The sequence below is a fragment of the Rhodococcus sp. NPDC056743 genome, from assembly GCF_042790355.1.
Taxonomy (GTDB): Bacteria; Actinomycetota; Actinomycetes; order Mycobacteriales; family Mycobacteriaceae; genus Rhodococcus_F.
In genome coordinates this window covers 401,113-516,455 of the sequence record NZ_JBHTZI010000001.1, presented here as the reverse complement: position 1 = coordinate 516,455, position 115,343 = coordinate 401,113, and the positions used below count along the sequence as shown (strand labels likewise).

Here is a 115,343-nt window from a genome sequence, read left to right as displayed (position 1 = left end):
ACAATGTCGACTACATCTTCATCTTGATCGTCCTGGTGTCGGTCCTGCCGATCGTTTTCGAAATCGGTAAGCGTCTTCTCGCGTCACGACGCGGCGAGACGGCGAATACTTCAACTACGGACAATTCGGAATCCGTGACCGAGGAACCGACTCGCTGATCACCAGAACCGAGGCGAGAAACTGACGACCATGGCAATCGCGTCCGGCAGTTTCGGTCCTCTCGAAACCGCCGGTCCTGCGCTGGTGTGGATCATCGTCGTGACATTCGTGTTCATCGAATGCGCGATCATTCTGGGGTTGTTCCTTCCCGGCGATTCTCTGCTCATCACCGCCGGAATTGTGCTGGCCGGCCACGAATCCGGTGCCGGACACGTGTGGGCTCTCTCGGTGGGTGCCATGATCGCCGCCATTGCCGGTAATCAAGTCGGGTACGTCATCGGCCACCGGACGGGCAATCACATCAAGGCCCGAAAAGGTGGCAAGTACTTCACCGAGAAGAACCTGCACCGAGTCAACATCCTGTTGGAGAAACACGGCTTCTGGGCTGTCCTGATCGCCCGGTGGATCCCCTGGGTACGCACCTTGTGCCCCATGGTCGCCGGCGCAGCCAAGATGAACCACACGCGGTACACGGTGGCCAGCACCATCGGCGCGATCATCTGGGCGCCGGTGCTGCTGCTGATCGGCTTCTACGGCGGCTCGTTCCTCGATCGCGTGCCGTGGCTTCTCCCCGGCGTCCTGATCGTGATGACCGTCAGCCTTGTCGTCGGCACCGGTCTCGGTATCTGGCAGTACCGCAAGGAAATGGCACGCCCCGCCGAGGACGTCGAGGTCGAAGAAGTTCTCGACTGAGACATGATTCGTTCCAGCGGCGTCACTCCCACGCCATCATTCCCACGTCATGATTCCCACGTCGGTAGCCGGTCTTCGTAATCGATCCAGGTCCTTGGTCCCGCCCGCAGTTCGTCGTCGGTCAGGAGCGCTGGATCGAGGATCCGGGCAGGCTCCGCAAGGTCGAGTTTCACACCGATGAACACGATTTCCTGACTTGGCTCCTCGTCAGCAGACGCCCACAATTGCGCGGGTTCGATGACAAGGTTGGGGCCGGCCTGCGACCAGATAGCGGCGTACTCGGGCCGACTGGCGATCCAGCAGAATCCTTTACTGCGCAACAGTCCGGTGAATTGATCGAGCGCCTGCTCGAGTCTCAGTGGATGAAACGGCCGCGACGCTCGGTACGTGACACTTCGGATTCCGTATTCCTCGGTTTCGGGGGTGTGGCCGCCGGCCAGTTCCTCGTCCCAACCGGGAACCTGCGCAGCCAGTTCCGGGTTGTAGAGGCCGGTTTCCAGCACCCGAGCGAGATCAACTTCTCCGTGGTCCATCCGGATCACCTGGGCGCTCGGGTTCAGCCGACGCAGAGTTGCCTCGACTGTGCCCGCTGCCCGGTCACTGACCAGGTCGGTCTTGTTGAGCAGAATGACGTCGGCGAACTCCACCTGATCTACGAGGAGGTCGGAAATACTGCGCCCGTCGCCCTCCCCGGCTTCGAGGTTTCGCTCGTCGAGTCGGTCCCCCTTGGCAAGTTCGCTCAGGAAAGTGGAGGCGTCAACTACCGTCACCATCGTGTCGAGCTTCGCCAACGAGCCGAGACTGAATCCGTCCTCGAACTCCCAGTCGAAGGTGGCGGCAACGGGCATCGGCTCCGAGATCCCGGTCGATTCGATCACCAACTGATCGAATTTTCCCTCGCGAGCCAACGCCCCGACAGCGTCGATCAGATCCTCGCGCAGCGTGCAGCAGATACACCCGTTGGTCAGCTCGACCAACTTCTCCTCGGCGCGGTCGAAGTGCCCTTGACCTGCGACGAGGGCCGCGTCGATGTTGATCTCGCTCATGTCGTTGACGATGACCGCGACGCGTCGACCCCCGCGGTTAGCGAGGATGTGATTGAGCAGAGTGGTCTTGCCCGCGCCGAGAAATCCGGACAGCACAGTTACCGGTAACCGATTCATCCACTAATGATAACCATTATCGTTATCTATTGGCGTGCGCGCGGATACCCTGCCGCTGATACGACGTAGGCCGCCTCCATCAGCATCCAACCGCCCACCTGCACAGACAGGTCACGCTCCGGGACACTCGACGAGCGCACCGTGCCTCCCGTGAATGTCGCCAGCTCGCCGGAAAGCCTCGGCAGAGTGGCGTCGCGGGTCCAGTCGTGACCGAAAAGCGGTAACCCCTCTACCTCGAGGCGGTTCTTCCACGCGGCTTCCGCCGACGCCAGCACGATCTGCGCGGCAATCTCCTTCGCCCGAATATCCTCGTTGCTCTCCCAAGTCAGATTGACCACGACAAACGCCAGGTACCGCGCCAGGATCGCATTGAACAGGCCACCGTCACCCCCGCCGCCCCCGATGATGACGCCGTGATCGGTCAAACCGTCGTACACCGCGTTCACCAGAGCATGAACCCGCTCGCGGTGCCGAGGTTCACCCAACCGCGTCGCCAGCTCCGTCTCGAGGCCCAGAGTTACACCTTGGCAATACGAGTAGACGGCGCGCTCGAGTGTGCCGTCGCGGCGGACACCGTCGAAGATCAGGCCGGACTCGGGATCACGCAGAGTCTCCTCGATCCAGTCGGCGTGCGCCTGAGCTCGCCACAGCTTGCCGGTCCGAGCGAGCATGATCCCGGCTGGACCGTTGGCGGGGGTGTTGTAGAAATCGGAGCCCTTGCACCAGGGAATTCCGCCACCGTCCTCCGGCGACCACGAGTCGAAGAGTTGAGATTCTAGCGCTTGTACTGCGCTCCGATGGTCCAGGGCAAACAGTCGCTGGGCGCGTTCGAGCGACAATCCCAGCCACGCCATGTCGTCGTAGTAGCTGTTGGTCCATGCCCTGACGTTTCGGACCCGAACGCTGCGGGCAACCTTGGCAATCCGGCGACGACGCTTGGGCGTCGGGTCACGTTCGAGCGCGTCGACGGCGGTGTCGAGCAGATGCGCTTGCCACCAGTAATGCCACGGGCGGAACATGCGCTCGCGGCGCACCGCCGGCCACGCCACGACGCCCAACGCTGTTCTCGGCATTCCCCACAACCGGCGTAGATGCCGACTGACAATGGCCCCTTCGGCCGCATCTGCGCGTTCCGCCCACACTTGCTGCATAAGACATATCCTGTCCCCTCGGAGCCCGCGGCGCTAGCGCCTACTCAGCTAACAGGCTCCGACAAGGTCAGCGGGAGTTACGGAGATCCGCGTGCTCGCGCACCCAGGCATGCATCGCGATACCTGCCGCGACACCGGCGTTGATACTGCGAGTGGAGCCGAATTGCGCAATCGATACCGTCATGGACGCAACCTCTTTCGCAAGTTCCGTCACGCCGGGACCTTCCTGGCCGAACAGCAGAATGCAGTCTCTCGGCAGGCTCGCGGTTTCGAGCGGTACCGATCCGGGAGTGTTGTCGACGGCGACAATAGTGAGCGAATTCTCACGCGCGTACTCGACCAACTCACCGATGTCGGCGTGGTGCACGATGTGCTGGTACCGATCGGTGACCATCGCGCCGCGTCGGTTCCAGCGCCGTCGACCCACGATGTGCACCGCCGCTGCGGCAAATGCGTTGGCCGTGCGCACCACGGTGCCGATGTTGGCGTCGTGAGCAAAATTCTCGATGGCCACGTGCATCGGATGACGCCGCGAGTCGATGTCATCGACAATTGCCTCGCGAGTCCAGTACCTGTACTCGTCCAACACGTTTCGACGGTCACCCTCAGCCAGAAGCACCGGATCGTAACGCTCGTCGGTGGGGATGTCCGTCCCGTGAAACTCCGCCCACGGGCCGACACCGTTGGGGTTTTCGCCCCATTCTGTCGGACCGACCTCGTCGGCCGGGTCTACGCTCACGTCGGACATCAGAACACCTCGTTGGAATCAGCAGCCACGGTGAATCCGTGTGTGGTCTGCTCGTTGACACACGAGACATCCGTCGCCGTGGTAGTACATGTGAAGCCCAGCTTAGACAGTGGCGTTCCGGGAGGAAGCACCGGATCCGCTTCCGGTCCGCCGGACATGTATACCGGGCCGCCCGAGCACATAAAGGCACCTTCACCCTCATCTTGAACACGAATTCCGTTGCCCCAGTTCACCATGCAACTTTCCGGACGTGGCGGTACCGGAGTTGTCGTCCCCTCACACCCTGCTTCGATGCGGGTGGGCAGTCTGATGATGCCGCACTGGAAGTTCCCGTCCGGAGTGGTGAAGTAGTAGGACTCGTTGCGCTCGAAGTGCACGTCCGTCAATGTGGTCGTCGGCGGCACAGTTGTGGGCGGGACCTCTGAGGTGGTGGTGACGGGTACCGGAACCGTCGTGGTCACCTGGGTCGTGGTCGCGACTGCCGCCGTGGGTTGCGCAGTCGGCGTCGGCGCGGACTGCGCGTCACCACCACAACCGGTGAGCAATATCGCCGAACCCACACTCAGACAAAGCAATCCCATTCGAACACGTACCACCGCGACTACCTCCACCCATGTATTCTGCCCTCAACCCCGCCCACGAACGATGTCGAACTATATCGCGAATTCGATTACGTTCCGGTTAAACGTTTGTTCGTCAACCTCGACAACCACGCCGGTGAGAACCGCGACGCAGCGAGAAGCGCTTTCGCTTGCACTCCCACCGGATAGTGAACCTTGGGCATGCGGCCGGCGCCGCGCGTCGCATCCCAGAGTTCCTGCGCGACTTCCGTTGCAGTGAGCTTGATTCCGAGCGATCGCGTCGAACCGGTGTCCATCCCGGTGACCATGGCGGTCTGAACGAAGAGGGGCCACAGAGCAATCACTCGAATGTCATGTTCGGCCCACTCGAGGTCGAGGGCCTCCGTCAACCCCCGGACCGCGAACTTCGTGGCCCCGTACGTCGCCAGTTCGGGTTGTCCGTAAATGGCCGAGGCCGAACACATATTCACGACCTGAGCACCTGATGTGTCGCGCAGATACGAAAACGCCGTATGCGTTCCGTTGAGAACGCCGGTGACGTTGATATCGACCATACGACGATGCGCAGCAAGGGAAATGCTCTCGAACTTCCCCGACGACAGAACCCCGGCGTTGTTGACCAGGATGTCGAGTCGGCCCGACGCACCGACAAAATCAGCCAACTGTTTCGACCACTGCTCCGGGTCCGTCACGTCGAGTGCGCCGGTCACCGCCGCACCCCCGAACCCGTTGATCTCGGTGGCCAGAGTCGTCAGCCCGGACACGTCGATGTCATAGGCGCCAACCCGATAACCCTTGCGCGCAAACAACAACGCGGCCTCACGGCCGATTCCCGACGCCGCCCCGGTGATGAAGATGCTCCGCTCAGGCATTTTTGCGACCGAGCGCAAGCATTCCCTCGACAAGCATCAACTGGGCCGCCGCATACGACGCGAGAATCACGCCTTCAGCGGCCGCGCGGCCGGCCTTGCCCCGAATGAGCAAGCGTCGCACCACAATCAAACCATCGGACGCGGTGAACAGCACGCCGCCCACACCCAGCCATGATCGCCGTTCCTGGCCCGGTACCACCACGTCCAGCACGGTCTTGGCCCCCGGCACCAAAGCCGGATCCGCCGACAACGTCGAGGTAGTTCCCAGCAGCAATCCGTACGCGGTCAATGGCGTCGACACCTCAGGAGCTTTGGCGCGCAGCAACCCGGAAGCCGTGGACCACCCGCTTATGCGAGGCTTGAGCGCAGCCCTCGTCGGCCGGGCACCACGACGCAACAGCAGCGCCGAGTAGCTCGACTGCATGACGGCAAACGAAGATGCCCCCTTCACCAGGCGAGCATCGTTGTCCGGGTCGATCATGAACACGTCACCGATCGTTGCCGCAGCAAGACCGGCCAGGAGCAGCGCGGTATCAGCGGTATCCGTCTCGGATCGCTTACGCAGCACCCTGACCGCAAGCGACGGCGCAATCAACGGCTTGGCAATCTGTTGAACACGCTCATTACCGAGCACCGCCCCAGCCACCGTTGCCGCCGTTGCCGCCGCAAAAACCGCGTGCTCGATGCCCCACTTGCCTGCCATGCCCAGTCCTCCTGTTGGTTGCGCGCTGTTGGTTACGCGTCCAAGACGACCGTACTGGGTAATTCAGCGTGAATCACGAGATTTGACGTCAGCTCCGTACAGATCGACGTATTCCTGCCCGGACTGCTCGCACAGTGCCGCCATCAACTCGTCGGTTGCAGCGCGGACAACAGCCTGATGGCTCCGCAGTTCTCGGTAGCGGGAGAAATCGATCGGCTCGCCCACACTGACGTGCACCTTGCTGAATCGCCACATCTTGGTGCCTGGCGGATTCACTGCGTCGCCGCCGTGAACAACAACCGGAATGACGGGGACACCCGTTTCCAACGCAACCCGGATCACCCCCGTTTTACCTTTGTGCAGGCGGCCGTCCGGCGATCGTGTCCCCTCGGGGTAGATCGCCCACACTCCACCCCGTTCGAGGATTCCGACGGCAGTGTCCAGTGCCGCACGTGAGGCGTCGGCACCACTGCGGTCGATGGGAACTTGACCGGCGCCGCCGAAGAACCAGCGCTGCAACGCGCCCTTGATGCCGGAACCTGTGAAGTACTCGCTCTTTGCAACAAACGTGATCCGTCGTCGAACCTTCAGAACCAGGAAGAACGAGTCGACAACAGCCCGATGATTGCCGGCAAGTATCACCGGTCCCGTCCTGGGAATGTTGCGGTGCCCCTCGATCGTGGGGCGCCCGAAGACCCACAGAATTGGCCCTATCAGGACGTATTTGAACAGTCGATACAGCACGCAAGCACCCCGATCAGTGAGAGTAGACACTGTCTACTTTCCTAGATGGTAGACACTGACTTCCATGTCTGCCACCACACTCCGCGACACCCTGGTCGACACCGGCGTCGGTATTCTCGACACCGACGGCCCCGCCGCCCTGACGTTGCGAGAGATAACCCGTCGAGCAGGCGTGTCACATGGAGCGCCCAGACGCTACTTCCCGACACACAACAGCCTACTTGCGGCGATCGCCTCACGAGGTCTGCAGGACTTGAGCGCGCGACTCGCACCGATGCTCGGCGCGCCCACGCCGGCGAGAGCTCGATTGATCTCTGCCGCAATCGAATACGTCACCTTTGCACAGGAGCGGCCGGCGATGTTCGAGCTGATGTTCCACCACGACGTACTCGAGGACGCCGGAGCCGACCTCCGCGCAACGTCGCTCCCGCTCTTCGAGGCTCTACGAACTCTGACCGAAGCAGACCAGGCCCCGGATCCGTACGCGACCGCACTGAAGATCTGGACGGGGACGCACGGAATTGCGGTTTTGGCCGCAAACCGCAGCCTGGATCTCGTGGCCCCAGAACTTGCCATCGAAGATCTCGTCAGATCGACCGTCGAGGCCCATCTCCCTTGAACCATGTGTTGCCAAAGACTCGTTTACACAGTCATTACCTTATGAAAGGATTCGATCGTGCCCGATCAGGAACAGAGATTGCACGACCTACTGGTCGACTTGGTGAGCAATACCCATCGCTTCACCAAAATGGCGACGTCACTTGCTGCCGACCGCTACCCCCGGACCTGGCTCCGCGCACTGGCATTACTCGAGGAATACGGCGAAATGCGAATCAGTGACTTCGCCAGAATCGATCACTGCTCACAGCCGTCGGCAACCGCTGTGATGCGCACTCTCGGCGAGCGCGGATTGGTCGAGCGGCGTCCGGATCCGGACGATGCCCGCGCCGTGCTGGTCGCAATGACCGACGTGGGACGAAAGACCCTAGCTGACGGCCGACACGCCATCGCCGATGCACTGATTCCGCATTTTGCCGACCTCGAACCCGAGCAGATCGAACGCCTGACCGTGGGATTGGCCGAGCTGCGATCGATGATCACATCGGCAAGGCCTTCGGCCCTATGAGCCTTGTCCGATAGCGCGAACTACCGGAGAAGGCTCACCGGGCGTCAGCTCAAGTTGAGATCGTCCAAGCCCAGAAGCGAGCGGTACTCCACACCCTCTGCACCGATAACGGCGTCGGCGCCGGTCGCGCGATCCACCACTGTCGCCACACCGACCACGATGGCGCCCGCATCACGAAGAGCCTTCACCGCGGTGAGCGGAGAGTTGCCCGTCGTCGTGGTGTCCTCGACAACCAGAACACGCTTGCCAACCACATCGGGGCCCTCGATCTGACGCTGCATTCCGTGAGCCTTGGCAGCCTTACGGACGACAAACGCGTCGATCGGACGGCCGGGAGCGTGCATCACTGCCATCGCCACCGGGTCTGCGCCCATCGTCAAACCGCCAACAGCGTCGAAATCCCAGTCCGAAACGAGTTCACGCAGCAGTGAACCGATCAACGGTCCTGCCTTGTGGTGAAGCGTCGCGCGGCGAAGATCCACGTAGTAGTCGGCTTCCTTGCCCGAGGACAACGTCACCTTTCCGTGCACAACTGCCAGTTCGCGCACCAGCGCAGCCAAATCTTCACGATCGCTCATGAGTGCTCAGCCTACCGATCGCAGCGCCGAGGCAATAATCTCCGTGCGACCTGTTTACGTACGACCCCGGCCGCGTCCCACAAGGTTGGTCATCTTACGAACCAGACCCTTCGGCACCAGACGTCCGGCAGTGGTGAGGATCTTGTACTGAATGCCGGGAATGCTGATGACCTTGTTGTCGCCGAGATCCTTCATCGACGTCGCAACCACCTGATCGACGCTCAACCACATCGGCTTCGGAATCGACGACATCTCGATTCCAGCTCTCTCGTGGAACTCCGTCCGGATGAATCCCGGGCACAGTGCTTGAACTCGAACTCCGGTTCCGGCCAGCCCGCCGGACAATCCTTCGGTGAACGAAATCACGTACGCCTTGCTGGCCGAATACGTCGAACCACGCCCGGACAACAGCCCCGCGACACTGGCGACGTTGACAATAGTTCCGTTTGCCGACGCGATCATGCTGGGCAACGCCGCACGGGTCAGGCGCATGACGGCAGTGACATTGACGTCGAGTTGAGCTTGCAGAAGAGCCGGATCAGCCGTCCAGAATTCACCGGACGTACCGAACCCGGCGTTGTTGACCAGAACGTCTACGCCGCGGGTCAACCGGTCGGCGACCGCGTCACGGCCGGCTTCCGTAGCGAGGTCGGACACCAGAATTTCGGATTCGGTGCCGAACATCGCTGACAGTTCGGAGGCAAGATCACGCAATCTCACTTCGTCCCGTGCAACAAGCACCAGGTCGTAGCCGATCGACGCATATTTCTTGGCAAACCCGGCACCCAGACCTGAGGTAGGGCCGGTGACCAGGGCTACAGGACGCGCAGGGCGATCCGAGTTCGATGACGACATACCGGCCACGCTAGTGGGTCGAGCCTCGAAACGTGAGGCTTACACGCGGCTCAATCGACGGGGCGTACGGTTCCCGAGCGCTGAGTGCCGGAATTCGGTTTCGGCGTGGTCGGCGGGGCGGGAAACTCACGGCGAGGCGCGTCCGGAGTCTCGCGACGGGGTACATCCGGGGCAGTGCGACGAGGCAATTCGGGCGCCTCACGGCGCTGAGATTCGGGAACCTCACGAGGGGCCTGTTGTGCGCTACGAACGGCCTGCGGTGCCTCGCGGTTCGGGGGCGCTTCCCGGTTCGGGGGCGCTTCCCGGTTCAGGGGTGCATCAGCGCCTTCGCCGCGGGGGCGAGGGCGGCTCGGGTCGTGATCGACTTCGAGTTCACGCGGATCCGTGACGGGAGGGAGTACGTGCAGGATGCCGGACAACCGCGCGACAGCTTCGATGGCAGCATCCCAATCGCGGCCGGTGCTCGAGACCGGAAGGGAGCCGAGAGTCCAGCGACCCTCACTCCACAGCATGCTGATTGCCGGCGGAACTGATTCGGTGAACGCGACCATGCGCTGGTCACAGACCCGTCGAGCGATTTCGAGGTCGGTGGCAAACACGACGCGCGGGCCGATTGCGCCCAGCAGGTTGAGGTCGCCGTCCTTGGGCGGTGCCGTCGATTTGAGCCGCAGGTCAATGTCGACGTCAGACCCGATTTCGCGTCGAACCGCCACGATGGTTGCGGTTTCCTCGAGGTCGAAGAGAACGAACTGCTCACCCCGCCTCGTACCGCGCACGACGTCGGTGGCGGTCAGATAGTCCTGCTTGGCCATCGCTGCGCGGTGCCACTCGCCGGCAAGCTGATCGTCAGCACCGGTGTACGTGTAGCCCTGCGCTTTTGCCCAAATCTGACGTACGCGGCCGGATTGATCACGCCTTGTTCTATCGACGTACAGAAGCGCACCCGCGCCTGCGAGTGCCACTACTGCGAGTCCGAACCACATTCCAGTCATCACTGCCAGCCTAGCGACTTCCGTCGACAACCTCCCGCAACACCCTGACGAATCCTCCGGTGTGTCCCACGCGACCTCAGTCCGGTTCAGTTGCCGAACGACGGCAACGACGTATCGAGAATGGTCTTTGCGGTCATCGTTCCGTTCTCCACGGCGGTGCCGTCGACGACGATGTTGTCACCTGGTTGAAGGTCGGCAACAGACGAGCGATTGAACGCGATCAACGTCGTCTCGGGTGTGGTGAGAATGGTGGTCTGAGATCCACCGATCGAGTTGATGACCAGGGTGCCGCCGTCGTTGGACACGACTGTGCCGACAGCTCCGCCGGCCTGGCCGATGACATCACCGAGACCTCCGGGCAGTTTGTCGAGCGGCGACGACGTGGGCGACGGCGCGGGTGCGGTGGTCGTGGGTTTTGGCGTCGTCGGTGCAACAGTGCTGGTGGGCGGAGCGAATGCCGTTTGCGTTCCCGATTCACCCGAGGAACCGAACAGTGAAATACCGATGATCGCGATCACGGCAACCAGGATGCCGACAACTCCGGCCGCGATCCAGGTCCCGAGCTTGCGGCGCTTCCCACCATCCGGCGGCACACCATCCGGCGACCGACTGTCCAGGAACGGTTGTTCCGGCGGCACCCCGCCGCCGCCCGCACCCGCAACCGGATACTGCTGGGTTTGCCCGTACTGCGGTGTCTGCCCGTACTGCTGCGCGTTATATGTCGGGTACGCCTGCGTCGCGCCGGGTGGCGGGGCCTGCGGATCGAACTGAGGGTTGTAGGGCGGAAACGCCTGCGTCGGGTTCGGCTGGCCCTGCTGGTTCGGCTGGCCCTGCTGGTTCGGCTGGCCCAAGTACTCGGTGTTCTGGTCGGGCCCTCCACCGTAGGGGTACTGCTGTTGACCTGGGTACTGCTGTTGCCCCTGGTTTTGGTACTGCTGGGGTATCTCGAAATGCTCGGTCGGCTGGTCCGACTTACGCGGATCGTTCTGATCAGTCATTCCTGGCCACCTTCATGTCGGATGTACGGGTGCGGGCTAGATCTGCCGTACGAGGATCCAGCCGTCCAGCGTAGACAAATCCAGGGTAGAGAAAACGCGAATGCCCCGCCGATCCGTGTGGATCGACGGGGCATTCCGCTTACCGAATCAGGACAGAACCGATTAGGACAGAACCAACTGGTCCGCGTCCTCGCTGACACCGACGTGTACAGTGTCGCCGTCCTGGACCTTGCCGGCCAGGAGCAGCTTGGCGAGCTGGTCGCCGATCGACTGCTGGACGAGTCGACGCAGTGGTCGAGCGCCGTACAGCGGGTCGTAACCGCGCACCGCGAGCCACATCCGGGCGGCACCGTTCACCTCGAGGGTGAGTCGACGCGCCGCGAGACGCTTCTGCAGCTGCTCGAGCTGGATGTCCACGATGTGCTCCAACTGCTCTTCGGAGAGCGAGTCGAAGATGACCACGTCGTCGAGACGGTTGATGAACTCGGGCTTGAACGCGTGGCGTACCGCGTCCATGACCTGCTCCCTCGTTCCACCGGATCCCAGGTTGGAGGTCAGGATCAGGATGGTGTTGCGGAAGTCCACCGTGCGGCCTTGACCGTCGGTGAGTCGGCCTTCGTCGAGCACTGCGAGCAGTACGTCGAACACGTCGGGGTGTGCCTTCTCGACCTCGTCGAAGAGGACCACCGAGTACGGGCGTCGCCGAACTGCTTCGGTGAGCTGGCCGCCGGCTTCGTAACCGACGTATCCCGGAGGGGCACCGACGAGTCGGGCCACCGAGTGCTTCTCACCGTATTCGCTCATGTCGATGCGGATCATCGCGCGCTCGTCGTCGAAGAGGAAGTCCGCCAAGGCTTTGGCGAGCTCCGTCTTACCGACGCCGGTCGGGCCCAGGAACAGGAACGAACCGGTGGGCCGATTGGGATCGGCAACGCCTGCTCGGGCGCGGCGAACCGCATCCGAGACGGCGACGACGGCGTCGGTCTGTCCGACGACGCGCTTGCCGAGTTCGGACTCCATGCGGAGCAGCTTCTCGGTTTCGCCTTCCATCATGCGACCGGCCGGAATACCTGTCCAGGCTGCGACCACGTCTGCGACGTCGTCGGGCCCGACCTCTTCCTTGAGCATCACGTCGCCGTCGGAGGCGGCGCCGGAAGCCTCTGCTGCGGCTTCGAGTTCCTTCTCCAATGCGGGGATGCGTCCGTAGCGCAGCTCGGCTGCTTTGCCCAGATCGCCGTCACGCTCAGCGCGTTCGGACTCTCCTCGCAGGGATTCGAGCTGTTCCTTGAGCACGCGCACCGAGTCGATGGCCTGCTTCTCGTTCTGCCAGCGAGTGCTGAGCTGGCTGAGCTTTTCGCGGTCGTCGGCAAGTTCCTGACGCAGTTTTTCGAGCCGCGCCTTCGAGGCGTCGTCGGTTTCCTTCTCGAGTGCCACTTCCTCGATTTCGAGTCGGCGGACTGTGCGTTCCACCTCGTCGATCTCGACGGGACGCGAGTCGATCTCCATGCGCAGACGCGATGCTGCTTCGTCGACGAGGTCGATGGCCTTGTCCGGCAGGAACCGCGATGTGATGTAGCGGTCCGACAGCGAAGCGGCTGCTACCAGCGCGGAGTCGGTGATGCGCACGCCGTGGTGCACTTCGTAGCGCTCCTTGAGGCCGCGCAGGATGCCGACGGTGTCCTCGACCGAGGGCTCACCGACAAGTACCTGTTGGAAGCGACGCTCGAGTGCGGCGTCCTTCTCGATGTACTTGCGGTATTCCTCGAGCGTGGTGGCACCGACCAGCCGCAGCTCACCGCGGGCGAGCATCGGCTTGATCATGTTGCCTGCGTCCATCGCGGATTCGCCGGTGGCTCCGGCGCCGACGATGGTGTGCAGCTCGTCGATGAAGGTGATGACCTGTCCGGCGCTGTTCTTGATGTCGTCGAGAACTGCCTTGAGGCGTTCCTCGAATTCACCGCGATACTTGGCACCGGCCACCATGGACCCGAGGTCCAGGGAGATGACGGTCTTTCCGCGCAGCGATTCCGGGACGTCGCCCGCGACGATGCGTTGGGCCAGGCCCTCCACGATCGCGGTCTTACCGACGCCGGGCTCACCGATGAGTACGGGGTTGTTCTTGGTACGACGCGAAAGCACCTGCACCACGCGTCGAATCTCCGTGTCGCGGCCGATCACCGGGTCGAGCTTGCCGCTGCGTGCGGCTTCGGTGAGGTCGGTGGAGTACTTTTCCAGCGCTTGGTAGGTGCCTTCCGGCTCCGGGCTGGTAACGCGCGCGCTGCCGCGAACTGTGGTGAATGCCTCACGTAGCGCGATGGGTGTCGCACCGTGATTCTTCAGCAGGGTCGCGATGTCGGAATCACCGTCGGCAAGTCCGTACAGCACGTGCTCGGTGGAGACGTACTCGTCGTCCATCTCGGTGGCGAGGTGCTGCGCGGAGGTCAGCGCCGCGAGTGCTTCACGCCCGAGTTGTGGTGTGGAGCTGGCGCCGGTGGTTTTCGGCAGGCGATCCACCAGATTCTGAGCTTCGCGATGCACGACGGTGGGATCGACGCCTACTGCTTTGAGCAGCGGGCCGGCGATGCCGTCGGTTTGGTCGAGGAGTGCGACCAGCAGGTGTGCCGGTCGAATGTCGGGGTTACCCGCCGACGACGCCGACTGCAGTGCAGCCGTCATCGCAGCCTGGGTCTTGGTTGTTGGTGTGAACGAGTCCACTTGTCACCTTTCTGGCCGGGCTCCGGTCGCCACAAGCGCGTCGAAGTCGAAGTTGTGGGCCGCTCCGGGTGGTGGTGCGGCCGTGTCAATATGCTCAACGCGGACAAACTTGAGTCTATTCCGCTCAAGTTTGTTTTGGCCAGTTCGATTCCCACTTTCCCAGCCGTACTAGAATTGGGGCGAGTGTTGCTGCTGTTGCGAAAGGGGTGTCGTTTGGATCCGACGGTGATAGCCCGCCTGCAATCCAGCCTCGACGCTCTGGCAGACGACGTCGCTTCTCGCGCCCACTTTTCGGCCCTGTTCTATACCGCCCTCTTTGCCGAACATCCTCTGTACCGTTCATTGTTCCCGGCCGGCATGGAGTCTCAAGGCCACAGGTTTGTCACCGCGATCGAATTTGTCGTGAAAAATCTGCCGCAGCAGCGCCGGATCCGGAAGTTCCTGAATCAACTCGGCCGCGACCACCGTCGCTACGGTGTCGAACGCGAGCACTACCGGGCCGCTGGAGTTGCTTTGAGGCGTGCCGTGAAGTCGATGCACGGAACCAGCGCTCACAGCCGATACAAGTGGACACCGGAACTCGACGACGCGTGGTCCGAATTCGCCGAGTTCGTCGTGAGCACCATGGCGGAAGGCGCCGAGTCCGATACAACCCCGGCGCTGTGGGGCGGAACCGTTGTCAGCCACGAACGGGTGCTCGACGATCTTGCGATCGTGCGCCTCGAAACCGACCCGCCCATTCCGTACGGCGCCGGTCAGTACGTCGGGGTGCAGGTTCCCCAACGGCCCCGGATGTGGCGGTACTACTCCCCCGCGATCCCGACCAACCCTTTCGGCCAACTCGAGTTCCACGTCCGCAAGGTCTCCGGCGGCTGGGTGAGCCCGGCAATCGTCAGCGAGACCGCTATCGGCGATCAGTGGGTCATGTCCACTCCCCTCGGCGGCCTCGAGGTGGACTTCACGGACGACCGCGACGTTCTCATGATCGGCTCGGGCACCGGGATCGCGCCGTTGCGCGCTCAGGTGATGGAAATGTCTCAGCGAGCGACGAATCCACGTGTTCATCTATTTGTCGGCGGGCGCTACCCGTGTGATCTTTACGATCTCGAAACCCTGTGGCACATTTCGCTCAGCAACCCGTGGCTGACCGTCGTACCGGTGTCCGAGGAAGCCGAGAATCCGTGGTGGCACAGTGGACCGGCACTCGAGCCGCCGTTCGGTATGCATTCGCGACTGACCGGCCCCATCGGTCGGGTCGTCGCTCGGTTCGGTTCGTGGGCGGACCGTCAGATCCAGATTTCGGGGTCGCCGTCGATGATCAAGACCACGATCTACGCGTTGCGGGCCGGCGGCACTCCACTCGACCAGATCCTGCACGACCCGCTCTACTGACTTTCAGGAGACAATCATGACTTCACGATCCTGGACCAGCACCGTCGTCGAACATCACCGTTTGCGTGAGGATCTGGCCGTGGTCCGCCTGGTCGGCGACGTCGTGCCGTTCCGACCCGGTCAGTACGTGGATGTGAGCGTTCCGCAGAATCCCCGCTTACTTCGCCGGTTGTCCCCCGCACTGCCACCGTCACAGGACGGGAAGCTCGAGTTCCACGTCAAGACCGTTCCCGGCGGTTGGGTCAGTGGTGCGATAGTCAAAGACACTCAACCCGGCGACACGTGGACGATCATCGATCCGCGCGGCTCCCTTGCCGTCGACGAAAACGGTCCGCCCGTCATCATGATCGCGGGCGGAACCGGTTTGGCGCCGATGCGGTCGATCATCCTCGATCTGGCCCAGTCACCGAATCCGCCTCTGGTCTACCTGTTTTTCGGCGGTCGCACGCTCCGCGACCTGTACGCGGCGGACATGCTGTGGATACTCGCCCATGAACTGCCGTGGCTGCAACCGATTCCCGTCGTCGAAGATCTCACGGACGCCGGCCCACCCGACGGCTGGGCCGAAAGACTCGGCGTCGACATCGGTTTCGGCGAGGACCATTTGGTTGAGGGGACGCTTGCCGACGTCGTCTCGTCGTACGGGGCTTTCACCGAGCATCAGGTGTTGGTGTGCGGGTCGGCTGCCATGGTGCGTTCGACGCGAGATCGTCTGATCGCGACGGGAACTCCGGCCGAGGTCATCAGCTCCGACCCGTACTGACGGTCAGTACGTCGGGTCACTCCGGACTGTCGCGGCGTCGATGCCGACGGCCCGGAGCCGGAATTTGGTGCTGTTCACGACGGATTCGTTACCGACGAGCTGGATGTCGTATCCCGCCCAGTCTCCGAACGAGGTGACAACCTTGCCGACCTTGCCGGTCAGGCGCTTCGACATCCCGATCGGCGACAGCGGTTCGGTCTCGGTGTGCCACCACGGGTTGGTGTCGTCTTCCGAGACCGGGACGACGGTGAGCCACGGATGCCGCTCGGCGAGGGCCCACAGATGTGGGAGGTCGTACAGATCGCACGGATGCGCACCGGAGTAGAACAGGTGAACCTTGCGTGTGTTGCCGCGGCGGATCAGTTCCAGTATCTGCGCGCGCAGCGGCGCAACGCCGGTTCCCGACGCGATCATCAGGAGGTCCTTGGTGTTCTCCGGAATTCCGAGGGCGCCGATCGGTGAGCCGATCACCCAGATGTCTCCGACGGTGGTCTGGGTGACCATCGCGGGACTGACCCAGCCGCCAGTTACCTGCCGGATGTGGAACTCGATGATTCCCGAACCGTCCGGCGGATTGGCCGGGGAGAGGTATCGCCACATCCGGGGCCGCGCGGCAACCTGCACGCTGACGTATTGACCGGGCCGGTAGTCCATGGGCTGATCGAGTTGGACTCGCACGATCGCGACTCCTTTGATCGCGGTGCGCGTCTCGATCACGGTGGCGCTCCACGCGGGCGGTCCGTCTTGTGCGTTTGCCGCATCCATCATGGCTGCGGAAATGACGGCCAAGGCGTTGCGCCAGGCGCTGTCGACCTCGTCGGTCCACATCTCGGCGCCGCCGAACAATTCGAACGCTTCGATCATCGAATTGCCGACGGCTTGGTAATGCTCGTCCGTTACACCGTATTTGCGATGATCGCGGCCCAATTGCGCGAGGTATTCGAGAATTTCGCCGGTCTCGTCAAGGCGTTCGACGACGTACGCTATCGCCGTGAACAGACGGTCACGTTGCACGTCCATCGCAGCCGGAAAGAACTCGCGCGTCTGGGGTGACCGCGCAAACAGCAGCGAATAGAAGGTCCGGGCAAGCCGCTCCGGGCCACCTTCTTCGGCGACGATGGACTTGAAGCTCGACCGGACCAGAGAAATTGCTTGCGAATCCACGCTTATCCCCGTTGCTTGTCCTGGTCCCGATGTCTCGCGGCAGACCCGCCGCAAACTTACCGAGGGGAGCTTATGTCACAAATGTCCCACTCGTAAATGTTTGGCCGTATATGTCACACGTCACGCCCATTTTTTCGGTACGACCGTCCCTTTTTCACTCGGGGGTGCAAAATAAGCAAGGGTTTCGACACGCTCGACAGCTGAGCTAATGTCCAGCGAAATCCGAACCAGCCAAACAGGAGTCGTGCCGTGGATTTTGTTCGACCGGATGCGTTGCCAGCAGGTAGCGCACCTTCAACTCCGCTCGTTTCAGGTCCGCCGGTGCCCACCGATCTTCAACGCCGCGAACTCGAGTGCGTGGAGTTCTTCGACTCCCCGGAACTGAGCCACCTGCCGACATCGAGGCGGCACGAAGCGCTGCGTGAACTACACAAAACCGGAACATACACGCATTCCGCCGAAGAACTTCTGGTGGGAGCCAAACTCGCGTGGCGCAACCACGCACGCTGTGTCGGACGCGCGCATTGGCGCACTCTCAAACTTATCGACGCCCGCGATGCCGTCACCGCATCCGCACTGGCCGAGGCCTGCTGGGAGCACCTACGTCTGTCGACCAACGGCGGCGCACTCCAGTCCGTCGTCACTGTCGGACCACTCCCGCGTGAAGACGGACAGGAGTACCGCATCCTCAGCCCGCAACTGATCCGCTACGCCGGCTACCGGCAACCGGACGGCACAATTCTGGGCGACCCGTGGCACGTCGATCTGACAGAACAAGTCACGTCGATGGGCTGGAAGGGCGCCGGTACCCCGTTCGACGTTCTCCCCCTGCTCATTTCGGTTCCAGACGAACCACTCCAGTACTTCGACGTACCTGCCGACCTCGTTCTCGAGGTACCCATCGAGCATCCCGACTACCCGTGGTTCGCTGACCTGGGACTTAAGTGGCACGCAGTCCCGGCAGTCTCGGACATGAATCTCGATATCGGCGGAATCGTCTACCCGTGCACTCCGTTCAGCGGTTGGTACGTCAGTACCGAAGTGGGTGCTCGCAACTTCAGCGACACCGATCGCTACAACATGCTTCCCACCGTGGCGGCGCATCTGGAGCTCGACACCAGCACCGATCGAACACTGTGGAAAGACCGTGCGCTGGTCGAATTGAACCGCGCAGTTATTCACAGCTATCGCAAAGCCGGCGTCATCATGGTCGACCACCACACTGTCGCAAAACAATTCATCGACCACATCGCACGCGAAGAGAAGGCGGGACGTAAGTGCCCGACGGACTGGTCCTGGGTGAACCCGCCGATGTCCAGTTCTCTCACTCCGACGTTCCATCGCCTCTACGACGAGCCCGATCTCTCCATCCGCCCCAACTTCGTGACGAAGAAGAAGGGCACCGACCAAGGTCGGTGCCCCTTCCATCAGTGATAGCGCTCGGTGATCATGCTCAGAACGGGATCTGCCCCAACGCAACTCCGACCACGAGCATCGTGATCGAGATGAGGCCGGCTCGCCACAGGACCTTCTTGTGGTGATCCGCCAAGGACACACCGGCTAGCGTCACGAGCAGCAGAATCGCCGGAACCAGCGGGCTCTGCATGTGCACTGCCTGCCCGGTGATCGACGCCCGCGCCATTTCCACCGGCTCGATTCCGTACTGCGCCGCCGTCTCCGACAGCACCGGCAGGACGCCGAAGTAGAAGGCGTCGTTGGTCATGAAGAAGGTGAGCGGAATGCTCAGGACGCCGGTGATGACGGCCAGGTGGGAGCCCATCGCGTCGGGAATGACCTGCAAGAGCCATTCGGCCATCGCCTCGACCATGCCCGTGCCCTGGAAAACGCCGGTCAGCACGGCCGCCGCCAACACCATCGCGACAACGGACACGATGCTCGACGAGTGCCGGGCAATTGCCTCACCCTGATCCTTGACAGCCGGGAAATTCACCGCGAGTGCAATTGACGACGCGATCATGAACAACACCGGGATGGGCAGCACATCCATGACGAGGACAACCAGAAGGATCGTCGTCAGTGCAGCGTTGAACCACAGGAGTTTCGGCCGCAAGGTGTCCCGCTTGGGATCGAGGCCGTCGATGAAGCGTCCGGTATCGCCGGTGTCGTCGGCATTGTCGGCGCCGCCCGTTCGCGGCGTTCCGGCGCTGGAAGTTCCTCCGTTTCCGACCCTTTCGAGGATGCGTTCAGAAGTGAGGACCAAAGTCCCGATCCGTCGACGCTCCATGATCCCGAGATGAACGGAAAACCCGAGCACCATGATCAATCCGACGACCAGCGACGGCACCATCGGAACAAAGACATCGGACGGCGAAAGCCCCAAGGCGCTTGCTGCCCGGACCGTGGGACCGCCCCACGGGATGATGTTCATCGTCGCGTTGGCGAGACCAGCGACCACCGTCAGCACTACCGGACTTACTCCGAGTTTGAGGTAGAGCGGCAACATCGCGGACGTCACGATGATGAAGGTCGTGGAACCGTCGCCGTCGAGAGAAACCACCATCGCCAGCACTGCGGTGCCGACCACCAATCGCATCGGATCGTCACGCACCAACCGGAGAATGAACTTCACGAGCGGATCGAAGAGTCCGACGTCGATCATGATGCCGAAGAAGATGATCGCGAAGAACAACAGCGCTGCCGTGGGGGCAAGCGATTTGATGCCGTCCGTGATCATGTCGCCGATCCCGAGCCCCGCCCCGGCCAGCAACCCGAAGGCTACGGGAACCAGGGTCAGTCCCACCACCGGTGTTGCACGTTTGGTGAGGATGAGAAACATGAACACCGCAACCATGAGGAAGCCGAGTGTGACGAGCATGGTGAACTCCTTTGCGTACGGAACGAGGAGATAGAGGCACGACAAATCGAGCCGGTGTCTTCGCGAATCGGGAACTTCGAGGGATACTTCTAATTGAGGCTTTGTGCATCCAAAGTCGCAGCGACAAAACGTGATTGATCGCGCAGGAACTCGGAGAACTCGGGTTCCGTGAGAACTGCACTGTTCCAGCCGTTTCGGCGGGAGAGCTCGTTCCATCGCGGACTGGACGTCAAGTCCGTCACCAGTGTCTGCAGACGCAGTCGCTGATCGTCGGTCAGCCCTGGCGGCGCCATGAGTCCTCGCCAGTTCGTGAAGATGACGTCGACGCCCAGTTCAGCCAGGGTGGGCGCGTCCACCGCCGGCGAGCGCTGCGGTGAACTGACCGCAAGCACCCGAACCGTGCCTGCCGCAATCTGATCCAGGTATTCACCGAGACCGGTTGCCGCGACATCGACCTGCCCCGTCAGCAGTGCCGGAAGCAGTTCACCGCCGCCGTCGTAGGTGCGCGACGGGGACAGCGATGGATCGACGCCGACGGCCCGCGCCAGGAGAAGTCGGAACAGCCCGTCCGGTCCACCTTCGCTCGAACCTCCGCCGATCGAGATCGACGACGGGTCATGGGTCCACGCCGATGTCAGGTCCGCCAGGGTTGCGAACGGCGAATCTGCCGGAACCAAAACAGCTTCCGGCTCGTCCATCAACCGCGCAATCGGGGTCGCATCGGTAAGCGTGTGCTGGGACGGCAGAATTTCCACGGATCCGAGCACACCGAGCCCCATCACCATGAGGAGGTCGGGGTTGCCTCGTTCGAGAACCAACCGGTTGAGTCCGACGACGCCACCCGACCCGGGCAGAACGACGACGTCGGCGGTTGCGGTCCCCTCGTCGGCCAGGGCTTGCACCATGGTTCGGGCGGTGAGGTCGTACCCGCCGCCGGCCACTGACGGGACCAGGATGCGCAGTTCCTCGGAACTGCCTCCTGCCTGGCCGCCGGTGAGGAAGGACTCGACCGGAGTGCATCCGATCGCCAACACGAGTGCCATCGCACAGGCACTCAGCAGGGCAATATGCCTGCTCAGCCGCGTCGATGCACTCATGATGATCGTCCTTTCCTGTCTGGTTCGATATGTGAACAGATTTCATACTGGCGCACTTTGTGACTGGAGTCACCATTGGGAACGCAAAGTGCTTTGTGCTCATTGTGCTCACACACAGCCACTTTCCTGCTGCCCGACTACCGCGCTATGGTCTGGCAGATGTCCTCAGGAAACGCGCAGGCCGAGCGCATACCTCTGCGCGCACGTTTCCGTCGGCGACGACAGACCTTGGCGACGCAGCTTCTCGAACTGCAACTGTTGATCGTCGTTGCGGTGTTGGTCTGTGTGACAGCACTCTCGCTTGCGCAGTCGTCGGCGAGTTTCCAGCGTGAGGAGGGACGCCGAGCGCTCTCGGCAGCCGAGTCGCTTGCCGCCAATCCAGCGGTGCGAGAACTGCTCCCCGGTGCACAGACCCGTATCCGCTCGGGACTACAGGGTTCTGTCGACTCGGTGCGCGCGATCTCGGGCGTCACGTACGTCTCTCTTGTCGATCGAGACGGCACCGTTGTCATCTCCACGCGTCCGGGCGACGTCGGCACTGCCGCACCACAGACTCAGGGCCGCTCCGAGACGGGGTTGGTCGACACGTCGTCCGGCAAGGCCGTCGAGGCGCAGGTTCCGATTCTCGGCACCGAGGGTTCCATCACGGGCAGTGCGATAGTCGGCATCGAGTACCCGTCGATCTGGACTCGGCTTCTACAGTCAGCGCCGAACCTCCTGGTCTATCTTGCGGTTGCTTCGGTAATCGGCACGGTCGGCTCGATCCTGTTGGCCCGCAGGGTCAAACGGCAGACCCTCGACATGGAACCGGGCGAGATCCTGGATCTGGTTCGCCACCGCGAGGCGATGCTGCGCGGCCTCAAGGAGGGAGTCATCGCTTTCGACGCCCAGGGCCGGGTGGTGCTCATGAGCGAGAGCGCCCACCAACTTCTCGACATCGCCTACGGCAGCGCGGGGAAGCACGTCCGCGAACTGGGACTCGACGATCGGTTGCAGAGTGTTCTGACCTCCGGGACAACGGAATCCGATCAGTTGGTTCTGGTCGGCGATCGGCTCCTTGTTCTCAACACTGTGCTCATCGAGTCCAAAGGCCGCACCATCGGGTCGGTCACCACGTTCCGCGATCGCACCGAATTGCGAGCTGTCGAGGAAGAACTCGACGTCACCAAGACCAGCACCGACGCTCTGCGCGCCCACATTCACGAGTTCGACAATCAACTGCACACCATTTCGGGCCTCATCCAGCTGGGCGAGTACGACGAAGTTGTCGGCTACGTCGAGGGGTTGACCATGGACCGGGCACAGATCAGCGCGGCGGTCACCGACAAGATCGCCGACGTGGGCACCGCCGCTCTTGTCATTGCCAAGATCGGCGCGGCAGCACAGGGATTCGTGACGGTCGAGCTGTCGGACGATTCGGATCTAGGCACTCTCGAACGCGCGCTCGGGCGCGATGTGGCGACGGTGGTCGGAAACCTCGTCGACAACGCCGTCGATGCCGTCGCCGAGATGTCGGAGGCAACTCGACGCACAGTTCGGTTGTCGATTCGCGGCCTCGATGTCTCCGTCGAAGTGCGTGTCGAGGACGCCGGCCCCGGTATCGCGCCCGAAAATCGAGAGCGGGTGTTCAGCCAGGGGTGGAGCACCAAGGGACAATCGAGTGACGGGCACGGGTTCGGTTTAGCCCTGGTGCGCCTGACCTGTCGGCGGCGCGGCGGTGACGTCTCCGTGAGCACGAGCGCTGCCGAGGGTCTCGAGTGGACGGTCTTCACGGCAGTGCTTCGCCGAGCCGATTCGAATGACGGAGAGGGCACATGATCCGAGTTCTGGTAGTCGACGACGACTTCATGGTTGCGCGTGTGCACAGCGGATTTGTCTCGCGGATAGACGGTTTCGAGGTGTGCGGTGTTGCCCACTCTGCCGAGGCTGCACTCGCCGCGGTCGGAGAATTGGTTCCCGATCTGGTGCTTCTCGACGTCCACCTGCCCGGAACAACGGGGCTCGATCTGATCGCTCCGTTCCGGGAGCTGGTTCCCGAGCTCGACGTTCTGGTGATCACCAGCGAGCGCGAGGCCGGCTCGGTGAAGAAGGCACTACGCAGCGGGGTTGTGCATTACCTGATGAAACCGTTCACATTCGACGTTCTCCGCGACCGCCTCGAGCGGTACCGTTCGACCTACGCGAACCTCGACAGTGCGGGTGAAGCCGAACAGACCGCCGTCGACGAAGCATTCGGTGTGGCAGGCGTGGTGGCTGCCTCCTTGCCGAAGGGTTTGAGCCCCGAGACCCTGCAGTTGGTCGAGGACGCCCTGCGCGGAGAGGCCGAACCTGCATCGGCAACAGACATTTCCGAACGCGTCGGCATCTCACGGGCCAGCGCCCGTCGTTACCTCGAGCACCTCTGCGCGAGCGGGCAGTCCACTACGTCTCTGAAGTACGGAGTGGTGGGCCGCCCGGAACGACGCTACGTCTGGAAACGCTGAGACGTAGCGCTACTGATTCGGATCGTATCCCGGCACGGACGAGAGCGTCTCGAAGGTGCGTGCCCTCCCACATTCCACGTGCGAGTAGGCAACTGCCGCAGCTAGTGTCACCGGAAGCTGACACGGTCTTTTTAAAGTGAGCAGCCCCTGCATCCTGATGCAGAGGCTGCTCACTCCGGGAAAACTATGCTCACTTCTAAACTGCATTCACTCCTACACAGCGCGGTCGCTGGTCTCCCAGTACTGCGCGCGCAGAGCCTTCTTGTCGAGCTTGCCGAGCGGTGTCAGCGGCAGGCTGTCCACGAAATCGATGCTCTTGGGTGCGTGTACTGATCCCTTGGCCGCCTTCACCCGCTCGACCAGTTCCTCGGCGGCGACGGTGAGCCCGCCGCGCAGGACTACGCAGGCCTTGACGGCTTCACCCCACTTGTCGTCCGGTACACCCACTACCGCCACGGAGGCGACGGACGGGTGCGCGGAGATCACGTCCTCGATTTCACGCGGGAACACGTTGAAGCCGCCCGTCACGATCATGTCCTTCTTGCGATCGACGATGGACAGGAAGCCGTCGACATCCTTGCGCGCGATGTCGCCGGTGTGCAGCCAGCCGCCGCGGAACGCTTCAGCCGTTTCGGCGGGCTTCTTCCAGTACCCCTTCATGACCAACGGCCCTCGGACGCAGATCTCGCCGAGTTCGCCCTGCGGCACTTCGTTCAGGTCGTCGTCGAGCAGTCGGACGTCGAGCCACGGCACCGGACGGCCACACGTGGCAAGTCGGGCCGGGTCGTCGGCGAGATGCTCTTCTTTACGGAGCACCGAGATGGTCATGCCGCACTCGCTCTGACCGTAGAACTGGAAGAAGATCTGCCCGAACTTCTTGATGCCTTCCTGCAAGCGGGCCGGCGACATCGCGGATGCGCCGTAGAAGAGCGTCTGCAGACTCGAGACGTCCCGCTTCTCGAGGTCGGGATGGTCCATGAGCATGTAGATCATGGTGGGCACCAACATGGTTGCGGTGATCTTGTACTTTTCGATCGCTTCGAGAACTGCTCCGGGCTCGAAGGCCGGCAGCACGATCAGCGCGCCGCCACGCAGGAGCGTCGGAGTGAAGAAGGCGGCACCGGCATGGGAAAGCGGCGTGCAGATGAGGAAGCGATTCTCCTCGGGCCACTGCCATTCCGACATCTGGATCTGGTTGAGCGCCGCGCCCGAACGGAAGGACCCGATAACACCTTTGGGCTTTCCGGTGGTTCCGCCGGTGTACACCATGCTGCTGGCGTCTTCGGCGTCGACGTGCGCGGCCTTCAGCGGTGCAGGCTCGAAAGTTGCCGCGAGAGCCAGGATGTCGATGCCGATCTCGGACGGGCCCATCGACAGGATCGTGGTCAACGACGGCGACGACGCCTTCAACTCGGCGGCTCGGTCCTCGAAAGCGTTGGGGTCGAAGATGAGGGTCTCGATCTCGGCGTCGTCGACGATGTACTTGTGGTCGTCGAGTGAGCCCATCGGATTGAGTGCACTGGCGCGACACCCGGTGATCATGGTGGCGCCCATGCTGATGAGTACTTCGGGACGGTTCTTGGAGAGCATCGCCGTGCTGGTGCCCTGCGTGATTCCGAGCGAAGCGAGTGCCTGGGCGAAGCAGCTGATCTGATCGCGCATCTGTCCACCGGTGAGAACAACGTCGCCGATGTACAGCGCCGGCTTGTCGTGGTTCCGTTCGAGGGCGGTGATGAGCAGGTCCGGACCAAAAATCGGTCGGTGGAGGTCAGCAAACTCGTCTGTCATCTGGTCTTCCTTCTGCTCGGCCTGCCGTCATCGAGATGTGCTCCCGGTCACGAATACGTTATCCAGAATCGCACAAAACTGGAACAGGTTCCACAGGGTTGAAGGCCCTATCTCAGTTCCGTCTGTCGAACAACGCGTCCGGACGAAGTTTTCCGGTCAGAACTTCGGCCCGCTTTCCTGCCAGGCGCTCGAACGAATCAGGATGGGTGAGTATCCAGAACTCCTCCTGCGCAAGGCCATCGAAGTAGATTTTCGCCGCAGCGGCCGGCGACATGCCTTCTCTGATGTTCTCCCGCCAGAACTCGGTATCCGAACCGGATTCAGGGCGCACCGCGACGTCCTCGAAAATCCTGGTGGCAACCTGTCCCGGGCTGAAGACCGAAACTCGGATCTGCGGAAACTTTTCGGCGCATTCGAGATACACGCTTTCGGTGAGCGCCTGCACCCCGTGCTTCGAGGCCGCGTACGCCGTCATCTTCGGTGTGATCGCCACACCGCCGACCGAGACGGTGTTGACGACGTGGGACGGCCGCGGATCGGCGCCCATTCTGGGCACGAACGAGCGGATACCGTGAAAAACCCCGGTCAGATTGACGTCGATGACGCGGCGCCATTCGTCCGCCGGTATGTCCCACGTGAACCCGACGGATTCGAGACCTGCGTTGTTGGCCAGGAGTGTCACGGCACCGAACTCCGCGTAGGTCGCATCCGCCAGCGCGTCGACGTCCGACGCGACGGTCACATCGGTCGGCACGGTCAGCACCTGCGCTCCGTCGGCCCGAAGATCGGCCGCCACAGCGGCGAGGCGTTCGGCGGAGATGTCAGCCAGAACAACATTCATTCCGAGAGCGGCAGCTTCACGGGCCAGACCTTCACCTATTCCGCTGCCGGCTCCGGTGATCACTGCTGTTCCGCCGCGAAATTCTTCGAGTTTCATCGCATTCCCTCCGCGACCTGCAGCGACGCGCCGCTCTGTCGAATTTCGGGTCACACTATTCGGCCGCGGGGCCGCTCGACAGAGCATCTCCCGCCCGGTGGAACAGCCCAACTCCGTCGGCACCGGTGTCTCGCCCACCGAAAACCGCGGCCACCTCTCCGCCGCACTACGTCGCACTTCCGCAGAAATTCCCGATCAGCGGGAGCGCGGGATGTGGCCGCTGCGATGGTCACTAGCGTTGCCATCACCCACTCGAACGGCCGACTGGCCGGGGGAAACGGAGGTTATCGTGACTGCAATGCTTGTCGACGAGAATCCCTTGGCGCACGCGGTGCTGCCGACATTTTCGACACTGTACGACGCATCTGCCGGCCTGATCGACGCGGCGACAGACGAACAGGACGTGGTGTTCTTCGGCCCGCCGCGCCCCACGGACGCTGTTGTCGGCAGCATCCGTTCACTCGAACGAATCCCGTCCGCTGACGGCGGTCCGTCACGGATCGCCCGGACCATCGACTACCGCGACGTGTACGGGCACCTGGTGGCCGAGGTGTACGCGTCGGGAATCGCCTGCGACATCAAAGGTCCGGTCGCACAGTGCACTTCATCCGCACTTGCCGAGCACGTCGACGCCGCGTTCGATGCCGACAGCGTCCGACGATTCCGCACGCGGATCTTCGTCTCCGATGCCTCGCATCTCACGTTCACCTGCACTGCCGTCGCCCGGTATCTCAAGGACTCGGAGTATGTTTCCGATTTCATCGTCAGTGCCACCGATGACGCCGGCGTTACCGCAGCCAGGGCGTGGGTCACCGTCGCGGAAACTGCTCGGTCGGATCGATAAGTTCCACGGAGCGGGATCACGCGGTCAACGGGCAATTCTTCGGTGATTGAGTGGCTCCATGCCGGCCATTGCATTCACTCTGTCCTCACGTACGTCACCGATCACCGTCGCTGACTACCGCGAACGTGCCCGCAAGGCACTGCCCGGAATGATCTGGGCGTACGTCGACGGCGGCGCCGAGGACGAGGTGACGCTGCGCGCCAACGTCGATGATTTCGACAAGTGGGCACTTCGCTCACGGGTTTTGACCGGAAACGAAGGTCAAGGGCTTACCGCCAAAGTGGGGAACACAGCGCTCGATCTCCCGGTTTTCCTGTCTCCCACCGGAATGACCGGTCTGATCCAGTGGACCGGCGAACGTGCTGCAGCTCGGGCAGCCGAACGCGCCGGCACGCGCGCGGTTATCTCCACAGCATCGAGTTACACGGTGGAGGAGATCGCGGACGCCACCTCCGAGAACCATTTCTTCCAGCTCTACCCGTGGACCAGTGTCCGTACCGGGGAATCGTTGGCGAAGAAATTCATCGACCGCGCGCATCATGCCGGGTACAGCGCGTTGTTCGTGACGGTTGACGTTCCGGTGCCCGGAAACCGGGAGGGAGAACGTAAGCGAGGCATGGGGATTCCGCCCACCCTCTCGCCGTCCCGCGCGCTCGATGCGGCCCGCAAACCTCGCTGGGCCTACAACTTCCTGAAGCACCAGCGAATCTCGTCGCGCATGCTGGTCGACGAGCGCGGCGCCGCTGCTGCGGTGCGATCGGCACAGAAGCAGGTAAGTCTGCTGCGTCCGGAATTGTGCTGGGACGACTTGGCGAAGATCCGCGATCTGTGGGACGGTCCGATGTACGTCAAGGGCATTCTCGATCCGGACGACGCCGCTGCTGCGGTCCGTCTCGGTGCCGACGGAATTGTGGTGTCGAATCACGGGGGACGCCAACTCGACAGCGCACTGTCGAGCCTCGAAGCTCTGCCCGCGGTGGTTGACCGAGTGGGCGGATCCGGCGGCGTTCCCGTCTACCTGGACGGTGGCATTCGCCGTGGCAGCGACGTGGTGAAGGCGCTTGCACTCGGAGCGACCGCGGTCGGAATCGGTCGACCGTACGTGTACGGACTGGCGGTAGGCGGTGAGGACGGCGTCGCGCATGTTCTCGAGATTTTCCGCGAGGAGATCGCTCGGACTCTGACGCTGATGGGCGTTCGTGACATTGCCGAACTCGATCGCTCCCACCTCATGCGACGAGGCTGAACTTCCGGCCCCAAAGTAAGTGTCCATCCAGTGGGAATGTCCGTATCCGGGGCGACCGAGTCAACGGTTGTATGGGATGGATCACATTACTGACAGCGTCGTCAGGCGCGGCTCGGAGGAAGACATGTCGCTCGGCACGGACTCACCCACAACGGCAGACGAGGAAATTCGAGAAATCGAGGCGGCGGCTCCCCCGACGCGATTTGCTCGGGGGTGGCATTGCCTCGGACTCAGCAAGACGTATCGCGACGGACAGCCACATCAGATCGATGCCTTCGGCACCAGCCTGGTTGTCTTCGCCGACAGTAAGGGCGACATCAAGATCCTCGACGCCTACTGCCGTCACATGGGCGGCAACCTGGCTCAGGGCACCGTCAAGGGCGATTCGATCGCATGTCCGTTCCACGACTGGCGTTGGGGCGGCAACGGAAAATGTACGGACATTCCGTACGCACGACGCGTTCCGCCGCTCGCCAAGACCCGCGCGTGGACAACGCTCGAGCGCAACGGCCAGCTGTTCGTCTGGAACGATCCTCAGGGCAATCCCCCACCGGCCGAGGTCACGATCCCCGAGATCGAGGGATTCGGCGGCAGCGAATGGACCGATTGGAGTTGGAACACACTCTCCATCGAGGGATCACATTGCCGCGAGATCGTGGACAACGTCGTGGACATGGCCCACTTCTTCTACATCCACTACTCGTTCCCCCGCTATTTCAAGAACATCTTCGAAGGTCACGTAGCCACCCAGTACATGGAATCGGTGGGGCGTGAGGACGTCATCAGCGGCACAAACTACGGCGATCCCAATGCCGTTCTCCGTTCCGATGCATCGTATTTCGGTCCGTCGTACATGATCGACTGGCTCAAGAGCGAAGCCAACGGACAGGTCATCGAGACGGTTCTGATCAACTGCCACTACCCGATCTCGAACAATGCGTTTGTGCTCCAGTACGGCGCGATGGTCAAGAAGCTTCCCGGTGTGAGCGACGAGGACATGACGGCCATGGCTGCTCAGTTCACGCAGGGTGTCGAGACGGGATTCCTTCAGGACGTGGAGATCTGGAAGAACAAGGCCCCCATCGACAATCCGCTTCTCTCCGAGGAAGACGGCCCGGTATATCAGTTGCGGCGCTGGTACAACCAGTTCTACACCGATGTCGAAAATGTCACCGAAGACATGACCAAGCGCTTCGAGTTCGAGATCGACACCACCCGAGCGGTGGCGAGCTGGAAGCAGGAAGTCGCAGAGAACGTCGCGGCCCGAGAAGCCCAGGCACCTCAGACCACATCCTGACCAGAGCATGTCCTGACCGAGTCCTCACGACACACAGAACACACGACACAACCTAGGGTGACCATGAGTTACGAAGTGCTCGAACAGATCAACTTGATGGCCGACGACATCTTCCAAGAAGGTATCGAGGCCGAGAGAATCGGACGGGTGGCAGACGAGACTGCCAAGAAGATGAAGGCCGCCGGGTCGATCCGGATGTTGCAGCCCAAGGAATACGGCGGCATGGAGGCACATCCGCGCGAGTTCGCCGAAACCGTGATGCGGATGGCGTCACTGAATCCGTCGGCCGGATGGGTCCACGGAATTGTCGGAGTCCACCCGTGGCAGTTGGCATTTGCCGATCCGAAGGTTCAGCAGGAAATCTGGGGTTCCGATCCGGATACCTGGATGGCCTCGCCCTACATGCCCGGCGGAATGTGCATTCCCACCGACGGTGGGTACAAGTTCTCCGGCCGCTGGCAGTTCTCCTCCGGCACCGACCATTGTGACTGGGCGTTCCTCGGCGCGATGGCCTGCGACAAGGACGGCAACATGGAGATGCCGCCCCGAATGCTGCACGTGATCATTCCGCGCACCGACTACGAAATCATCGAAGACTCGTGGGACGTCATGGGTTTGCGCGGCACGGGGTCGAAAGATCTTGTGGTCAAGGACGCGTACGTTCCCGATTACCGCGTCATGGATTGCGACGAGGTCATCGACGGTACTGCTGTTCGCAAGTACGGACGCACCGAGACGCTGTACCTGATGCCGTGGTCGAACATGTTCCCACTCGGGATCACAGCCGCAACCATCGGTATCTGCGAGGGAATGCTGTTCCACGCCAACGAATACCAGGCTGATCGCATCAACGCCCAGGGCACCGCGATCAAGGATGATCCGTACACGCTCTTCGCCATCGGCCAGGCAACAGCCGATATCCGCGCGGCGCGAGACACCCTGCTGGCCAACGTCGATCGCATGTGGGATCGCGTGGACGCCGGCAAGGAAGTGACGTTCGAACAGCGTGCCGAAGGTCGACAGACCCAGGTTCAGGCTGCGTGGCGTGCCATCAATGCCATCGACCAGGTCTACCCCCGGTGCGGCGGCAACGCCCTTCGCATGGACAAGCCACTGCAGCGCTTCTGGCGCGACGCCCATGCCGGCCAGCATCACGCAATCCACGTCCCCGGCACCGTATTCCACGCTGCCTCCCTCAGCCGCCTCGGCGCCGATCCGCAGGGCCCGCTGCGGGCGATGATCTGACCTAAGGAACAACATACGATGACGCACACCGACATCAAGGGACTTGGCTACGTCAAGATCTCCACCAACGACATGGATCGTTGGCGCACTTTTGCATTCGACGTTCTGGGCTTCGCCAAGGGCAGCGGACCGGACGAGAACGCGCTCTACCTGCGTCTCGACGAGCGTGCGGCCCGCATTGTTGTCGTCGAAGGCGAGCGCGACGAGATCGTCAGCATCGGTTGGGAGGTCGCCGATCGCAACGCGCTACGACGCGTCCAGGCCGCACTCGAGAAGTTCGGCACCGAGGTCGAACAACTTCCCCTCGCCGAGGCCGATGCACGCCGCGTCGAAGAGGTCATCACCTTCACCGACCCCGGCGGCGCAACGGTGGAAATCTTCCACGGCGCGATCCTCGATCACAGCCCGGTAGTGACACCGTTCGGCTCTCGTTTTATCACGGGTGCACAGGGTCTCGGCCACGTTGTTCTCCCGGTCATGGACAGCGCAGCGAGCTTCGATTTCTACACCGACGTTCTCGGTTTCTATCCGCGTGGCGCGTTCCGTCTGCCCGCGCCGCCGGAGTTCGGTCCCCTGCGCATCCGCTTCCTCGGGGTCAACGAACGCCATCACAGCTTGGCACTGTGCCCCGCTCCGCACGGCGGCGCGCCCGGTTTGATCCACATCATGGTCGAGGTGGACACCCTCGACGCCGTCGGGCAGGCTCTCGATCGGGTTGTGAAGGACGGTTTCTCGGTGTCCTCGACACTGGGCCGACACACGAACGACAAGATGGTCTCCTTCTACGTCCGGGCACCAGGCGGCTGGGACATCGAATTCGGCACCGAGGGCATGAAGGTGGACCAGGACTCCTACTCGGCGGAGGAAATCACCGCCGACAGTTACTGGGGCCATGACTGGTCCGGCAGCGAACCACTGGCAGCGATGTAGATTTCACCTGGCCTGAGTTTCACCGGAAGAGGGCTTGCGCATGCGCAAGCCCTCTTCTTGTACCCGGAGTTTCTAGTACTCGGGCATGCGTGTGGGCTTCGCATCGTCTTAGCTGGTGATGCGAAGCCTTCACGCGGTACGTGGTTCCGGCAGAGCTGGTTTCAGTCTCGGTGGACTGGTCCTTGGCCGGTGGTGGAACGTCGGCGTCGTTGTTTCGGGTCGATCGCTGCTGGCGGAATGAACCACGGTTTGTGATCGGAACCCATCTTGATTTCCCAGATGCCGCGGAACCCGCTGGTGCTGTGCATCAGTGTGTGATGGCTCCGGCAGAGCAGCGTCAAGTTGTCCATCACCGTCAAACCGCCCGTCGACCACGGTTTTATATGGTGCGCGTCGCACCACGCCGGTACGGCATCACAGTTCGGGAAGGCACAGCCCTTGTCCCGGGCAATCAACGCGATGCGTTGCTCGGCTGTGACGAGACGCTTGAGCGGGGTCGCATCCAACGGTGCGCCGTTTCCGTTCATCAAGACGGTCGAGAGCATGCAATCGCACGCCAGCATTCGGGTTTTACTGACGCTGAGCGGTCCCATCCAGGGCATGTAGCCGACATCGAGATCCTCGAACACAGACTCGTCATCCAGATCAGGTTCGTCATCACCCTCGGCTCGCATGGTGGCGCATTCGCGATGGCCGGCAAGATCTTTCGCGGTGATATGCACATTCACGTGCGGACGTTGACCACCATCCACACCGGTGGCGGCGTTGTCGAGGTAGCGGCGGATGAGTTCGGTGAACGCGTCGGCGGTACGTTTCGCTGCCGACCGCGCATCCGGGGTCCCGTCCGCGGCGGGTTTCGGCATCGACAGACCCGGCAGCGCAGACAGGAGCATTTCACCGGTCAACGCGTCGAAATCGCCCTTGATGACAACCCGACCGTTCAATGTCGGCGCGATCCGCAAGACATTCAGGTCGTTGTCCTCACCGGGCGGGTGCTCGTCGGATTCGAAGATCCGCTCCAAAACAGCGATCGCATACCGCAGCTTGACAGTGGTCGCTTCCACCCCGGACGCGGCGGCCAACAGCGTTTTCAGGCTTGGCGTCAACGCGATGTCCGGCATCCCTTTTGGTGGGGATTCACAGAACGCGGCGATCAACGCCGCATGATCGAGCGAAAGATCACCGGCCTCGAACTGCGCCGCAATATCGGGGAACGACCGCAGTGCGGCACCGAGAGCGGCGATCTTGTTACCGGCCGCGTTCTGCAGCATCGTATTCGCCGCCAACCACCGACCCACACCGCGGTAACACAGCACCTGCTCATCCGGATTCAGCGCCAGCTCGTCGATCGCGGCCACCCGAATCGCTTCCAACCGAAGAATTTCCGCAGATGCACTGACCGCCACGTCTCGAACCTCGGACGGACGTAGCCGCCACAACCTGCCACGCGCACCAGCCGCCGAACCGGCTACAACATCCCCCACCGCAATTGAATCGCAAACCGTCATCAAGGCCTCCCCACCCCGACCTAAATTATACTCGAACACCCATTCGAATCAAGAGACATATCGGACACATCCGATGCTGAACCTCGAGACCGTGCACCACAGCCCCAGATGCAGGCATTTTGCGTGATTCACTTCACAAATCTAGACTTGTATGTCACTATTTCTAATTGAAATAGCCAGTTCACGGAATTTCATCGAAGAGGAGTGATGGACGCGATGACTATGGCACTGGAGTCCGAAGCGACGACTATGACTCGGCGGTCCGAAGCGACGACTATGACTCGGAAGTCCGAAGCGACGGTTGTGAAGTTAGAGTCTGTTGATCTGGGAGTTGACTCGACTCCCACTGCTGTTCTCGATCGCGTCTCCCTTGTCCTCGACACCTTCGATGGTCCGGGCCGCCTGACGCTCGCTCAGATTGTTCGCCGCACCGGTCTTCCGCGGTCGTCCGCCCACCGCTTGCTCGAGCGGCTTGTCTCGATGCGGTGGCTGCGACGCGACGGCCGTGACTACGAACTCGGGATGCGCCTGGTGGAGCTGGGCTCTCTCGCCGTCCACCAGGATCGCCTGCACACTGCGGCATTGCCGCTTCTGCATGAGCTGTATCGCGTCACTGGTTTTGTTGTTCACCTCGGCATTCTCGACGGTCCGGATGTGGTGTACCTCGAGAAGATCGGTGGGCGCCTGGCTGCCGCTGTCCCGACGCGCGTCGGGGAACGGCGTCATGCCCCCACAACCGCGCTCGGCCAGGCACTGCTTGCTTTTGCCCCGCCCCACGCCGCGGCACACCCCCACCCCGCGACGCATCCCCAGCTCACCCGGGTTCGCGAGGCCGGTGTGGCCTTCGAAAGTGGAACCGGGTTGGCCGGCTTCAGCTGTCTGGCCGCGCCGATCGGATTGCCGGGACAGGCCATTGCAGCGGTCTCGATTTGTGGCCCGACGAAGGCTTTGCGCAATGACCACATCAGCGCAGCGCCTGTCCGGATGGCTGCGTCCGCAATCTGGCGTGCCATTGACGGCGGTTCACACAGCGTCACACCAACTTTGCAACGCCGGCAGCTGCTGCGTAATCTGCCCACCGCTGCCAGGGCGTGACATGACAGATTATCGTGAACAGCTCGATCCCGCCTCGCGCACCATGCTTGACGCACTCAATGCCGGGTTCCCGGCGGTGGAGTTGATGGACGGTGCGCAGGCCCGCGCCGCTGTTGCCGCTCGCCGCCAGCCGGTCGAGAATCCCGAAGCTGTGGGCTCGGTTACAAACGCGGAAATTCCCGGCCCCGGCGGCCTGATTCCGGTTCGGATCTATCAGCCCGCGAAGACCCAATCCAATACTCCTGTCATCGTATTCGCGCACGGCGGCGGATTTGTCTTCTGCGATCTCGACAGCCACGACGGCATCTGCCGGGCGCTGTGCAACGGCGCCTCTGCGGTGGTGATGTCAGTCGACTACCGACTTGCACCCGAGCACCCGTCGCCGGCCGCCGCGGAAGACGTGTACGCGGCACTGCGCTGGGCAGCCGAGCATGCCGCGGAGTTCGGCGCCGATCCCGGACGGTTGATCATTGCCGGGGACAGCGCCGGTGGGCATTTGGCTGCGGTAGCGTCGCTGATATCCCGTGATCGAGGCGGGCCGGCGGTGGCAGCGCAAGTCTTGATCTATCCCGTGATCGATGCCGATTTCGAGACGCCGTCGTATCGGGAGTTTGCCGAGGGCTGGTTCAACACACGCGCTGCGATGACGTGGTACTGGGAGCAGTATTCACCGTCCGGGTTCTCCGAACTCGGGCCGGAGGCAAAGGTCAGCGGATTACCCACCACCGTCCTGATCACTGCCGGCCGCGACCCTTTGTGCAGTGAGGGTGAGGATTTCGGCCGTCGACTCGCCGACAGCGGTGTGCGCGTGATTCACCGCCGCTACGAGCACATCTTCCACGGATTCATGACCATCGCGTCGCTACCTGTCACCACAGCGGCGCTGCAGACTCTCTACTCAGATATTGTGTTGGCTCTGGGTGAGTGAGACGACATGATCTTCGATGTTCTTCCATCGTCCGGGAGTCGTCGGGAGCGGCGATCCCAGCCGGTCGCGTTCGGATACTTTCGCAAATTCTGCGGATGCGCGGTCGATATCGTCGAGTAACCCACGCGCAAGGTCGATTTCAGCGCGGAAGTAGCGCACTGACCACCGCAAGGTCATGACAGGGTACGACCACGCGGGCTCGTTGTCTGCGTGGTCGGCGTGAAGTTCCGCGCGCCGCAGTTGCTCTTCGACATTGGCGATGTGAGCGCCGACGAGTGCCTTGAGCCGTGAGGGGTCGTTGAGATGCCCCATCCAGAGGCGAAGCATGACACCGTGTTTGAGTACAGGAACCTCTACTGGTGCTTCCCGCGACCACGTGCGCACTGCGTCGGTTCCGGATTCGGTGATCGCGTACAGGCGGCGGCCTCGCACGCCGGGTTCGGACACGACACGCGATTCCACGAACCCGATTCCCTCGAGTTTCTTGAGCTCGGCGTACACCTGACTGATGGAGGGGCTCCAGTAGAAGAACCCGACGCTCCAATCGGCCCATTTCTTGAGATCGTTGCCGGTCAGTTCCTCCCCGAACGTGAGCATCCCGAGGACCGCCCAACTTGTTGCGGGAAGTCCTCTGGATACATCTTCGGGTGCGGACACGGACGAAAGTCTAACAATCGGTGACCTGGTGTTGGTGCATCACAAACCGAGGTGCCCGCCCAGCGGGAGAGTTTCACGACTTGGCGGTCAAGGCTGCCGTTGTCATGTCGATGACGTTCGCTTGAAAATCTGCCGCAGAGAGAGGCAATCGGCGGCGTCCGGTCAGATCACGTGCGCGGACGGCAAGCATTGCGGTGGCAAGCAGAATCGCACCGCGCACTCGCTCGTCCACCACCGGAGCCGGCAGGTGACCGATAGATTCACGCAACACCTCGATGGAGCGCACGAGGCTGGGGTAGCTCGGTGGAACCTGGTCGATCTGCTCCGGTTCGAGTTGGTAGATGGTTTGGCCGAGAATGCGCAGGTATCTGCGTCCCGCTTCGCCGGCGAGCATCTCGCACAGCGGCACCACGATCAGTTCCACACATTCGCGCGGGGTAACCGTTTCCGGCCAGGCTGCCAGCATCGCGGTTCGACGAGCCTCCAACTGCACCAGATACTTCTCGCGAATCGCTTGGAGTATGCCTTCGCGGGATCCGAAGTGATACCGCAATGCCGACGGATTGCGTTGGCCCGCACCCTGAACGATGTCGCCGACCAGGGTCGCCTCGATCCCCTTCGTGGCAAAGAGTTCTTCTGCCACTTCGAGGAGTTTTTGTTTGGTCGAGAGCTCTCCCGTACTCATGGCGCTTAGTGTACCTTTCCGATTACTACTAATAAGGAGTATTAATGAGTCCTCTGAGATCGATGACCCCGGCCAAGTTCGGGTCCCTGCTCTTTGCTGCAACTACAGTGCTGGCAACAGGATTCGGAAGCAGCACCGGCAGTATCGGCAGCGCCGGTGGAAGCCTCGACCCCGACACATCCGTCTACGCCGACACAGGGTGGGTTACTCTGCACGGCGATTCGGGCAATCGCCGCCAACAACTCGGCGTCGAGCCAGCGCAGAGTTACACCCGGTGGACAGCTCTGCAGGGCGCGTCGATTCTCACCGCTCCCACGATGCTGCCCAACGGAAACCTGGCCGTCACCACCGGCAAAGCCGAAGGCAACTCCAACCTCCACGTTCTCGACAAATTCGGCACCGTCGTCTGGGAAACCCCGGCCTGGACCGGCAAGAACAGCGTCGACTCGGCCGCAATCATCTCCTCCCCCATCATCGATAAAGACGGCAATATCTTTGTGAGCGATGCAGATCAACTGTGGTCGTACACAAGCGACGGCGCGCTGCGCTGGGTGATCGACCTCCCCGCAGCGCCAAGCCCCAACCCCTTCGCCGACGGATCACGGGCGATCAACCCCTTTGTCACAGCGGCTTTCACGAAGGACGGCGCGGTTTTCGGCACCACCGTGTTCGGGCAGGTGATTGTCGCGGACCGGGCCACCGGCGAGCTGCGCGCACCCGTGTTCCAGCTCCCCGGTTCAATAGCCAAGCGGCACACGAAAACTCCGATGTCCCCGAACATGTGGGCCGGCGGAATGATGGACCCGGCGATCAAAGATCCCATTTTCCAGATCATCATGGGCGGCATAGTCCAGAGCGCGAACACTCCGGCCGTGGACTCGGTGACCGGACGCGTCTACGTCGCGGCAACTGACCAGGAAGAGGACAAGGGCGCGCTCTACGGCCTCGATGTCGTCCCGCCGAAGAACGGTGCCCCCGGCTCGATTTCCATTGCGTTCGCGGCACAGATGGGCCCTGGCAGCGGTTCGAGCCCCGTTATCTCACCCGACGGAAAAACCGTCTACACGTGTGACGACGAAGGACTCCTCTATGCGTTCGACGCCGCGTCCGGCAAGGAACTCTGGAATGCACCGTCCGGCGCGGCTGCTGCCGCAGTGGCCGTCGACGCCCGAGGATCGATCTACGCGCTCACCAATCCCGGTGTCCTCTCCGCCTACAGTGCCGCCGGCGCAAAGCTCTGGGACGCCGATCTCAGTGAGCTGACCAATGCGACGCTCCCGGTCAGCGACGTGTACGGCGCACCCGTCGTGCGTGGCAACGGCAACCCGACGGTGGTGAACGGCTCGATTCTGATCGAAGTCTTCTACGGCTACGACGTCCCGGTTCAGGGCTACCCCGTCTCGGTGCCGGTGAAGTCCGCCATCGTCGACATCGATCCGGTCACCGGAAAGGGAATGCGCAACATCGGCTTCGCCACCGATACGACCGAAGGGATCCTGGCCGTCACTCCCGACGGGCGTATCTTCTCGACCTTGGGCGTCATGACGTCGACGGCCGTTGCACCGCTCGCGCCGATGATCAACCCGACGCTGCCAGACGGACTCGAATTGATCGCACCGTCCGGCGGACTCGACGGTTTCATCCCGAACAAGTAGAGCAGGCACCTTCTACTCAGCGGGAGTGCGGAGGCTACCAGGGAAGGTGTGATCCCCGACAGCGTCGTGTTCGCGGCCATTGAGTGGGACTGGCGCTGGATTACGTCGTCAATGCCCCACATCGTAGGGACCGACACCCTGTTTGCAGAGCTTTGATCGAGGAGAAACACATGTCCGTAGAAAATGCCGCACCGTCGGCGCTGGACGGGCGCACACTGCGCGACGTGATGAGCAACTTCTGCACCGGCGTCACAGTGATCACAGCGCATGACGGTGAGTCCCCCCTCGGATTCACGTGCCAGTCCTTGGTCTCGGTCTCTCTCGATCCGCCGCTGCTCTCGTTCTGCCCGGCCAAGACGTCGACGAGTTGGCCGAAGCTGCGTGAAGCGGGGTCCATCTGCATCAACGTTCTTGCGCACGATCAGAAGGACATGTGCTCGGCTTTCGCTCGCGGCGGCACTGACAAGTTCAGTGGCGTCGACTGGGAAGCTGGCACCAACGGCGCGCCTGCCCTCGACGGCGCTCTGGCGCGTATCGAGGCAACCATCGAAAACGAGCACGATGCCGGCGATCACACCATCGTCATTGCGCGCATCACGGATCTGACCGTGCTGCGCCACGACGGCCCGCTGCTCTTCTACCGTGGCGGTTTCGGTCGCTTCGACGCGTAACCGGCCAGGCGTTTCAAACTCAGGCGTCCCGCTGCGTGGGAGAGATCACCGATAGTGGCGATCACAAGCGATAGCGTCCGGTGAAGTCGGCACCCACAGCCGACTTCACCGGGACACAACTGATCGGATTACGTCGATGACCACCGCCGGACCAGACACCACCGCCGAAACTGATACCACCGCCGCGATCACAGCGACCGTCACCGCGTACCTCGACGCGGTTTCGCGCGGATCGAGCGCAGACATCGCTGCCCTGTACGCCGAAAACGGGACTCTCGAGGATCCTGTGGGCAGCGAACCGGTTTCCGGCCGCGAGGCGATTGCCGCATTCTTCGGCGCTCTCGAGGGTCGCACGCAGGAAATCGAACTCCTGACCCTGCGTGTCAGTGGTTCCAGTGCAGCAGCGTTCCATTTCCGCGTCGTCACACCGATGGGCGATAAGATCTACGAGGTCTCCCCCATCGACGTGATGACCTTCGACGAGAACGCCAAGATCACCAGTACGCGCGCATTCTGGGCGCCGTCGGACATGATCGCACGCTGATGCGCCAGGTCAGCTGCCGTCATTGCGGTAACCGGGTACTCATCGAGAAGTACAGCAACGCGCACACCAGCGTGCAGTGGCTCGAGGATTCCGCTCAGGTCTGCCCGGAACTCGCGCGCCCATCCGACAACCAGTACACGCAACGTTCGTGCTCGTCGTTGCGTGAGACCATCAACGACCTTGCCGATGCCGGTGCCGTCGAAATGAGCGAGCGCAGCTACCCCGTTCCCGGTTCCCTGTACTGAGCTGGACTTCTCTCGCTCACTGGGAAGGTGCATGTACGACGCAATTCGGTCGCCCTAGCGTTGTGACATGGATAACACTGTCGACGTAATTGTCATCGGTTCGGGAGCTGCAGGATCGGCTGCAGCGTTGCAAGCACACGCTGACGGCGCATCGGTGGTGATCGTGGAGAAAGACGGACCCGACACCGCCGGCGGCAACACTCGCTTGTCCGGCGGTGGATGGTTCGTCAACCAGGATCCCGCTGCCGCCCGGACGTTCCTGCGCTCCTTGAACGGATCGTTCACCGTCGCCGACGACGTGATCGACGCGTGGGCCGAGAACACACACGGGCTCTCGGCCTGGCTGCGCGATCTGGACGCACCGGTGTCGATGACCGGCGAGTTCCATTCCACCGCGGAGTACACCGAACTCGACGGAAGTTCCTGTTACGCAGGGATGGACACGATCGGCGGAGCAATGGGCAATGAACTGCTCTACCGATTTCTCGTCTCCGCCCTCGCGGAACGCGGCATCACAACACTCTTCGACACCGAGGCGACCACACTCCTGACGGACGAGTCCGGAGCGGTGATCGGAGTCGAAACCGTTTCGGGTGGAATCACTTCGCAGATCCAGGCGCGTCGGGGAGTCATCCTCGCCACCGGCGGCTTCGAGGCAAACCCGGCCATGGTCCGCGACTACCTCCGTCTCGAAAACCCGAAGATCTGGGGATCACCATCGGCAACCGGCGACGGTCATCGTTTGGCGCAGGCGGTCGGCGCCGATCTGTGGCACATGAACAACATGATGACCATCACCGGAATCTCCGGCGACGCAGACGATCCGTCCGGGCACTACCTCGCATTGTGGAATGCACACAACTATGTGTTCCTCAGCCAGGAGGGACGCCGATTCACCGACGAGTCGGCCGACATGCGCCACGGGCATGTCTTCAAAGAGGGTTCCTACCAACATTTTCCGGTGCGAGCGATGAACATCGTGTTCGACGAGACCATGCGGTTGGCCGGGCCGCTGAGTCCGGGCCGCGACGTACTGCCCGTCGGACGTCTCGTTCTCGACGAGGGCTACGAGTGGAGCGCCGACAATCAAGCCGAGATCGACAAGGGATGGATCGTCAAGGCGGACACACTGGCTGAACTCGCCGACAAGCTGGGCCTGGATCCCGCCGTCGTGGAAACGAGTGTGCGACGCTACAACGAGGCCTGTGCCGACAGAGTCGACGATTCGTTCGGTCGTGACCCGGAGACCTTGGCTCCAGTGGCTGTTGCTCCGTTCTACGCCGTCTCCGGTCCACCGCTGCTGGGGTGGAGCAACGGCGGGCCGCGCCGCGACGGTCACTCCCGTGTCCTCGACACTGCCGGCAATCCGATTGCCGGGCTCTATGCGGCAGGCGCTGTCAGCTCCACGTACAGCGCAGCCAAAGACGGTGGATTCCACATCGCCGACGCCCTCGCGTTCGGTCGCGTTGCCGGTGCCCATGCGGCGACCCGGGCCGCCGCAGGGGCCTGAGTTACGAGCGGGCGGCCTTGACCGCGTCGAAAAACGCGATCACGGCCGCCTCGTCGTCCGGTGGAACCGTCAGCGAAGCACGCGCGCCGGCGACGGCAATGGAGTCGTCGGCAAGCCGGTTACCGATCGTCAGTTTCAGGCCGGATTTCGTCGGCTTTGCCTTCACCCCAATGTGTTCGACGTGCCAGCGGCATACCTCGCTGGTGCTCGCGGCGGTCCGATCGAATACCTCGACGGTGCGATGGTCGAGCACCAGGATGATGTTCGTGCCGACTGTCACTTCGAGATAGCGTCGTTCCGTCACGGTGTGCGCCTTTCGGTTGGGTGGAACCGACGCTACACACCTCAAACTCTCAGCGAGACGAGCTACCCGCGTCCACGGGCAAGGCGACGGACGTGATGTAGCGAGCCTCGTCGGAGGAGAGGAAGAGGGCGGCGTTTGCTACGTCCACCGGCTCGATCCACGGTATCGCCAGCATGTTCATCGTCATCGCGGCTTCGGCGAACTCCTCGCGAGTCGGATTCTCCAGATCGGGGCGAAACTTGCTGCTCACCGCGGGGTTCTGAATCATCGGTGTGTCGACGTTGGTGGGGTGCACCGTGTTGACCCGCACGTTGTACGGCGCCAATTCCTTTGCCAGTGACCGCATCAAACCCACAACACCGTGTTTGGCTGCCGTGTAGTGCGCAACTCCGACGAGCCCTCTGAGGCCGGCAATGGAACTGGTGAGCGTCATCGATCCCCCACCCCGCTCGATCAGATGCGGCGCTGCGACGGAAGTGGTGTGCCACACGCCGGTCAGGTTCACGTCCAGCATCGTCTGCCACCTGTCTTCCGACATTGTCAGAGCCCCGTCCGAGGACGTGATACCCGCTGTTGCGCACACGATGTCAAGCCCACCGAGTGAACCTACCGCCGAATCGACGGCACTACGCAGCGCCTCGAGATCACGAACATCCACCACCACCGACTCGATCCGCCGTCCCAGAGCCCGAACCTGCGCGACGGTATCCGCGAGATCGGCGTCCGTCGACGGCGGCGTGAGCGTGGTGTCCACCGAACTGCACACGTCGATCGCGATGATGTCTGCGCCCTCTTCGGCAAAACGCACAGCTTGGGCGCGTCCGATTCCCCGTGCCGCACCGGTGACCAGTGCGATCTTTCCCTCTAGTCTCATCGGTTCACACCTTCTGGGTCAGGCCGGCGTCGACCACCAACTGACAGCCGGTCATGTAGCGGGACTCCGCAGACGCAAGAAACAGAACGGCGTTGCTCACGTCCACCGGATCTACCCACGGCACGGGCAACAAGTTTCGGGCACTCAGAACGGCTGCGGCGTCGGATTCAGTGGGATTCTCGATGTCGGGGCACAGGTTCGCAAAAACCCGTTCGTTGATGATCATCGGTGTCCGTACCGAACCCGGGTGCACCGAGTTGACGCGAATACTCTGCGCTCCCAACTCATTGGCCAGTGTTCGTGCCAGACCGACGACGGCATGCTTGGCGGAGCTGTAATGACTCGCTCCGGCAATGCCTTTGATTCCTGCCGTCGAACTGACGAGAACAACGGACCCGCCGTCCCCGAAGTGCGGAACACACGCTTTCACGGTGTGCCAGGTCCCGGTCAGATTGACGTCGAGACTGCGATTCCACACGGACGGATCGATGGTCCACGAAGGTCCAGGTGTGTCGTAGACGCCCGCGTTGGCAACAACGACGTCCAACCCGCCGAGTTCGGCGACGCAATCCGCCACCACCCTGTCGAGTTCCTCGTAGTTGCAGATGTCAGCAGTGCCTGTGACCGCCGCACCGCCGAGATCGCGCACGGCCGAGGCAGTTTCGTCGAGCCCAGCTGCCGCCACATCCAACGCGATTACCGACGCACCCTCTTCTGCCAGCCGAATGCAGTGTGCGCGACCCATGCCGCCGGCCGCACCGGTCACGAGCACGCGAATGCCCTCCAGTCGCCTCATGCGTGGACCGCACTGTTCAGTTGGAAACCTCGGTATCCCTGCGCCGCAACGTCGGAGCAGATGTCGCTGTAGACACCGAACCCGCCGATGAACGGCATGAATATCCGCGGCTTACCGGGAATGTTTGCGCCCATGTACCAGGAGTTCGCCGAAGTGAACAGCGTGGCCGATGCTCGGCGTGAGCACTCGTCGATCCACCCGTCGACCGCCTCGACGCTCGGCTCGATGGTGATGAGATCATTCGCGTCGAGATGAGCAATCGCGTCCGCAATCCAGTCGACGTGCTGTTCTGCCGCGAGGATCATGTTGGTCAGGACGCTCGGGCTGCCCGGTCCGGTCACGACAAACAGGTTCGGGAATCCGTTGATCCCCAGTCCCAGATAAGTTCTCGGCCCGGCTTGCCAGTTCTCCCGCAAGGTCTCCCCGCCGCGCCCACGGATGTCGATCCGATCGAGCGCACCGGTCATCGCGTCGAAGCCGGTGGCAAACACGAGCGCATCCAGGTCGTAGTGAGATTCGGTAGTCCTGATTCCGGTGGCATCGATCGACTCGATCGGAGCCTTCTTCAGATCGACCAAGCTGACGTTGTCCCGGTTGTACGTCTGATAGTAGTTCGTGTCCGTCACAATGCGTTTGGTACCGATGGGATGATCGTTCGGGATCAGGACGTCCGCAATCGACTGGTCCTGCACCACCGAACGGATCTTGGTCTCGGCGAACGTGCGAGCCGTGTCGTTGGCTTCGAGGTTGCTGGTCTGATCGGCAAATGTCTTGCCGAACAGCACGCCGCCGAGACGCCATCGCTCCTCGTAGGCTGCAGTCCGCTCGTCTTCGGCGACCTCCAGCGCGCTTCGTGGGTCCGCGACAAACGGTGAACCGCCGCCGCTGCGCTTGCTGAGCGCACGGCGTTCGGCATAGTTTGCCTTGATTTCGGCACGGCGCGTGTCATCGAGAGGTGTGTTTCCTGCCGGGACACTGTAATTCGCTGATCGTTGGAAGACGTACAGGTGCTCGGCCTGCTCGGCGATCAACGGCACGGACTGAATTCCCGACGATCCGGTACCGATGACACCAACACGTTTTCCCGTGAAGTCGACGCCTCCGTGCGGCCAGAATCCGGTGTGAAAAACGTCTCCCGCGAAGGAGTCTCGGCCTTCGATGTTCGGCATGTTCGCCGTCGAGAGGCTGCCGGTGGCGCACACCACGAAGCGGGACGTCACGTCGTGCCCATCGCTTGTCTGCACTCGCCAGAGCGCTGTTCCCTCGTCGAAATGCACGCTGCTCACCCGGGTGTCGAAGGTGAAACCACTGCGCAGATCGAACCGATCGGCTACGTGGTCCAGGTAGGCGAGGATCTCGGGCTGCGCAGCATACTTTTCACTCCAGTCCCAATCCTGTTGCAGTTCTTCGGAAAAGGAGAAGGAGTAATCGAAGCTCTCGACGTCACACCGAGCCCCCGGATAACGGTTGAAGTACCACGTACCACCCACTCCGGAGCCGGCTTCGAAGCCATGGACGCGCAATCCCTGCTTGCGGAGTCGATACATGGCGTACAAGCCTGCGACGCCGGCGCCGATGACTACGGCGTCGAGTGGTGCGGCGTCGAGTGGTGCGGTGGAGATATCAGGATCGGTCATGATGGAAACGCTACGAGTCGAACCAGGGCGCCGGGAACAGACTCTCCCGGTGGATGGACAGTCGTGATCGCGCCCGTCTGTCTGTTTCAATCACGTTGAGAGTTGATGACCCTGCAATTACACCTGGGGAAACGGACAAACCGGCCTCCTACCATTCGGGTGCCCCATCAGCCCCGTATTCTGAAGAAGGTCTTAGTGAAGTCCGTTCCACGCAAGGTTTTGATACCTGCACTTTCCGCAGCATTTTCTGTCGCAGTCGTAATGTCAACCGCAGCCGGTGCCGGGGCCGCGCCAATCAACTTCCCCACCACCGGATCTGCCTTTCTCGATACCGGCTCCCTGAGTGGAAGCACGGATCCCGCGCTAGCAGAGCGAATCAACACGGCATTTGCCGCGCACGGCATTCCCGGAGCGCAGGTCGTCTACACGGATGCCAAGGGACGCCAGGAGTTCAACTACGGTGTCGCGAGCAACGAGACCGGTAACGCCGTCACGTCGGATACCGTCTTCGAGGCCGCCTCGCTGACCAAGGTGGTGGCGTCGTACGTCGTCCTCCAACTGGTGGACGAGGGCGTCATCGACCTCGATCGGCCGCTGTCCGAGTATTTCGAGTACCCACGCATCGCAGCCGATCCCGCAGCCCACAAGATCACCGCCAGAATGGCGCTGACGCACACCACCGGCCTGCCCAACTGGGCTACCGGCCCCTCGAGTGCCGAATTCGAGACCACCCCGGTCAGTACTACTTTCGAACCAGGAACCCAGTGGTCATACTCGGGCGAAGGTTTCTACTACCTACAGAAGACCGTCGAGTCGCTCACCGGAAAACCGTTTGCGGAACTTGCCTCGGAACGCGTCTTCCAGCGCTTCGGAATGACAAGTAGTGATTTGCTGACCAGACCGGCTTTCGACGCCGTCACCGCCGTCGGCCATGCCGCCGACGGCACCGCAAAGGCCGTTCGCAATTTTCCCCGGGCAAACGTCGCGTACACCCTGCGGACGACGGCCGGCGACTACTCGAAGTTCCTGCGCGGCGCGCTTCTCGCGGGCGAAGGACTCGAGCCTGCTACTCGGGACATGATGTTCACCGCGGCCGGCAGCGCTGACCACGGCGGCAGCAACAAAGACGCGATCGCCCACATCAAGTGGGGACTCGGCATCGGTCTGCAGGAAAACGAACTCGGGAAGGCCATCTGGCACTGGGGCGACAACGGCGCGTTCAAAGCCTTCTTCATCGCCTACCCCGAGACGGGTCGCAGTGTTGTGATCATGACAAACAGCGAAAGTGGACTCGAAGCGGTCAACGACGTCGTTCACGAGTTCTTCGGTCCCATGACGATGTACGCCACGGACTGGATCAAGGAAGCCGAGTAACCGGCCGGCCAACCAAACCCTCCGTACCAACGCTCAAAACTGCGGCCCGGCATCACCAAGATGTCGGGCCGCAGCCTTTATGCGCGTTCGACCAACACGCAGCGCGCTCCGCTGAAGATAGTCGGCATGCATTTGTTGCAGTGGATGCACAGCGACCGGGTATCGGATTCTGCCGCAATCCGATTCACCAGGTCCGGTTCGCGGAGCAAGGCGCGGGCCATCGCGACAAACTCGAAGCCCTCCGCCATCGCGGTATCCATACCGGCCTTGTCCGTGACGCCGCCGAGTAGCACCAACGGCAACTTCACCGCGGCACGGATCTGCCGAGCCTCCTCCAGCATGAACAGCGGCTTGTACGGATACGCGTGCAACATGCTCTTTCCCACCAACTGCACGCCAAGTCGAACCGGTTGCGGCATCGCAGCGGCGAACTCACGGATCGGCGCATCACCTTTGAACAGGTACATCGGATTGAGCAGCGAACTACCCATCGTCAATTCCAACGCGTCGACGCTGCCGGACGCCTCGAGCCACTGCGCCACCTGAATTGCCTCGTCCACCCAGAATCCGCCTGGCACACCGTCGTCCATGTTCAACTTCGCCAGGATCGCGATCTTCCCGCCGACGGCGTCACGAACGCTGCGCGCCGTCTCGAGGACAACGCGAGCCCTGTTCTCCAGCGATCCACCATAGGAGTCCTTGCGACGGTTCAGTTTCGGGCTCAGAAACGAGCTCGCGAAGTAGTTGTGGCCGAAGTGGATCTCGACGGCGTCGAACCCGGCTTCGACGGCGAGCTGTGCGGCGCTGCCATGTGCCGCAGCAATTCTGGTGATGTCCGCGGTGGTGGCGGTGCGAATCATCTTCATGCTCAGTGGGTTGAAGGAACTCGATGGTGCCAGAGCGGGCAGCCCGGTCGACTTCTGGTTCGCCACCGGGCCGGCGTGCCCGAGTTGGGCGGACGCTGCCGCACCTTCGGCATGAATGGCATCGGTGAGACGACGCAGTCCGGGCAGTGCATCCGGCCGCATCCACAGCTGCCCGTATTCGGTACGCCCCTCCGGTGCGACGGCGCAGTACGCAACGGTCGACATCCCGACTCCGCCCGCTGCGGGGCGCCGATGAAATTCGACGAGTTCGTCGGTGACCAATGCGTCGGGGGTCTTGCCTTCGAATGTCGCGGACTTGATGATCCGGTTTCGCAGAGTCACCGGGCCGAGCTTGGCGGGAGCGAGCACGTCGGGAGCAGTCGTCATCAAGTTACCTCTCGCAGAAGTTGTTCGACGACGGTAGATCCGTGGTTGATCGTTGGCCACAGCTTGTGCCACGGAGCGGGAGACAACTTCAGCCCGGCCGAGGTGGCCGGGCTGAAGTCTGGTGTCACCGCAGTTCAGACGCGTCCGAAGTACGCGTCCTTGAGCACTGCCAGGTCGTCGATGTCCTTGGCGTCGGCGTCGAGAACCACCTTGCCGATGTCGAGGACCGTCACATGATCGGCGACGCTCATCGCCGCTTCAACGGCCTGCTCCACCAGCAGGACCGCGAGCCCGGTTTCCTTGAGCAGCTGGACGCGGTCCATCACCTCGCCGACAATCACGGGAGCGAGACCACCGGACGGCTCGTCGAGCAGCAGCAACCGAGGCTGGGCCATCAGCGCCGCACCGATCGCGAGCATCTGCTGCTGACCACCGGACATGGAACCAGCCGGCAGCGAGCGCTTTTCCCCCAGGATCGGGAACATCTCGTACATGGACTCGACGGACTCCATGAGTTCGCTGCGCTTCACCTTGCGGGTGTAGCCACCGAGCAGGAGGTTCTGTTCGACAGTCTGCTTGTGGAAGACCCGCTTGCCTTCCTGCACATAGGCCATCCCCTGCCGCACCCGCTTGTGTGCGGGCACTCCGGTGATGTCGGCGCCGTCCATCTCGACGGTCCCCGACGCCACTTTGTTGAGTCCGGACAGAGCGCGAAGCGTGCTCGTCTTGCCGGCTCCGTTGCGTCCGAGCAGGGCGGTCACCTGACCGGGATAGACGTCGAACGACACATCCCAGACGACCCGCAGATCGCCGTACCCGGTTTGCAGATTCCGGACCTTGAGAATCGGTTCCATCACTTCACCTCGCTGGTTCGATGGTCTACCGCGCCGATTTCTTCGAGAAGCGCTTCTTCGTCACCGGACTTCACTCCGAGGTACTCACTGAGCACTCGGGGGTGATGTTCGATCGTCGCGGCATCACCGGTAGCGATCACCTGTCCTTGCGCCAGCACGACAATCTCGTCGGCCAGTGAGAGCACGAGTCGGAAGTTGTGCTCCACCAACACCACGGTGGCACCGGCATCGCGCAGTACCCGGATCAGATCTGCCAGGCGCTCGAGTTCGTCCTCGTCGAGTCCGGATGCTACCTCGTCGAAGAGGACCACTCTCGGCTCGGCGATGACGGCGCGGGCAACTTCGAGCATACGACGCATACCCAGGGGCAACGACGTCGCAATCTCGTTGCGCAGGTGCGACATACCGACCAACTCGAGAACACGCTCGGCTTCGGCGATGTCGGCCTTCGCGATCTTACGGAAGCTCGGCAACCGCAGCACCGCCGACGCCATGGACGCGCGGTGTACCGAATACCGTCCGGAGGCAACAGCTTCCAGAACGGTGATGTTCTCCGGAATCGTCGGAGTCTGGAACGTCCGCGCCACACCGACACGCGCCACCTTGTCCGGCGACGATTGCGAGACCACCGTGTCACCGATGGTGATCACACCGGCGTCCGCGGTGTAGAACCCGCAGATCATGTTGAGCATGGTTGTCTTGCCCGAACCGTTGGGCCCGATCAACGCGGTTACCTTGCCGGCCTCGGCAGTCAAGGTTGCCGCATTGAGTGCCTGGTTGCCGCCGAAGGCCTTGGACACTCCGTCGACCACCAACCGTGCACCCGCAATCGGCGGCAGTTCGACTGTGCCACTGCTGTTCTCTTTCGCAGTAACGACGCCGATTCCGGCCCGGCGATCGAGCTTCGACACCAACGATCGACCGACCTTCGTCAAGCCGCCCGAGAGCAGAACACCGCCGATGATCAGGAATCCGCCGTAGAAGATCAGCGAATACTCCTGGAACGCCGTCGACTGGTTGGGGCCGAGCTGCATGATCGCGGCACCGACAACGGCGCCGTACACACTTGCCGCACCGCCCAGAATCGACGCCGCCAGAACTGCTGTGGCAAACGTGAACCCGAAGGCTTCCGGCGAGATGAACAGATCGGTGTTGGCGAACAGCGCACCCGCCAGACCGGCCGGGAACGCGCCGATCGCATAGCCGAGCAGCTTCATCCGGAACACAGACACACCCTGCGAGGACGCCAGAACCGGCGACTGCTTGAGCGTGCGGAACGCGATGCCGTGGCGTGAGACCACCAGGTTGCGCATCACTGCGAACCAGAGGACGGTGACGACGACAACCACCATGTAGTACTGCTGTGTGTCGAGTTCGGACCCGAACAGCGTCGGGGGTTCCATACCGGTGAGGCCGTTACGCCCACCGGTCTTGCCGCCGAAGATCGCCAGAACGTCCGGCACGAGCAGGACCAGGAAGAACGACGTCATGGCCAGGGACCAATTGCCCAGGCGCAGACCGGGAACACCGGTCAGGACACCGACGGCAAGAGCCACTGCTCCGGACGCGGCAAGTTGCACCAGGATGTCGGTGTGACCGGCCTGCGACATCAGACCAGCGGTGTAGGCACCCGCCGCGTACATCGCGGCCTGGCCCAGGGCCAGTTCACCGGCAAAGCCGAGGCTCAGGTTGAGTCCACTGACCACCAGGGCCAGGATGCAGGCCAATTGAATCTGCCGCGACGTCGACAGGTCGAGCCCGAGGACGGGCAGCAGCAAGATCACCCCGGCGAGGATCAGTGGGATGATCCAGCTGGGAAGGGAACGGAAGGTCCGCCAAGCATTTACCACGTCACACCACCCGTTCTCGGACGTTGCCGAACAGTCCTGCCGGTTTGACCATCAAGATGATGATCAGCACGGTGAAGACGGCGATATTGCTGTACTGGCTGCCTGCCCACAGAGCGGTGAACGATTCCACCAGACCCACGGTCAGTCCGCCGATCAATGCACCGGGCAGAGAGCCGAATCCTCCGATCGCCAGGGCAACGAAACCCTTGAGCGCCAGTGCGGCACCCAAGGTCGCGACCGCAAACGTCTTGGGACCGACCAAGAGTCCGAGGACTCCGGCCAGGGCACCGGAGAACGCAAAGGCTCCCAGTGCCAACCGTCGTACGTTGACTCCGCGCAGCATTGCCGCTTCACGGTCTTCGGAGATACCGATCAGAGCCAGTCCTGTCATGGTCTTCTTCGAGACGTAGCTCAATCCGATGACCAGTGCGATCGCGGAAACCAGCAGAGCGATCTCGACCGGGTAGGTACGGCCGCCGAGCAGGGTGATGGGATCGTTCGACCCGAAGAACGGAACCGTGAGAGGCTCACTGCCCCAGATCAACTGCGTCGCACCGTTGAGCAGGGTTGCTACACCGAGTGTTGTCACCAATTGATTCTGATGATCGGCCACCGGCCTGATCGCGACTATCTCCTCCACCGCGGCCAACAGCATCACCGTCACGGTGGCCATGACAGCCACCACGAGAACGGGAAGTTTCAGAGTGACCAACCCGGTGTAGGCGACAAACGTGCCCACCATCATCAGCTGAGCTTGAGCGAAGTTGAACGTGTTGGAGGAAACAAAAACGATGTTGTATCCGATGGCAACCAGCACGTAGACCGCGCCGAGTGCCAACCCGGACCACAGAATTGTCATGAGGCGGCCGGGTTTCCGAACTGGCCGTTGAGAATCTTCGTGGGGCTGATGAACTGCAGCTCACTGGTGTTCGGGTTCGGGCCATGGCTGTCGGCACTGAAGTTGTAGCGTGACAGGAACGCCGTCTTGGCGTTCTTCTGAACCTCTTCCGTCTCGAGTGCTTCGGCGAGCTTCTTCGGATCGGTCGAGCTGCCGACCTTCTCGGCAGCAGCCGCAACCAGCGGGAAGGCGTCGTAGTTGTCGGCGAGGATCAGCGTCGACGGAATCGAACCCATCGATGCCATCGTGTTCACCATCGTGTTGACGAGTTCGTTGTTCGGATCGAACACCGTGCTGGTGAACACCTGCGTCACCAGGTTCTTGACCTGGGGAGTTCCCAGCACGCCGGTCGGCGGATCGTTGGCGATGAGGTTCGTGGCGGACACCGACGTGTTACCGATCAACGGCACCTCCCAGCCGAGACGCTCGAGACTCTGCAGGACGTAACCGAGCGGTGCGCCGTACGCGTCCAAGGCAATTGCCGTGGCGCCGGCGTTCTTGAGTGACTGTAACTGCGCCGTCATGTCCAGGGCCGTAGCGTCGTACTCTTCGTTGCCGGCAGCCGCTACACCGACCTTGCCGAGCGCCGTGGTCATCTCGTCGCCGAACAGTTCACCGTATGCAGTGCTGCCGTGGAGAACTCCGACACTGTTGTAGCCCTTGGTCTTCACGTACTCGGAAATTCCGCGGGCGGTATCCGTCGCGCCGGGCGCGAGGTCGAAGTTGAGCGGGAATTTTGTCGGATCCGTCGAGTCCGGTGCGGGAGAGAGACTCAGCGACAAAATGTTGTTCTGCTTGAGGATCGGAAGAACTGCGGCACCGATGGACGACGGACCCGAGTTGAGGTAAAGATCCGGCTTGTTGCCGGAGTTGATGGCCTCGCGCAGTTTGGTGACGGCAATGGTTGCGTCGCCTGCGTCCTCCACCGTCGTCAATTCGATCTGACGACCGCCGATACCACCGGCGGCGTTTTGAACCTGGACACCGGCCTTCGTGGCGAGTGACGCCGTCTGCGAGTTTGCAGCAAGAGCACCCTGGCCACTGAGACCGCCTGTCAGCAGCACTCGGTACGGCGCGTCGGCACCGCCTTCCGACTCGGTAGAACCACTGCAGCCCGACAAAGTCAGAGCTGCCGTCGCAGCTACTGCCGCCACGAGAATGGGCCGACGTTTCATGTCTGTACTCCTAGAACACATGTATGCCGAACATCAGGCGAATACCTGATGCGGAAGATAAGGCCAGGCCAATGGACACGCCCCGTTTCGGGCATCAGCCGACCAAGCACTCGCTCGATAATCTAGCAAGCGGTTGCTTGGGATGGAAGCATAGGATGTGATCTGGATAACGTCAAACGGGTTCGGCGCTCACGTGCCGAGGCGGACGGTATGCACATTCGAGCCGCCCGGACAGATCGATTCCCACTGGGCGGAACAATTCGAAAACGCCGTGAAAAAGGCAGCAAAACGGCCCGGTGGCCTTCCCGAATCCTCTGATTCGACAAGGCCACCGGGCCGTAAAGATTTTCAGCGCTGGGCGCTACCGTTGATTGCGCGGTTTCCAGACCACCAACGCGTTGTTACGTGGGATCGGCACCAGTTCCCGGCGGTAGCCGGCATGGATCTTGGCGATCTCGTCAGCCATTTCCCGAACTCGGTGCTGCAGAGCCTCGACCTGGTTTGTCAGCTCGATGATCCGCTTGATTCCGGCAAGGTTGACGCCCTCGTCCTGCGAAAGACGTTGCACCTCACGAAGAAGCGCAACATCTCTCGGGGAGTAACGGCGTCCGCCGCCGGTGGTGCGATGCGGAGTCACCAAACCGAGACGGTCGTAGTTGCGCAAGGTCTGCGCGTGCATGCCCGCCAGTTCGGCGGCCACCGAAATTACGAAGATCTGAGCATCCGGGTCAAGCGATGCGTCCCTCTGATTCTTCGGTTGCTCGGTCATCACACACCGGCCCACCCGGCCCGTGGATCGAATCCGCTCGCCTTCTCTGCTTCGAGATAGGTCTCGAGCGCTTCGATCGCGGCGTCGTCCAGCTTCTGCGGGACAGACACTTTCACGGTGACCAGTAGATCGCCGGCTCCTTCAGGACGCTTCGGGATGCCGCGTCCACGTACCCGCAGAACGCGTCCGTCCACAGTTCCTGGTGGAACCTTCACTCCGACACGGCCTTCCAACGTCGGCACCGAAAGCGTGGTACCGAGAACCAGTTCGCCGTAGCTCACCGGCACGGTAACCGTCAGATCATCGCCGTTACGTCCGAACACAGAGTCGGGACGCACCCGGATGTTGACGAACAGGTCGCCGGCGGGAGCGCCGCGGAGTCCCGCTTCACCCTTACCCTTGAGCCTGATCTTCTGACCGTCGCTGACACCGGACGGCACGCGCACCGTGATGGTGCGGGTGCGGTTGGTGACGCCACTACCGTGGCAGTCCTCGCACGGCGAGTCGATGATGGAACCGGTTCCCCGGCAATCGTCACACGGCTCGCTGAATCCGAAGGCGCCCTGGTTGCGGTTGATGACACCGGTTCCGTTGCAGTGGGGGCACACTCGCGGGCTGGTACCCGGCTTTGCGCCGCTGCCGTGGCATGTGGTGCACGACGCCGGGCTGGTGATCCGCAGCGGAACGGTGACACCGAGCGCCGCTTCGCGGAACCCGAGCGTGGTTTCGGTTTCGAGGTCCTTGCCCCGACGCGGACGGTTGGCCGTCGAGGTTCGCTGCCCGCCGCCGCCTCGGTTGAACAATCCACCGAAGATGTCGCCGAGACCCGAATCCTGGCCGCCGGCACCGCCGCCGAACAGGTCGTTGATGTCGAAGCCGCCGGCGCCGGGATTGAATCCGCCACCGCCGCCGCCTTGCGCGCGGGGACCGAATCCGCCACTGGCAAACAGCCTTCGGGCTTCGTCGTATTCCTTGCGCTTCTCCGGATCCGACAGGATCGTGTTGGCTTCACTGACAGCCTTGAAGCGCTCTTCGGCCTTCGGATCATTCGGGTTGGCATCGGGATGCAGATCCCGAGCCAGCTTGCGATACGCCTTTTTGATCTCGTCGGCCGAAGCTGAGGACGAGACGCCCAGCTCTTTGTAGAAGTCCTTCTCGATCCACTCCCGTTGACTCACTGGGCGTCTCCTCCTCTCGCTGTTACTTTGATTCTTCTTCTGCGCCTGCGCTGTCGTCGGCAGGCTGCTCGCCCACTCGATCGGCAACGCCTACCATCGCGTGTCGCAGGACGCGGTCACCGAACTTGTAGCCCTTACGCATGACCACACTCAGGACCGGGTCGGCTCCTTCACCTTCGTGCTGCACAGCTTCGTGCAGCTCGGGATCGAAAGCGTCTCCCACGGCGCCGAACTCGCTCAAACCGAGACCCGTGAGGGTGGTGTTGAGCTTGTCCGCGAGGGCTCGCAGCGGACCCTCTTCGAGGTCTCCGTGTGCGCGAGCGCGATCCAGATCGTCGAGGATCGGGACGAGCACTCCCACTACGGAGGCCTTCGCGTTGGCGATGTCGACCTGCTTGTCGCGGTCGACGCGGCGCTTGTAGTTCATGAACTGTGCCTGCAAGCTCTGCAGGTCTGCAGTGCGTTCTGCCAACTGATCGGCCAGCGTCGCTTCTTCCACGATGGCCTCGGCTTCCTGCACTACCCCTGTGTCTTCCGAGTCGAGCGGCGGCCGGCCTTCACCGGCCGCCTCTCCCTGTGCACCGGTCTCGGGGTCGACCGGGTTGTTCTCGGAGTTGTCCGAGGTCACTTCTTGTCCGAGTCGGAAGGCTCGTCGACAACCTCGGCGTCGACGACGTCGTCGTCATTGCCTGCGCCGTCGGTGTTTCCGGCTTCGCTGGCTGCGGAGGCCTCGTAGATTGCCTGGCCCAGAGCCTGTGACTCGGTGCCCAGCTTTTCCACGGCGGTCTTCACTGCCGAGATGTCGGTGCCGGCGAGGGCGTCGTTGACGTCCTTGATCGCAGCCTCGACCTTGGTCAGGATCTCCTCGGAGACCTTGCCCGCGTTCTCGCCGTCACGCTGTTCCTTGACGAACTTCTCCGTCTGGTGGACCAGCGACTCGGCCTGGTTGCGGACCTCTGCCTCTTCGCGGCGAGCCTTGTCTTCCTCAGCGTGAGCCTCGGCGTCCTTGACCATGCGCTCGATCTCTTCCTTGGACAGACCGGAGCCGTCCTGGATCTTGATCGTGTTTTCCTTGCCGGTGCCCTTGTCCTTCGCGGTCACGTGCACGATGCCGTTGGCATCGATGTCGAAGGTGACCTCGATCTGCGGGACGCCACGCGGTGCGGGCGGCAGATCCGTGAGTTCGAAGGAGCCGAGAAGCTTGTTGTGCGAAGCGATCTCGCGCTCACCCTGGAACACCTGGATCTGCACCGAAGGCTGGTTGTCGTCAGCCGTGGTGAAGGTTTCGCTGCGCTTGGTCGGGATGGTGGTGTTGCGTTCGATGAGCTTGGTCATCACGCCACCCTTGGTCTCGATACCGAGCGAGAGCGGTGTGACGTCGAGGAGCAGAACGTCCTTGACCTCACCCTTGAGGACACCGGCCTGCAGAGCAGCGCCGACGGCCACAACCTCGTCAGGGTTGACACCCTTGTTGGGCTCACGGCCACCGGTCATCTCGCGAACCAGATCGGAGACTGCCGGCATACGGGTGGAGCCACCGACGAGAACAACGTGGTCGATGTCCTTGACGGAGATGCCACTGTCCTTGATCACGGCCTGGAACGGCGCGCGGGTGCGATCGAGAAGATCAGAGGTGATCTTCTGGAACTCGCTACGCGTGAGCTGCTCGTCGAGGAACAAGGGGTTCTTGTCCGCGTCGACCGTGATGTACGGGAGGTTGATGGAGGTGCTCTGCGAGCTGGAGAGCTCGATCTTCGCCTTCTCCGCAGCCTCACGCAGACGCTGCAGGGCCATCTTGTCCTTGGTCAGATCGATGCCGTTCTGAGCCTTGAACTTGTCGACGAGCCAGGAGACGATGCGCTCGTCCCAGTCGTCGCCACCGAGGTGGTTGTCACCGGAGGTTGCGCGAACCTCGACGACGCCGTCGCCGATTTCCAGCAGGGAGACGTCGAAGGTACCGCCACCGAGGTCGAAGACCAGAATGGTCTGCTCGGTGTCACCCTTGTCCAGGCCGTATGCCAGTGCAGCCGCGGTGGGCTCGTTGACGATACGGAGAACGTTGAGGCCGGCGATCTGGCCGGCTTCCTTGGTGGCCTGACGCTGTGCGTCCTCGAAGTATGCGGGGACGGTGATCACGGCATCCGTGATTTCTTCGCCGAGGTAAGCCTCTGCGTCACGCTTGAGCTTCATGAGCGTGCGAGCGCTGATTTCCTGCGGCGTGTACTTCTTGCCGTCAATCTCGACATTCCAGTCGGTGCCGATGTGGCGCTTGACGGAGCGGAGGGTGCGATCGACGTTGGTGACCGCCTGGTTCTTCGCAGGCTGGCCGACGAGGACCTCGCCGTTCTTTGCGAATGCGACGACGGACGGCGTGGTGCGCGAGCCTTCGGAGTTGGCGACCACTACGGGCTCGCCGCCCTCCAGCACTGCTACTACCGAGTTGGTCGTACCGAGGTCGATACCGACTGCACGAGCCATAGTGTTCCTACCTTTCGTTCTGCGGTGCTCTGTCCGAGTGCTTGATCTCGGCCATGACCGCGCGTTTTTCGCTTGGTGAGCGTCCTCCGCTCAAGTTTGCCCTCAACCGAGGCCGAGAGTCAACTCGAAGTTGAGCCGGGGGCGCTCAAGCTTGTCGAAATGGTCAACTACAGCACCGGTAAATTTGTTCCCGGCCTCCGAGAAATTTCGGAAATGTGCTTCGGATCACGTGGACTGGCTACGATCGGCCCGTGACGGATCCCGACAATTCTCCCAGCGCCGGTACACGACCCAGTCCCGCGAGGCCCGCAGTATCGATCCGTCCACTGCACCGGCAATCGGAGCACCGGACGCCAAAAGTCTCGATGGCGGCCTGGGCAGGGTCCGTCGTTGTCCTCCTGGCACTCGCCGCGATCGTGGTCGTGAACCTGACCGAGATCCGAAGCGCGCTCGAGTCCTCGATCGCACGGGACAACCCCGATTACTCGGCAAGCGACATCTCCGACGCGGTTACCGTCGTCCTGATCGGCAGTGGCGCTGCCGCTGTCCTACTACTGCTGCTCACTCTCCTGACAGTGCAACTCCTATCCGCGCGGAAGTCTTCCGCGCGGATCGTGGGTGCGGTGGTGGGTGTGCTCGGGATCGCCGCCGGACTGGGATTCCGGTCCCTCGTCTGGGGCGCTGACGACGTGAGCGCCGTACTCGGCTGGGGACCCCTTCTGTACTGCGCCCTGACAGCGCTGGCTGCGATCACTGCTGTGCGCCGATGAAAGTTCACATCCAACTCGACTCAGCACCCGGCGACGGGGCCGCTCGCAGTAGCGAACTCGCCGAGACCGGCGCCGGTGGGCTCTTCACATTCGAAGGGCCGCACGACGTGTTCTTCCCGCTCGTGGAGGCCGCGTCGACGGTGGAGCTGGACCTCATGACCAATGTCGCCATCGCGCTCCCCCGCAGCCCGATGCACTTGGCGCATTCCGCGAACGACCTACAGCTACTCAGCCGCGGCCGGTTCCGCTTGGGCCTCGGTTCGCAGATCAAACCGCACATCGAGAAGAGGTACAGCGCAACGTGGTCGCGGCCGGCGGCGCGCATGCGGGAAACCGTCAGCGCGATCACCGCGATCTTCGACGCGTGGGAACACGGAACTCCGTTGAACTTCCGCGGCGAATTCTTCACACACACCCTGATGCCGCCGACCTTCAACCCCGGCCCCAACCCATTCGGGCGCCCGCCCATTCTGATGGGCGCACTCGGGCCGATCATGACGCGAACCGCAGCGGCCGTGGCCGACGGTCTGCTGGTCATGCCGTTCCATTCGGAGCGCCACTTCCTCGAGCGGACATTGCCGGCCGTCGACGCCGGATTACGCGAATCCGAGCGCACGCGAGGAGAATTCACCATCATTCCGCAGGTGATCGTGGGCGTCGGACGCGGCGGGGAGCAATTGGACGCAGCGGCCCGCGGAGTCCGAAGCTTGCTCTCCTTCTACGGCTCGACGCCCGCCTACAGGCCGGTACTCGACATCGAAGGTTGGGGCGACGTGCAGCCTCAACTCAATGCACTGTCGAAACGAGGCGGGTACGGCGAAATGGCTTCGCTTGTCACCGATCCCATGCTGACAACACTGGCCGTCGTCGGCACGCCGGAAGAATGTGGTACCGAAATCCGGCGAAGATTCGGCAATCATGCCACCGAAGTGTGTTGCTATTTCCCGGGTTACGACGCAGACCCCGCCGATGTGGCGTCGATGATCGCCGCTCTGGCCAATACCTGATCAAGCCCCCAGAGTACGGGCGAGCTCGATCAACGAATCACGGGCAGCGTCGAGGCTCGCCTTGCCCTGCTCGATCAGCGGTGCCATCGGTGGAATGCGCTGCGCCAAAGTAAGTTCGGCAGTGACAACGGTGACGTTCATGCCCATCGAAACACCCAATACCTGCACTAGCGGCGGCACGGTGTGGTCATCGCCTTCGTTCCCCGAGCCCGGCGCGTAGGTGTTTCCGCGACTGGACACGATCACCACCGGCTTACCTGCCATGGGCTGAGCAGAAGCTCCAAGAGGCGGCGTATCGAAAGGCACGGTCGTCCCCAAGACGTGCACGTAGTCGATCCATGCTTTCAACGTAGACGGGATCGACCAGTTGTACATCGGCGCGCCGATCACGACAACGTCCGCAGCCGTGAGTTGTTCGATGACAAGAGCCTGCAATGCTTCGGCCTCGGCAGTCGGCTGCTCTCCAGCGACGCGCAGCCGCGGCGCATAGTGCAGGGCCGCATCGGAAAGGTGTGGCAGCGGATTCCGGTGCAGGTCCAACCTGACTACCTCGTGCGCAGGGCTGATTTCCGCCCACTGCTGAGCGAACAACGCGGTGAGTTCACGGGACGTCGATGTGTGAAGCTCGGCGGACGAATCGATATGAAGTAGCTGTGGCATCCTTCATCAGTACCAGAGCGCGCTCAACTCTTCTCCTCCGTGAGATCGGATTCCGCGGCGTACTGCGCCAGAAGTACACGCTCACGGTCGCGATGCGGGTAGAAGAACGTCACCACTGCGCCGCCGACGCACACGATGATGATTGCCGCGATGTAGGCCTTTGTATCCCCATCCAGGAAGGCATTTTTGGCGGCGGTCATGATTTGGTCCGCGTATTGCGGATAGCGTTGTGCCAGAACTTCGGCGCTCGAGAACGATTTGGTGAGCGCGGCCTGAGTTTCCGGGGTCACCTCGGATGCGTTCGGCGACGACGAGATCGCATTCCCCAATGATTTTGCGTACCCGGCCGTGAGAATTCCACCGAGAATCGACTGCATGATGGCGCCGCCCAGGTCGCGTTGCAGATCCGACGTTCCCGACGCCATTCCCGCGCGGTGCACCGGGACCGATCCGGTGAGAGAACGCGACGCGGGTGTGCCGGCCAGGCCGACGCCGATGCCGACCAGCGCGTAGGCCAGCGCGACCTGCCAGTACTGGGTACTTTCGTTCCACATGGTCAGCGCGACAAACAATCCGAGAACCACAAACAGGTAGCCGGCGAGCAGAGTGACGCGGGCGCCGTACCTTTCGATCATCGTCGCCGAGCGTGGCGCAACGATCACCATCGCGACAGCTGCGGGAATGATGGCCGCACCGGCTGCCAGCGTCGAGTAATCGAGCACGTTCTGCAGGAACTGCTGGCCGATGAACATGGCGCCCATGAGCGAACCGAACACGACCAGCCCGCCAACGGCCGCGACCCAGAAGGTGGGGCGAGCGGCTACGTGAAGGTCGAACAGCGGATTGACCGCGCGTCGTTGTTGCAGGAAGAAACCGATGCCCGCGACCAGAGCGATGGCGCCCAGGACCAATGCCATAGTCCCGGAACCCTTGACCGGTGCGAAGTTGATGGACAGCACCAGCGCCCCGATGAAGACGACGGACACGATTCCGCCGAGATGATCAACCGGATCGGTGGTCTCGTTGACATGGGCGGGAACCAGAATCACGGCGCACACCAAGGCCAGAAGCGCCAACGGGAGCGTCACGAAAAAGACCGAGCCCCAATCGAACTTCTCGAGCAACGCCCCGGACACGATGGGGCCGAGAGCCGAAATTGCGCCCCCGATCGCGGACCACATCGCGATCGCCTTTGTCCTCGCCGGCCCAGCCCACAGTGCCGTGATGATCGCCAGAGTCGTCGGAAACGCCAGGCCCGCCGAGATACCACCGACGATGCGGGCCGCGAACAACACTTCGAAGCCGCCGGCAAACCCAGCGACCAGTGACGCCGGAATCGACAACGCCATACCTGTCACCAGGAGCATCTTGCGGCCGTACCGGTCTCCGACAGCACCGAGATACAGGACTGTGCCTGCCAATCCCAGTGAATATCCGACGGCTATCAGATTGAGTTGCGTCTGGCTCGCGTCGAACGCCTTACCGATGTCCGGCAGGGCAACATTGGCCACCGACAAATTGAGATTGGCCACCGCCGCAACCAGGATGAGCGTGCCGAGTACGTAGGTGGCACGATCCGGAGACTTCGACATGATGTCCTTCGACATAGGGCTGCTCCCAACGAGGCCGAATCCGAACCAGGCGTTTTGTCCGGATCATTCCGAACTCAACATAGATCCGTCAGCTCGGTCCCGCAGGACGAATGACATCCCTATTCGGCCACGATTTCCGCGAGGACACCTTCTGCACTACGCGCTGCGACCTGACACGCTCTGGACGTGAACTGATCGAACAGTGGGTGCGAGGACAATGTGCGCCACCGCTGAGCTGCGTCCGCAGCCTGGGCTCGCTGAGCATCCAGGCTCTCCCCTTCAGCCGTCCCCAAGCGGTCGTGCGTCCTGATTCCGTGGCCGCCGATCAATCTCTGCAACGCAGCGAGATCTGGCGACGACAGATCGGTGTTCACCGATCCGAGCCGCCCGAGCAGGCGTAGTTCACGAAAACCGTGTACATCGGCGAGGAGTCGCGCCGCTGCCGCTGCGATCGGTGCGGTGTTCTCGCGCGGGTGGCGTTCGATCAGACGGCTCAGTGTTACCAGCGCCGTGTGGGATTTGAGTTGGTCTGCGCGCTGTCCGAACTGAACATCGATCACGCAGCGCAACTCGTCCAATCCACTGCGCTGGAGCAATTCCGCTGCCAGCGTGGGAGAATCGCCGACGCCCAACTTGACGGACGTCACCGCCAGACGAATCCCGAACAGCCCGAATCGTTCCACCAACTGCGCCCGCATCGCCGCACCAACCGGCAGCGAACTGTCCTCCCGGACAAAACGATCCGCCGACAGCATCGCCGAGCTCAGATCGGCTGCAGGCACCTCGGCGAGCGCCGAGAACGCGGCAAACTCGCTCTGCCGCAAAGTACGGGCAGCCAGGGCCAACAGTCCGGCAACCGGAACCACCGACTGGCACAGGCCCGAACGGCCGAGTTCCTCGGCGAACCGTCCCGCCACATCTTCGGCCGACGCCATCGCGTCCAGTCGGCCGGCGCCCACTTCGTCGGCGCGCGAGAGCACACCGATCACGCCCAGCGGACCTGATTCACCACCGACATGTTCGGCAACCTTCGTCAAAAACTGCAGGTCAGTCGCATTCAATGCCCGCAGCAGATACACGACAGCGTCAGCGCCCGGAACCCCGTCGTCGGGAACGAGAGCTTTCCACGTGCGGGCCGAGACGTCTGTGGACAGCGACGACGTACCGGGCGTATCGATGATCGTCATGCGCGCCAGCGCCGACGACGGCCACTCCACGTCGATTCGATCGACGATCTCGGATGTGCGCTGTCCCAGATCGAACGTCAACCGGCCGCTGTTTCGTGCCACGGGAATGTTGAAATCCGTGCCGCTGGAGTCGGTCGCACTGACCTTCGGCGTCGTGCCGTTTCGATACCAGGTGACGACGCGCGTGCATTCGGTTGCATCTGTCGGCGCAATATCCTGCCCGACAAGAGAATTGAGAAGCGTAGACTTGCCGGCTTTGAGCGACCCCGCCAGCGCGACCCGGAGCGGTTCGTCCAACCGCGCGGCGCACTCGTCGAGTTGAGCGCACAGGTCCGGGTTGTCGGCGTAGAGTCCTCGTGCCTGCGCGATCAACACGCGCGCCGACTCCGTGGCAGCACCATTCATGCTCTGACCTCAGCTTTCCGCGTGCTGACCGCATGCACTCGCTCACCGACCAACGATCCGGCCAGCGTGTTCAATTCGTCTGCCGCCCGCAGATTCTCCTCGAGCTGAGCGATGCGGCCCGCCCGCTCACTCGATTCCAATTTTGCCGCCTCCTGCGTCGCCCGCAACGATTCGTTGATCGAGCGCAAAGCCTGCTCGGCGATGTCGGTGAAATGATCACGCAGGAGTCGCTGCACCAACCGGAGCCGGTCCTTCGATTCCTTGCCCACTTGGAAGCTCACGTCGTCCGCGTACCGCCTGATCGCCGATTTTGCATCGGTCCGACGCTTCAGCACCTGTGTCTGCTTGTCTTCGCGATAAGCCTTGGTGCCGAGCAGAACTCCGGCGCCGATCGAGATCGGATTCACCAGCGCCATACCCATCATCGTGGTGATCAGCCCGAACATCAGGACGCCACCGTACGAACCACGCATTCCCACAAGAACTTTCTGCGTGATGCCGATACGGCCCGATTCGAGATCCGACAGCGCGGCAACGGGTTCGAGGAAGGCATCGGTGTCGGCAAGGTCGATCTGCGGTAGTGCCACGTCACCGGTTTCGGCGAAGTGTTCGGCCACTACCTCCGCCAACCACTGCGCGCGATCATGCGCCCAGACGAAGTTGTCGCCGATGGCCGTTGCGATTTCTTGCTCCAGCCAGGTCCCGACAGCATCCCAGTCCTTGCCGGGGTCACACTCGTCGACGGTTTCCTCGGCCGCTCTGGTGACGCGGCGCAAACGGTCACGCAGGTCGTGATCGATATCTGCAGCGAGATCGGCGATTCCGTCACCGAGGCTTTGCTGCCAGCGAGAAGTCTTCTTGTGCAGTTCTTCTGCCACTTCCCTGGCCCGATGCAACCCGGCCACGGCTGCCTGCGCGGTCGACGGATCACGAAGCGCCGCAAGCTCACTGCCCATCTCCAGCGACAAGTGGGCGGCAATCGACCGCACGTCCATCACCACCGCTCGCCGCGTGTTTGCCTCGGCCCGGGCAACAACCTTGTCCCGCAAGAACTGATAGAGGTCGGGAAATCCGGATTCCGCATCGAGTTCTCGATCATCCAAGCGCAGCGCATGTGATCGCAAAACCGAAGATATCGGAATCAGCGGAAGCTCGAGGCCCGCGCGGCGCAGATGACCCTGATTTGCGTCGACGATCTGTCTCCAATGCGGGTACAGATCCGTCTTGCTGACCAGACCGGCGACAACGGGGCACAAGTTCAGGACCTGCCTGATGAACGCGACTTCGGGTTCCGTGAACTCCGCACTGGAATCCGAGAGCACCAGCACCGCATCGGCCGAGGTAATCAGGCCCAAAGTTCCAGCAGCATGCGGATTTCCGTGACCTCCGACGCCCGGCGTGTCGATGAAGACCAACCCGTCCGCCAACAGTGGGCTTGGCACGAAGACGTCGATGCGAAGAACCTCACGCCCATCGGCACGTGCTGTTGTCGGCGTAATTCCGAGCAGCTCGTCGAGCGGCAGCGGAACTCGCCGAGGTTCACTACCAGGTTCGGCGAGAACCAGCTCTGCGCCAGCGGTTTCCCCGTATTGAACTACCGTTGCGACGGCCGTTGTCTCGTCGTCTCCGACAGAGCACACGTCGCAACCGATCAACGAATTCACGAACTGGCTCTTGCCCTGATTGAGCGGACCGACAACAACGATACGAATCCGGGGATCGGTGACCCGCACCTGCGCACTCTCGACGCGTGCGACCAGATCGGAACGATCGAGATCCCGCGCAAGCACCGCCGTTCGATCGAGCAACGACGCGGCCGCCGACGCGACGCGCGCCTTGCGACTGCTGACCTGATCCGCTGCAGTTTCCATGTGCTCCGTCAACTCGCAGTTCTTCCGATTCGGCAATTCCGGCCCTGCACGCTTAGCGCGAACAGGGCCGGAATTGTTACATCAGTCCGTTTCCGTGCCCGTCGATTCAGGGGTGCAGGTTGTCCAGCACTGCCAGCGGATCGACATGTTCGACGACGTCTGCAACCGAGTCCGGAGCGAACAACGACTCCGAGGAATCAGCACCAAGCGAGCTGGTCGATCCGGTCCCGAATGCGTCACTGGCATCGATCGACGACCAGGGGTTAGTCGAGCCACCGTCGAACGCACCACCTGCGCCACCGTCGAACGAACCACCGATGGCTCCGTCCAGTGAGCCACCGATCTGTGTCGCCGCATCAGTCACCGCGTCGAGACCTGCCGCGGCGTCGAGACCGGCACCGGCGTCAAGCACACCGCCAACCGTCGAGTTCAGGCCGGCACTGAGCCCTCCGACGTCCAGCCCTTCGGCAGAGATGCCTCCGAGATCGAGTGCAGGCAGATCCGCGCTGACGGAACCGAGGTTCACAGCCCCCAGGTCGAGGCTGGGCAGGGTTGCGCCGATCGAACCGGTATCGAAGCCGCCGGCGTTCAGTGCTGCATCCAACGAAGCACCAAGCCCTGCGACGGCGTCGCCGCCGATTACCGAACCCGCGGATCCGTTCAACACGCCGCCGAGTGCGCCGCCGAGGTCTGCTCCCACCGATCCTCCGCCGCCCAGAGCGCCGGACAACACTGTGGAAAGCTCGGTTCCGAGATCTGTGCTTCCGCCGAGCACGGCGTCGAGGTCGAGTCCGCCGCCGAGAGCTAGAGCCGAATCCAGAGCACCAGCCAACGCTGCTTCCACTCCGGTGTCGAGGCTGCCGCCCACTCCCAGTGCGCTGGTGAGCGCCCCGCTGAGCACGGCGCCGAGATCAAGATCGCCGGCCAGCCCGGTCAGTGCGCTGACATCTGTCAGGGCTCCCAGAGTGCCGCCGAGCGATGCTCCGAGGTCGGTGCCGATCGATCCGCCTGCTGCCAGTGCGGTGGACAGCGCAGCGCTCAGGTCGCCGCCGAGGTCGATCCCGCCGCCCAGTGCCACTGCCGATTCCAGGGCGCCGGACAGGCTTGCACCCAATCCGCCGCCTAGCGCGAGGAGACCGTCGAGGCTTCCGCCGCCGTCGAGCACTCCGCCGAGTGCCAGGCCGAGATCCGTACCGATGTCTCCACCGACCGCGAATACCGGAGCCAATGCACCGGAAAGCCCCGTCGCCAAGTCCAGTCCGCCCGCTGCCGCAATTGCAGCGTCGAGGGCCGCACCCAACTCGGCTGTCAGAGATCCACCCACCCCGAGTGCCCCACTCAGAGCCGCGCTGAGCTGCGCTCCAAGGTCGAGAACTCCTCCCAGGTCAACAGCCGGGCCGAGCCCGAGACCAGCTTCGATGACGCCACCAAAAGCAGCTCCGAGCTGCGCGCTGATGTCACCGCCGAATCCGAGGGCCGCACCTAGGGCACCGGCAAAATCACCGCCGACGTCGATCCCGCCGCCCAGTGCCAAGGCAGATTCCAGGGCGCCGGACAAGCCGGCGCCCAACCCACCACCGAGAGCGAGGAGACCCTCGAGGCTCCCGGCACCGTCGAGCACTCCGCCGAGTGCCAGGCCGAGGTTCGCGCCGATGTCTCCACCAATCGCGAACACCGGAGCCAATGCACCGGAAAGCCCGGCCGCCAAGTCCAGTCCACCGGCTGCGGCAATCGCAGCGTTCAGGGCCGCACCCAACTCGGCCGTCAGAGATCCACCCACCCCAAGTGCCCCACTCAGAGCCGCACTGAGCTGCGCTCCGACGTCGAGAACTCCCCCGAGATCAACAGCCGAGCCGAGCCCGAGACCAGCTTCGATGACGCCGCCAAAAGCAGCTCCGAGCTGCGCGCTGATGTCACCGCCGATCGCGAGGGCGGCGCTCAGTGCGGCGGCAAAATCACCGGCAACATCTATCCCACCACCGAACTCACCACCGAGTGCTCCGCCGAGACCCAGTCCGGCTCCCGCTCCGAGACCGACGCTGCCTCCCAGTCCGAGGCCCGCGCCCAGTCCGCCGCCAAGGCTGCCGCCGATTGCTCCGGCTGCCTGCGTTCCGGCGTTGACAATCGCGGACAGGTCGGCGCCCGCTCCGGCAAAAAGTCCGGACTCGGCAACAAGTGGTGCAACGGCGACGATGTCGGCGGGACTCACTTCGCACAGGCCGGCTGCGTTGAGTGCTGCGACGGGATTTGCGCAGTACTGAGCGGCGGCCTCGTCGTCACGCAACAGACCGAGAATGAATTCGAGTACGGCATTGGTGGCCATGATGGGTTCTCCTGAAATCTTGGTGAGTATCGCGGTTCGAGCGGATGATGCTTCGCTTCATGCAAATCGACTGCCGTCAACGCTAAGTCGGCCGAGCGCGGAGCCCAACGGGGAACACCCCCACTCCTGCACCTGATCGCAGACGACTTCCCCCGGTATCCGCGTTAGGGGATTTTCCCCGGATAGGGGATCGCTCCCCTACTTCGCATCGAGAGTCTCCCGGGGAGTAACAAAACCGTTCTTGATCCCGACATTGCAGACAACTGCGACGGGCGTTCGACAATCCACTACCGAGGAGTTCACTTTCATGGAGGCAGGGCTCGGCATCGGTATCGGCTCGACAACTCTGGTGGCCGTCGTCGACAACCCCGACGACGCCGCCACAATCTCCCGACGGACCGTCCGGAGCGAATGCGTCGTTAAACTTGGCCCGAGCAGCGTCTTCACCGATTTCGTGGAGCGCGTAGGCGACCCGGTTCCCCTGTTCGCCGCTGACGGAACCCCACATCTCGGCGAGGACCTCACCGCTGAGGCGGTTACGACGCTGATGCGCGACGCTCTCGCTGATCAGGACCGACCAAGCCACGTTGTCATCGCCCATCCCGCCTGGTGGAGCCGCCATGCAGTGTCGGCTTTGGAAAAAGCTCTGTCTACCAGAATGATTCACGACGAGACACCGGTAGACGCAACACTGGTCGCGGAGCCGATCGCAGTGGCGGACTGGTTGCGCACGTCCGGTCACCCCGATTCGGATGGACTCACCGTTGTCTTCGATCTGGGTGCCCGATCACTCGACGTCACGGTGGTGGCGACTGCCGGCGGAAATGCCACGATCGTCGGGAAGTCCCTGCACTCCGATGACATCGGCGGAGACGAGTTCGACCATCTTGTCACCATGCATCTACTCGCCGAATTCGATCACTTTGCGCACATCGATACGTCCGCACCGGAAGCTCTCGACGCGTTGACAGCGCTTCGTGTCCACGCCCGCGAAGCCAAGGAAACACTGTCGTTCGATACCGAAACGGTTGTCCACGTTGATCTTCCCGGCGGATCCCACAACCTACGGCTTGTCCGCTCTGAACTCGAAGATCTACTCCGTCCTGCAATCACGCGATCGGTTGCCTTGGTACACGAGGCGATGCGATCAGCCGGTGTCGAGTCGAACGACGTCAGTCACGTTGTTCTCGCGGGCGGTAGTTCGTCCATCCCACTGGTCGCTGAACTGTTGTCGTCCGAACTCCGGGTACCGATGATCGCCGCACCGGATCCGCAATCCTGCGCAGCAGCCGGAGCCGCAACTCACGCAACCGAAATCGGGAGTACTGAGACTGCCGTCAAACAAACACTGCCGAAACCTGTTCCAACTCCAGCATTCTCGACGCCGATTGCTGTCGTTTCGGACCCCGAGGCCACATCGGCGGCACGACGCTCGTCCCGCGTAGGCATCGTCGCGGCTGTCGTCGGCGCGTGTGCGATCCTCGCGGCGGGTGGGCTCGGAATCGGTACCGCCGTGGACAAGATCAAGCCGGCTTCGAGTTCCGCCGACCCGAGTATCGAATCCTCCACTTCCGCAACAACTTCCAACGCAACAGCGCCATCGGGCACCGAAGCTGTCGCTGACGCCGTGCCGTCGACAAGCGGGACCGTCGCCATCACCGGGTCACTCGCCCCCGGCACCCGGTCCGTTGGCGTTGCAACGACAGCCGGAACGGTTGCACCCGCCGCACCAGCCGCTGCGGAACCGACTGCTGCGGCGCAACCGGGCAGCGATCCCACGAACTCACAGCAGACTGTCGACGCCGGTCCGCCATTTCAGATTCCACAGGTCCCGGCATTCGAAGTTCCGCAACTCCCCGTTGTCGTCGCGCCACAATTGCCTGACCAACTGACGTTGCCCACGGCCATCCCACGCTTTCCCGTCGGATAGTCGGGCGTTCCGTCGTGAACAGCGAATCTCCGTATATCCGTGACCTTCTGAGCACTGTCGACCTGGAGGCCAAGCCGCTGAGGTTGTTTGTCACCGGTTCCGGTGCAAGTGCTCGGCCACAGCTTCTTGCAGCGGTGCACCGACGCTTGATCGGCCGCGAAGCTGCCGTCGTGACAGCCGATTTCGCCAGAGACGACCACGGGCCCAATACCGTTGCATTGATCGACAATGCGCTGGACCTCGACGCTGCCGAACTTACCGTGATCCTCGAGATCCTACGACGCACCAACATCTCAGCCGTCGTGGCGACGGACATGGTCGATCCGCGTCTGGCCGAAGCTGCGGCCGACTTTTCCGCGACGGGTTCGGTTCTTCACCTGGACCGCTTGCGCTGCTCGGATATTCAGACACTGGCGCGCGGATACGGTCATGCGCTCACACCGGACGAGGCCGGCAATCTCGAGTCATTGTCGGAGGGACACTTCGGCGCCCTCGACGCGTCCCTGCGGTCACCGGTTCTCGACCTTCATACGGTCGGCGATGCACTTCGGGCGTACTTCGCCCGCGCCGTGGGCGCGCTCGATGCGTGGCAACGCGAGATTCTGCACATCTCGAGTATCGTGCAGAATCTTGCACCCGATGAACTGGAATTCGACAGTCCGACGGACGCATTCGATCGTGCAGTGGGAACGGGACTGTTCGCGGCGCAATCACCCCCGATCGTCGAATCACTGGCGCATCCTCTCGGAATCGGCTCGGAGCGGGCGGCATTGGATCGAATCCTGGGCCGGCGCATCAAGGCGGGTGTTCTCGATATCGACACTGCTGTAAGACTTTTTGATGCCGGAGTCCGTCACCCGGCTCTCGCACACTACTTGTACGACGCTGCCCAACGCGCCACCCCCGCTGCGGCCGCAGATCTGTATCAGCGGGCTGCGGTGATCGAATCTCCCTCTGCCCAGGCAATTCTGCACCACGCGGAGTGCGCAGCTTCCAGCGGCGACCTCGATACCGCGGCAAGCCTGACTGATTCAATACTGAGAGATCAAGATGTACAAGACGCCCAACTAGCTGTTGCCGTGCGGATCTCAGCCGCAGTATCCGCCGTGTGCGGTCAGATCACGTCCGGCGCAGACCTCTACGCGTGGCTCGGCCCCATGCGGGCGGACGCGGAATCAGCATTCGGGGCAATCCTCCTCGTCGCGTCTGGCCGCATCGACGACGCCGGGGCGATGCTGGCCGGTGTCGGCGGCGCACCATCGCCAGGAAATACCGGCACCGGCCTGCTCGCCCGTGGACTCATGCAGTCGATGACCGGACCGCCGCCTATTGCGCTCAACACGATGTCCCGGGCACTGACTCTGCCTCGAGCCCCTGCGACGTCGCACTTTCAGGCCGACTCCCCCGCTGCCATTGTCGCCACCGCCCTGATGCACACCGGCGCTCATGACCGAGCACGAGATGTCCTCGCGAAAGCAACTGCAGCGCAGGATCAATCCAGTCATCTGTGGGCCCGTCATCAGATCCTTGCCGCGTGGGCTGCGCTGCTCGCCGGCACTGAAAATCCCGTCGCCGCTATCCCCGAATCAGCAATTACGGATTCCCTCGGTCAGCGCGACACACTGTTCCTCCGGGCATTGGAAGTGGGTGTCGCCCGGAGGTTCGGCGACCTTGCGGACGTGCGTCGTACATGGTCGCGGGCGTCGGGCACGCTCTTCGAATGCAGTGTCAATCTGTTCGATCTGTTACCGATCTGCGAATTGTGGCTGGCAGCAGTTCGTCTCGGCGACACCGAACACGTCGACCATCTGATCGACGAGGCACAGAATCTGTTGCGACTACTCGGCGATCCACCACTGTGGTCCTCGCTGTTTCACTGGTACGGCGTCCAGGCCGCAATTTTGGGACAGTCGCCGGCAGATCTGCTGCCGCACGCGCGTGCACTCGCGGAATCAGCGAAGATTCACTCGTACTCCGCAGGTCTCGCCGAAGCCGGCCGCCAATGGCTGCTCGTACTTCAGGGGACGGTGAGCAGCGACGAAATAGAATCCGCTGCACGAACTCTGGATCGGATCGGCCACTCCTGGGACGCAGCTCGCCTCGCAGGTGAAGCCGCACTTCGGGCACCCGATACCAAGTCGGCAACAACATTGCTTCAGCTCGCCCGCTCGTTTCGGGTCAACACACCTGAGCCTGGTTCATCGAGAGAAGATGCCCAGGCACTCCCCGACTCGCCCCTCACCGAGCGCGAACACGAGATCGCCGAACTTGTGGTGCTCGGACTCACGTACCGCGAAGTCGGCGAGCGTCTCTATATCTCCGCCAAAACCGTCGAGCATCATGTCGCGCGCATCAAGCGGAAGGTCGGCGCGCAGTCGCGTTCCGAACTCTTGGTAGTCCTGCGCAGTCTCACGACATCGAACAGAATTAGCTGAATATTTACCCTTCTGGTACAACTGGGGATTCTGATGATAGTTTTCACAGCCAGTGCAGGTTTTTACGGCAATGCAATGCGGTAGCCGAATGAGGGGGATGCGGTGACCTGGGGAGTCGGACTCGACGTCGGCAACACGCGTTGCACTGCGGTGATCGCCGTGCCCGACGCCGAACCGGTGATCATCGACCTCGAGTCCGTACTGCACAACGCACCGGACGGCACCATTGCTCTGGGTTCGACCGAAGCACATTCACCGGGCGTACGACGGTTCCTCGACCGAATTGTCGCCCCTAACGAAGCGGAAATTGACACCGACACCGAAGCGGTCCCCGACCAGCGGACGCGCGGTGAAGAACTCGTCGCAACCGCGCTGTACTGCCTCGTCGCGGAAGTGCACCGCTTCACCGACCAGCCACTGCGCATTGTCGCCGCCATCCCGCCCAACTTTTCCGATCGATCTGTAGCCACCCTGCGAACGGCCCTCGACAACATGGATCTCGACTACATCGCACTAGCACCCCACGCCGATGCCCTCGGCGCCTGCGACCTCGATTCCGACATGCCCCCGGGTGAACGCTCCGCCCGGGGAGCCGCGAATCTGGCTGTCCCCCGCACCCCGGAACCTGTTGCCCCCGACGTCGCGCAGTTGCCGGAGCCGGAAGACACCCCCGACACAACAGAAGACGCACCAAGTCGGCGGCCTGTCTACATTGCTGCCACCGTCGCCGGTCTCCTTACTGCCGCGGCCTGCGCGCTCGCAGTGTTCATCGGTCACGCCCCCACAACTCAGATCCCGGAAATTCGTGACGCAGCCGTCCCGGTGTATGCGGAGGTAGCCGAGCCGCCTGCCGTTCCCGTGACGGTTCACGAAGTCCCGATCCAGTTCCCCACGGCAGCTCCCGTGTCCGCCGTTCCGCAGAATCGCACCCCGGCCCAGCGATATCAGCCGCCCACCCAGGACGCTCTTATGGTCGACGAGTTCGATCAAGTTCCGACCGAAGACGAGAGCGTCGAACCGCTCGCAACGGACAACTACGACGTGGGCGGCGAGCAGACCAATCCCGTCGACCCTGGCACAACTGATCCGGAACCGGTCGACCCCGAACCTGTCGATCCCGAACCGGTCGACCCGCAGCCCACAAATCCCGAACAGCTACCGGAAACAACCCCCTAGCTGCACATATCGAGTTCTCCCCACCGAGGCCCCCGACCCCGCATCGGAGCCTTCCCCTATGGTGGGGCGGTACCTTCCGGCGTTACGGCCGAAAGACTCGAAGGGATTTCATGCGTAACTCGTCGGCGATCCGGACCGTTCTGGTCGGCGCCTCGGCACTTCTGCTCGCAACATCTTTCTCAGCCACAGCTTTGGCCGAACCGGCAGAACCCACATCCGAAACATCAGTCGAACAGCTCTCCGCGGATCAGCTACCCGCCGAACTGGTCGAGGCGATCAGCCGAGATCTGAAGATTTCTCCGCAGGAGTATCTCGATCGCGCCGCCAAGGCCCAGGAGTTGGGTGCGTACGCCGAGAATTTCCGGTCCTCCCGCCCCGGCGATTACGCGGGCTCGTGGATGAACCTCGACGGTCAACCAGTTGTGGCGGTCACCAGCGCCGACGCAGCACGCGTCGCCGCCGCCGACGGGTTCGTCACGCATGTGGCACCGGTCTCCGCCGGCAGTCTGGAACAGAGCCTTGCCGACGTCAACGGATGGATCGCGAAGCTGCCGGGCGATATCGCGATGGCCGTCAGCTCCACCTCCATCGACGTACTGAACAACCAGGTTGTCGTCGACGTTGCCAACAGCCCCGTCGGCAAAGCGCTCAACCTGCCCACGATGCTCGAGAACACCAAAATTCGGCTGAGCCCGGATGGCGGCGGCGCGATCGATGCGCGCGCACTCGGCGGCGACATCTACGTCACGTCACCGGGTCCGATCCGTGAGACACCGACCGAGGACATCTCCGTCTGCTCGTTCGGGTTCAATGCAGTCGACAGTCACGACAATGCGCTCAATATCAGTGCGGGACATTGCAATAAGGCCGAGGGAACGGCCGCACCCGTCTACCTGCCCAACCCGCAGAACATCGACGACAGCCTCCAGGTCGGCAACTTCGCCCAGTCCGCGGTAGGCCAGGCCGGCGAGGAACTCGACTACTCCGTCATCAAGCTCAATCAAGCGGGCGTCGACGCCGGACTCGACCGCGCATCGGTGCGCGGCGCCGGTGGTACGACGCTCGAGATCACGGGCACCGCGCGCCCCGTCATCGGTGCACCGATGTGTAAGTCCGGTCAGGCCAGCTCCTTCACGTGTGGAGTGGTCGCAGCCGATCAGGTCGAAATCCAGCTTGTCCGCCCCGGCGGCGAATCACGCACCGTTCGCGGTTTTGCCGGAACAGCATGCACCCTTGCCGGCGACAGCGGCGGCGCCATCGTCACCGGAACGCTGGCACTGGGAATCACGAGCGGTTCCAACAGCACCGGCGCCCCCAACTGCACCGAAGCGAATCTTGTCCTCGCCATGTCCGGTGGAACCACCAACATCGGAATCCCCGTCGACAACATCACGCAGGCAGCAGACGCGGCCTCCGGCGGTGGCGTCGGATCCGGAATCCGGGTCCGCACAATCGGCTGATCACCGCGACCCACGCGTTGAAACGGGTGGGATTCGTGGGGAAGAACCCATATAGTCGTGTGCGACTGCGATACGGCTCGCCGAAAGGCGGGCCGTATCCGCGTGCACCCAGGGGGGCCGCACGCGGTCAACGAAGCGGAAAGGCCCACATGCGAAGCTCCACCGCACGTCGCGCCGCAGTATTCAGCTCGACAATGCTGCTGCTCCTCGGACCGATTGCCGCTGTTGCGAGTGCCGAACCATCTACACCCGGCGTGTCCGACCAGGCAGCACATTTGCCCGTCGAACTCGCCGAGGCACTCCAGCACGATCTGGCATTGACGCCTGATCAGTACCTGACGCGCTCCGAACTCGCGCAGAAACTCGCCGAGTTCGCAGACATCGCGCGGGTACAGTTCCCCGACAGTTTTGCTGGAGTGTGGCTGGACGAGCTCGGGCAGGGAATCGTCGCCTTGGCTTCCGGGGAGGGCAACGACGCTGCCCGCGCGGCCGCCGAGAAGGCAGGTTTCCGGGTCAACGACGTCGCACAAAGCGAATCGGCGTTGCAGGACGAGGTGTCCGCGCTCAATACCTGGCTCGAGTCTCAGCCACCTGCCGTCGCAGATCTGGTTCGGGGAATCGCCATCGATGTTGTCGGAAACGGCGTCGAGTTGACCGCGGACCCCGCCGCCGGCCTGACCCTGCCGGACTTTCTGAACACGACTGTCCTCCACGCCGCTGCGCCGATCTCCGTTCCGCCGATCGTTGTCGATCTGCTCCCGGCCACGGGCTCCCTGACCGGCGACGCCGCGCTCGGCGGCGACGCGTACGGCGGAATCTCCGGTCTCAACGGGTTCAAATGTTCCTTCGGTTTCAACGGAACCGACGCCTCCGGCCGCACCGTCAACATCAGTGCCGGACACTGCGACCCCAACCGCATCGCCGCCGGTACGCAGTACGCCTCCGAAGCCTTCCCGCTCGTCAACAACCAGCCGGGACCGCGAGTCGGATACTTCGCCAAGAGCGTGTTCGGTCCGCGGGACTACTCGATCATCAACATCGACGACCAGGCGAAGTACCGCTTCGACAACAACAGCGTCCGGGTTCCGTTCAACCGATCCGTCAACATCGACGGGGTTGCCGATCCCGTTGTCGGCGCACCGGTCTGCAAGGCCGGGTCGACAACCGGGTACAGCTGTGGTGTTGTGACCAGCGTCGATCGAAGTGCTGTGGTCTCGGGGCAGCCGATGTCCAACCTCTTCACCACCGACATCTGCGTCCTTCAGGGTGACAGCGGCGGCCCCATCGTGACCGGCACCCGGGCACTGGGCATCACCAGCGCGTCGACGGTGGCAACGTCCTCATTCTGCGAGGTCGCTCGGGCCGCGGCACTCATCGGCAGCCCCCAGCCGATTCAGTACGGAACGCCCATCAAGGACATCCTCGCCGAAAACCCCGGCTTGAAAGTCCGCGACTACTGATCGCACCGCACGTACTGTGGCCCACCTCCTGTCGAGGTGGGCCACAGTTTTTTGATGCGAGCTTCTTGGTGCGAACGTACCGTTTCTGTCCCACCCCTACTGGTGCGAACGTACCTTTCATCGCCTTGGATGCGCCGAAAGGTACGTTCGCTCCGGGCGGGTCGGTCGGTACCGCCAAAACAGCGCAGACGGCAGGTTAGGGCTGCCTGATTAACGAGGGCGAGATACGCACCACCTAACGTGGCGGTAGATATGTTTGCGCAACGGCCCAGCCCGTCGTTGCGGAATAATTGATCTCGCCAGGCCAAGCATGGTTACTCGCCGGTATACATACATGACACGCAAAGCTACTGGCGGGTAACATATGGCAGGTTAGTATCAGTGGGCTGTTCCCGAGGTGGCCGCCGCGTCGCCCTGAAATGAAAGGCCGCGACATGAATGCCCTGACGATCACGTTGGGCACCATCGGTGTGCTGCTGAGCCTCGTGTGTTGGTATTCCTTCATCGGTGGCGCGCTCAAGATGGTGAAGGTCGTCCAAATCGGCCAATCAGCACCAGACCGCTGGCGTCCGTTCTTCCCGCGCTTCAAGCAGATGGTCATCGAGTTCATCGCGCACACGCGCATGGCGAAGTTCCGTACCGTCGGCTGGGCTCACTGGCTTGTCATGGTCGGCTTCCTGCTCGGCGCCATCGTCTGGTTCGAGGCTTACGGACAGACCTTCAACCCCGAGTTCCACTGGCCGATCTTCGGCAATTGGGCCATCTACCACCTGGTCGACGAGATTCTGGGCCTTGGCACCGTCATCGGCATCACGACGCTGATCGTCATCCGCCAGCTCAACCACCCGCGCCTGCCCGTCCGTCTGTCCCGCTTCGGCGGCTCCGATTTCAAGGCTGCGTACTTCGTCGAGACGGTTGTCCTCATCGAGGGCCTGGGCATGATCTTCGTGAAGGCCGGCAAGATCGCGACCTACGGCCATGCCAACCCGTGGACCGACTTCTTCACCATGAACCTGGCCAAGCTGCTTCCGGCCAGCGCCATGATGGTTGCCATCTTTGCGTTCATCAAGCTGATGTCCGGCATGATCTGGCTCTACATCGTCGGCCGCAACATCACCTGGGGTGTTGCCTGGCACCGCTTCTCCGCATTCTTCAACATCTACTTCAAGCGTGAAGACGACGGCGGCGTCGCACTCGGCGCCGCGAAGCCGATGACGAGCAAGGGCATCGCCCTCACCATGGACAACGTCGATCCCGACACCGACACCCTCGGCGCCGGAAACATCGAAGACTTCTCCTGGAAAGGCTGGCTCGACTTCACCACCTGCACCGAGTGCGGCCGCTGCCAATCCCAGTGCCCCGCGTGGAACACCGGAAAGCCGCTCTCCCCCAAGCTCCTCATCATGTCCCTGCGTGACCACGGCTACGCCAAGGCCCCGTACCTGCTCGCTGGCGGCCGCAAGGACATGGGCGGCGACGAAATCGGACTTGTCGACGCCGAAGGCAACGTCAACGAAGCCGCCCTCGCCGCCATCCCTGAGGCCGCACGCCTCGAGGCCGACCGCAAACTCGTCGGCGAAACCGTCGAAGGTGAGCTGGCCCCGGTCATCGACCTCGAAACCCTGTGGAGCTGCACCAACTGCGGCGCCTGCGTCGAACAGTGCCCCGTCGACATCGAACACGTCGACCACATCATCGACATGCGCCGCTACCAGGTCCTGATCGAATCGGAATTCCCGTCCGAGCTCGCCGGCCTGTTCAAGAACCTCGAGAACAAGGGCAACCCCTGGGGCCAGAACTCCAAGGACCGCCTCAACTGGATCAACGAGATGGACTTCGAGATCCCCGTGTACGGCAAGGACGCCGACACATTCGAGGACTACGAATACCTCTTCTGGGTCGGCTGCGCCGGCGCCTACGAAGACCGCGCCAAGAAAACCACCAAGGCCGTCGCCGAACTCCTCGCCACCGCCGGCGTGAAGTTCATGGTCCTCGGCGCCGACGAAACCTGCACCGGCGACTCCGCACGCCGCGCCGGCAACGAGTTCCTCTTCCAGCAACTCGCGATGCAGAACATCGAAATGCTCAACTCCGTCTTCGAAGGTGTCGAGCAGAAGAAACGCAAGATCGTCGTCACGTGTGCGCACTGCTTCAACGCCCTCGGCAACGAGTACCCGGAGGTGGGCGGCGACTACGAGGTCGTGCACCACACCCAGCTGCTCAACCGTCTGGTGCGCCAGAAGAAGCTGATCCCCGTCGCATCCGTCAGCGAAGACATCACCTACCACGACCCGTGCTTCCTCGGCCGCCACAACAAGGTCTACGACGCACCCCGTGAACTGATGGAAGCATCCGGCGCCAAGCTCGTCGAAATGCCGCGTCACGGCGAACGATCCATGTGCTGCGGCGCCGGTGGCGCTCGCATGTGGATGGAAGAGAACATCGGCAAGCGCATCAACGTCGACCGCGTCGACGAAGCGCTCTCCACCAACCCCAAGAAGATCGCCACGGGTTGCCCGTTCTGCCGCGTCATGCTCAACGACGGCGTCACCGCACGCCAGGAACAAGGCAAGGGCGAAGGCGTCGAGGTTGTCGACGTCGCTCAGCTGATGCTCAACTCCGTCACCCGCCTCGAATCCAGCCAGCTCACCGAGAACATCAAGGTGATCCCGCGTGAAAAGGCACCGGTAGTTGCCGAAGCCAAGGCCGAAGCTGTCGAACAGGATCGTGTCGCCGAGGTCGAGGAAGCTGCCGCAACTCCGGAAGCCAAGGCCGCACCTGCCGGTAAGGGCCTGGCAATGAAGGGCCTCGCCAAGGCTCCCGGTGCAAAAGCACCCGGCAAGGGGCTCGGAATGGCTGGCGGGGCAAAGGCTCCCGGCGCCAAGAAGGCTGCACCGGCAGCTGCAGCCGAAGCTCCCGAAGCTGCAGCACCCGCTGCAAAGCCCAAGGGCCTCGGCCTGGCCGGCGGAGCGAAGGCTCCCGGCGGCAAGGGTCTGCAGATGAAGGGTGCCGCCAAGGCACCGGGCGCAAAGGCTGCAGCCGCACCGGCTACCGAAGCTGCTGCTCCCGAAGCCGCTGCACCCGCCGCGCCCGCTGCCAAGCCGAAGGGTCTGGGCCTGGCGTCCGGCGCCAAGGCTCCCGGCAAGGGTTTGCAGATGAAGGGTGGGGCAAAGGCTCCGGGCGCAAAGGCTGCTGAAGCACCCGCCGCACCGGCACCCGCTGCTGAGGCTCCCACCGCGCCGGCCGCCGAGGCTCCGAAAGCTCCGCCGGTTGCCAAGGCGGGCGGGCTCGGATTCAAGTCGGGCGCAAAGGCTCCCGGTGCAAAGAAGGCAGCACCCGCTGCTGCACCTGCCCCGGTTGCCGAACCGGCAGTGGAAGCATCTACACCTGAAGCGCCGGCCACCGAAGCGCCGGCCACCGAAGCACCGGCTGCCGAAGCTCCCAAGGCTCCCCCGGTTGCCAAGGCGGGCGGGCTCGGATTCAAGTCGGGCGCAAAGGCTCCCGGTGCGCGCCAGGCAGCCCCCAAGGCAGCACCCGCTGCTGCTGCCGAACCGGTAGTGGAAGCCGCTGCACCTGAAGCACCGGCCACCGAAGCACCGGCCACCGAAGCTCCGGCTGCCGAAGCTCCCAAGGCTCCCCCGGCCGCAAAGCCGGGCGGGCTCGGATTCAAGTCGGGCGCAAAGGCCCCCGGCCGCAAGAAGTAATCGCTTCATCATTCGAACGCCCTCGCCACTGCGGCGGGGGCGTTCGTGTTTGCCGGCACGGTAAGTGAGCAGAGTATCTGGGTAGCGAGCATCCCTTCCAGCTTGCCGAAACCACTGCGCGCTGCGCACAAACATTGCTCACTGCGCACAAACCATGCACACTGCGCGACCTATCCACAGCCGGAGAAACCCGTCGGCCCACATGCGCTCCGATGCACCAGGATTGTTCGGCATGGGGGAACAACCGCACATCGTCCGCAGACCTGAGCATCTCGCCACCGGCGGCACCGACTCCGAGATCCGTCGCAGCTGTGTCAGCGGCGACTGGACCCGCCTACATCGCGGCGCCTACGTGTCGACGCAGCCGTTCACGGAACTCGACGCACATGCGCGGCATCGTCTGCAGGTCCACGCGATAGCCAAGGCAGCCACGTCCGACGCGGTTGTCAGTCATACCTCCGCGGCAGTGCTGCACGGCCTCGAATTGTGGAACACACCGCTCCGCCTGGTTCACCTCACGCGAAACCGTCGAGGTGGCGGCAGCACGTCCCCTCACAGGCAGGTGCATTCCGCATTGTTCACCGCAGACGAAGTCACGACAGTCGACGGTCTGCGGGTGACAACGCTTGCGCGCACGGTGGTCGACCTCGCTCGTTCACTGCCCTTCGAACCGGCCCTGGTCGCGGGAAACTCGGCCCTCCACCGCACACCGCTCGCTCTGGACGACGTCACCTCGAACCTGGCTGGGGTGCCGCGTCATCCGTCGCACCGCCATGCCTTTCATGCGATCGACGCGATGGATGGCCGGATCGAAAGCGTCGGCGAGTCACGGAGTTTGGCGCTCTTTGTCTCCGAGCACTTGCCGGTGCCCGAACCGCAAGTCCAGATCGGTAATGCTCGCGTCGATTTCTTGTGGCGTGAGCACCGCACTGTCGGGGAGTTCGACGGCCGAGTCAAGTACGGCCGCTTCGTTCCCGTCGGCCGCACCCCAGGAGATGTGCTCTGGGCGGAGAAACTCCGTGAAGACCGTCTGAGGGATGCGGGTTGGCAGGTGGTTCGTTGGACGTGGGCGGACTTGTCGACGCCGTTGGTGGTCGCGGATCGGATCCGTGCGGCGTTCGAGCGCGGCCGCACCCGGTAGCCGGCCCGCCCAGTGAACACAGTTTCTGCGCAGCGAGCACACGTACCAGCCTGCTGCACAACATGTTCACTGCACACAAACCATGTCAGCTTCCCCACAACCACTGTCCGGGAGGACCAAGTACCCGAATTGTCCGCTGGGTCATCCGCGAAAAGTTCGGACCGGTTAGTCTGCCAGCATGCGGACTCTTGCAGTGGCAGTGACCCTTACAGCGGCACTCACCCTCTTCCCCGGCACTGCAGGAGCCGCAACCGAGCCCAATCCCGGTTCCGTCATCGGCGACACGTTCGAGCTGAAGCACGTCGAAACCGTGGCCGGCGAAATCCTTGCCGGACCGGCAACCGGAGTGTCCATTGCCATCGTGAAGCCGAGTCCAACCGGATCGCGCACTACGACGTACTACTTCGGCGAATATCAGCCAGGTAAACGGGTCGGCCCCGATACCCAGTTCGAAATCGGTTCCGAGACCAAGGTATTCACCGGCGCACTGCTCGAGCTTGCCGTCCGCAACGGACTGGTAAGCCTGGATGATCCCGTCAGCACGTTCATTCCCGCACCGCATCATGCGCCGACTTTCCCCGGCGCCCGAGCGATGACGCTCCGGGATCTGGCTACCCACCGTTCCGGGCTTCCCGACATCCCGCCCGGTTACAACCCGAAGGACGAGTACACCGTCGAGAAGCTGTGGGAAGGTCTCGACAACGAAACTCTGCCTACCGCTCCTGGTGCAACGTGGTTGTACTCGGACTGGGGTTTCGGACTTCTCGGCACGATTCTGGCTGAGATATTTGTTCCCGGTCAGCCTGAGCCGCAATTTGCCCAAGCCGTTCGCGAGAACCTCACGGGGCCACTGGGAATGTCGGCAACCCAGATCGAAGAAAGGACCGAGAACCTGGCGATTCCGTACGCCGAAATCGACGAGTCGACCGACTACTGGTTCAACACTGCCGCAATGGCCGGGGGCGGCGGCCTGATCAGCAATGCCAACGACATGGCAACGTGGGCGGCAACGACGATGGGTATCGGCGATTCACCACTGTCGCAAACTCTTCCCAATACGTTGTTCCCCATCGCCGATGGCAAAGCGAATACAGACATGCAGATGGGCATGGCGTGGCAGTTGTTCTCGAGTCCCTATTCGTTTGCGTACAAGGACGGTGCAACCAATGGCTGCACGACGGCGACCTACCTTGTCCCCGAGAGCAACTGGGCGGTCACGATCCTCAACAACGGCAACGATGCCGCCAGCGACACCGTGACGGAGAGGATGGGCCGGCAGCTAATGGACCAGCTGTCCCCGCGGACAGGACTCGGACTGGGCAGCAGCTACACCTCATGAGTCCACAGCTTCAACTGCGGAACACCTGGCGGCGTGAACCCGAGCACTTGACCGTAGAAGGACAGTTCCGCGTTGCGTGAACTGATGATCGTGGACTGCTTACGGAATCCGTGGGATTCACCTTCGTACGCCAGATAGGCATGCGGAATGCCCTTCGCTACCAGCGCATCTCGAAAGCGTTCGGCTTGTGACGGCGGAACGATCGGATCGTCGAGGCCTTGCAGCAGCAGGACCGGGCAGTTCAAACCGTCGACGTTGTTGAGCGGTGCACGCTCGGCGTACAGGGCGGCAGATTCCGGCAGCGGCCCGATCAGTCCGTCGATGTACCGCGATTCGAAGTCGTGGGTTTCCTTGACAAAGCCGTCCAGTTCGGCCACACCGTAATAGGAAGCGCCGCAGGCAAAGACGTCGGACGTTGTCAAAGCAGCCAGCACGGTCCAGCCGCCCGCAGATCCGCCTTCGATGGCCAGGCGGGCAGAGTCGGCAAGCCCCTGCTCGGCGAGTCCCGTGACCGCGGTAATCACATCCTGGACATCAACGACGCCCCACTGCCCACGCAGACGATTGCGATACTCGCGGCCGTAACCGGTGGACCCGCCGTAATTGACGTCCACGACGCCGATTCCGCGACTGGTGAAGTACGCGTACACGAGGTTCAGGGCGGGCGCGATGTGCGCGGTGGGACCGCCGTGCACAAAAGCCACGTATGGCGGAAGTTCACCGCCTTGGCCGCGGTATCGGGGGTTGCGGGGCGGATAGGCAAATGCGTGGACTTCGCGGCCGTGCCCGTGCGCGACAACGGTCCGCGCTTCTGGGAGGTAAGCGGATTCGGGAAGCGCGTCGACCGACAGGCGGACCTCGCGCAGCGCGCCGGTCCCCAAGTCCAGTTCACGCAGCCCGGTAGCCAGTTTTGCGCCGCCGCTTTTGATCAGCAGTTGGTCGTCGCGCACCTGCATGAGGCCGATGCTGGTGACACCGGAGACATCGATGTCGCGCAGTTCGCCGGTGTCGGGGTCCAGCATCGCGAGGGTATCCGTGCCGAAAGTGCGCACAGTCAACAGTTTTCCATTGCCCAGCACCTCGTACCAGCGGGCGCCGAACTGCCACAGCGCATCGCCGAAGTCTGCGTCCACCGGGCAGACCGGCGCCACCTCTGCGCCGACGCGATAGATATTCCACCACCCGCTGCGATCGCTGACCACGTACAGTTCGTCGCCCGAGATCCATTCCGGTTGCAGCACAGATTCTTCCGTGCCGCCGAGAAGAACTTGATACGGACCGGCCACCCCGTCGACCAGATCCGCGACCCGCAGTTCGGTTCCGTCCCACGGCATCTGCGGGTGATTCCAGGCGATCCAGGCGATCTTGCTTCCGTCCGGGGACAGCCGTGGGTAGGCAAGGAAATCCGAACCGCCGACGATGCTGCGAATCTCGCCGGATCCGTCGAGCGGGATGGCGCAGATGTCGCGCGTGATCGTGCCGCCGGGCGCGTGGGACTCGCGCACGGCCCACACGTCGGCGCCGACGATCGACAAATCCGCGTATCGCACCGACGAGGATGTGGGAGGTGTCAACGCTCGCGGTGTGAGACCTTCGAGGATGTACACGCGCTGATCGGAGAACTCGCTGAAAACCAACCGTCCGGAGTCAGTAACCGTCCAGGCGCCGCCCCCGTACTCGTGAACCCGGGTGCGTGCGTTCCACGGCGCGGGAAGTACGTCCACGGGCTGATCGTCGAGCCCCAACCGTCGGATCGCCACGCGCCCACCTTCGGTTGGCCGCAGTTCCGCCCACCACACCTCGTCGCCGACGTAGCGGCCACCTTCTACCGGGTGACCTCCGTTTGCCAGATCTGCTGCGTCGATGGGCGATGCCCACGATCCGTACGGTGCTGCGATCACGTCGGTCGGCGTCATGCGCCTCAGGATAAGCCAACCGAGACACGCCGACCGAGAGACGAGCCAACCGAACAGACGGCGCCTTCGATCCTGCCCGGAAGAATCCACTTGCGCACAGGTGGAATCATGTAACTCGTGAGCACACCAGAACCCGTCCGCCATCGTCAGCCGCAGCGCGAGCTGGAGCAGTCGTCGAAGCTCCAGAACGTCCTGTACGAAATCCGTGGACCGGTGCACGCGCATGCCGCCCGGCTGGAGGCGGAAGGGCACCGGATCCTCAAGCTCAACATCGGAAACCCCGCACCGTTCGGTTTCGACGCACCGGACGTGATCATGCGCGACATGATCGCCGCGCTGCCCTACGCCCAGGGGTACTCGGAGTCCAAGGGCATTCTCTCGGCCAGGCGCGCGATCGTCACTCGGTACGAGCTGGTTCCCGGCTTCCCCGAGGTGGACGTCGATGACATCTACCTCGGTAACGGCGTGTCCGAGCTGATCACCATGACCATGCAGGCCCTGCTCAACAACGGCGACGAGGTGCTGATCCCAGCGCCGGACTACCCGTTGTGGACGGCAATGACCAGCTTGTCCGGCGGCACTCCGGTGCACTATCTGTGCGACGAGGCCAACGACTGGAATCCCGATATCGCCGATATCGAATCCAAGATCACCGACAAGACCAAGGCCCTGCTGGTCATCAACCCGAACAACCCCACGGGTGCTGTCTACTCGATGGAGATTCTCCAGCAGTTGGTCGACCTCGCTCGCAAGCATCAGCTTCTTCTGCTCGCCGACGAGATCTACGACAAGATCTTGTACGACGACGCGAAGCACATCTCGCTTGCCTCGTTGGCTCCCGACCTTCTGTGCCTGACGTTCAACGGCCTCTCGAAGGCGTACCGCGTTGCGGGCTACCGTTCGGGTTGGGTGGCGATCACCGGCCCGAAGGAGCACGCCGGCGGCTTCCTCGAGGGTCTCGACCTCTTGGCGTCGACGCGCTTGTGCCCGAACGTTCCGGGTCAGCACGCTATCCAGGTGGCGCTCGGTGGCCATCAGAGCATCGAAGACCTCATTCTCCCCGGCGGACGTCTCCTCGAGCAGCGCGACGTCGCGTGGGAGCGCCTGAACATGATTCCCGGCGTCTCGTGTGTCAAGCCGCGTGGTGCGCTATATGCGTTCCCGCGCCTGGATCCGAATGTTCACGAAATCCACAACGACGAGAAGCTGGTTCAGGATCTACTTCTTCAGGAGAAAATCCTGATGGTTCAGGGAACGGGCTTTAATTGGCCCGATCATGACCATTTGCGAATCGTTACTCTTCCGTGGGCCCGTGACCTTGCCGTGGCAATTGAACGGTTCGGCAACTTCCTTACGAGTTACAAACAGTAAAAGCTGGGAAACCCACTGGCCACGGCGGTGGACATTTGACCAGTTTCTTTTTCTACGAATGCCCCGCACAGATAAATGTGCGGGGCATTCGTGCGACCTTGGTCACAAATTTACGGAACCGATCGGTTTGGTTGAGTGTTTGACTAGTCGCGACCTGCCGCAATGTTAAAAACAGCGCAAATGGTCCGATATTCGTTGTAAATTAGTAGCAAGACATTGCACCAGATTGGTTTGAAATTGGGTACATTGGTTTCAGCACTTCGGTGCCGCGAGCACCTGGTATCCCTCCCCCCCTGTGGATACCAGGTTGGTGGCGGGGACAACCCCCCCTGTTCCCCGCCACCCAGCTCGAAACCTTCCGGCCTCACCGCCATTCACACCTCACAGCCATTCACAGCAACTGCCGCTAACATGGCACCGGTGCAAATCCCTAGTCCGACACTCAATTTCCGATGAGCCACGGTCACGGCCACGGCCACGGCCATGACGGTCCACTCCACATCGGAGCCACTGCTGCCCGCGTTGTTGTCGGCATCCTCACCGTCGTCGGTCTAGCCGTACTCGTCGGCGTCATTGCGCTCTGGCCGGACAAGGCCAACATCGACATCCCGTTGCCGTTTCAGAACTCCGACGGCGGGTCAGTGGTCACGGAGGCCGGTACGGTCACCCTTCAGGACATCGGCGCCTGCGGAAGTGTCTCGGCGGGAAGACCATTCGTCGGCGAACCGGCACCACCGGCAAATACGAGTTACCAGTGTCAGCGAAGCATCGTCGACATCGAATCGGGACCGAACGCCGGAACCCAGACACTGCTCGAGATCATTCCCGGCGCAGGCCAACCCGATTTGCGGGTCGGCGAGCACATTCGACTGCTTCGCCAAACCGATCCGACCGGAGCGACGCAGTATTCGTTCGAGGACTACTCCCGCGGGTTGCCGCTGACGCTGATCGTCGTGATCTTTGCCGTGGTGATCATCGCGGTGGCCCGGTGGCGTGGATTGCGGGCACTACTCGGGCTTGTGGTGGCGTTCGGCGTAGTGGTCGGCTTTCTGCTCCCCGCTTTGTTGGACGGAAAACCCGCAATACCCGTTGCTCTGGTGTCTGGCGCCGTCATTCTGTACGCCGTCTTGTATCTCGCCCACGGGGTCTCACTCCGAACCAGTTCTGCGCTACTCGGAACCCTCGCCGCCATGGTTCTTGCTGCGGTGCTGTCTTACCTGTCGATCGAACTGACACAACTCACCGGACTCTCCGAAGAGCAGAACACCAACGTGCAGACCTACATTCAGCACGTCGACATCACGGGACTCCTGCTCGCTGGCTTCATCATCGGCTCGCTGGGTGTGCTCAACGACGTCACGATCACCCAGGCGTCGTCGGCATTCGAGTTGGCGCAGTTGGACAAGGGCGCGACCCGACGCCAGGTCTTTGCCGGCTCGATGCGTGTGGGTCGCGATCACATCGCCAGTACCGTCTACACCTTGGTCTTGGCGTATGCGGGCGGCGCTTTGCCGTTGTTGCTGTTGTTCAGTGTCAGTGGTCGTCCGCTGGGCGACGTTCTGGTCGGCGACGCCGTGGCCATCGAAATTGTGCGGTCTGCTGTCGGCGGCATCGCGCTTGCGCTGTCCGTTCCGCTCACGACGGCGATCGCAGTGCTCCTTGCCCGTCCGCCGGGAAGTTCGACACCCGCTGCGGCGACCGGCGGTCGTCATTCCAAGCGATAGCTCACCAGCCTGGCGCTAGTTCAGACCCGCTAGTTCAGACCAGGGATGGGCGGCAGAACGGGAAGCAGGATCGGCGGCAGCCCCGGAATGTAGAGGGCCGGCGGCGGCGCGGGCGCGGGCGCTGGTGGGACGTACGGCGCCTCATAGGGAGCCTCGTACACGGGAGCTGCCTCCGTCACCGGAGGCGGCTCTGTTGTGGTGGTCGGTGGCGGCGGCGTTGTGGTGGTGGTCGGAACCGTCGTCGACGGAGTTTGTGTTGTGGTGACCTCGGTTGCTACCGGACCGGCTTCACCCGAATCGCCGAACACCTTCCCGCCGTAGCCCATTCCCAGGCCGACGATGACGATTGCGGCAACGACACCGGCTCCCAGTCCGGCAAATCGAAACTGCCTGCCGGGCTCCGGGGTGGCTGTCTCGTCGTGCGACGTGGCGGCGAGCCAGGTGGGTTGTCCCGCACTGACGTCCTCGTGAACAGCCGAGTACGCCTGGGCATCGACCATGACGGGTTCTTTGAAATCTGGTTCGTCACCGTCGTAGTCGGGGGCCGGGTGAGCCTGGGTGGGTAGCGGCTCGGGCTCGGGCGCCACCTGAGCGTGCGCGAGCGCGTGGACCGGCCCCGGCCCTGTCATCGTTGCCAGGCCGCCATGAGCAAAGGCCTGGACGGGCGCGGGCACCTCAGCGGGAGTGTTGATCGGGTACGGCGCGAAGATCGGCGCCACTGCCTGGGTCGCCACAGTCACGGCAGGCACAGCGGCGGGTTCTCGGCGGGGCGCGCCGTCTGCAAGCAGTGCGGCTCCCTGGGTGGCGAGAAGGTCTGGCTGTTCCGGCGCTATGACGGGGATTTCGATCCACCGTTCCAGCACGGTGCGAATGATGGGGACTCTGGCGCCGCCGCCGATCAGTACAACGGAGTCCGGGCGCCGACCGGAGGTGGCAATCACCTCACGGACCTCTCGGGCCAGAGCCTCGACGCTGGGCGCGACCAAGGACTCGAAGACTTCTCGCGACAGGAGTAGTAATCCGCCCGGTCCAGGGAGGCAGACGGCGCTTCGGGTCGAGAGTTGTTCCTTGGCCAGTCGGCTCCGGGCTTGGAGTTCTGCGATGCCTTCGGGATCCGTGGGCGTCGCGATGCGACGTCGCTCGGTCTGATCGAGGTAGACGAGTGCGTCGAACTGGTCACCACTGACTTGACTGGACCTGGCGGTGACGATGGTTGCGCCGGTGGTGCGATCGAGGACGTCGACGGTTGCGCCGGTGGCGCCGAGATCGATGACTACCAGGGTGTTCTGTGCGCCGAGCGTTCCCGGTTCCTCGAGCATCCGCAGAATTGCCGCCGATTCGGGTATCAGTCGGTAGTTGTCGATCCGGCCACGATCGAGCGCCTGGGTGAGGGCGCCGGCCTGGGTCTGATCGCGATAGACGACCGCGACGGAGTTGTCTTGGCCGGTGAATTCCGCGAGAGCGACGCGAATGGAATCCGCTGCGACGTCCTCGGGGATTTCGTGTCCGCGCATGATCGCTCGGGATCGAAATACCGGCCCACCGTGCTCCGGCGCTCCTGGGCGTGCCAAGCGCACAGCGCTCGCCCCCACTGTTACACCGAGCACCAAGTTCATGAGCCACCTTCGTCGACTGCAAACAGATCCAGGAGCAGATCCGTCACCTTCCGGCGGGAAGTCTACCCATTCGATTGCATCGGGGAGATGTACCGAGCCGAACCGACCGGACAGCTGGCAACTTGTCAGTTATTCTGACGTAGCTCTCATCGCCCTACCCCGCGATAAATCCAGCCGCCGATCGCCAGAGTGACGGGTCGAGACAGTTGCGGCCGTCAATGATCACCCGGCCGTGCACAACCGAATCCAGCTGTGACGGTTCAAGTTCGACAAACTCCGACCATTCAGTCGCAACCAGCACGACGTCTGCACGCTTGCACGCCTCTGACGTCGACGTTGCGTAGTTGAGCGTAGGAAAAATAGTCCGCGAATTCTCTATCGCCTTGGGGTCGTACACCGTCACGCTCGCGCCGTGCAGTTGCATCATGCCCGCGACATTCAGTGCGGGCGAATCGCGCACATCGTCCGATTCGGGCTTAAAGGCCGCTCCGAGGACTGCCACGTTCATTCCCAGCAAACTACCGCCGCAGGCCTGCGTCACCATCTCGAGGACCTTGGTTCGGCGCCGCATGTTGATGCTGTCCACCTCACGGAGGAAGGACAAGGCTTGGTCAACACCCAGCTCTCCGGCCCGCGCCGCGAACGACCGAATGTCCTTCGGCAGGCAACCGCCGCCGAATCCCAAACCGGCATTCAGGAAGCTTCGCCCGATCCGCGCGTCGTGCCCGAGGGCGTCAGCTAACACCGTGACGTCGGCTCCGGTTGCCTCGCAGATTTCCGCGATCGCGTTGATGAAGGAAATCTTCGTGGCCAGAAAGGCGTTTGCCGAACCTTTGACGAGCTCCGACGTCGCAAGGTCGGTGACCAGAAACGGGATGCGCGCGTCCAGCATCGCGGCATAGACATCCCGTAGGGCAGATTCGGCGGTGCCCGGGCGATCTCGATCGACGCCGACAACTAACCGGTCCGGACGCAAAGTATCTGCGACAGCTTTTCCTTCGCGCAGGAATTCGGGATTCCACGCCACCTCGACGCCGTCGCCTGCTGGTGCGGCGGCCCGAGCCCGCGCACCTAACCGGGCGGCCGTCCCCACGGGAACTGTCGACTTCCCGACAATGACGGCCGGACGCTCCAATAGTGGTGCCAGCGTGTCGATCACGGCATCGACATGACTCATGTCCGCAGCCTTCTCGCCGCGTTTCTGCGGAGTGCCCACACACAGAAAATGAAGATCGGCGAACTCCGACGCCTCCGCGTACGACGTCGTAAAGCGCAGCCGCCCGGATTCGAGATTCCGCGTCAACAGTTGTGCCAGTTCAGGTTCGAAGAACGGAACATGCCCGCCGCACAGCATTTCGACCTTCGCGGCGTCGATGTCGACGCCCAGAACCTCGTGCCCCAACTCCGCCATACACACGGCGTGGGTCAGCCCCAGGTACCCGGTCCCGAACACGGTCAGTTTCATGTGTAGTTCATATATCGCGGCGGCGGACGGGGCAGGAACACAGAGTGGTCGACGTGCAAACATTTCGAGACATCACGGTGCCGCATTGTGGCGGTGCCCCTCTATTGTGCCGCATTGTGGCGGTGCCCCTTTATGATTGAGGACATGCACATCCTCTTTGTCTGCACCGGAAACATCTGCCGATCACCAACAGGGGAACGCCTCACGCAGGCATTCGCGGAAGAAGCGGGAATCGCCGATCTCACGGCGTCAAGCGCTGGCACGCGCGCACTGATCGGACATCCGGTGGAACCGACTGCGGCGCTGGTATTGGAAGGGCTGGGAGGCGACCCCACCAATTTTCGCGCTCGCCGGCTTACTACGGCCATCGCGTCCGAGGCCGATCTCATTCTGGCTATGACAGAGCGTCACCGCGACAAGATCCTGGCGCTGGCACCGATACAGTTCAAACGAACTTTCACGTTACGTGAGGCTGCTCGGTTGGCAGAAGAAGCGGATGCAACAACGGTTGCCGAACTCGCAGTAGCTCGCCCGCGCTATCACGTTCAGGAAAGCGAAGACGTTGCCGACCCTATTGGTGCCGACGCGGAAACTTTCCACGCGGTTGGTTTGGAAATCGCCACTCTTCTGGGGCCTTTGCTACGGCGCATTGCCATTCCCGCTCAATAGGATTTCGTGTGCCGATTTCCCACGGCAAACATAGCCCTCAGACAGAAAACAGCCCCTGTCCAGCTCAGTTGGACAGGGGCTGTTCGTTACTTGCTATCCGCTGAGGCCGAATAGCGACCCGAAGCCTTCGCCGATGAATTGCAGAATGGCATCGATAGACGGCAAACCAATTTCCGAACTCAAAGCAAACAGGGAACCGAACATGCGACCCTCCGGATCAATCGATTGGAATGGCGAATTGCCACCGCCGTGATACTAACAATTTCCAGCACATTCCGGATATTAGGAATCAGCAAGAGGCGACAATTGCAGACTTAAGTCCCTAGGGGACCACACGACGGAACCGAAGAATACGATCAATCGCGGTACCGGTGGCCGTTCTCACTATTCTGGATTGAAAACTCCTGAGTTGGTGCATCGTCGAAATGCTGTTTGCCTTTGCTCGCTTCGACGGGCGGTGACGGCACCGTGACAGGAGTGGTCAGGACTTTTGCCGGAGCTTCCGACTTACCCGGTGTTGTCGGCAACGCTGCGGCTTCAGCGAGCGCGGGAACTGTTTTGTCGGTTTCGTAGTAGTACTTGTACTCGTAGCCGCCCCTCTTGTTGGCGGGGGTCATGGTGATGACGGTGCCGAGAATCCGTGCGCCGACACTCTGTAGATTGCCGACGGCCCGGGCGAGCTGATCCCGCTTGGTCCTGGCGTGGCGCGCAATTACCAAGGCGCCGTCGGACATTGCGGTCAGGACTGCGGCGTCCGTGACCGGAAGCAGCGGCGGCGCGTCGATGATGACGTACTCGTATCGATCACGAAGTTCTGCAAGAACCTGCCGGGAGTGATCGGTGCCGAGCAATTCGCTCGGGTTCGGCGGAATGGGCCCGGACGCAAGGACAACCAGATCACCGTGTGTTGTGGGCTGCAGTACGTCGTCGAGTTGCGCTTGACCGGCCAGGACCGAGCTGAGGCCGACGGTTCCGATCATCCCGAGGTACTTGGACACTCGCGGCTTGCGCAGGTCGCCTTCCACGAGGCAGACCGACTTTCCGGCCTCAGCGAGAACCAGAGCGATGTTGACGGCCGTCGTCGTCTTACCTTCTGCGGACAGCGAACTCGTGACAACGATAACGCGTGGCGGGTTGTCCACTTCGAGGAACTGCAGGTTGGTACGCAGCTCGCGGTAGGCCTCGGCGCTGGCAGAGTTGCCCTCGTTGAATTCGATGGTGTGCTTGGTCTGCATGTCCTTGTCGAACGGAATGGTTCCGACCAATGCGGAGCCTGCTACCTCTTCGACGGCCCGGCGATCCTTGACGGTGTTGTCGAGACGGTCACGCAAGACTGCAAGCGCAATACCCAGAAGCAAACCTACTGCTGCGCCAAGTGCGATGTTGCGCTTGGTGTTCGGCGATACCGGCGTGGTAGGTGTTCCCGCTTCCTGCTCTACGACCACCCGGGCCGCCGGGGTTCCACCCGTCTCCGGGGTTTCCAATTCCTTTGCCATCAAGACGAACTCGTCCGACAGCGCGTTGGCAATATCGCGCGCACGCTCGGGCGACGGATCCTTCACTCCCACGTCGATCAGAACCGTGTCGGGTGCCGACGTCGCCACAACACTGGCGGCGAGCTGGGCCGGCGTCATTCCGTCGACTGCATCACTGCCGAGCCGATCGATGGTGCGCTGCGCGAGAGTTTGTCCGGTCAGCAGCTTGGTGTACGACGTAACTCGTTGCTGTGACAGCAGGTTTCCCTGGTACGCCTCGTTGACGGAGCTTCCCAGCGTGGTGGACACGAACAGCCTGGTGGAGGCCTTGTAGATCGGTGTCGAGATCAGCGAAGCGCCCAACGCACCGAGAATCGCGACAACGGTGACAACAGCAATGATCTTCCAGCGCGCCTGCAATACCTTCAGGTAGTCCTGTACTTCCATCTTCAATCCCTTTCGGCTCACGCACTGAGCTGCGCGTTGGAGCGATGATCACAAGCGTCACGTCAGAACTCGCGACATTTGCCACATACCTGACATTCAATTGAACAGCAAATCCTTAGCCACTGCTTGCTACGTCACATCAGAATCCTCTCCATACCGCACCAGGTCAAAGATCTGGGAGAGAATCGATGGCGCCACCATCTCGGCGTGCGTGGCATCGACCGAATGTTCGCGAATAATCGCAACCCGATCCGACCACCGCTCGACCACATCGCGATGACGATGAACATCTCTCTGCGCAACAACAAAATCCACAATGCCGCGGTAGCTCCTCGGCTCGTGGTCGCTCGCCATTCTGGCCAGTTTCTCCACGCGCTCCGAAGCCGCTTCGAGTAGTTCAGCGGTCACAAAATCCAGATGAGCTCTGGTGCGGATTTCGTCGGCTGCCTGCGCAAAGGTCAGATCGGCGCGCGGCGCTTCCAGCTCGGTCAGACCGAGTTCGGCAAATAGCTCGCCAGCAGTGGGAGCGGCTTGAATCGCCGGTATTCTCTCCGGCGGCAACGTATCGAGCATGACAACCGATCCGACCCTCGCACCGGAATCCTCGAGCGCCACCGCCATCTCCTGCGCCACAGTTCCACCGAGCGACCAGCCGAGTAGGTGGTACGGGCCCTGCGGTTGAACAACCCGCACCGCGTCCACATACCGTTCGGCGAGCGCGCTGAGGGTTCCGGGCAGCTCACCCGCGCCCGTTGCCTGCACTCCGTAGACCCGGCGGCCACCCAGGTGCTGCGCCACACCGGCGTAGCACCACGCCAATCCGCTCACGGGGTGCACGCAGAAGAGTGGCGGACGCTGATCGAGTGGATCGCCCCCGAGCAGGACAACGGTGTCCATCGGATCGGTCTTGCCGCCGGCCTCGATACGTTCGGCGAGTTCGGCCACCGTCGGATCGGTGAAGATCCACTGAACCTGCACATCACGATCGAGCCGCGTGCGTAGCGTCGACGCGACGTCTACCGCACCCATGGACGTGCCGCCGAGTTCGAAGAAATTGTCGAACCGGCCAACCGTGTGAGCGGATGTGGTGTGCGCAAACGCTTGTGCGATGCACTCTTCCAGTTCCGATTCGGGTGGCTCGATCACACCTACGCTGAGACGCTCCGGCGCCGGCAAAGCCATCTTGTCGGTCTTTCCGGACGGCAACACCGGAACTGCGTCGATCACCGTGACTGTTGCGGGTACGAGGTGACTCGGCAGGCTTGCCGACGCAAACTTCCGCAGGCTACTCGAATCTGCCGATGCATCATCGAGCGTCACAAACGACGCGAGATCCCCAGCCGCCACAACGGTTACCGCAAACGTCACAGCAGGATGCCGGCGCAATACGGCGTCGACCTCGGCAGGTTCGACGCGGATGCCACGGATCTTCACCTGGTCGTCGTTGCGGCTCACAAATTCGAGGGCACCGTCGTTTCGCCGCCGTCGAACGAGGTCTCCGGTGCGGTACATCCGGGCACCGGGACGGTTCGGGTCGGCAACAAACCGCAGGGCTGTCCGCGCGGGTGCGTGGATGTATCCGCGGGCAAGGTTGTGGCCGGCGATGTAGAGCTCGCCGGTAACGCCGTCGGGAACGGGATGCAGCCGGGAGTCGAGCACCAGTGTCGACGCTCCGTGCACCGGGTCGCCGATTGCTGTGTCGCCGCCGGATATCTGCGTCGACGTTGCCGCCGCAATGGTGGTTTCACTCGGCCCGTAGCCGTTGAAGATCCGATGCCGCCGGGACCACCGTACCGCCAGATCGGCGCTCAGCATCTCTCCCGCCGACTCCACTGTCAGCGGTGAGATCTCGTTCGGGTCGAGTGTCGAGAGAACGGTGGGTGTTGCGATGAGATGCGTGATCTCGTGTGAGCGGATGAACTCGGCGAGTTCGGCACCCGCGAAGACATATTCCGGTGCCAGAACCAGTGTTCCGAGCGCGGCCGGCGCGATCATGAATTCGAGGACCGAGGCATCGAAGGTAGGTGATGCCAGCTGCAGGACGCGCATGGCGGTGCCCGTCTCGAACATTTCGAGGTGGGTGGCACACACATTTGCCAGGCCGCGATGAGACACCGCAACGCCTTTGGGTGTTCCAGTCGATCCAGAGGTGTAGATGACGTAGGCGAGGTTGTCCGGGTGAGCTGCGCGCGCGCCGGTCAGCGACGTTGTTGCAGTGCGATCGGACATCGCAATCCACGTCGGCGCCGAGGGCAGGGAGTGTGTGCCCGCCACACACAGTCCGAGGCTCGCCCCGCTGTCGGCAATCATCGCTTCGAGTCGCTGACGGGGCTGGTCCGGGTCCACGGACACCCAGGCGGCGCCGGACCGCGTCACCGCCCAGAGTGCAACTACCCACAGATGTCCGCGTCCGGTTGCAACAGCAACCACGTCGTCGGGCCCGATTCCCCGATCCACCAGTTCCTGTGCCCAATATGTTGATTGGTCGAAGAGTTCGTGGTAACTCCAGGCCATATCGCCGGCCTCGAGTGCGATGGCCTCGGGAGTATCTGCGAGCACATTGCCGAGGAGTGCGGCCAGAGTGAGCGGCGCGACATCTCCGCGACTACGCAGTGCCGGGTTCGCTCGGTCACCGAGTACGTCGATGTCGCCGACAACACTGTGCGGATCGGCCACCACTTCGCTCAGAATCCGAACGAACCTCGTGGCAAACAGTTCTGCTGTGGACTGCTCGAACAGGTCGGTGGTATACAGCAATCGCAGACGCACGCCGACGCCGGTGTCCGTCAGATCCCAGGTCAGGTCGTAATCGGCCGCAACGGGGGCTTCCCCGGCCAGCCGGAGCGGCTCGATTCCAGGCACACTCGGCAGATCGAGTGCCCGTTGATACGCCAGCATCACAGTGAAGAGCGGGTGTTCGTTTGCCTTGCGCGGCGGCGCGATTCGGGCAACCACGTCGTCGAAGGACACGTCGGCGTTGTCCATTGCCCCGAGGTCGACGCGTCGTACCTGGTCGAGGATGTCGGCGAACGGCTCGCGCGGACGGATCGTTGTCCGTAGCGCGACTGTGCCCACCGTCATTCCGACCATCGACTCCAGGTCCGGATCATTGCGCAGGCTGACCGCGGTGCCGACAACCACGTCGTCGGTTGCACTTTCACGGGCGAGCAGCACCGCAATCACACTGTGCAGGAGCATGAAGACGGTCACTCCCCGCGTGTGAGCCAGAGCTGTCAGCCCCGCGTACAGGTCGCCGTCAACCTCGGCGGACACGACGGAACCGCGTTGCGTGGGAGCAGCGGGGCGAGGGTGATCTGTCGGCAGCGCCATGACTCCGTCGACGCCGCGGAGAACGGTTGCCCAGTAGTCCAATTGGCGGGAAGCCAGTGTGGTCGGATCGTTCTTGTCGCCGAGCACGTTTCGCATCCAGACGCTGTAGTCCTGGTAGTCAACGGGCAGCGGTCGCCAATCCGGTTGATGCCCCGCACTTCTCGCAGTCAGTGCAACGGTGAAATCCGCGAGCACGATGCCCGTCGAACCACCGTCGAGGGCAATGTGGTGCACCACGACAACCAATGCCCGGGCGCCGGAGCCGTCAACCGTCAACTGCACGCGCATCGGCGGTTGGTGTTCCAGCTGGAAAGGTGCGGCCGCACAAAGCGCTGCGCCCTCGTACAGATCGTCGACCAGAACGGGGTCGAGATCAACTGCCGCGGGATCTGCGACTACTTGGTGTGGCCCAGCGGAATCAGCGGGAAAGACGGTGCGCAAAATACTGTGCCTGGCAACCACATCCGATATCGCTGCGGCCAGAGCGCCTACCTCGACATCCGGTCCGATCGTGACCGCAAATACCAAGTTGTATGCCGACGACGCCGGACCGAGCTGCGAGCTCAACCACATACGCTGCTGCGCCGGAGCCAACGGCACGCGGCTTTCGGCTGCCCGGCGGGTGAGCGGTGGCCGGGCAACAACGTCTTCGGCCGCATCGATCCAGCGAGCCAACGCCCGCGGCGACGGATTCTCGAAGACGGCGCCAACAGTTACGTCGCGGCCGAATACCGAGGCCAGCCGACCCGCGACCACTGTGGCGGACAATGAATCTCCACCGGATTCGAAGAAGTTGTGGAGCACGCCCAGGGCGCCGCCCGCGTGGTGCGACATCACTGCCGTCACCAATTCCTCTGTGGTAGTGAGCGGCCAGGTGTGGGGAGTGTTTTCTCCGAGGCGCGCATGCAGTGCGCTCACATCCACCTTGCCGTTGCGGGTGAGAGGCAACGCGTCGAGCATGACGATGCGGCCGGGCACGAGGTACCCGGGCAGCTGCGTCGCCAGTTCATTTCGGAGCGTGTCTTCGCTGGTTCCCTCACTCACGACGAATGCGGTGATCACATCGCCGACCAGGAGCACGGACGCAGCACTCACTCCGGGCAGCAACCGCGCCGCAGTTTCGATCTCGGCCAGTTCGATGCGCACACCGCGCACTTTGACCTGGCGGTCAGACCGGCCGACAAATCCCAATGCGCCGCTCGCTGTTCGGTGCACCAGGTCGCCCGTGCGGTAGCGTCGCTGCCCGCCCGGCGCCGCCACAAAGGCACTAGCGGTTGCGGCGGGATCGCCGAGATAACCCATCGCCAAACCTGGACCGTTCACGTACAGCTCCCCCACCCCGCCCAACGGGACGGGGCGCAGCGCACCATCGAGCACTTCGGCTCCGGTACCCGTGATGGGTTCACCAATTCCGGAGTCCGTGTCGACATCCGCCAGAGTGGCCACGACGCTGGATTCCGTGGGGCCGTACGCATTGAGCATCCGCGCGCCGGCACTCCAGGCGTACGCGGTCGCGGGCGAGAGAACATCGCCGCCCACGGCAACCACCTCGAGCAACGGCAGTGACGCCGGGTTCATCGTGTCGAGCACACCCGGGGTGGACAGTAGGTGCGTGATGCGGTGCTCTGCCACGAACTTTTCGAGGTCTCGGCCACCGTAAACGCCGGGCGGCGCTACAACCAATGATGCTCCGCTGCCGAAGGCAAGCAGCATCTCGAGCACCGCGGCATCGAAGCTGGGGTTGTAGCCGTGTAGGACCACAGAATCCGGTATGACGCGGTAGCGCTTCACAGCTTCGTCCGTAAGTGGGCCAAGGCCGCGATGAGTCACCGCAACGGCTTTGGGGTTGCCGGTCGATCCGGAGGTATGGATGACATACGCCGCGGCGTCCGGATTTTGCGTGCCGGGAACAGGGCTGACGGGCTGCAGCACCGACCGCAACTGACGCAGACGATCTTCGGGGAAATCCGGGTCGATCGGCGCAAAAGCCGCACCGGTCTTGGTTATCGCCCACAGACGGATGACGTAGTCGATCGACCGCACTGCCTTGATCTCGAGCACCGCGCCCGGTCCGGCACCGGCTGCCACCAGCTCCTGTGCCAATTCGTTCGACGCGTCGTCGAGTTCTCGATACGTGAGCATCTCGGTGCCGTCGTGCAGCGCAATGTTGTCGGGAAACGTTGTTGCGGTTCTGGTGAAGATCTCGCTCAGGGTCCGGGACGAATCAACGGGTGTCGCTACCCAACTTGGGGCCGATTTCGTTGATGCTTCCGCCACCACAAGCGAGGGGTCGGCCACCGCGTGCTGCACGACGTCCACAAACAGATCGGCCACCGATTGCGCAGTCGCGGCGTCGAAGAACTCCCGCGCGTACACAACCAGACCGTCCGTGTGGCCGTCCGGTCGTTCGGTCAGCGATACCTGCATCTCGAACTTGGCGGCACCTGTGTCGATTTCGGTAGCGCTGACTGTCAGACCGGCGATGTCGACATCCGGAATGGCGAAGTTCTGCAGTGCCAACGCAACCTGCGGCATCCGACCACCGAGCATCGAGGTCAAAGCTTCGACCGGAACATCGCTGTGCTCGAAGGCCTCCAGATCGTGCTCACGAACCTGTTCCACGAGCTGCAGCATCGTCGTGTCGCGCTTGATCCGGGCCCGTAGCGGGACCGTATCGACAAACATTCCGATCAGGCCGTCCAAGGCAAATGATGGGCGTCCGTCTACTGCGGTCGCGATCACCACCTCCGAGCTACCGCTCATCCTCGAGAGAACTGCCGCCAGTGTGGCGTGAAAAACCATGAAGGGTGTTGCCTGGGCCCGGCCCGCCAATTCCGCGATCGCCGACGTGGTGTGAGCGTCCAGCGAGAACGCCACACGCTCCGCAGTCCACGTCGTCGACACGGGACGGCGATCCGGCGTCAGCGGTGTCACCGAGGTGATGTCGACAAGTTCAGACTGCCAATACGATGCCGATTCTGTATCTGAATCCTGTTCCCACACTGCGTAATCCGCGTACTGAACCGGTAGCGGCTGCCACTGCGGAGCAGAACCTGCGCGGCGAGCCGAATAGGCACCAAGCACGTCGTGAACGATCGGAACCAGAGAGCCACCGTCTGCGGCAATGTGGTGCACGTTCACCGCGAGCACGTGATGATCGGACGCGAGCGTAAGCAGTGCGGCCCGAATCGGGAGCTGAGTGCTCACGTCAAAACCTTGGGATGCAAAGGCATACAGCTCAGCGTCCAACGAGTCTTCGGTGGCGGAACGGACTTCGAGCTTCATTTCCGCATCACGCAGAATCTGCTGTACTGGTGGCCGCTGCGGATAGAGGGTTCGCAGAATCTCGTGCCGCGTCAGCACATCACCGAGGGCGAGTTGCAGCGCCGCACCGTCAAACTCACCGCGCAGGTCAACCGCAACCGGCAGGTTGTAGGCACTGCTGGTGACGTCGAGGGTGTTGAGCACCCACATACGTTGCTGATTGCGTGAGAGTGGAATCTCTGCCGGACGGGAACCGGCAACAATGTCCGCCGCACCACGCTCTGAAACCGGCTCCTGCTCCAGCGCCGCAGCGAGTTCCGCGACGGTCGGATGTGCAAACAGCAGTCGCAGCGAGATATTCCGTGCCAGGGTGTTCCCCACCTGCGACGTCACCCGGGTAGCGAGCAGTGAGTTTCCACCATGGTCGAAAAAGTGTGTGCCGCGGCCGATGTGGTCGGTTCCGAGCACACTCGCGAAGACGTCGGCTACGGCGCGCTCGGTGGCGGTGCGCGGGGGCTCGAAGGGCAAGGCGGATATGTGGGGCGCCGGCAACGCGCGCACGTCGAGCTTGCCGTTCACCACCGGCGGATCGCTGTCGAAGACCACGACGGTACCGGGGACCATGTACGACGGCAGCGCATCGGCAAGCCTGCGGCGCAGGTCGTCACCATCGAGGTGCGCACCACGTTTCGGTCGCACATACGTCACCAGCATCGCAGTGTCGGCAGCGCTGGTGTGGAGAACCGTTGCGCAGAAGTCGACTTCCGTGATCGCTGCGATGGCCGCTTCGATCTCGGCGGGCTCGATCCGCACACCGTTGACTTTCAACTGTGCGTCGTTGCGGCCGAGGTAGTGCAGTCGGTAGCCGTTGCTCGTGTTCTTCCACATCACCAGATCGCCGGTGCGGTACATCCTGGCGCCGCCTGCGGTGGCAACAAAGCGTTCGGCCGTCCATTCCGGGTGGCCGGCGTATCCACGCGCAAGGGCAGCGCCCGCAAGGTAGAGCTCGCCCGCAACGCCGGGTGGAACCGGTTCGAGGAAGTTGTCGAGCACAACGGCGTCGACTCCGGATACCGGATACCCGATGGGGATGTCGCGGCCGTTTGCGATAAGCGGTTCTGACGCAACGGTGTACATGGTTGCCTCGGCCGGGCCGTAGCCGTTCACCACGCGTCGTCCCGGCGACCATCGTTCGATGATATCGGCGGTCAGACGCTCACCACCGAGCATCACCATCTCGAGGTCAGGCAGATCGTTGTCCTCGACCGTTGCCATCACCGTCGGTGTGATGCATAAGTGCGTGATCTGTTCGCGGCGAAGCAGTTCGGTGAGCGCGGGGCCGGCAAACTCGGCTTCCGACGCCAGTACCAGTGTTGCGCCGCTGGAGCCGGCGAGCAGAACTTCCAGGAGCGTCATGTCGAATCCCGGTGCGCCGCGGTGAAGTACGCGCGAGCCAACGCCGGTGCGGTAGCGAACGGTCAGATCGGCGTCGAGTGCTCCCAGCCCCTCATGAGTGACCACCACGGCTTTGGGAACGCCCGAAGTACCCGAGGTGAACACTACGTAGGCGGCGCAGGCTGCGGGGATCGTGTCCGTGGCTGCGGCACCAAGATCTGGGGACAGCACCGCGCTCAGCGCATCAAGGGTGCGCGACGCCGGTTGAGCGGGGTCGATCAAGGCGGGCGCCGCGCCGGTCTTGGCGATGGCCCACAACCGGACGATGGAATCGACAGTGCGATCCGCTGTCCACGGGATCACGCGTTCGGGACCGGCACCGCCGGCGCGCAAGTCTGCCGCGACAACGTCGGAGCGGCGGCCGAGTTCGCGATAGGTCAAGGCCTCGCCGTTACCGGTTACCGCAACCGCGTCCGGTTCGGCGCGCACACTTCGGGTGAGCATCGACGCCAATGTGGTTGTCGCGCTGGTCCCGATTCCTCTGGCCGGAACCAACGCGTCGCGCTCACCGGAGTCCAGAAGGTCGATCCGTCCGAGGATCACCGACGGATCAGCGGATACCTGCTCGAGCAAGCGCACGTACCGTTCCGCGAAGCGGGTGACCGTGTCGGCGTCGAATAGATCTGCGTTGTAGGCAAATTCAAGGCGCATCGGATGATTGTCGGCAGCGTCCGTGATGTTGAGCTGAAGATCGAAGTTGGCGTGTTCGAACTCTGCGACCATCGGGATAAGAGTCAGGCCCGGCAGTTCCCAGCTGGTCGGCCGCGGCGCCTGGAAGGACAGCGCGATCTGGAACAGCGGGTGGTGCGACGGCGACCTGGCCGGATTCAGCTGTTCGACCAACCTCTCGAAGGGCATGTCCGCGTGGGTATATGCGGCCAGGTCCTGCTGGTGGACGTGGCCGAGCAGCTCCGCGAAGGACGCGGTTCGATCGACCGTGGTTCGCAGAACCAAGGTGCCTGCAAACATTCCCACCAGATCGTCCAGCTTGGGATCGGAGCGGCCGGCCACCACTGTCCCGATCGGCACGTCGGCACTGTCGCTGTACCGCGACACGAGGGCGGCCAGCGCGGCGTGCATCACCATGAACGTGGTGGCGTTGTGTGATCGTGCCAGGGTGTCGAGCAGCCCACGCAAGGAATCACCGAGTTCGACCTGATGGAACCTGCCCAGGCCAGACGGCGTCAGCGGCCGCGGATGATCCAACGGCAACGTCACCTGATCCGGCAAACCGGCCAGGTTCTCCAACCAGTACGCAGCGACATGATCCAGAACGCCTGAATCATGCTGCCACACACTGTAATCAGTGTATCGAATCGGCAACGGCGCCCAGGACGGCGAGACAGCATTCGAGTGAGCGGTGTACGCGGTGACGGTGTCTCGAATCAAGGCGTCCATCGACCACGCGTCGGCCGCAATGTGGTGGATTACCAATGCCAGAACATGAGAGCGCTCGTCGACGCGGAACAGTTCGCCGCGAACCGGTGGATCAACCGTGACATCGAAGCTTGTTCCCACCAGCTCGGCAACCCGGTCCATGACCGATTCAGAGTTGACAGTCACGGGTTCGAGTGCAGGAGTGACCAGTTCGGCCTCGAGCACCACCTGACGCACACCGTCGACTCCCACCGGGTAGACAGTTCGGAGCGTTTCGTGCCGCTCGACGACGTCCACGGCGGCTTTACGCAGCGTCTTGGCGTCGACGTTTCCGTCGAGTCGCAGAATCACGGGAATGTTGTATCCGGCTGCGGTGGTGTCGAACTGGTTGAGAATCCACATTCGGTGCTGAGCCGGCGAGAGGATCAGTTCTGCGTCACTGCCGGCCGGTTCGAGTGCGATGCGTCGGCGGCCACTGCCGATCCTGGCGCTGATCCCGGCGGCCAATTCGCTGACGGTGGGCCGCTCGAATACCTCGCGCACATCGATGTCGGTGTCGAACACCGCGCTCAGCCGGGTGGACAGACGCGTCGCGATCAGAGAGTTCCCGCCCTGGTCGAAGAAACTCCTTGTGACGTCGACAGTTTCGAGGTGCAGGAGTTCACCGAACACTGCTGCGACGGTTTCTTCCATCGGGTCGCGTGGGGGCCGCCCGTGGGCTCGACTCGACGCAGGCTCGGGCAATCCCGCTCGGTCGAGTTTGCCGTGCGGCGTGATCGGCAGAGCGGGCAACGGCACGATCAGGGCGGGTACCAGGTGAGCGGGTAACTGGTTGCGCAGATCCGCTACAACGGCGTCCGTATCCTCGATGTCCGGCGCGATGTAAGCAACCAGCGCCGGTCCGGTCGGCAGATCACGTAGAACTACTGCGGCCGCGCTGATCTCGGGTCGACGCAAGAGCGCCGCTTCGATCTCACCGGGTTCGATGCGGTAGCCGCGCAGCTCCACCTGGCTGTCGGAACGACCGATGTAGCGCAGCGCGCCCCGGTACATCCGAACCCTGTCCCCACTGCGATACATCACCGATCCGGCAACTGCGGGTTCGGGAACAAACCTGGTTGCACTCAGCGACGGCTTACCGAAGTACCCGGAAGAGACCTGCGGGCCGGCAACATACAGTTCGCCGACCGTACCTTCCGGCACGGGCCGCAACGAACTGTCCAATACATACGTACGAAGTCCGGGAATCGCCGTGCCGATGACGGAATCATCGTCGGCGGCACCGGAAAGATCGAATGCCGTGACGTGCACGGTGGTTTCGGTGATTCCGAACATGTTCACGGCGCGGATCTCTCGATGACTGTCGAGCCAGCCGCGAACCGAGCCCACATCCAGGGCTTCTCCCCCGAAGATCAACAGTCGTACCGGCAGTTCGGTGGACTGCGTGATCGCGGCGAGTGCCTGAAACGCCGACGGTGTCTGATTGAGAACGGTGACGCCTTCGTCCACCAGCAACTGTGCAAACTGCGGGGTAGACCGGGCGACATAGGCGTCGACGGGAACCAGCCGCCCACCCGTTGTCAACGCACCCCACATCTCCCAGACCGAGAAGTCGAAAGCGCCGGAGTGGAACATCGTCCACACGTCGCCTGCGCTGACATCAAAAATCTTCTCGGTCGCCGCCAGCAACGCAATGACGTTGGCATGTGACACGACAACACCTTTGGGGGCGCCGGTGGAGCCGGAGGTGTAGATCAGATACGCGTCTTGCGCAGCTACCACAGCGCGGCGTCTGGCCAAGTCGGGATCGCCCACTGCCGCAACGTCGATCAGATCGCGGCCGAAGTTCGTCAAGCGGGGCACCGCAGATTCGGCGCAGAGCACGTGTGTTGGGGCGGAGTCGCCGAGCAGATACTCGAGGCGTGCGTCGGGATAGTCGAGGTCGAGCGGAACGTACACACCGCCGGAGCGAATTACCGCCAGCACCGCAATCACAAATTCCGGCGAACGCGATAGCGCAACGGCCACGCGGTCACCCACCCGAACGCCACGCTCGATCAAAGCGCCGGCGAGCACCACAGACCGATGTTCCAGCTCGGCGTACGTGAGGTGATTGTCGCCGACGCCAACTGCAACGGCGTCGCCGTGTGTAACCACCTGTGCCAGAAACAGTTCTACCAACGAGTCTGCCGAACCGGCAGGTTCCCGTACAACTGGCGTCAGCGCATCGTGTTCACTGCTACTCAGGACGTCGACAGCTCGAAGCGTGATATCTGGATCAGCCGTGACGGCTTCGCAGACTCGCAGCAGCCGGTCCATCCATCTCGACACGGTCTCCGCATCGAACACATCGGCGGCATAGGTGAGTGACCCAGCGATTCCTCCGGACGAGCCGTCGGGAAGACGTCCTTCACGGACGGCCATTTCGATGTCGAATCGAGCGTGATCGGGAGTGCGCCCCACACCGTGTGCCGTCGCCGAGCCAAGCGCCATATCGGCCTCGGTGCCAAACGCATCGAGAGCGAGAACCACCCGGAACAATGGATTCCGATTCTGGCCGCGGTTGGGTGCAACTCGATCGACCACCCAATCGAACGGCACATCCGCGTGTGACATCGCAGCGAGGTCGACATCCCGAACTTGTTCGAGGAACGCCGCAAACGTGTCCCCCGGCTTGGTCGCCGTCCGCAGCGCTACAGTGCCGGCAAACATGCCCACTGTGGAATCGAAGGCCGGGTGTGCGCGTCCCGACGTGGGAGTCCCGATTGCAAAATCTTCTGCGCCGGTGATCTTGTGGAGCAGTACTGCGAGCGCTGCGTGCAGCGCCATGAACGTAGTGGCGTTGTGCTCGCGAGCAATCGCTGTCAGCTGCGCATGAAGATCGGCCGATATGTCGAAAGCGATAGTGGCCGCGGGTGGTTCCGTCCCGATCACCCGTCGCCGGTCGGTGGGAAGAGCCAGGTGTGTCGGCAGCGCCCGAAGCGTGTTCTCCCAAAACGCAAGTTGGTCATGAGCAAGACTTCCCGGCTGGTCGCGGTCACCGAGTGCTGCTCGTTGCCACACCGAATAGTCGCGGTAATCCAGCGGCTGCGCCGGCCAGTTCGGGCTTTCGCCGCGAACGCGATCGTCATACGCACGAACTAGGTCACCTACCACCGCACCGAATGAGAGTCCGTCCACGGCTATGTGATGAGCAACGACGGTCAGGCGGTGGTCGTGTTCGCCGAACGACGCCAGCACCAGGCGCAGTGGCAGCTCGGCTGTGACGTCGAACCCGCGCCTGGCTGCATCTGCGGCTGCGCCGGCGTACTCGTCTGGGCCAACCTGCAGCAGGCTTGTCGTCGAGTCCGACAGGACTTGCACCGCAGTGCCTGCAGTTCCGATGGGATACACCGTCCGCAAGACGCGATGCCGATGTTGGATGTCGGTAAACGCCTGTTCGAGCGCATCGATGTAGAGCACTCCGCCGAGTGTCACCTCGAAAGAGATGTTGTAGGCGGAAGATTCCGGGGCGAGGCGTGCGAGCAGCCAGATACGTTGTTGCGCCAGTGACGGTTCCACCACGACATCAGCGTCGATCGCCACAGGTTCCGGCAACGCCGATCCTGCAGCCGATCGACGGAGGTGCTGCGCAAGCGCCGTCGGTGTCGAGGCCTCGAATACGTCGCGGACGCCGACGCGCGTCCGAAGCGCCTCGGACAGCCTGTTCGCGACGTACACCGCGGCCAGCGAATTCCCGCCTGCGGCAAAGAAATCAGCATCCGCGCTCAGGGATGCAACCCCGAGTACATCTGCCATCACCGTGGCAACAAGGGCTTCGTGGTGATCGACAGGCTGCAGCGCGACGTCCACTTCACGGTGCGGAGTCGGTAGCGCGTCACGATCTATCTTGCCATTTGTGGTGGTCGGCCACGAAGACACAACGGTGACCGAGGACGGCATCATCGCTGCGGGCAATACCTTCGCGAGATGCTCAGCCGCAAAGGATGTTTCGGAGACAATCGACGCGTCGGCGGACTCAGGCCCCTCATCGGCCGTGAGTACAACGTACGCAGCGATTTCACCGTCGCGGGCAACGGCCAGCGCCGACGCCACGCCCGAAACCGAAGTCAGTGCCGCTTCCACCTCACCGAGTTCAACCCGGACACCACGAATCTTGACCTGATGGTCTGCGCGCCCGACAAATTCGAGCTGACGCTCTGCCGTCCAGCGCACCAGGTCGCCGGTTCGGTACATGCGACTCGACGGGTCTCCGTACGGCGCCGCAACAAACTTCTCAGCCGTGAGGCCCGCCCGGCCCACGTATCCGCGTGCCAGCCCGGTGCCCATCACATACAGTTCGCCGGTTGCACCAATAGCGCTCGGCTGCAACCGAGCATCGAGCACAACGGCAGATACACCGTCGATGGGCCGTCCGATCGGCGGCCGCTGCGCCGAGTCCAGCGGATCGCTCATGAACGCGGTCACGCTCGCCTCGGTGGGACCGTACGAGTTGACGACACCGACGTACGGCGACCACCGCTCGATCAGTGCCGGCGAGGGCGACTCGCCCCCGACGTTGAGCATGCGCAGGTCCGGCAGGCCGCTCGGATCCATCGACGACGCCACCGCAGGCGTGGACAAGAAGTGCGTCACGCGTTCTGCGCGTAGGTAGTCGGCCAGATCAGCACCGCCGATCAAGCCGGGCGGCACCACTACCGCGGTCGCGCCGGTTCCGTGTGCAAGAAGGAGTTCCAGCACCGCAACGTCGAAAGCCGGTGAAACGAAGTGAGCAACTCGGGACGACGCGTCGACAACAAGGGTCCTCGAGTGGGCACGCAGCAGCGAAGTCGCGGCACGGTGCGTGACAGCAACACCTTTCGGCTCCCCGGTGGAGCCCGATGTGTAGACGATATAGGCGACGTCATCAATTGCCGCAGCGCGAATAGCACGTGTTTCGTCTTGATCGGCATCGTCGTAGTGGCCGGCGTTGATGTCCACCAGCGTGATACCTGTGGGCGCAGACCACGATCGCGGCGCAAGCACGACGCCTACTCCCGCATCCGCCAGCATGAATTCGATACGGTCGATCGGGTAATCCGGGTCGATAAACATGAAGGCGGCGCCTGATCGAATGACCGCGTGGAGGGCCACCACCGACTCTGCCGAACGCGCGGCGATGATCGCCACCACGTCACCAGCACCCATCCTGTGGTCAATCAGCTTGTTGCACAGAAAGGCCGACCGGGAGTGCAGCTCGCCATAGGTGATCGTTGTGCCGCCCGCGCGGACAGCCGGTGTTGCGGCACCGCCGGATCCTTCGGACAGAACTACGTCGAGCGTTTGGGGAGCGATGGCCGGCAATCCCCTACTGGGCACCAACATCGCGTAATCGTCAACGGTCAGTACACCAAGGCTGCCCACTGGAAGATCTGCTGGCGCATCGACAAGCTCGGCCAGGACCCGCACAAACTGCTGGTGGTGAAGCTCGAGGTCTTGCTCGCTGTAGACGCCCGGGTTGGCCTCGAATCCCAAACGAATATCGGCGCCGGCTACAGCTGGGTAGATACTGAAGAACAGGTCGTCGACAGGGCCGGACGTGAGAACGTGGAATTCTCCCACAACGTCGCCGAGGCGAATGGTGTTGTGGAACATCATAATATTGACCGCGGGTCCAGCCGAATCACGGGTTCCGCCGCGGCTGTCCGGGCCAGCCATGTCCTCGTAGCGGAATCTCTGATGGCGCAGGGCGCCGGTCAACTGTGTGGAGAGCTGATTCACCAGTTGGGCCGCTGACAATTGCGGATCCACCGACACGCGCATCGGAACGATGTTGGCGAGCATTCCACCGGAGCGTCTCATCGCGGCTGTCGTCCGCCCTGAAATAGGAAGACTCAGAGCAACTTCGGTAACTCCGGCCATGCGGGCCAGGTACACGGCGTAGGCACCGGCGATAACCGGAACCTCGCTGGTGTCCCACAGTTTCGCAACTTTGGTGATTCGCTTCGCGAGATCTGCATCCATGGTGCGAGTGAGCATCCGCTGCGGCATTGACGGTGCTGCGCGACGTTCCGTCAACCGCACAGGTTCTGGCATTCCGTCAACAAGTTCAGCCCAATAATTCCGGTCCGTTTCAAACCGGGAAGAAGTACGATATGACGCGTCCAACTGGTACAACTCATGTAAACCGAGTGCGCGCAGTGGCGGCACCTCAGTGTTTTTCACCAAATGCGTGTAACGATCTGCAACCCGATTCATCAGCGTCATTGCGCCATGTCCGTCGAGCACTAAATGGTGGGCATGCGAATACCAGAAGTAATGATTCTCTGATATGTGCAGCAAGCTCGCGAAAATGAGGCGATCGATCGACACATCTATCGGGCGCGAATATCGCTGAGCCATCCACTGACGCGCCTCTTCGGTCGGGTTGCCGCACCCTCGTAGGTCCACGTAGTTCAGGGAGTCTGAAATTGAATGATCAACGACTTGTTGTGGCGCAGCGTCAGTTTCGATCAGCCGCACCCACGCAGATTCAATCTCGCGAGACCCACGATCCGTAGCTTCGATCAACGCTGCGACGTCGATGAAGCCGCGAAGTTCCACATATTGGGCCACAACAAATGGCGTTAGCGGATTGAGCTGCTGCGCCAGCCAGAGAGCCTGTTGGGCACGCGACAGCGGGAAAGAATTCAAACCCGATACCTCCACCCTCATCAGCCCCGATTATGTCTGGAATATTCCGGCTGATCAGGTGAATCTAATTAAGCGCACAACAAGAACGGCCAGGCTGAAGTTTACTGTGCGACGCACCTTCTCACCACTTAAGGACCATTCTTGCACACCGCGGTAACCTCTGACGACCCCGAAAGTCAGGAGTATTTAGTTATGTCCAACCCCACCTCGGGACTAAAGTCCGATGACGAATCCGAATCACCAGAATCGGCATCCGAAACTACTTTGCGGATTCGACGCCGAAGCCGCGTCAAGACGTCACATCTGCGACGCAACATACTTGCCGGATTTGGCGTGTTTACGCTGGTAATCGTCGCTTTTGGAGCGTGGATGGGCTACTCCGCCATCACCACAAAGGGCAATCTCGAATCGGCTCGAGATCATGCGCAGTCCACCAAGACCGCGCTATTGGCAGGCGATACGGAGGCTGCCGAGCGGTCTGCGGCTGACGCTGACAAATATGCGGCCATGGCATATTCGGAGACACAATCCCTTCCCTGGAGCATCGTTTCAGCTATCCCCGTACTCGGCAGTCCCTTCGACACCACCACGCAGATGACAGATGTCGTCCACGGCCTGACCAAGGAAATTCTCATCCCGGCAGTTGACGCCGGAACTGCTCTTGCTCCTGATGAATTGATTCAGTCCGGTGGCCGAATCGCACTCGAGCCGCTGCGGGAGGCGACACCGGTTCTCGAGCAGACAGCAACCGCCGCGGCACAATTGTCAGCGCGGGCAGCGGCGATACCGGAAGCCAGTTTTGTGAGCGCAGTTAACGATGCGCGTACCTCATTAGTGGATCAAACTACCGAGCTGACAAACCTTCTGGAGAACACAGCGCTCGCCTCGCGCCTTGCGCCGGCAATGCTCGGAGCCGACGGCCCGCGTAATTACTTCATCGGATTCCAGACAAATGCCGAAGCTCGCGGAACCGGCGGGTTGCTGGGAGGCTACGGCGTTGTGCGCGTCGACAACGGAACCGCACGGGTTGACACACTAGGCCGCAGCACCGAATTGGGTGTGGACAACAGTCCAATAGACCTAGGTCCTGACTTTGCCAATCTCTACGGAATGAGCCGCCCTACAACCGACTTCCGCAATAGCAACCTCAGCTCCCACTTCCCGTACGCAGCCCAGATCTGGCAATCCCTGTGGTTGCAGGAGTCGAAGGGTGAGGTGGTGGACGGTGCCATCGCAACCGACCCAATTGCATTGAGCTACATACTCAAAGTTGTGGGTCCTATCACAATGCCCGACGGCGAGAGGGTTACAGCGGACAACGTTGTGGAACTCACCGAGTCAACTGCATACACGCGATTCGCGGACAACAACAGCGCACGAAAGCAGTATCTGCAGAACATCGCTGGACTTGTCGTGGAGAAGATGAGCGGAAACATCAGCTCTCCCAGTGCCCTTCTCGACGCGTTGGGACGCGGTGTCTCCGAAGGCCGTATCGCTGTGTGGAGCGCGCATCCCGAGGAGCAGGAACTGCTTGCCGCAACACCTTTGGCGCATACTGTGCCTACGGATGCTGCACCCTTTGCGGGTGTGGTGATCAACAATCAGGCTGGCAACAAGCTCGACTACTACTTGACGCGCTCGATCCACTACACGGCGGACAGTTGTGAAGGTGATACTCGAAACTCAACGGTGACAGTCAGTCTCACCAACAACACTCCGGCAGGCGATCTTCCGGACTACGTAGACGGGATCGTGGCAAATCCTCGGAATCTGCCGCAGGGCACGAACATGGCTGCCGTTTCCCTGCTCGCAACCCAGGGAGCAAAGCTGGATAGTGTTGGGGTGGACGGAAAAATCTCCTTCTCCGCCAGCGGAAAGGAACTTGGTCACCCCGTTTTCATGGCCTTGGCCGAGGTACCGAAGGGCCAAACGGTGGATGTCGTCTTCAAACTCACCGAGCCGACGTCACCCGGCGAAGCACGTGTTCCCGTACAACCCTTGGTAGATGACGCTGTAGTGACGATCGACGTACCAACCTGCTAGCAATCGAGATTCCCGCGACGGCATGAATGGATCGCCTCGAGATGCTCACGACGTCCTGATATGGGGCACTCGCGACGCCGATGCTCCGATCACGCACTTCTGATCAGTTGAACGCAGTGCATGGTCGGAGCATCTCCGAGATGGGAACCTTTCAACTCATCCCACACCAATACACCATGCACACGATGAGAGAAGAATGCCTAACGCGATACGGAATTGAGTCGAGTTCGATCATGTCCACGTAAACGAGCAATCACATCAACATTCTGAGCCGCGTGCAGGATCTCGACCGGACGATAGTAGAGAGCAAGCCGAAGTGAATGGTAGAGGCGAAATACAAATATCTTTTCACTGTGGGACTTGATATGATGTATCGATCGCCGCAACGTTTGAATATCTTCCTTCGACAACGACGATTTGTGTTTCATCAAATACATCTCTGTACCATTTGCCCGCTTTGCCGACTTCTGAGTTAGCTGGCCGCTTCTGTGCCTGCGCTGCAAAACAAGACGCTCTGAGACAACAGCATAGGAGCACCCGGCCTGCAGAAACCGATAGAGGAAATCGGTGTCATTCTTTACCAGTAGTTCAGGATCATATCCGCCGACAAGCCAGAATACGTCAGCTGGCAATACGACGTTACTCCCGGTTGCGCCGGGGTTCATTGCCGCAGAAGCTGAGGGCGGCAGGCCCTCCACCATAGAAGCTCCGTCGAAATATTCATCATCGAGAAACTCAGCCAACCAAGTAACCACAAGCTGCCGGTTTGTCTCTTGCAATCGCGCCAAAGCGTGATGCAAATAATCGGGGCACCAAAGATCATCGTCGTCAAGAAATGCGAGAATATCCCCGGTTGCCATACGTGCACCATAGTTCCGGGATCGGGATGCCCCACCGGCTGTATTCGGCGGCTCACAGTATCGAATGGGCACTTCGACACGAGCCTGCGCTTGTACGCACACCGCCCTCGCGTCAGCGTCCGACACATCACTCACCACCACGATTTCATCCGGCAGGTGTGTCTGTTTAATGACCGATTCTATGGCCAAATTGAGGTATTCAGGTCGCAGGTGCGTTGGAATTATGCAACTCACGGTCATCGGCTTATTCACGCCCAACTGCCTTTCTTGCAAAACTTATCAAAACTGACATATCTTCACGCACGCGATTTGAGATGGCCCACGCTATGCAATACCCGAGAAGAGCGGCAGCGGATCCGGCTATCAGCCGCAGGACGGGCGTCGACGCCGAAAGCGCTGAAGACGCGCACAGTGCCAGAAGAGCGGCAGGAAGCCCGAACCCAAGGACTGCGCGCGCTGCGTCCAGAACAAGCACCCGAACCTTCATTTTGGCGACATGCCCCACCCAAAGCAGCGCCCCAAGCCAGTTCAATGCATAGCCGATCGAAACTGCCCACGCAACGCCTACTGCTCCCCAAGGCAACCCACAGAGGATGACGAGTATAAGAAGCGGTTGCGCAACCAAATAGTAGCGAAGCTGCTGCGTTGCAAGACCAAGGGACATATATATCCAATATACGATCTGCACAATAGAACGAAATACACCGCTAATTGCCAGGATCCTAAGGATCTGTCCCGCTACCTCCCAATCTGGCCCCAGAAGCAAAAGTACCAATTGATCCCCCACCGCAGCCAGAAGGAGGAAAACGCTAGCAGTCAAATAGAGAGCTACAAGTTGCGCGTGGCGTAAATAACGAAAGAAGCGTGCCGGCTGATCTGCAAGCCTGGACAGGACAGGAATCGCTACACGCGAAAGAGGAGTATTTATTTGAGTCAAGGGTAGGCTGACCAAGCTGTAGGCGCGGTCGTACATTCCCAAGCTCGAAGCGCCTGCCGAGCGCCCGAGCGCAATACTATCGACGTTTCTTGTTCCATAGGAGATCAACTGAGTCGCTGCGTAACTAACTCCGAATGTCAACAGATTTCCCATGTCGGTCCGCCTGGGCAACCCCGGCCGCCACCTGGAAAAAGCAACACTTGCAACCAGACCTACACCGGCAAGGGTGACTTGCTGGGACACCAGAGCCCAGAAATTACCAATTGAGAGTGCAAGAATCAACGCGATCAAAAATGCAAATACGAACGGTATTAGATCTACCGCAGCAAGAGCAACGAACCTGAGGTCACGATTTATACTTACCTTGAACTGCGTTGACAGTCCCCCCAGGAGAAAAGTTACAGATAGCGCTCGAACTATTTCCACCAAGGCTGGTTCTGAATAGAAACTAGATATGGGCCCAGCAAGAGAGAAAACAATTGCAGTCAACACGCCACCGACAAGCGTATTGATCCAAAAGAGATTGGACTGCTGTTGAGAAGTGAGTGTACGAGACTGTAACGCTGCCATCGAAAGACCGAAATCGCGAAAGACCTCAGCCACCCCGATGAGCGCCACAACCATGGCAACTAGACCATAGTCAGTAGGCGACAAAAGCCTCGCCAGAATAATGGTCGATCCAAGCATAATTACCAGCTTGATCGCCTGCGATACGAGTGTGATTGCGCTACCCCGCGCAGCACTCTGTGCAAGCGTCATCGGCCGCTACCGCCAGCCACGTGCGTCACGATGGTGTCGCAGAGGATTGTCAAACGCTCTCGCGCTTCATCGACCTGTACTTGCGTCCCGCGTGCCAACGCGTCGCGTGCGACGTTGCCAATCGCATAATGCGGTATCTCGTCTTGCTCTATGCAAAACCCGTCAAGGCCGACCACCGCGAGTGTCCGTCGCAACTTTTCTGAACTGCCGACCGTTAACGGTAGCGGGACTGCCCCCTCCGTTGCGCCCAGGACCAAAGCGTGCAGTCGATCGCTCACTACAGCAGTCGAGTTCCGATATATATCGCGCACCTGTGTCTCGTGTACAGCATGGCTTGTGTCGCCGGCCCAACCGACGACCTTTGTCCCGTCGCCGAGTTCCCTCGCTATCGCCCGAGAGCGATCACCATCACGGACTACCTGAGTGACTAGGATTGGTGTCAGGCCGTTCTCGTCCAATATAGTTCTGACAGCGCCGAACCAGTCTTCCGATGGAAAGTCTCGATCTCCGCGCATAGAAATTGCCAGGAATGAGCGAGACAGACTCAGATCTGTATTATCCGTCGCTACCTTTTGTGGTCCCAGGGCAAATGCCCAGTCTGGCAGAACCTGCCCAATTCCTGACCAATCTCGGCTCTTCCCATCACGCCATGTCACAAGATTGCACATCCGGAGAACGCACCGAGCCGCGAAGTCACGTGGCTCTGCAGGATCGCGAATCCCCACTCCGGTATGTATCGCTGCGCCACCTCTCAATCGAATGATCGCGACGGCAATCGTTTGAAATCTGCCGAGATGGCTGTGCGCACGGTCAACACGAACCTCACCAGCGTTGAAAACCAAGGAGCATTTCCCGCGAAATGCTGAAAGCATCAGGCTACGCCGCCACGCACGTCGCGATTCGTAAATGACGTCGTCCGATTTTAGACCCAGAGCCGATATATAACTAGTGGAATTAGATCCTACAAGTACATGGACTTCCACATGACTTCTGTCCAGAGAATCGAGAAGACCCCGACGAAGAACGGAATCTCCTAGGTTGTCCTCCTGGCCGATCGATGTGACGAAAACACGTGGTTTGATTTCATTCTCTTTCGATCTTCTCAGCATGTCAGTTCCTTTGCCACGGAGACGACGAAAGTTTGGCTACAGCCGCGCGAGGGTCTTTTGAAGCCCATTTCAATATGTGTCCAGTCGCGGAAATTCTCTTTCCTGATGCCCACAGTGAACGCGCTAACCTGACATCAGCAGCCCTGGACAGATCACGCGCCGTCATTTCTTCGATTTCTATTCCTAGATTCTTCGCATAATATGCTCGAATCTTCTCTTTAGCCTCCAATGCCGACTCTGCATTTTTTGATGATTTTCCACCTGAAAGAGTGTATCGGCAGGTAGGTTCATCTCTAACTGATATCCTTCCAGTAAGAGATAATCTGATAAGAAGCTGGTAATCGTCAGCATACTTCGTATCAAGCACAGATGGCGACATACTTTCAGCGGCCTCGTACGCAGTTCTTCTAACCACCGCTGCACACGGAGGCCAAGGCCCGTAGCCTTCCACCAGAAGCGATTGCACAGTGACAGGAGAATATCGAATCGGAAAGTTTTTATCTGCCGTTCCGACCCCGGTCCCGATCACGGTTCCTGCGGAAACAACTAAATCGTCATCCTCGTTCAGAATTTCGACGGAGCGCCTAACTGCAGATGGAATGATTTGATCATCAGCATCCAGAAACAAAAGATACTTCGTTTTCGCGCGAGACGCACCAAGTCTGCGCGCTATATAGGCACCCTGATTTTCCTGCCTAATGCAACGTGCGCCAGAGGCTTCCGCCACCTTGGACGTACAATCATCTGACCCGTCGTCCACGACAATCACTTCATACGGACGTGCCTCCGCGGCCGAGAAAATAGATTTTGCGATAGTACTTTCTGCACGATAGGCTGGTATTATCACCGTTAAATCCAACCGATCATTCGATCCTTTATCGAGTTCGAACGATTCGTTCATCGTTGGCCCTTTCTTGTGAATCCTGCAGCTCATCGCCAATATAATCGAAAGATACTAACGCCAGCATTAAAAGGAACCAGTATTGCTGCTGTTCATAGAATGCGGAAGTGAGACCGAAAGTTAGCACCGCGACAACAACACTTGCGGCGACGGCATTTCGCGCCGCTATTAACGACCGTATAACATGTGTAATTAGGACCAAGCTAATCAAGGAAAAGCTGATGATCATAAATATTCCGCCTTGATACCAAGCGCGCAATAGATAGTTATGAACGACCGTGACACCATTGAAGGTACCCTGATTAGCTCCGTCGAGGCCGACACCCGAGAACGGGTCTTCAGATATCGATTCCAGAGCGAAATCATAAGTCCGTTGTCGAATGTCGAATGATGCGACTCCGTCCGACTCACCAGTCACTTCCTGCACTCGGGACTCCACCGGCGACAACAGCACA

The 115,343-nt window shown here is 62.1% G+C and carries 83 protein-coding genes and 1 pseudogene (2 of these 84 only partly in view); 36 read left to right on the top strand and 48 right to left on the bottom strand.

Features of this window, described 5'->3' with window-relative positions:
• A protein-coding gene (locus ACFRFQ_RS02195; protein ID WP_378652542.1) for a VTT domain-containing protein crosses the window boundary here: on the top strand, positions 1–158 show its 3' end. It extends 577 nt beyond the left edge of the window; 158 of the gene's 735 nt are visible here — the last part of the coding sequence; the start codon falls outside the window, past its left edge; its stop codon occupies positions 156–158.
• Between the two features lie 31 nt (positions 159–189).
• Positions 190–852: a DedA family protein gene (locus ACFRFQ_RS02190; RefSeq protein ID WP_378652539.1), complete on the top strand. Its 663-nt coding sequence runs from the start codon at positions 190–192 to the stop codon at positions 850–852.
• Between the two features lie 47 nt (positions 853–899).
• On the opposite strand, the gene ACFRFQ_RS02185 is transcribed toward ACFRFQ_RS02190, so the two are convergent.
• The 7 genes from ACFRFQ_RS02185 to ACFRFQ_RS02155 form a co-directional block, all read right to left on the bottom strand.
• A complete protein-coding gene (locus ACFRFQ_RS02185) occupies positions 900–2,015 on the bottom strand; it encodes a GTP-binding protein (RefSeq protein ID WP_378652536.1) in 1,116 nt (371 codons plus the stop codon).
• Between the two features lie 26 nt (positions 2,016–2,041).
• Entirely contained in the window at positions 2,042–3,166 is a 1,125-nt protein-coding gene (locus ACFRFQ_RS02180) for a glycoside hydrolase family 76 protein (protein WP_378652533.1), read from the bottom strand.
• Positions 3,167–3,233: 67 nt separating this feature from the next.
• Entirely contained in the window at positions 3,234–3,914 is a 681-nt protein-coding gene (locus ACFRFQ_RS02175) for a TrmH family RNA methyltransferase (protein WP_378652530.1), read from the bottom strand.
• Positions 3,914–4,495 (bottom strand): hypothetical protein, encoded by a 582-nt coding sequence (locus ACFRFQ_RS02170; RefSeq protein WP_378653501.1) that lies wholly within the window; start codon positions 4,493–4,495, stop codon positions 3,914–3,916. Before ACFRFQ_RS02170 ends, ACFRFQ_RS02175 begins: the two co-directional genes overlap by 1 nt.
• An 89-nt stretch (positions 4,496–4,584) precedes the next feature.
• Positions 4,585–5,367, bottom strand: a complete 783-nt coding sequence (locus ACFRFQ_RS02165) for an SDR family oxidoreductase (RefSeq protein ID WP_378652527.1) — start codon at positions 5,365–5,367, stop codon at positions 4,585–4,587.
• On the bottom strand, positions 5,360–6,070 hold the full coding sequence (locus tag ACFRFQ_RS02160) for a lysoplasmalogenase family protein (protein ID WP_378652524.1): 711 nt from the start codon (positions 6,068–6,070) through the stop codon (positions 5,360–5,362). Before ACFRFQ_RS02160 ends, ACFRFQ_RS02165 begins: the two co-directional genes overlap by 8 nt.
• A gap of 63 nt (positions 6,071–6,133) precedes the next feature.
• The gene (locus ACFRFQ_RS02155) at positions 6,134–6,814 is read right to left on the bottom strand and encodes a lysophospholipid acyltransferase family protein (RefSeq protein WP_378653498.1); all 681 of its coding nucleotides are present in this window, start codon (positions 6,812–6,814) and stop codon (positions 6,134–6,136) included.
• Between the two features lie 64 nt (positions 6,815–6,878).
• On the opposite strand from ACFRFQ_RS02155, the gene ACFRFQ_RS02150 reads away from it, so the two are divergent.
• Entirely contained in the window at positions 6,879–7,433 is a 555-nt protein-coding gene (locus ACFRFQ_RS02150) for a TetR/AcrR family transcriptional regulator (RefSeq protein WP_378652521.1), read from the top strand.
• 57 nt (positions 7,434–7,490) lie between these two features.
• Complete coding sequence (locus ACFRFQ_RS02145) at positions 7,491–7,940, top strand: MarR family winged helix-turn-helix transcriptional regulator (RefSeq protein WP_138869973.1); 450 nt, start codon at positions 7,491–7,493, stop codon at positions 7,938–7,940.
• A 44-nt stretch (positions 7,941–7,984) separates the two neighbouring features.
• Here the strand turns inward: ACFRFQ_RS02145 and pyrE are convergent, their stop codons facing one another.
• From pyrE to clpB, 5 genes are all read right to left on the bottom strand, one after another.
• Positions 7,985–8,518, bottom strand: coding sequence for an orotate phosphoribosyltransferase (gene pyrE, locus ACFRFQ_RS02140; RefSeq protein ID WP_138869974.1), 534 nt, complete (start codon positions 8,516–8,518; stop codon positions 7,985–7,987).
• Positions 8,519–8,572: 54 nt separating this feature from the next.
• The gene (locus tag ACFRFQ_RS02135; protein WP_378652517.1) at positions 8,573–9,373 is read right to left on the bottom strand and encodes an SDR family NAD(P)-dependent oxidoreductase; all 801 of its coding nucleotides are present in this window, start codon (positions 9,371–9,373) and stop codon (positions 8,573–8,575) included.
• 50 nt (positions 9,374–9,423) lie between these two features.
• On the bottom strand, positions 9,424–10,356 hold the full coding sequence (locus ACFRFQ_RS02130) for a hypothetical protein (protein ID WP_378653496.1): 933 nt from the start codon (positions 10,354–10,356) through the stop codon (positions 9,424–9,426).
• A 95-nt stretch (positions 10,357–10,451) separates the two neighbouring features.
• Positions 10,452–11,363, bottom strand: coding sequence for a hypothetical protein (locus ACFRFQ_RS02125; protein ID WP_378652514.1), 912 nt, complete (start codon positions 11,361–11,363; stop codon positions 10,452–10,454).
• Positions 11,364–11,525: 162 nt separating this feature from the next.
• The gene (gene clpB / locus ACFRFQ_RS02120; protein WP_378652512.1) at positions 11,526–14,078 is read right to left on the bottom strand and encodes an ATP-dependent chaperone ClpB; all 2,553 of its coding nucleotides are present in this window, start codon (positions 14,076–14,078) and stop codon (positions 11,526–11,528) included.
• Positions 14,079–14,291: 213 nt separating this feature from the next.
• Here clpB and ACFRFQ_RS02115 point away from each other — a divergent pair, with 213 nt between their 5' ends.
• Both ACFRFQ_RS02115 and ACFRFQ_RS02110 read left to right on the top strand, forming a co-directional pair.
• A complete protein-coding gene (locus ACFRFQ_RS02115) occupies positions 14,292–15,470 on the top strand; it encodes an FAD-binding oxidoreductase (protein WP_378652509.1) in 1,179 nt (392 codons plus the stop codon).
• A 16-nt stretch (positions 15,471–15,486) separates the two neighbouring features.
• Complete coding sequence (locus ACFRFQ_RS02110) at positions 15,487–16,233, top strand: FAD-binding oxidoreductase (RefSeq protein WP_378652506.1); 747 nt, start codon at positions 15,487–15,489, stop codon at positions 16,231–16,233.
• Between the two features lie 3 nt (positions 16,234–16,236).
• On the opposite strand, the gene ACFRFQ_RS02105 is transcribed toward ACFRFQ_RS02110, so the two are convergent.
• Positions 16,237–17,397, bottom strand: a complete 1,161-nt coding sequence (locus tag ACFRFQ_RS02105) for a globin domain-containing protein (protein ID WP_378652504.1) — start codon at positions 17,395–17,397, stop codon at positions 16,237–16,239.
• Between the two features lie 249 nt (positions 17,398–17,646).
• Between ACFRFQ_RS02105 and ACFRFQ_RS02100 the strand changes: the two genes are divergently transcribed.
• The gene (locus ACFRFQ_RS02100) at positions 17,647–18,831 is read left to right on the top strand and encodes a nitric oxide synthase oxygenase (protein WP_378652501.1); all 1,185 of its coding nucleotides are present in this window, start codon (positions 17,647–17,649) and stop codon (positions 18,829–18,831) included.
• A gap of 19 nt (positions 18,832–18,850) precedes the next feature.
• Here the strand turns inward: ACFRFQ_RS02100 and ACFRFQ_RS02095 are convergent, their stop codons facing one another.
• Both ACFRFQ_RS02095 and ACFRFQ_RS02090 read right to left on the bottom strand, forming a co-directional pair.
• The gene (locus tag ACFRFQ_RS02095; protein WP_378652498.1) at positions 18,851–20,233 is read right to left on the bottom strand and encodes a CitMHS family transporter; all 1,383 of its coding nucleotides are present in this window, start codon (positions 20,231–20,233) and stop codon (positions 18,851–18,853) included.
• Positions 20,234–20,322: 89 nt separating this feature from the next.
• On the bottom strand, positions 20,323–21,330 hold the full coding sequence (locus ACFRFQ_RS02090; RefSeq protein ID WP_378652495.1) for a Bug family tripartite tricarboxylate transporter substrate binding protein: 1,008 nt from the start codon (positions 21,328–21,330) through the stop codon (positions 20,323–20,325).
• A gap of 159 nt (positions 21,331–21,489) precedes the next feature.
• On the opposite strand from ACFRFQ_RS02090, the gene ACFRFQ_RS02085 reads away from it, so the two are divergent.
• Both ACFRFQ_RS02085 and ACFRFQ_RS02080 read left to right on the top strand, forming a co-directional pair.
• On the top strand, positions 21,490–23,148 hold the full coding sequence (locus tag ACFRFQ_RS02085) for an ATP-binding protein (protein ID WP_378652492.1): 1,659 nt from the start codon (positions 21,490–21,492) through the stop codon (positions 23,146–23,148).
• Positions 23,145–23,813, top strand: a complete 669-nt coding sequence (locus ACFRFQ_RS02080) for a response regulator (protein WP_378652489.1) — start codon at positions 23,145–23,147, stop codon at positions 23,811–23,813. The genes ACFRFQ_RS02085 and ACFRFQ_RS02080 overlap by 4 nt, the downstream gene beginning before the upstream one ends.
• A gap of 213 nt (positions 23,814–24,026) precedes the next feature.
• On the opposite strand, the gene ACFRFQ_RS02075 is transcribed toward ACFRFQ_RS02080, so the two are convergent.
• Positions 24,027–25,601 (bottom strand): AMP-binding protein, encoded by a 1,575-nt coding sequence (locus ACFRFQ_RS02075; protein ID WP_378652486.1) that lies wholly within the window; start codon positions 25,599–25,601, stop codon positions 24,027–24,029.
• 112 nt (positions 25,602–25,713) lie between these two features.
• Complete coding sequence (locus ACFRFQ_RS02070; protein WP_378652483.1) at positions 25,714–26,538, bottom strand: SDR family NAD(P)-dependent oxidoreductase; 825 nt, start codon at positions 26,536–26,538, stop codon at positions 25,714–25,716.
• A gap of 97 nt (positions 26,539–26,635) precedes the next feature.
• Between ACFRFQ_RS02070 and ACFRFQ_RS02065 the strand changes: the two genes are divergently transcribed.
• From ACFRFQ_RS02065 to bphC, 5 genes are all read left to right on the top strand, one after another.
• Positions 26,636–27,382, top strand: a complete 747-nt coding sequence (locus ACFRFQ_RS02065) for a hypothetical protein (RefSeq protein WP_378652480.1) — start codon at positions 26,636–26,638, stop codon at positions 27,380–27,382.
• 58 nt (positions 27,383–27,440) lie between these two features.
• Positions 27,441–28,628 (top strand): alpha-hydroxy acid oxidase, encoded by a 1,188-nt coding sequence (locus ACFRFQ_RS02060; RefSeq protein WP_378652477.1) that lies wholly within the window; start codon positions 27,441–27,443, stop codon positions 28,626–28,628.
• 124 nt (positions 28,629–28,752) lie between these two features.
• Positions 28,753–29,925 carry a Rieske 2Fe-2S domain-containing protein gene (locus ACFRFQ_RS02055; RefSeq protein ID WP_138873373.1) on the top strand — a complete coding sequence of 391 codons (1,173 nt, stop codon included), beginning with the start codon at positions 28,753–28,755 and terminating at the stop codon, positions 29,923–29,925.
• 63 nt (positions 29,926–29,988) lie between these two features.
• Complete coding sequence (locus ACFRFQ_RS02050; protein WP_138869991.1) at positions 29,989–31,170, top strand: acyl-CoA dehydrogenase family protein; 1,182 nt, start codon at positions 29,989–29,991, stop codon at positions 31,168–31,170.
• A gap of 18 nt (positions 31,171–31,188) precedes the next feature.
• On the top strand, positions 31,189–32,100 hold the full coding sequence (gene bphC, locus ACFRFQ_RS02045; protein ID WP_378652474.1) for a biphenyl-2,3-diol 1,2-dioxygenase: 912 nt from the start codon (positions 31,189–31,191) through the stop codon (positions 32,098–32,100).
• A gap of 161 nt (positions 32,101–32,261) precedes the next feature.
• Here the strand turns inward: bphC and ACFRFQ_RS02040 are convergent, their stop codons facing one another.
• On the bottom strand, positions 32,262–33,608 hold the full coding sequence (locus ACFRFQ_RS02040; RefSeq protein WP_378652472.1) for a DUF222 domain-containing protein: 1,347 nt from the start codon (positions 33,606–33,608) through the stop codon (positions 32,262–32,264).
• Between the two features lie 276 nt (positions 33,609–33,884).
• Between ACFRFQ_RS02040 and ACFRFQ_RS02035 the strand changes: the two genes are divergently transcribed.
• Together ACFRFQ_RS02035 and ACFRFQ_RS02030 are read left to right on the top strand one after the other, a co-directional pair.
• Complete coding sequence (locus ACFRFQ_RS02035; RefSeq protein WP_378653493.1) at positions 33,885–34,703, top strand: IclR family transcriptional regulator; 819 nt, start codon at positions 33,885–33,887, stop codon at positions 34,701–34,703.
• Position 34,704: 1 nt separating this feature from the next.
• Positions 34,705–35,631 (top strand): alpha/beta hydrolase, encoded by a 927-nt coding sequence (locus ACFRFQ_RS02030; RefSeq protein ID WP_378652470.1) that lies wholly within the window; start codon positions 34,705–34,707, stop codon positions 35,629–35,631.
• Here ACFRFQ_RS02030 and ACFRFQ_RS02025 read toward each other — a convergent pair.
• Together ACFRFQ_RS02025 and ACFRFQ_RS02020 are read right to left on the bottom strand one after the other, a co-directional pair.
• Entirely contained in the window at positions 35,602–36,288 is a 687-nt protein-coding gene (locus ACFRFQ_RS02025; protein WP_378652468.1) for a PadR family transcriptional regulator, read from the bottom strand. The genes ACFRFQ_RS02030 and ACFRFQ_RS02025 overlap by 30 nt on opposite strands.
• Before the next feature lie 73 nt (positions 36,289–36,361).
• Positions 36,362–36,973 carry a TetR/AcrR family transcriptional regulator gene (locus ACFRFQ_RS02020; RefSeq protein WP_378652467.1) on the bottom strand — a complete coding sequence of 204 codons (612 nt, stop codon included), beginning with the start codon at positions 36,971–36,973 and terminating at the stop codon, positions 36,362–36,364.
• A 44-nt stretch (positions 36,974–37,017) separates the two neighbouring features.
• Here ACFRFQ_RS02020 and ACFRFQ_RS02015 point away from each other — a divergent pair, with 44 nt between their 5' ends.
• From ACFRFQ_RS02015 to ACFRFQ_RS01995, 5 genes are all read left to right on the top strand, one after another.
• Positions 37,018–38,628: a PQQ-binding-like beta-propeller repeat protein gene (locus ACFRFQ_RS02015; protein ID WP_378652465.1), complete on the top strand. Its 1,611-nt coding sequence runs from the start codon at positions 37,018–37,020 to the stop codon at positions 38,626–38,628.
• 170 nt (positions 38,629–38,798) lie between these two features.
• A complete protein-coding gene (locus tag ACFRFQ_RS02010) occupies positions 38,799–39,299 on the top strand; it encodes a flavin reductase family protein (RefSeq protein ID WP_138869998.1) in 501 nt (166 codons plus the stop codon).
• A gap of 136 nt (positions 39,300–39,435) precedes the next feature.
• A complete protein-coding gene (locus tag ACFRFQ_RS02005) occupies positions 39,436–39,843 on the top strand; it encodes a nuclear transport factor 2 family protein (protein ID WP_378652462.1) in 408 nt (135 codons plus the stop codon).
• Positions 39,843–40,088, top strand: coding sequence for a hypothetical protein (locus tag ACFRFQ_RS02000; protein WP_138870000.1), 246 nt, complete (start codon positions 39,843–39,845; stop codon positions 40,086–40,088). Before ACFRFQ_RS02005 ends, ACFRFQ_RS02000 begins: the two co-directional genes overlap by 1 nt.
• A gap of 67 nt (positions 40,089–40,155) precedes the next feature.
• Positions 40,156–41,598: an FAD-dependent oxidoreductase gene (locus ACFRFQ_RS01995; protein WP_378652459.1), complete on the top strand. Its 1,443-nt coding sequence runs from the start codon at positions 40,156–40,158 to the stop codon at positions 41,596–41,598.
• Position 41,599: 1 nt separating this feature from the next.
• Here the strand turns inward: ACFRFQ_RS01995 and ACFRFQ_RS01990 are convergent, their stop codons facing one another.
• The 4 genes from ACFRFQ_RS01990 to ACFRFQ_RS01975 are packed head-to-tail and all read right to left on the bottom strand — an operon-like array spanning position 41,600 to position 45,209.
• Positions 41,600–41,902: a hypothetical protein gene (locus ACFRFQ_RS01990; protein ID WP_138870002.1), complete on the bottom strand. Its 303-nt coding sequence runs from the start codon at positions 41,900–41,902 to the stop codon at positions 41,600–41,602.
• Between the two features lie 49 nt (positions 41,903–41,951).
• Positions 41,952–42,776: a mycofactocin-coupled SDR family oxidoreductase gene (locus tag ACFRFQ_RS01985; RefSeq protein ID WP_378652456.1), complete on the bottom strand. Its 825-nt coding sequence runs from the start codon at positions 42,774–42,776 to the stop codon at positions 41,952–41,954.
• A 4-nt stretch (positions 42,777–42,780) separates the two neighbouring features.
• Entirely contained in the window at positions 42,781–43,572 is a 792-nt protein-coding gene (locus ACFRFQ_RS01980) for a mycofactocin-coupled SDR family oxidoreductase (RefSeq protein ID WP_378652454.1), read from the bottom strand.
• Complete coding sequence (locus ACFRFQ_RS01975) at positions 43,569–45,209, bottom strand: flavin-containing monooxygenase (RefSeq protein WP_378652452.1); 1,641 nt, start codon at positions 45,207–45,209, stop codon at positions 43,569–43,571. Before ACFRFQ_RS01975 ends, ACFRFQ_RS01980 begins: the two co-directional genes overlap by 4 nt.
• 261 nt (positions 45,210–45,470) lie before the next feature.
• On the opposite strand from ACFRFQ_RS01975, the gene ACFRFQ_RS01970 reads away from it, so the two are divergent.
• Positions 45,471–46,583, top strand: coding sequence for a serine hydrolase domain-containing protein (locus ACFRFQ_RS01970; protein ID WP_378652448.1), 1,113 nt, complete (start codon positions 45,471–45,473; stop codon positions 46,581–46,583).
• A 77-nt stretch (positions 46,584–46,660) separates the two neighbouring features.
• On the opposite strand, the gene ACFRFQ_RS01965 is transcribed toward ACFRFQ_RS01970, so the two are convergent.
• The 9 genes from ACFRFQ_RS01965 to dnaK form a co-directional block, all read right to left on the bottom strand.
• The gene (locus ACFRFQ_RS01965) at positions 46,661–47,836 is read right to left on the bottom strand and encodes an NADH:flavin oxidoreductase (RefSeq protein WP_378652446.1); all 1,176 of its coding nucleotides are present in this window, start codon (positions 47,834–47,836) and stop codon (positions 46,661–46,663) included.
• A 134-nt stretch (positions 47,837–47,970) separates the two neighbouring features.
• Positions 47,971–48,690: an ABC transporter ATP-binding protein gene (locus tag ACFRFQ_RS01960; protein ID WP_138870008.1), complete on the bottom strand. Its 720-nt coding sequence runs from the start codon at positions 48,688–48,690 to the stop codon at positions 47,971–47,973.
• Positions 48,690–50,540, bottom strand: a complete 1,851-nt coding sequence (locus tag ACFRFQ_RS01955) for an ATP-binding cassette domain-containing protein (RefSeq protein WP_378652444.1) — start codon at positions 50,538–50,540, stop codon at positions 48,690–48,692. Before ACFRFQ_RS01955 ends, ACFRFQ_RS01960 begins: the two co-directional genes overlap by 1 nt.
• Position 50,541: 1 nt before the next feature.
• Entirely contained in the window at positions 50,542–51,399 is an 858-nt protein-coding gene (locus ACFRFQ_RS01950; protein ID WP_138870010.1) for a branched-chain amino acid ABC transporter permease, read from the bottom strand.
• Positions 51,396–52,613 carry an ABC transporter substrate-binding protein gene (locus ACFRFQ_RS01945; RefSeq protein WP_378652440.1) on the bottom strand — a complete coding sequence of 406 codons (1,218 nt, stop codon included), beginning with the start codon at positions 52,611–52,613 and terminating at the stop codon, positions 51,396–51,398. The genes ACFRFQ_RS01950 and ACFRFQ_RS01945 overlap by 4 nt, the downstream gene beginning before the upstream one ends.
• Before the next feature lie 361 nt (positions 52,614–52,974).
• The gene (locus ACFRFQ_RS01940) at positions 52,975–53,382 is read right to left on the bottom strand and encodes a heat shock protein transcriptional repressor HspR (protein ID WP_138870012.1); all 408 of its coding nucleotides are present in this window, start codon (positions 53,380–53,382) and stop codon (positions 52,975–52,977) included.
• Positions 53,382–54,560: a molecular chaperone DnaJ gene (dnaJ, locus tag ACFRFQ_RS01935; protein ID WP_378652437.1), complete on the bottom strand. Its 1,179-nt coding sequence runs from the start codon at positions 54,558–54,560 to the stop codon at positions 53,382–53,384. The genes ACFRFQ_RS01940 and dnaJ overlap by 1 nt, the downstream gene beginning before the upstream one ends.
• Positions 54,561–54,582: 22 nt before the next feature.
• Positions 54,583–55,188 (bottom strand): nucleotide exchange factor GrpE, encoded by a 606-nt coding sequence (gene grpE / locus ACFRFQ_RS01930; protein WP_378652434.1) that lies wholly within the window; start codon positions 55,186–55,188, stop codon positions 54,583–54,585.
• Complete coding sequence (gene dnaK / locus ACFRFQ_RS01925; RefSeq protein WP_033235710.1) at positions 55,185–57,038, bottom strand: molecular chaperone DnaK; 1,854 nt, start codon at positions 57,036–57,038, stop codon at positions 55,185–55,187. Before dnaK ends, grpE begins: the two co-directional genes overlap by 4 nt.
• Positions 57,039–57,289: 251 nt before the next feature.
• Between dnaK and ACFRFQ_RS01920 the strand changes: the two genes are divergently transcribed.
• Together ACFRFQ_RS01920 and ACFRFQ_RS01915 are read left to right on the top strand one after the other, a co-directional pair.
• A complete protein-coding gene (locus tag ACFRFQ_RS01920; RefSeq protein WP_378652431.1) occupies positions 57,290–57,808 on the top strand; it encodes a hypothetical protein in 519 nt (172 codons plus the stop codon).
• Positions 57,805–58,815, top strand: coding sequence for a TIGR03617 family F420-dependent LLM class oxidoreductase (locus tag ACFRFQ_RS01915; protein WP_378652428.1), 1,011 nt, complete (start codon positions 57,805–57,807; stop codon positions 58,813–58,815). Before ACFRFQ_RS01920 ends, ACFRFQ_RS01915 begins: the two co-directional genes overlap by 4 nt.
• Here ACFRFQ_RS01915 and ACFRFQ_RS01910 read toward each other — a convergent pair whose 3' ends face one another.
• From ACFRFQ_RS01910 to ACFRFQ_RS01890, 5 genes are all read right to left on the bottom strand, one after another.
• Positions 58,816–59,475, bottom strand: coding sequence for an FMN-dependent NADH-azoreductase (locus tag ACFRFQ_RS01910; protein WP_378652426.1), 660 nt, complete (start codon positions 59,473–59,475; stop codon positions 58,816–58,818).
• Between the two features lie 23 nt (positions 59,476–59,498).
• The gene (locus tag ACFRFQ_RS01905) at positions 59,499–61,082 is read right to left on the bottom strand and encodes an MFS transporter (RefSeq protein WP_378652423.1); all 1,584 of its coding nucleotides are present in this window, start codon (positions 61,080–61,082) and stop codon (positions 59,499–59,501) included.
• Between the two features lie 104 nt (positions 61,083–61,186).
• Entirely contained in the window at positions 61,187–62,659 is a 1,473-nt protein-coding gene (locus tag ACFRFQ_RS01900) for a dynamin family protein (protein ID WP_378652421.1), read from the bottom strand.
• Positions 62,656–64,530, bottom strand: coding sequence for a dynamin family protein (locus ACFRFQ_RS01895; protein ID WP_378652418.1), 1,875 nt, complete (start codon positions 64,528–64,530; stop codon positions 62,656–62,658). Before ACFRFQ_RS01895 ends, ACFRFQ_RS01900 begins: the two co-directional genes overlap by 4 nt.
• Positions 64,531–64,636: 106 nt before the next feature.
• Positions 64,637–66,853: an IniB N-terminal domain-containing protein gene (locus ACFRFQ_RS01890; protein WP_378652416.1), complete on the bottom strand. Its 2,217-nt coding sequence runs from the start codon at positions 66,851–66,853 to the stop codon at positions 64,637–64,639.
• 307 nt (positions 66,854–67,160) lie between these two features.
• Between ACFRFQ_RS01890 and ACFRFQ_RS01885 the strand changes: the two genes are divergently transcribed.
• From ACFRFQ_RS01885 to ACFRFQ_RS01850, 8 genes are all read left to right on the top strand, one after another.
• A complete protein-coding gene (locus ACFRFQ_RS01885) occupies positions 67,161–68,783 on the top strand; it encodes an Hsp70 family protein (RefSeq protein ID WP_378652413.1) in 1,623 nt (540 codons plus the stop codon).
• Between the two features lie 14 nt (positions 68,784–68,797).
• Complete coding sequence (locus ACFRFQ_RS01880) at positions 68,798–71,218, top strand: LuxR C-terminal-related transcriptional regulator (RefSeq protein ID WP_378652410.1); 2,421 nt, start codon at positions 68,798–68,800, stop codon at positions 71,216–71,218.
• A 102-nt stretch (positions 71,219–71,320) separates the two neighbouring features.
• Positions 71,321–72,394 (top strand): hypothetical protein, encoded by a 1,074-nt coding sequence (locus tag ACFRFQ_RS01875; RefSeq protein WP_378652407.1) that lies wholly within the window; start codon positions 71,321–71,323, stop codon positions 72,392–72,394.
• Between the two features lie 110 nt (positions 72,395–72,504).
• The gene (locus tag ACFRFQ_RS01870; RefSeq protein WP_378652404.1) at positions 72,505–73,854 is read left to right on the top strand and encodes a protease; all 1,350 of its coding nucleotides are present in this window, start codon (positions 72,505–72,507) and stop codon (positions 73,852–73,854) included.
• 149 nt (positions 73,855–74,003) lie between these two features.
• Positions 74,004–75,314, top strand: coding sequence for a S1 family peptidase (locus ACFRFQ_RS01865; RefSeq protein ID WP_378652401.1), 1,311 nt, complete (start codon positions 74,004–74,006; stop codon positions 75,312–75,314).
• A gap of 434 nt (positions 75,315–75,748) precedes the next feature.
• Positions 75,749–79,018: a (Fe-S)-binding protein gene (locus ACFRFQ_RS01860; protein WP_378652399.1), complete on the top strand. Its 3,270-nt coding sequence runs from the start codon at positions 75,749–75,751 to the stop codon at positions 79,016–79,018.
• Between the two features lie 232 nt (positions 79,019–79,250).
• Complete coding sequence (locus ACFRFQ_RS01855; protein WP_378652396.1) at positions 79,251–80,159, top strand: hypothetical protein; 909 nt, start codon at positions 79,251–79,253, stop codon at positions 80,157–80,159.
• Positions 80,160–80,337: 178 nt separating this feature from the next.
• Entirely contained in the window at positions 80,338–81,498 is a 1,161-nt protein-coding gene (locus ACFRFQ_RS01850) for a serine hydrolase domain-containing protein (RefSeq protein ID WP_378652393.1), read from the top strand.
• On the opposite strand, the gene ACFRFQ_RS01845 is transcribed toward ACFRFQ_RS01850, so the two are convergent.
• Entirely contained in the window at positions 81,486–83,414 is a 1,929-nt protein-coding gene (locus ACFRFQ_RS01845; RefSeq protein WP_378652390.1) for a prolyl oligopeptidase family serine peptidase, read from the bottom strand. The two genes, ACFRFQ_RS01850 and ACFRFQ_RS01845, sit on opposite strands and share 13 nt — an antisense overlap.
• 117 nt (positions 83,415–83,531) lie before the next feature.
• Between ACFRFQ_RS01845 and ACFRFQ_RS01840 the strand changes: the two genes are divergently transcribed.
• Together ACFRFQ_RS01840 and ACFRFQ_RS01835 are read left to right on the top strand one after the other, a co-directional pair.
• A complete protein-coding gene (locus ACFRFQ_RS01840; protein WP_138870029.1) occupies positions 83,532–84,785 on the top strand; it encodes a pyridoxal phosphate-dependent aminotransferase in 1,254 nt (417 codons plus the stop codon).
• Positions 84,786–85,237: 452 nt separating this feature from the next.
• Positions 85,238–86,509, top strand: a complete 1,272-nt coding sequence (locus ACFRFQ_RS01835; protein ID WP_378652387.1) for a YibE/F family protein — start codon at positions 85,238–85,240, stop codon at positions 86,507–86,509.
• A gap of 29 nt (positions 86,510–86,538) precedes the next feature.
• Here the strand turns inward: ACFRFQ_RS01835 and ACFRFQ_RS01830 are convergent, their stop codons facing one another.
• A complete protein-coding gene (locus ACFRFQ_RS01830; RefSeq protein WP_378652384.1) occupies positions 86,539–88,125 on the bottom strand; it encodes an Hsp70 family protein in 1,587 nt (528 codons plus the stop codon).
• 146 nt (positions 88,126–88,271) lie between these two features.
• Positions 88,272–89,590, bottom strand: a pseudogene (locus tag ACFRFQ_RS01825) (UDP-glucose dehydrogenase family protein).
• Between the two features lie 144 nt (positions 89,591–89,734).
• On the opposite strand from ACFRFQ_RS01825, the gene ACFRFQ_RS01820 reads away from it, so the two are divergent.
• Positions 89,735–90,259, top strand: coding sequence for a low molecular weight phosphatase family protein (locus ACFRFQ_RS01820; protein ID WP_378652382.1), 525 nt, complete (start codon positions 89,735–89,737; stop codon positions 90,257–90,259).
• A gap of 356 nt (positions 90,260–90,615) precedes the next feature.
• Here ACFRFQ_RS01820 and ACFRFQ_RS01815 read toward each other — a convergent pair whose 3' ends face one another.
• Positions 90,616–92,181: a polysaccharide biosynthesis tyrosine autokinase gene (locus tag ACFRFQ_RS01815; RefSeq protein ID WP_378652379.1), complete on the bottom strand. Its 1,566-nt coding sequence runs from the start codon at positions 92,179–92,181 to the stop codon at positions 90,616–90,618.
• 129 nt (positions 92,182–92,310) lie between these two features.
• Positions 92,311–108,300, bottom strand: a complete 15,990-nt coding sequence (locus ACFRFQ_RS01810) for an amino acid adenylation domain-containing protein (RefSeq protein WP_378652375.1) — start codon at positions 108,298–108,300, stop codon at positions 92,311–92,313.
• A 171-nt stretch (positions 108,301–108,471) separates the two neighbouring features.
• On the opposite strand from ACFRFQ_RS01810, the gene ACFRFQ_RS01805 reads away from it, so the two are divergent.
• Positions 108,472–110,322: a DUF4012 domain-containing protein gene (locus ACFRFQ_RS01805; RefSeq protein WP_378652372.1), complete on the top strand. Its 1,851-nt coding sequence runs from the start codon at positions 108,472–108,474 to the stop codon at positions 110,320–110,322.
• A gap of 200 nt (positions 110,323–110,522) precedes the next feature.
• Here ACFRFQ_RS01805 and ACFRFQ_RS01800 read toward each other — a convergent pair whose 3' ends face one another.
• The 5 genes in view from ACFRFQ_RS01800 to ACFRFQ_RS01780 are tightly spaced (at most 1 nt apart) and all read right to left on the bottom strand, a layout consistent with a single transcriptional unit that may run on beyond the window.
• Positions 110,523–111,434 (bottom strand): glycosyltransferase family 2 protein, encoded by a 912-nt coding sequence (locus ACFRFQ_RS01800; protein WP_378652369.1) that lies wholly within the window; start codon positions 111,432–111,434, stop codon positions 110,523–110,525.
• Positions 111,427–112,878, bottom strand: coding sequence for a lipopolysaccharide biosynthesis protein (locus ACFRFQ_RS01795; protein ID WP_378652367.1), 1,452 nt, complete (start codon positions 112,876–112,878; stop codon positions 111,427–111,429). The genes ACFRFQ_RS01800 and ACFRFQ_RS01795 overlap by 8 nt, the downstream gene beginning before the upstream one ends.
• Positions 112,875–113,987: a polysaccharide pyruvyl transferase family protein gene (locus ACFRFQ_RS01790; RefSeq protein WP_378652364.1), complete on the bottom strand. Its 1,113-nt coding sequence runs from the start codon at positions 113,985–113,987 to the stop codon at positions 112,875–112,877. The genes ACFRFQ_RS01795 and ACFRFQ_RS01790 overlap by 4 nt, the downstream gene beginning before the upstream one ends.
• Position 113,988: 1 nt before the next feature.
• The gene (locus ACFRFQ_RS01785; protein WP_378652362.1) at positions 113,989–114,888 is read right to left on the bottom strand and encodes a glycosyltransferase family 2 protein; all 900 of its coding nucleotides are present in this window, start codon (positions 114,886–114,888) and stop codon (positions 113,989–113,991) included.
• A protein-coding gene (locus ACFRFQ_RS01780; protein ID WP_378652359.1) for an O-antigen ligase family protein crosses the window boundary here: on the bottom strand, positions 114,863–115,343 show its end. Its footprint extends 791 nt past the window's final position; only the last 481 of its 1,272 coding nucleotides appear in the window; its start codon lies off the right edge, out of view; it ends in the stop codon at positions 114,863–114,865. The genes ACFRFQ_RS01785 and ACFRFQ_RS01780 overlap by 26 nt, the downstream gene beginning before the upstream one ends.

Bases quoted from the DNA above. Each gene is read 5' to 3' on its own strand.
- ACFRFQ_RS02030 (WP_378652470.1), top strand. From the start codon at position 34,705: ATGACAGATTATCGTGAACAGCTCGATCCCGCCTCGCGCACCATGCTT.
- ACFRFQ_RS02055 (WP_138873373.1), top strand. From the start codon at position 28,753: ATGTCGCTCGGCACGGACTCACCCACAACGGCAGACGAGGAAATTCGA.
- ACFRFQ_RS02095 (WP_378652498.1), bottom strand. From the start codon at position 20,233: ATGCTCGTCACACTCGGCTTCCTCATGGTTGCGGTGTTCATGTTTCTC.
- ACFRFQ_RS02015 (WP_378652465.1), top strand. From the start codon at position 37,018: ATGAGTCCTCTGAGATCGATGACCCCGGCCAAGTTCGGGTCCCTGCTC.
- ACFRFQ_RS02125 (WP_378652514.1), bottom strand. From the start codon at position 11,363: ATGACTGATCAGAACGATCCGCGTAAGTCGGACCAGCCGACCGAGCAT.
- ACFRFQ_RS02000 (WP_138870000.1), top strand. From the start codon at position 39,843: ATGCGCCAGGTCAGCTGCCGTCATTGCGGTAACCGGGTACTCATCGAG.
- ACFRFQ_RS01980 (WP_378652454.1), bottom strand. From the start codon at position 43,572: ATGAGGCGACTGGAGGGCATTCGCGTGCTCGTGACCGGTGCGGCCGGC.
- ACFRFQ_RS02020 (WP_378652467.1), bottom strand. From the start codon at position 36,973: ATGAGTACGGGAGAGCTCTCGACCAAACAAAAACTCCTCGAAGTGGCA.
- ACFRFQ_RS02160 (WP_378652524.1), bottom strand. From the start codon at position 6,070: ATGGCAGGCAAGTGGGGCATCGAGCACGCGGTTTTTGCGGCGGCAACG.
- ACFRFQ_RS01810 (WP_378652375.1), bottom strand. From the start codon at position 108,300: ATGAGGGTGGAGGTATCGGGTTTGAATTCTTTCCCGCTGTCGCGTGCC.
- ACFRFQ_RS02090 (WP_378652495.1), bottom strand. From the start codon at position 21,330: ATGAGTGCATCGACGCGGCTGAGCAGGCATATTGCCCTGCTGAGTGCC.
- ACFRFQ_RS01905 (WP_378652423.1), bottom strand. From the start codon at position 61,082: ATGTCGAAGGACATCATGTCGAAGTCTCCGGATCGTGCCACCTACGTA.
- ACFRFQ_RS01915 (WP_378652428.1), top strand. From the start codon at position 57,805: ATGAAAGTTCACATCCAACTCGACTCAGCACCCGGCGACGGGGCCGCT.
- ACFRFQ_RS01795 (WP_378652367.1), bottom strand. From the start codon at position 112,878: ATGACGCTTGCACAGAGTGCTGCGCGGGGTAGCGCAATCACACTCGTA.
- ACFRFQ_RS01820 (WP_378652382.1), top strand. From the start codon at position 89,735: ATGCACATCCTCTTTGTCTGCACCGGAAACATCTGCCGATCACCAACA.
- ACFRFQ_RS02180 (WP_378652533.1), bottom strand. From the start codon at position 3,166: ATGCAGCAAGTGTGGGCGGAACGCGCAGATGCGGCCGAAGGGGCCATT.
- ACFRFQ_RS02035 (WP_378653493.1), top strand. From the start codon at position 33,885: ATGACTCGGAAGTCCGAAGCGACGGTTGTGAAGTTAGAGTCTGTTGAT.
- ACFRFQ_RS01975 (WP_378652452.1), bottom strand. From the start codon at position 45,209: ATGACCGATCCTGATATCTCCACCGCACCACTCGACGCCGCACCACTC.
- ACFRFQ_RS02110 (WP_378652506.1), top strand. From the start codon at position 15,487: ATGACTTCACGATCCTGGACCAGCACCGTCGTCGAACATCACCGTTTG.
- ACFRFQ_RS01790 (WP_378652364.1), bottom strand. From the start codon at position 113,987: ATGCTGAGAAGATCGAAAGAGAATGAAATCAAACCACGTGTTTTCGTC.
- ACFRFQ_RS02190 (WP_378652539.1), top strand. From the start codon at position 190: ATGGCAATCGCGTCCGGCAGTTTCGGTCCTCTCGAAACCGCCGGTCCT.
- ACFRFQ_RS01895 (WP_378652418.1), bottom strand. From the start codon at position 64,530: ATGGAAACTGCAGCGGATCAGGTCAGCAGTCGCAAGGCGCGCGTCGCG.
- ACFRFQ_RS02040 (WP_378652472.1), bottom strand. From the start codon at position 33,608: ATGACGGTTTGCGATTCAATTGCGGTGGGGGATGTTGTAGCCGGTTCG.
- ACFRFQ_RS01885 (WP_378652413.1), top strand. From the start codon at position 67,161: ATGGAGGCAGGGCTCGGCATCGGTATCGGCTCGACAACTCTGGTGGCC.
- ACFRFQ_RS01995 (WP_378652459.1), top strand. From the start codon at position 40,156: ATGGATAACACTGTCGACGTAATTGTCATCGGTTCGGGAGCTGCAGGA.
- ACFRFQ_RS02170 (WP_378653501.1), bottom strand. From the start codon at position 4,495: ATGGGATTGCTTTGTCTGAGTGTGGGTTCGGCGATATTGCTCACCGGT.
- ACFRFQ_RS01940 (WP_138870012.1), bottom strand. From the start codon at position 53,382: ATGACCGAGCAACCGAAGAATCAGAGGGACGCATCGCTTGACCCGGAT.
- ACFRFQ_RS02175 (WP_378652530.1), bottom strand. From the start codon at position 3,914: ATGTCCGACGTGAGCGTAGACCCGGCCGACGAGGTCGGTCCGACAGAA.
- ACFRFQ_RS02075 (WP_378652486.1), bottom strand. From the start codon at position 25,601: ATGACAGACGAGTTTGCTGACCTCCACCGACCGATTTTTGGTCCGGAC.
- ACFRFQ_RS01830 (WP_378652384.1), bottom strand. From the start codon at position 88,125: ATGAACTTGGTGCTCGGTGTAACAGTGGGGGCGAGCGCTGTGCGCTTG.
- ACFRFQ_RS01860 (WP_378652399.1), top strand. From the start codon at position 75,749: ATGAATGCCCTGACGATCACGTTGGGCACCATCGGTGTGCTGCTGAGC.
- ACFRFQ_RS01815 (WP_378652379.1), bottom strand. From the start codon at position 92,181: ATGGAAGTACAGGACTACCTGAAGGTATTGCAGGCGCGCTGGAAGATC.
- ACFRFQ_RS02135 (WP_378652517.1), bottom strand. From the start codon at position 9,373: ATGTCGTCATCGAACTCGGATCGCCCTGCGCGTCCTGTAGCCCTGGTC.
- ACFRFQ_RS01845 (WP_378652390.1), bottom strand. From the start codon at position 83,414: ATGACGCCGACCGACGTGATCGCAGCACCGTACGGATCGTGGGCATCG.
- ACFRFQ_RS01985 (WP_378652456.1), bottom strand. From the start codon at position 42,776: ATGAGACTAGAGGGAAAGATCGCACTGGTCACCGGTGCGGCACGGGGA.
- ACFRFQ_RS02130 (WP_378653496.1), bottom strand. From the start codon at position 10,356: ATGTGGTTCGGACTCGCAGTAGTGGCACTCGCAGGCGCGGGTGCGCTT.
- bphC (WP_378652474.1), top strand. From the start codon at position 31,189: ATGACGCACACCGACATCAAGGGACTTGGCTACGTCAAGATCTCCACC.
- ACFRFQ_RS02050 (WP_138869991.1), top strand. From the start codon at position 29,989: ATGAGTTACGAAGTGCTCGAACAGATCAACTTGATGGCCGACGACATC.
- ACFRFQ_RS01850 (WP_378652393.1), top strand. From the start codon at position 80,338: ATGCGGACTCTTGCAGTGGCAGTGACCCTTACAGCGGCACTCACCCTC.
- ACFRFQ_RS02060 (WP_378652477.1), top strand. From the start codon at position 27,441: ATGCCGGCCATTGCATTCACTCTGTCCTCACGTACGTCACCGATCACC.
- ACFRFQ_RS02150 (WP_378652521.1), top strand. From the start codon at position 6,879: ATGTCTGCCACCACACTCCGCGACACCCTGGTCGACACCGGCGTCGGT.
- ACFRFQ_RS02165 (WP_378652527.1), bottom strand. From the start codon at position 5,367: ATGCCTGAGCGGAGCATCTTCATCACCGGGGCGGCGTCGGGAATCGGC.
- pyrE (WP_138869974.1), bottom strand. From the start codon at position 8,518: ATGAGCGATCGTGAAGATTTGGCTGCGCTGGTGCGCGAACTGGCAGTT.
- ACFRFQ_RS02185 (WP_378652536.1), bottom strand. From the start codon at position 2,015: ATGAATCGGTTACCGGTAACTGTGCTGTCCGGATTTCTCGGCGCGGGC.
- ACFRFQ_RS02070 (WP_378652483.1), bottom strand. From the start codon at position 26,538: ATGAAACTCGAAGAATTTCGCGGCGGAACAGCAGTGATCACCGGAGCC.
- ACFRFQ_RS01910 (WP_378652426.1), bottom strand. From the start codon at position 59,475: ATGCCACAGCTACTTCATATCGATTCGTCCGCCGAGCTTCACACATCG.
- ACFRFQ_RS01805 (WP_378652372.1), top strand. From the start codon at position 108,472: ATGTCCAACCCCACCTCGGGACTAAAGTCCGATGACGAATCCGAATCA.
- ACFRFQ_RS01865 (WP_378652401.1), top strand. From the start codon at position 74,004: ATGCGAAGCTCCACCGCACGTCGCGCCGCAGTATTCAGCTCGACAATG.
- dnaK (WP_033235710.1), bottom strand. From the start codon at position 57,038: ATGGCTCGTGCAGTCGGTATCGACCTCGGTACGACCAACTCGGTAGTA.
- ACFRFQ_RS01970 (WP_378652448.1), top strand. From the start codon at position 45,471: ATGTCAACCGCAGCCGGTGCCGGGGCCGCGCCAATCAACTTCCCCACC.
- ACFRFQ_RS01965 (WP_378652446.1), bottom strand. From the start codon at position 47,836: ATGACGACTGCTCCCGACGTGCTCGCTCCCGCCAAGCTCGGCCCGGTG.
- ACFRFQ_RS01890 (WP_378652416.1), bottom strand. From the start codon at position 66,853: ATGGCCACCAATGCCGTACTCGAATTCATTCTCGGTCTGTTGCGTGAC.
- ACFRFQ_RS01960 (WP_138870008.1), bottom strand. From the start codon at position 48,690: ATGGAACCGATTCTCAAGGTCCGGAATCTGCAAACCGGGTACGGCGAT.
- ACFRFQ_RS01785 (WP_378652362.1), bottom strand. From the start codon at position 114,888: ATGAACGAATCGTTCGAACTCGATAAAGGATCGAATGATCGGTTGGAT.
- ACFRFQ_RS01855 (WP_378652396.1), top strand. From the start codon at position 79,251: ATGGGGGAACAACCGCACATCGTCCGCAGACCTGAGCATCTCGCCACC.
- ACFRFQ_RS01900 (WP_378652421.1), bottom strand. From the start codon at position 62,659: ATGAATGGTGCTGCCACGGAGTCGGCGCGCGTGTTGATCGCGCAGGCA.
- ACFRFQ_RS02005 (WP_378652462.1), top strand. From the start codon at position 39,436: ATGACCACCGCCGGACCAGACACCACCGCCGAAACTGATACCACCGCC.
- ACFRFQ_RS01945 (WP_378652440.1), bottom strand. From the start codon at position 52,613: ATGAAACGTCGGCCCATTCTCGTGGCGGCAGTAGCTGCGACGGCAGCT.
- ACFRFQ_RS01950 (WP_138870010.1), bottom strand. From the start codon at position 51,399: ATGACAATTCTGTGGTCCGGGTTGGCACTCGGCGCGGTCTACGTGCTG.
- ACFRFQ_RS01870 (WP_378652404.1), top strand. From the start codon at position 72,505: ATGCGTAACTCGTCGGCGATCCGGACCGTTCTGGTCGGCGCCTCGGCA.
- ACFRFQ_RS02080 (WP_378652489.1), top strand. From the start codon at position 23,145: ATGATCCGAGTTCTGGTAGTCGACGACGACTTCATGGTTGCGCGTGTG.
- ACFRFQ_RS02085 (WP_378652492.1), top strand. From the start codon at position 21,490: ATGTCCTCAGGAAACGCGCAGGCCGAGCGCATACCTCTGCGCGCACGT.
- ACFRFQ_RS01835 (WP_378652387.1), top strand. From the start codon at position 85,238: ATGAGCCACGGTCACGGCCACGGCCACGGCCATGACGGTCCACTCCAC.
- ACFRFQ_RS02010 (WP_138869998.1), top strand. From the start codon at position 38,799: ATGTCCGTAGAAAATGCCGCACCGTCGGCGCTGGACGGGCGCACACTG.